Origin of the sequence: Tistrella mobilis KA081020-065 (genome assembly GCF_000264455.2) — a bacterium.
Lineage (GTDB): Bacteria > Pseudomonadota > Alphaproteobacteria > Tistrellales > Tistrellaceae > Tistrella > Tistrella mobilis.
The window spans coordinates 740,343-855,685 of the sequence record NC_017958.1 but is presented as its reverse complement, the minus strand read 5'-3'; the positions used below and the strand labels follow the sequence as shown (position 1 = coordinate 855,685).

At 68.2% G+C, this 115,343-nt stretch carries 94 protein-coding genes and 1 pseudogene (2 of these 95 cut by a window edge); 42 read left to right on the top strand and 53 right to left on the bottom strand.

Translation table 11 applies throughout. The features are described 5' to 3' along the window. Positions 1-777, top strand: partial view of a homogentisate 1,2-dioxygenase gene (locus tag TMO_RS27390; protein ID WP_014748316.1) — the 3' portion only. The gene continues 375 nt to the left of window position 1, outside the view; 777 of the gene's 1,152 nt are visible here — the last part of the coding sequence; its start codon lies off the left edge, out of view; its stop codon occupies positions 775-777. A 2-nt stretch (positions 778-779) separates the two neighbouring features. Then, positions 780-1,763 (top strand): fumarylacetoacetate hydrolase family protein, encoded by a 984-nt coding sequence (locus tag TMO_RS27385; protein WP_014748315.1) that lies wholly within the window; start codon positions 780-782, stop codon positions 1,761-1,763. 94 nt (positions 1,764-1,857) lie between these two features. Here TMO_RS27385 and TMO_RS27380 read toward each other — a convergent pair whose 3' ends face one another. Beyond that, positions 1,858-3,564, bottom strand: coding sequence for a methyl-accepting chemotaxis protein (locus tag TMO_RS27380; RefSeq protein ID WP_014748314.1), 1,707 nt, complete (start codon positions 3,562-3,564; stop codon positions 1,858-1,860). A gap of 276 nt (positions 3,565-3,840) precedes the next feature. Next, complete coding sequence (locus TMO_RS27375; RefSeq protein WP_041608031.1) at positions 3,841-4,746, bottom strand: LysR substrate-binding domain-containing protein; 906 nt, start codon at positions 4,744-4,746, stop codon at positions 3,841-3,843. A gap of 79 nt (positions 4,747-4,825) precedes the next feature. On the opposite strand from TMO_RS27375, the gene TMO_RS27370 reads away from it, so the two are divergent. Beyond that, entirely contained in the window at positions 4,826-5,308 is a 483-nt protein-coding gene (locus TMO_RS27370; RefSeq protein ID WP_014748312.1) for a DMT family transporter, read from the top strand. Positions 5,309-5,389: 81 nt separating this feature from the next. On the opposite strand, the pseudogene TMO_RS27365 reads toward TMO_RS27370, so the two are convergent. The 3 genes and pseudogenes from TMO_RS27365 to TMO_RS27355 form a co-directional block, all read right to left on the bottom strand. Then, positions 5,390-5,794 (bottom strand): annotated as a pseudogene (locus TMO_RS27365) (type II toxin-antitoxin system VapC family toxin). Then, positions 5,791-6,033, bottom strand: coding sequence for an antitoxin (locus TMO_RS27360; RefSeq protein WP_014748310.1), 243 nt, complete (start codon positions 6,031-6,033; stop codon positions 5,791-5,793). Before TMO_RS27360 ends, TMO_RS27365 begins: the two are co-directional and overlap by 4 nt. A 94-nt stretch (positions 6,034-6,127) precedes the next feature. Further along, on the bottom strand, positions 6,128-6,661 hold the full coding sequence (locus TMO_RS27355; protein ID WP_041607655.1) for a DUF2867 domain-containing protein: 534 nt from the start codon (positions 6,659-6,661) through the stop codon (positions 6,128-6,130). A gap of 151 nt (positions 6,662-6,812) precedes the next feature. Here TMO_RS27355 and TMO_RS27350 point away from each other — a divergent pair, with 151 nt between their 5' ends. Next, positions 6,813-7,499, top strand: a complete 687-nt coding sequence (locus TMO_RS27350) for an HAD hydrolase-like protein (protein ID WP_014748308.1) — start codon at positions 6,813-6,815, stop codon at positions 7,497-7,499. 4 nt (positions 7,500-7,503) lie between these two features. Here the strand turns inward: TMO_RS27350 and TMO_RS27345 are convergent, their stop codons facing one another. After that, positions 7,504-8,262 (bottom strand): DsbA family protein, encoded by a 759-nt coding sequence (locus TMO_RS27345; protein ID WP_014748307.1) that lies wholly within the window; start codon positions 8,260-8,262, stop codon positions 7,504-7,506. A gap of 65 nt (positions 8,263-8,327) precedes the next feature. Then, complete coding sequence (locus TMO_RS27340; protein ID WP_051045637.1) at positions 8,328-9,728, bottom strand: M48 family metalloprotease; 1,401 nt, start codon at positions 9,726-9,728, stop codon at positions 8,328-8,330. A gap of 79 nt (positions 9,729-9,807) precedes the next feature. On the opposite strand from TMO_RS27340, the gene TMO_RS27335 reads away from it, so the two are divergent. Continuing rightward, entirely contained in the window at positions 9,808-11,049 is a 1,242-nt protein-coding gene (locus TMO_RS27335; protein WP_014748305.1) for a gamma-glutamyltransferase, read from the top strand. Between the two features lie 132 nt (positions 11,050-11,181). After that, the gene (locus tag TMO_RS27330) at positions 11,182-12,351 is read left to right on the top strand and encodes a pyridoxal phosphate-dependent aminotransferase (protein ID WP_014748304.1); all 1,170 of its coding nucleotides are present in this window, start codon (positions 11,182-11,184) and stop codon (positions 12,349-12,351) included. Positions 12,352-12,476: 125 nt separating this feature from the next. Here TMO_RS27330 and TMO_RS32795 read toward each other — a convergent pair whose 3' ends face one another. Next, positions 12,477-15,851: an Rne/Rng family ribonuclease gene (locus tag TMO_RS32795; protein ID WP_145978474.1), complete on the bottom strand. Its 3,375-nt coding sequence runs from the start codon at positions 15,849-15,851 to the stop codon at positions 12,477-12,479. Between the two features lie 990 nt (positions 15,852-16,841). Between TMO_RS32795 and TMO_RS27320 the strand changes: the two genes are divergently transcribed. The 4 genes from TMO_RS27320 to TMO_RS27305 all read left to right on the top strand — a co-directional run bounded on the left by TMO_RS27320 (position 16,842) and on the right by TMO_RS27305 (position 23,271). Next, on the top strand, positions 16,842-18,233 hold the full coding sequence (locus TMO_RS27320; protein ID WP_014748302.1) for an N-acetylmuramoyl-L-alanine amidase: 1,392 nt from the start codon (positions 16,842-16,844) through the stop codon (positions 18,231-18,233). A gap of 241 nt (positions 18,234-18,474) precedes the next feature. Further along, positions 18,475-21,015 carry a penicillin-binding protein 1A gene (locus TMO_RS27315; RefSeq protein WP_014748301.1) on the top strand — a complete coding sequence of 847 codons (2,541 nt, stop codon included), beginning with the start codon at positions 18,475-18,477 and terminating at the stop codon, positions 21,013-21,015. 69 nt (positions 21,016-21,084) lie between these two features. After that, a protein-coding gene (gene prfB / locus TMO_RS27310; RefSeq protein WP_145978473.1) for a peptide chain release factor 2 occupies positions 21,085-22,213 on the top strand; the annotation gives its coding sequence in 2 pieces (ribosomal slippage) (positions 21,085-21,153 and positions 21,155-22,213; 1,128 coding nt in all). Next, positions 22,213-23,271: an alpha/beta hydrolase gene (locus tag TMO_RS27305; protein ID WP_014748299.1), complete on the top strand. Its 1,059-nt coding sequence runs from the start codon at positions 22,213-22,215 to the stop codon at positions 23,269-23,271. The genes prfB and TMO_RS27305 overlap by 1 nt, the downstream gene beginning before the upstream one ends. Before the next feature lie 28 nt (positions 23,272-23,299). Here TMO_RS27305 and TMO_RS27300 read toward each other — a convergent pair whose 3' ends face one another. Genes TMO_RS27300 through TMO_RS27290 form a run of 3 tightly spaced genes read right to left on the bottom strand, consistent with a single transcriptional unit; the run spans position 23,300 to position 25,241 of the window. Beyond that, complete coding sequence (locus TMO_RS27300; RefSeq protein ID WP_014748298.1) at positions 23,300-23,788, bottom strand: MaoC family dehydratase; 489 nt, start codon at positions 23,786-23,788, stop codon at positions 23,300-23,302. Beyond that, positions 23,785-24,465, bottom strand: coding sequence for an acyl-homoserine-lactone synthase (locus tag TMO_RS27295; protein WP_014748297.1), 681 nt, complete (start codon positions 24,463-24,465; stop codon positions 23,785-23,787). Before TMO_RS27295 ends, TMO_RS27300 begins: the two co-directional genes overlap by 4 nt. Before the next feature lie 32 nt (positions 24,466-24,497). After that, positions 24,498-25,241, bottom strand: coding sequence for a helix-turn-helix transcriptional regulator (locus TMO_RS27290; protein ID WP_014748296.1), 744 nt, complete (start codon positions 25,239-25,241; stop codon positions 24,498-24,500). 405 nt (positions 25,242-25,646) lie between these two features. Between TMO_RS27290 and TMO_RS27285 the strand changes: the two genes are divergently transcribed. The 4 genes from TMO_RS27285 to TMO_RS27270 are packed head-to-tail and all read left to right on the top strand — an operon-like array spanning position 25,647 to position 30,535. Next, complete coding sequence (locus TMO_RS27285) at positions 25,647-27,914, top strand: KedN5 family methylcobalamin-dependent radical SAM C-methyltransferase (RefSeq protein ID WP_014748295.1); 2,268 nt, start codon at positions 25,647-25,649, stop codon at positions 27,912-27,914. A 36-nt stretch (positions 27,915-27,950) separates the two neighbouring features. After that, on the top strand, positions 27,951-28,784 hold the full coding sequence (locus tag TMO_RS27280) for an SAM-dependent methyltransferase (protein ID WP_014748294.1): 834 nt from the start codon (positions 27,951-27,953) through the stop codon (positions 28,782-28,784). After that, a complete protein-coding gene (locus tag TMO_RS27275) occupies positions 28,781-29,257 on the top strand; it encodes a MaoC family dehydratase (protein ID WP_014748293.1) in 477 nt (158 codons plus the stop codon). Before TMO_RS27280 ends, TMO_RS27275 begins: the two co-directional genes overlap by 4 nt. 30 nt (positions 29,258-29,287) lie before the next feature. Then, on the top strand, positions 29,288-30,535 hold the full coding sequence (locus TMO_RS27270; protein ID WP_014748292.1) for a YbfB/YjiJ family MFS transporter: 1,248 nt from the start codon (positions 29,288-29,290) through the stop codon (positions 30,533-30,535). Here the strand turns inward: TMO_RS27270 and TMO_RS27265 are convergent. Next, positions 30,513-31,241, bottom strand: coding sequence for a hemerythrin domain-containing protein (locus TMO_RS27265; RefSeq protein WP_014748291.1), 729 nt, complete (start codon positions 31,239-31,241; stop codon positions 30,513-30,515). The genes TMO_RS27270 and TMO_RS27265 overlap by 23 nt on opposite strands. A gap of 206 nt (positions 31,242-31,447) precedes the next feature. On the opposite strand from TMO_RS27265, the gene TMO_RS27260 reads away from it, so the two are divergent. Together TMO_RS27260 and TMO_RS27255 are read left to right on the top strand one after the other, a co-directional pair. Further along, a complete protein-coding gene (locus tag TMO_RS27260; RefSeq protein ID WP_051045664.1) occupies positions 31,448-31,936 on the top strand; it encodes a hypothetical protein in 489 nt (162 codons plus the stop codon). Continuing rightward, positions 31,933-33,291, top strand: coding sequence for a GAF domain-containing protein (locus TMO_RS27255; RefSeq protein ID WP_014748289.1), 1,359 nt, complete (start codon positions 31,933-31,935; stop codon positions 33,289-33,291). The genes TMO_RS27260 and TMO_RS27255 overlap by 4 nt, the downstream gene beginning before the upstream one ends. A gap of 13 nt (positions 33,292-33,304) precedes the next feature. On the opposite strand, the gene TMO_RS27250 is transcribed toward TMO_RS27255, so the two are convergent. The 6 genes from TMO_RS27250 to TMO_RS27225 all read right to left on the bottom strand — a co-directional run bounded on the left by TMO_RS27250 (position 33,305) and on the right by TMO_RS27225 (position 39,049). Continuing rightward, positions 33,305-33,739, bottom strand: a complete 435-nt coding sequence (locus TMO_RS27250) for a type II toxin-antitoxin system VapC family toxin (protein ID WP_014748288.1) — start codon at positions 33,737-33,739, stop codon at positions 33,305-33,307. Then, complete coding sequence (locus TMO_RS27245) at positions 33,736-33,990, bottom strand: type II toxin-antitoxin system Phd/YefM family antitoxin (protein WP_041607652.1); 255 nt, start codon at positions 33,988-33,990, stop codon at positions 33,736-33,738. Before TMO_RS27245 ends, TMO_RS27250 begins: the two co-directional genes overlap by 4 nt. Positions 33,991-34,092: 102 nt before the next feature. After that, positions 34,093-34,617, bottom strand: a complete 525-nt coding sequence (locus TMO_RS27240; RefSeq protein ID WP_014748287.1) for a GNAT family N-acetyltransferase — start codon at positions 34,615-34,617, stop codon at positions 34,093-34,095. 35 nt (positions 34,618-34,652) lie between these two features. Next, positions 34,653-35,543, bottom strand: coding sequence for a ferritin-like domain-containing protein (locus tag TMO_RS27235; protein WP_014748286.1), 891 nt, complete (start codon positions 35,541-35,543; stop codon positions 34,653-34,655). Between the two features lie 15 nt (positions 35,544-35,558). Next, the gene (bcp, locus tag TMO_RS27230) at positions 35,559-36,020 is read right to left on the bottom strand and encodes a thioredoxin-dependent thiol peroxidase (protein ID WP_014748285.1); all 462 of its coding nucleotides are present in this window, start codon (positions 36,018-36,020) and stop codon (positions 35,559-35,561) included. After that, positions 36,017-39,049 carry a bifunctional [glutamine synthetase] adenylyltransferase/[glutamine synthetase]-adenylyl-L-tyrosine phosphorylase gene (locus TMO_RS27225; protein ID WP_014748284.1) on the bottom strand — a complete coding sequence of 1,011 codons (3,033 nt, stop codon included), beginning with the start codon at positions 39,047-39,049 and terminating at the stop codon, positions 36,017-36,019. The genes bcp and TMO_RS27225 overlap by 4 nt, the downstream gene beginning before the upstream one ends. A 236-nt stretch (positions 39,050-39,285) precedes the next feature. Between TMO_RS27225 and TMO_RS27220 the strand changes: the two genes are divergently transcribed. Beyond that, positions 39,286-42,684, top strand: coding sequence for an AsmA-like C-terminal domain-containing protein (locus tag TMO_RS27220; protein WP_014748283.1), 3,399 nt, complete (start codon positions 39,286-39,288; stop codon positions 42,682-42,684). 7 nt (positions 42,685-42,691) lie between these two features. On the opposite strand, the gene TMO_RS27215 is transcribed toward TMO_RS27220, so the two are convergent. The 3 genes from TMO_RS27215 to TMO_RS27205 are packed head-to-tail and all read right to left on the bottom strand — an operon-like array spanning position 42,692 to position 45,795. After that, on the bottom strand, positions 42,692-43,744 hold the full coding sequence (locus tag TMO_RS27215) for an HlyD family secretion protein (RefSeq protein WP_014748282.1): 1,053 nt from the start codon (positions 43,742-43,744) through the stop codon (positions 42,692-42,694). A gap of 7 nt (positions 43,745-43,751) precedes the next feature. Beyond that, positions 43,752-45,326, bottom strand: coding sequence for an MFS transporter (locus TMO_RS27210; RefSeq protein WP_014748281.1), 1,575 nt, complete (start codon positions 45,324-45,326; stop codon positions 43,752-43,754). A 1-nt stretch (position 45,327) separates the two neighbouring features. Then, complete coding sequence (locus TMO_RS27205) at positions 45,328-45,795, bottom strand: MarR family winged helix-turn-helix transcriptional regulator (RefSeq protein ID WP_014748280.1); 468 nt, start codon at positions 45,793-45,795, stop codon at positions 45,328-45,330. 208 nt (positions 45,796-46,003) lie between these two features. Here TMO_RS27205 and TMO_RS27200 point away from each other — a divergent pair, with 208 nt between their 5' ends. Further along, a complete protein-coding gene (locus TMO_RS27200; protein ID WP_014748279.1) occupies positions 46,004-46,639 on the top strand; it encodes a YceI family protein in 636 nt (211 codons plus the stop codon). 81 nt (positions 46,640-46,720) lie between these two features. On the opposite strand, the gene tyrS is transcribed toward TMO_RS27200, so the two are convergent. Beyond that, a complete protein-coding gene (tyrS, locus tag TMO_RS27195; protein ID WP_014748278.1) occupies positions 46,721-47,977 on the bottom strand; it encodes a tyrosine--tRNA ligase in 1,257 nt (418 codons plus the stop codon). A gap of 187 nt (positions 47,978-48,164) precedes the next feature. Here tyrS and TMO_RS32890 point away from each other — a divergent pair, with 187 nt between their 5' ends. Continuing rightward, positions 48,165-50,309 (top strand): anhydro-N-acetylmuramic acid kinase, encoded by a 2,145-nt coding sequence (locus TMO_RS32890; RefSeq protein WP_014748277.1) that lies wholly within the window; start codon positions 48,165-48,167, stop codon positions 50,307-50,309. On the opposite strand, the gene TMO_RS27185 is transcribed toward TMO_RS32890, so the two are convergent. Further along, the gene (locus TMO_RS27185) at positions 50,292-50,942 is read right to left on the bottom strand and encodes a class I SAM-dependent methyltransferase (RefSeq protein ID WP_014748276.1); all 651 of its coding nucleotides are present in this window, start codon (positions 50,940-50,942) and stop codon (positions 50,292-50,294) included. The genes TMO_RS32890 and TMO_RS27185 overlap by 18 nt on opposite strands. Before the next feature lie 102 nt (positions 50,943-51,044). Further along, positions 51,045-51,545: a MerR family transcriptional regulator gene (locus tag TMO_RS27180; protein WP_014748275.1), complete on the bottom strand. Its 501-nt coding sequence runs from the start codon at positions 51,543-51,545 to the stop codon at positions 51,045-51,047. Between the two features lie 138 nt (positions 51,546-51,683). On the opposite strand from TMO_RS27180, the gene TMO_RS27175 reads away from it, so the two are divergent. The 6 genes from TMO_RS27175 to TMO_RS27150 all read left to right on the top strand — a co-directional run bounded on the left by TMO_RS27175 (position 51,684) and on the right by TMO_RS27150 (position 60,598). Then, positions 51,684-53,885 (top strand): heavy metal translocating P-type ATPase, encoded by a 2,202-nt coding sequence (locus TMO_RS27175; RefSeq protein WP_014748274.1) that lies wholly within the window; start codon positions 51,684-51,686, stop codon positions 53,883-53,885. Between the two features lie 219 nt (positions 53,886-54,104). Further along, entirely contained in the window at positions 54,105-55,325 is a 1,221-nt protein-coding gene (locus tag TMO_RS27170; protein WP_014748273.1) for a M24 family metallopeptidase, read from the top strand. 38 nt (positions 55,326-55,363) lie between these two features. Next, positions 55,364-56,161 carry an IclR family transcriptional regulator gene (locus TMO_RS27165; protein ID WP_014748272.1) on the top strand — a complete coding sequence of 266 codons (798 nt, stop codon included), beginning with the start codon at positions 55,364-55,366 and terminating at the stop codon, positions 56,159-56,161. 110 nt (positions 56,162-56,271) lie between these two features. Then, positions 56,272-57,255, top strand: a complete 984-nt coding sequence (locus TMO_RS27160; RefSeq protein WP_014748271.1) for a TAXI family TRAP transporter solute-binding subunit — start codon at positions 56,272-56,274, stop codon at positions 57,253-57,255. 158 nt (positions 57,256-57,413) lie between these two features. Beyond that, positions 57,414-59,270, top strand: coding sequence for a TRAP transporter permease (locus tag TMO_RS27155; protein WP_014748270.1), 1,857 nt, complete (start codon positions 57,414-57,416; stop codon positions 59,268-59,270). Positions 59,271-59,494: 224 nt separating this feature from the next. Then, positions 59,495-60,598 carry a pyridoxal-phosphate dependent enzyme gene (locus tag TMO_RS27150; RefSeq protein ID WP_187297879.1) on the top strand — a complete coding sequence of 368 codons (1,104 nt, stop codon included), beginning with the start codon at positions 59,495-59,497 and terminating at the stop codon, positions 60,596-60,598. A 70-nt stretch (positions 60,599-60,668) separates the two neighbouring features. Here TMO_RS27150 and TMO_RS27145 read toward each other — a convergent pair whose 3' ends face one another. Then, positions 60,669-61,307, bottom strand: coding sequence for an alpha/beta hydrolase (locus TMO_RS27145; protein ID WP_014748268.1), 639 nt, complete (start codon positions 61,305-61,307; stop codon positions 60,669-60,671). A gap of 179 nt (positions 61,308-61,486) precedes the next feature. Here TMO_RS27145 and cysE point away from each other — a divergent pair, with 179 nt between their 5' ends. The 5 genes from cysE to TMO_RS27120 all read left to right on the top strand — a co-directional run bounded on the left by cysE (position 61,487) and on the right by TMO_RS27120 (position 65,633). Continuing rightward, positions 61,487-62,245 carry a serine O-acetyltransferase gene (gene cysE, locus TMO_RS27140; protein ID WP_267021750.1) on the top strand — a complete coding sequence of 253 codons (759 nt, stop codon included), beginning with the start codon at positions 61,487-61,489 and terminating at the stop codon, positions 62,243-62,245. A 41-nt stretch (positions 62,246-62,286) separates the two neighbouring features. Further along, on the top strand, positions 62,287-62,808 hold the full coding sequence (locus TMO_RS27135) for an RrF2 family transcriptional regulator (protein ID WP_014748266.1): 522 nt from the start codon (positions 62,287-62,289) through the stop codon (positions 62,806-62,808). After that, positions 62,805-63,941, top strand: coding sequence for a cysteine desulfurase family protein (locus TMO_RS27130; RefSeq protein WP_014748265.1), 1,137 nt, complete (start codon positions 62,805-62,807; stop codon positions 63,939-63,941). The genes TMO_RS27135 and TMO_RS27130 overlap by 4 nt, the downstream gene beginning before the upstream one ends. A gap of 119 nt (positions 63,942-64,060) precedes the next feature. Next, the gene (locus TMO_RS27125; protein WP_041607986.1) at positions 64,061-65,263 is read left to right on the top strand and encodes a cysteine desulfurase family protein; all 1,203 of its coding nucleotides are present in this window, start codon (positions 64,061-64,063) and stop codon (positions 65,261-65,263) included. Between the two features lie 67 nt (positions 65,264-65,330). Further along, entirely contained in the window at positions 65,331-65,633 is a 303-nt protein-coding gene (locus TMO_RS27120; protein WP_014748263.1) for a helix-turn-helix domain-containing protein, read from the top strand. A gap of 107 nt (positions 65,634-65,740) precedes the next feature. Here TMO_RS27120 and maiA read toward each other — a convergent pair whose 3' ends face one another. The 6 genes from maiA to TMO_RS27090 all read right to left on the bottom strand — a co-directional run bounded on the left by maiA (position 65,741) and on the right by TMO_RS27090 (position 71,195). Then, entirely contained in the window at positions 65,741-66,415 is a 675-nt protein-coding gene (gene maiA, locus TMO_RS27115) for a maleylacetoacetate isomerase (protein WP_014748262.1), read from the bottom strand. 13 nt (positions 66,416-66,428) lie between these two features. Then, positions 66,429-67,733, bottom strand: a complete 1,305-nt coding sequence (locus tag TMO_RS27110) for a TRAP transporter large permease (RefSeq protein ID WP_014748261.1) — start codon at positions 67,731-67,733, stop codon at positions 66,429-66,431. A gap of 6 nt (positions 67,734-67,739) precedes the next feature. Then, positions 67,740-68,306, bottom strand: a complete 567-nt coding sequence (locus tag TMO_RS30070; protein ID WP_014748260.1) for a TRAP transporter small permease — start codon at positions 68,304-68,306, stop codon at positions 67,740-67,742. Beyond that, positions 68,303-69,346: a TRAP transporter substrate-binding protein gene (locus TMO_RS27100; RefSeq protein ID WP_014748259.1), complete on the bottom strand. Its 1,044-nt coding sequence runs from the start codon at positions 69,344-69,346 to the stop codon at positions 68,303-68,305. Before TMO_RS27100 ends, TMO_RS30070 begins: the two co-directional genes overlap by 4 nt. A gap of 71 nt (positions 69,347-69,417) precedes the next feature. Next, positions 69,418-70,134 (bottom strand): fumarylacetoacetate hydrolase family protein, encoded by a 717-nt coding sequence (locus TMO_RS27095; protein ID WP_014748258.1) that lies wholly within the window; start codon positions 70,132-70,134, stop codon positions 69,418-69,420. Continuing rightward, positions 70,131-71,195: a cupin domain-containing protein gene (locus tag TMO_RS27090; protein WP_014748257.1), complete on the bottom strand. Its 1,065-nt coding sequence runs from the start codon at positions 71,193-71,195 to the stop codon at positions 70,131-70,133. The genes TMO_RS27095 and TMO_RS27090 overlap by 4 nt, the downstream gene beginning before the upstream one ends. Positions 71,196-71,471: 276 nt before the next feature. On the opposite strand from TMO_RS27090, the gene TMO_RS27085 reads away from it, so the two are divergent. Then, complete coding sequence (locus tag TMO_RS27085; protein ID WP_051045636.1) at positions 71,472-72,269, top strand: IclR family transcriptional regulator; 798 nt, start codon at positions 71,472-71,474, stop codon at positions 72,267-72,269. 13 nt (positions 72,270-72,282) lie between these two features. Here TMO_RS27085 and TMO_RS27080 read toward each other — a convergent pair whose 3' ends face one another. Continuing rightward, positions 72,283-72,864 (bottom strand): TetR/AcrR family transcriptional regulator, encoded by a 582-nt coding sequence (locus tag TMO_RS27080; RefSeq protein WP_014748255.1) that lies wholly within the window; start codon positions 72,862-72,864, stop codon positions 72,283-72,285. Between the two features lie 104 nt (positions 72,865-72,968). Between TMO_RS27080 and TMO_RS27075 the strand changes: the two genes are divergently transcribed. Beyond that, on the top strand, positions 72,969-73,880 hold the full coding sequence (locus TMO_RS27075; RefSeq protein ID WP_014748254.1) for an SDR family oxidoreductase: 912 nt from the start codon (positions 72,969-72,971) through the stop codon (positions 73,878-73,880). Between the two features lie 78 nt (positions 73,881-73,958). Then, positions 73,959-74,756 (top strand): SDR family NAD(P)-dependent oxidoreductase, encoded by a 798-nt coding sequence (locus TMO_RS27070; protein WP_041607644.1) that lies wholly within the window; start codon positions 73,959-73,961, stop codon positions 74,754-74,756. Here TMO_RS27070 and TMO_RS30065 read toward each other — a convergent pair. The 11 genes from TMO_RS30065 to TMO_RS27015 form a co-directional block, all read right to left on the bottom strand. Next, entirely contained in the window at positions 74,675-75,949 is a 1,275-nt protein-coding gene (locus tag TMO_RS30065) for an MFS transporter (RefSeq protein WP_014748253.1), read from the bottom strand. The two genes, TMO_RS27070 and TMO_RS30065, sit on opposite strands and share 82 nt — an antisense overlap. Before the next feature lie 16 nt (positions 75,950-75,965). After that, positions 75,966-77,210, bottom strand: coding sequence for an MFS transporter (locus tag TMO_RS27060; RefSeq protein WP_014748252.1), 1,245 nt, complete (start codon positions 77,208-77,210; stop codon positions 75,966-75,968). Further along, positions 77,207-78,493 carry an ATP-grasp domain-containing protein gene (locus TMO_RS27055; protein WP_014748251.1) on the bottom strand — a complete coding sequence of 429 codons (1,287 nt, stop codon included), beginning with the start codon at positions 78,491-78,493 and terminating at the stop codon, positions 77,207-77,209. Before TMO_RS27055 ends, TMO_RS27060 begins: the two co-directional genes overlap by 4 nt. Positions 78,494-78,502: 9 nt before the next feature. Next, entirely contained in the window at positions 78,503-79,747 is a 1,245-nt protein-coding gene (locus TMO_RS27050; protein WP_145978468.1) for a hypothetical protein, read from the bottom strand. Further along, entirely contained in the window at positions 79,748-80,809 is a 1,062-nt protein-coding gene (locus tag TMO_RS27045) for an iron-containing redox enzyme family protein (RefSeq protein WP_014748249.1), read from the bottom strand. Beyond that, on the bottom strand, positions 80,764-82,176 hold the full coding sequence (locus tag TMO_RS27040) for a 2-isopropylmalate synthase (protein ID WP_014748248.1): 1,413 nt from the start codon (positions 82,174-82,176) through the stop codon (positions 80,764-80,766). Before TMO_RS27040 ends, TMO_RS27045 begins: the two co-directional genes overlap by 46 nt. Beyond that, positions 82,173-83,195, bottom strand: coding sequence for a PLP-dependent cysteine synthase family protein (locus TMO_RS27035; protein WP_014748247.1), 1,023 nt, complete (start codon positions 83,193-83,195; stop codon positions 82,173-82,175). The genes TMO_RS27040 and TMO_RS27035 overlap by 4 nt, the downstream gene beginning before the upstream one ends. A gap of 212 nt (positions 83,196-83,407) precedes the next feature. Further along, on the bottom strand, positions 83,408-84,691 hold the full coding sequence (locus TMO_RS27030) for a TRAP transporter large permease (protein WP_014748246.1): 1,284 nt from the start codon (positions 84,689-84,691) through the stop codon (positions 83,408-83,410). Then, positions 84,688-85,194 carry a TRAP transporter small permease gene (locus TMO_RS27025; RefSeq protein ID WP_014748245.1) on the bottom strand — a complete coding sequence of 169 codons (507 nt, stop codon included), beginning with the start codon at positions 85,192-85,194 and terminating at the stop codon, positions 84,688-84,690. Before TMO_RS27025 ends, TMO_RS27030 begins: the two co-directional genes overlap by 4 nt. A gap of 105 nt (positions 85,195-85,299) precedes the next feature. After that, a complete protein-coding gene (dctP, locus tag TMO_RS27020; protein WP_014748244.1) occupies positions 85,300-86,295 on the bottom strand; it encodes a TRAP transporter substrate-binding protein DctP in 996 nt (331 codons plus the stop codon). Between the two features lie 202 nt (positions 86,296-86,497). Further along, complete coding sequence (locus TMO_RS27015) at positions 86,498-88,162, bottom strand: amidohydrolase family protein (RefSeq protein ID WP_051045635.1); 1,665 nt, start codon at positions 88,160-88,162, stop codon at positions 86,498-86,500. A gap of 244 nt (positions 88,163-88,406) precedes the next feature. Between TMO_RS27015 and TMO_RS27010 the strand changes: the two genes are divergently transcribed. Next, positions 88,407-89,834, top strand: coding sequence for an FAD-binding oxidoreductase (locus TMO_RS27010; protein ID WP_014748242.1), 1,428 nt, complete (start codon positions 88,407-88,409; stop codon positions 89,832-89,834). On the opposite strand, the gene TMO_RS27005 is transcribed toward TMO_RS27010, so the two are convergent. After that, positions 89,800-90,876: an AraC family transcriptional regulator gene (locus tag TMO_RS27005; RefSeq protein WP_014748241.1), complete on the bottom strand. Its 1,077-nt coding sequence runs from the start codon at positions 90,874-90,876 to the stop codon at positions 89,800-89,802. The two genes, TMO_RS27010 and TMO_RS27005, sit on opposite strands and share 35 nt — an antisense overlap. 165 nt (positions 90,877-91,041) lie before the next feature. On the opposite strand from TMO_RS27005, the gene TMO_RS27000 reads away from it, so the two are divergent. After that, positions 91,042-91,836 carry a crotonase/enoyl-CoA hydratase family protein gene (locus TMO_RS27000; RefSeq protein WP_014748240.1) on the top strand — a complete coding sequence of 265 codons (795 nt, stop codon included), beginning with the start codon at positions 91,042-91,044 and terminating at the stop codon, positions 91,834-91,836. 223 nt (positions 91,837-92,059) lie between these two features. On the opposite strand, the gene TMO_RS26995 is transcribed toward TMO_RS27000, so the two are convergent. The 5 genes from TMO_RS26995 to TMO_RS26975 form a co-directional block, all read right to left on the bottom strand. Then, the gene (locus TMO_RS26995) at positions 92,060-93,733 is read right to left on the bottom strand and encodes a N,N-dimethylformamidase beta subunit family domain-containing protein (RefSeq protein ID WP_014748239.1); all 1,674 of its coding nucleotides are present in this window, start codon (positions 93,731-93,733) and stop codon (positions 92,060-92,062) included. Continuing rightward, complete coding sequence (locus TMO_RS26990; RefSeq protein ID WP_014748238.1) at positions 93,733-94,683, bottom strand: aminotransferase class IV; 951 nt, start codon at positions 94,681-94,683, stop codon at positions 93,733-93,735. Before TMO_RS26990 ends, TMO_RS26995 begins: the two co-directional genes overlap by 1 nt. 3 nt (positions 94,684-94,686) lie before the next feature. Then, positions 94,687-95,331, bottom strand: coding sequence for a TetR/AcrR family transcriptional regulator (locus tag TMO_RS26985; RefSeq protein ID WP_014748237.1), 645 nt, complete (start codon positions 95,329-95,331; stop codon positions 94,687-94,689). Positions 95,332-95,489: 158 nt separating this feature from the next. After that, the gene (locus TMO_RS26980; RefSeq protein ID WP_014748236.1) at positions 95,490-95,948 is read right to left on the bottom strand and encodes a GFA family protein; all 459 of its coding nucleotides are present in this window, start codon (positions 95,946-95,948) and stop codon (positions 95,490-95,492) included. 34 nt (positions 95,949-95,982) lie between these two features. Next, on the bottom strand, positions 95,983-97,614 hold the full coding sequence (locus TMO_RS26975) for an alpha-amylase family glycosyl hydrolase (RefSeq protein ID WP_014748235.1): 1,632 nt from the start codon (positions 97,612-97,614) through the stop codon (positions 95,983-95,985). Between the two features lie 209 nt (positions 97,615-97,823). On the opposite strand from TMO_RS26975, the gene TMO_RS26970 reads away from it, so the two are divergent. The 5 genes from TMO_RS26970 to TMO_RS26950 all read left to right on the top strand — a co-directional run bounded on the left by TMO_RS26970 (position 97,824) and on the right by TMO_RS26950 (position 104,488). Further along, a complete protein-coding gene (locus tag TMO_RS26970) occupies positions 97,824-99,005 on the top strand; it encodes an NAD(P)H-dependent glycerol-3-phosphate dehydrogenase (protein ID WP_014748234.1) in 1,182 nt (393 codons plus the stop codon). Continuing rightward, positions 99,005-99,727, top strand: coding sequence for an HAD-IIB family hydrolase (locus TMO_RS26965; RefSeq protein ID WP_014748233.1), 723 nt, complete (start codon positions 99,005-99,007; stop codon positions 99,725-99,727). Before TMO_RS26970 ends, TMO_RS26965 begins: the two co-directional genes overlap by 1 nt. Before the next feature lie 78 nt (positions 99,728-99,805). After that, the gene (gene ggpS / locus TMO_RS26960) at positions 99,806-101,326 is read left to right on the top strand and encodes a glucosylglycerol-phosphate synthase (protein WP_014748232.1); all 1,521 of its coding nucleotides are present in this window, start codon (positions 99,806-99,808) and stop codon (positions 101,324-101,326) included. Between the two features lie 210 nt (positions 101,327-101,536). Next, on the top strand, positions 101,537-102,289 hold the full coding sequence (locus TMO_RS26955; protein ID WP_014748230.1) for a pyridoxine 5'-phosphate synthase: 753 nt from the start codon (positions 101,537-101,539) through the stop codon (positions 102,287-102,289). 78 nt (positions 102,290-102,367) lie between these two features. Beyond that, positions 102,368-104,488, top strand: a complete 2,121-nt coding sequence (locus TMO_RS26950) for a 3'-5' exonuclease (protein ID WP_014748229.1) — start codon at positions 102,368-102,370, stop codon at positions 104,486-104,488. 27 nt (positions 104,489-104,515) lie between these two features. Here TMO_RS26950 and TMO_RS26945 read toward each other — a convergent pair whose 3' ends face one another. The 4 genes from TMO_RS26945 to TMO_RS30975 all read right to left on the bottom strand — a co-directional run bounded on the left by TMO_RS26945 (position 104,516) and on the right by TMO_RS30975 (position 111,596). Continuing rightward, on the bottom strand, positions 104,516-107,623 hold the full coding sequence (locus TMO_RS26945; RefSeq protein WP_014748228.1) for a BPTD_3080 family restriction endonuclease: 3,108 nt from the start codon (positions 107,621-107,623) through the stop codon (positions 104,516-104,518). Positions 107,624-107,642: 19 nt separating this feature from the next. Continuing rightward, on the bottom strand, positions 107,643-110,438 hold the full coding sequence (locus TMO_RS26940; RefSeq protein ID WP_014748227.1) for a site-specific DNA-methyltransferase: 2,796 nt from the start codon (positions 110,436-110,438) through the stop codon (positions 107,643-107,645). A gap of 155 nt (positions 110,439-110,593) precedes the next feature. Then, positions 110,594-111,013 (bottom strand): hypothetical protein, encoded by a 420-nt coding sequence (locus TMO_RS26935; protein WP_145978467.1) that lies wholly within the window; start codon positions 111,011-111,013, stop codon positions 110,594-110,596. A 28-nt stretch (positions 111,014-111,041) separates the two neighbouring features. Continuing rightward, entirely contained in the window at positions 111,042-111,596 is a 555-nt protein-coding gene (locus tag TMO_RS30975; RefSeq protein ID WP_014748225.1) for a hypothetical protein, read from the bottom strand. 609 nt (positions 111,597-112,205) lie between these two features. Here TMO_RS30975 and cyoA point away from each other — a divergent pair. Together cyoA and cyoB are read left to right on the top strand one after the other, a co-directional pair. Further along, positions 112,206-113,381 (top strand): ubiquinol oxidase subunit II, encoded by a 1,176-nt coding sequence (gene cyoA / locus TMO_RS26925; protein WP_014748224.1) that lies wholly within the window; start codon positions 112,206-112,208, stop codon positions 113,379-113,381. Between the two features lie 18 nt (positions 113,382-113,399). Further along, a protein-coding gene (gene cyoB / locus TMO_RS26920) for a cytochrome o ubiquinol oxidase subunit I (RefSeq protein ID WP_014748223.1) crosses the window boundary here: on the top strand, positions 113,400-115,343 show its 5' portion. Its footprint extends 60 nt past the window's final position; 1,944 of the gene's 2,004 nt are visible here — the first part of the coding sequence; it begins with the start codon at positions 113,400-113,402; the stop codon falls past the right edge of the window.

Genomic DNA, 115,343 nt, shown 5'->3' with positions numbered 1-115,343 from the left:
GGCCATATGACCTATGCCGAAGGCGACTACATCCTGCTGCCTCGCGGCACGATGTGGCGTCTGGTGCCCGAGGCGCCGACCCGGGTGCTGATGATCGAGGCGACGGATTCCGCCTACAAGCTGCCCGACAAGGGCATCGTGGGGCCGCATGCGATCTTCGATCCGGCGATCCTGGCCGTGCCGGTGATCGACGAGGCCTTCGACGACCAGCGCTCCGAAACCGAGACCCGGGTGGCGGTGAAGCGCTTCGGCGAGGTTTCGACCATGGTCTTCCCGTACAACCCGCTGGATGCGGTGGGCTGGCATGGCGACCTGGCGCCGGTGAAGGTGAACTGGCGCGACATCCGGCCGCTGATGAGCCATCGCTACCATCTGCCGCCCTCGGCCCACACCACTTTCGTGGGCGAGCGCTTCGTGGTCTGCACCTTCGTGCCCCGGCCGATCGAAAGCGATCCGGGGGCGCTCAAGGTGCCGTTCTTCCATTCGAACGTCGACTACGACGAGTTCATCTTCTATCACCGGGGCTCGTTCTTCAGCCGGGACAACATCCATCCCGGCATGATCAGCCTGCACCCGGCGGGCTTTGCCCACGGGCCCCACCCCAAGGCTTTTGCCATCGGCCAGAAGGCCGCACGCAAGGAGACCGACGAGGTGGCGGTGATGATCGACACCCGCGACCCGCTGGAGGTTCAGGCGGGTGCGGCCAGTGTGGAATGGACCGGTTACGTCGACAGCTGGCGCACGCAGCCGGCTGCGACCAACGAAGCGGCGGAGTGACGATGAAGCTGGCGACCCTCAAGGACGGCAGCCGCGACGGGCGGCTGGTGGTGGTCTCGCGGGATCTGAAGCACTGCGTGCCGGCGGAGGGCATCGCCCCCACCCTGCAGGCGGCGCTGGACCGCTGGGCCGAAACCGCTCCCCGGCTTCAGGCCCTGTCCGAGACGCTGAATGCGGGCGAGGTCGATGGCGTGATCGGCTTCGATCCCGTGGCGACGATGGCGCCGCTGCCGCGCGCCTATCAATGGGCCGACGGCTCGGCTTATGTGAACCATGTCGAGCTGGTCCGCAAGGCGCGCGGCGCCGAGATGCCCCAGAACTTCTGGCATGACCCGCTGATGTATCAGGGCGTCTCCGACCGCTTCATCGGCCCGATGGATCCGGTGGAATGCGCCGACGAGGCCTTCGGCATCGATTTCGAGGCCGAGGTCGCGGTCGTCACCGACGACGTGCCGATGGGCACGGCGCCGGAGCAGGCCGGCGGCTATATCCGTCTGGTCATGCTGGTCAACGATGTCAGCCTGCGCAATCTGATCCCGGGTGAGCTGGCCAAGGGTTTCGGCTTCTTCCAGTCGAAGCCGGCCTCCAGCTTCTCCCCCGTCGCGGTCACCCCGGACGAGCTGGGCGACGCCTGGGATGGCGGCAAGGTCAACCTGCCGCTCAAGGTCTGGCTGAACGACGATCTGTTCGGCGCGCCAGAGGCGGGCGAGGACATGACCTTCGACTTCCGCCGCCTGGTCGCCCATGCCGCCCGCACCCGCCATCTGGGCGCCGGCACCATCGTGGGCTCGGGTACCGTCTCCAATCTCGACCGCAGCCGCGGTTCGTGCTGCATCGCCGAGCGGCGCATGCTGGAGACGATCGATGCCGGCAAGCCTTCTACCCCGTTCATGTCCTTCGGTGACCGCGTGCGCATCGAGATGACCGACCGCGAGGAGGTCTCGATCTTCGGCGCGATCGACCAGAAGATTGTGAAGTGGGGTTGAGGGCGTGAAGTGGGGCTGAGGGGCGGCCGATCCGGTTCTGTCTGACGTGAAACGGCCCGCCGGGGGAATCCGGCGGGCCGTGTTTCGCTGTGGCCTACTGCACCATCTTCGTCAGGTTGTCGGTGGTGCCGGTCACGCCGTCGACCGCCTTGTGCATGTTGCTCGCGATGCTGCGGGTCATGGCCAGCTGTTCCTCGATCGCCGAAGAGAGCACGGCGCTGGCCTCGTGCAGTTGCAGGATGCCGCCGGTGATGCCGGACATCGTGCCGTCGACGGTCTGCGAGACCTCCTGCAGTTCGGCGATCTGGCGGGCGATGTTCTCGGTGGCGGTTGCCGTCTGGCCGGACAGGGTCTTGATCTCGGAGGCGACGACGGTGAAGCCGCGGCCGGCTTCGCCCGCGCGCGACGCCTCGATGGTGGCGTTCAGCGACAGCAGGTTGATCTGCGTGGCGATGTCCTGGATCAGCTTGATCACCCCGTTCATCGCGCTGGTCGTCTCTTTCAGCCGCGCGACGGCTTCCTCGCCGCGGGAGACGTTGTCTCGCATGGTTTCGGCGGAGCGGTGGCCGCTGTCGGCGGCACGGGTGATCTCGGCGACCGAGGCCGTCAGCTCTTCCGAGGCGGCGGCCACCGCCTCGACATTGGCGAGCGTCACTTCGGCCGACGACACCGCCGCCAGATGCGAGGTCATCAGCCGGGTGATGTCGGTCGCGTATTTGACCACCTTGCAGACCCGGCCCGAGGCATCGAAAATCGGGTTGTAGGTGGCGCGCAGCCAGACCACCCGGCCGCCCTTGCCGAGCCGCTTATGGATGCCGGTGACGAAATCGCCGGCGCGAAGCTTTTGCCAGAAGGCCTGATAGGCGTCGGTCTTCACCTCGGCCTCGGGCATGAACATGCCGTGGGGCTTGCCCTGGATCTCGTCCAGCCGATAGCCGGTGGCGGCGAGGAAATTGTCGTTGGCCTGCAGCACCCTGCCGTCCAGACCGAACTCGATCACCGCATGGGTCCGGCCGATGGCCGCCATCTGGCCCTGATAGTCGGCCGTTACCAGCTTCTGCGCGGTGATGTCGGTTGCATATTTCACCACCTTCACCAGCTGGCCGGCAGGATCCAGGATGGGCGTGTAGGTCGCCTGAATCCAGACCTCGCGCCCGCCCTTGGCGAGGCGGCGGAATTCTGCCGTCCTGGCCTGACCCAGCCTCAGATCTGCCCAGAACGCGCGATAGTCCTGGCTGGCCGCATGGGCGTCGTCGACGAACAGGGCATGCGGCTTGCCCTGGATCTCGTCCAGGCGATAGCCCATCACGTTCAGAAACAGGTCGTTGGCCCAGAGGACCGTACCATCGGGCGTGAAGTGGATCACCGCCTGGCTCTTCTGGATCGCGGTGATCTGGCCTTCATATTCCGCGGTCTTCAGAACGTCGGCCGTTACGTCGGTCGCGAACTTGATCACCCGCCGCACCCGACCCTTGTGATCCCGGATCGGGGTGTAGGTCGCCTGGATGAAGATCTCGCGACCCTCGCGGGTCACCCGTCTGAACACCGCCTTGCGGAAGTTGCCCGCGGCCAGGTCTTGCCAGAAGGCCCGGTAGTCCGGGGCGTTCCGCTCGGCCTGGGTCACGAACATGCCGTGGTGCTTGCCGGCGACCTCCTCCAGCCGATAGCCCATCAGCTTCAGGAAATTGTCGTTGGCCGCCAGGACCGTGCCCTCGGAGGAGAAATGGACGGTCGCCTGCGACAGGTCGAGCGCCTTCAGGATGTCGTGATCGGTTAAGGACGGCAGCTTGATGAAGGACATGACAACTCACCTTCCACGCCTCGGAGGTGGGGTGCGGAGCAGCGGACAAGCAGACCGCGCAATTCCGATGGCGAGCCCCACCAGTCTTGTCAATCGGAGGTGATGATGGTTTTCATGATCATATCGCCGTCGGCGGAAGATTATTCTGAAAAGAGTTGAGAAGTGGTGAAGGATCAGGGGGAATTCCCAGGACGCTTCATGCATCTCGCGTCATGATTTTTCGGGTCCTGATCATCCGGAACCGGATCATCGGCACCGGCGCCGGCTGGCTGACACCTAGTCAGACGTAGAGGTACTTGCGACGGCGCGACGCAACCACAGATGCGCGGGATCGCTGCTGCGCCGTTCATGCCAGACCTGAACGAAGGGAAAGGGCGGGATCGCAAAGGGCGGGGCGAAGACGGCGAGGACCGGATCATCTTCGCAGAGGGCCAGGGTTTTGCGAGCGACGGTCAGAACCAGGTCCGTCCCCCGGATCAGCCGTGGCGCAGTGCCCCAATGCGGCAGTGTGACGACGATACGGCGCGTGTGGCCGATGGCGTGCAGGGCCGTATCGATCCCGGTATCGGCGTCGTTCTGCATCGCAACCAGCACATGGGGCCGGGCGAGATAGGCGGCCAGATCCAGACGATCACGGCCGTCCAGCCCCTGGCGATCCGCAAGGCAGGCGAAATGCTCGTCGAAAAGTCGTTCGGCCTCGATCCGCGGGGGAAGATCGGGAAACACGCCCAGTGCCAGATCGCATTCCCCGTCCAGCACCTGCCGAAGCATCGCCTCCCGGCTCGCCTGGGTGATCACCAGCTCGACCCCCGGTGCTTCCCGGCGCAGCATGTTCAGCAGGTCGGGAAGGATGACGGCAGAGCCGTAGTCCGACATCGCCAGGCGGAAACGCCGCATTTCCTGCGCCGGGTCGAAGCCTCCCGGTCCCAGAACCTCCTGCAGCTGTCGCAAGGCCTCGGTCAGTGCGGGGGCGATGTCCAGCGCCCGGGCGCTCGGCGTCAACTGCCCGTTGCGGCGGATCAACAGCGGGTCGTCGAACAGATGCCGCAGACGCCCGAGCGCGTGGCTGACGGCCGGCTGGCTCATATTCAGCCGGGCGGCCGCGCGCGACACATGCCGCTCGGCCAGAAGCGCATCGAGCACCACCAGCAGGTTGAGGTCGATACCGCGAAGATTATTCATCTGTTGCATATAGGGGATATTATATCCGAATTTCCATTCGCGAAGCAGATATTGCATCTGATGAACATGGAGGTTCATCATGCACACCAGCTCACTGCTTCTCATCCTCGCCGCGATCGTCTCGGGTGCCGTCGTCCCGTTTCAGGCGGGCGCCAATGCGGTTCTCGGGCGGACGCTCGGACACCCTCTCTGGGGTACCGCCATATCGCTGTGCGTCAGCTTCGCCTGCATCCTGCCGGTCATGCTGCTGGCGCGCGTCGAGATGCCGGCCCTGTCCAATCTCGCCCAGGCGCCGCGCTGGATATGGATCGGCGGGATCGTCGGCGTGGTCTATATTACCGGTGCGCTTGTGCTGGCGCCGAAACTGGGGGCCGCCGGCTTCATCACCGCGGCCATCGCCGGCCAGATGCTGGCCTCGGTCATCATCGACCATTGGGGCCTGGTCGGCCTCCCGCAGAAGCCGGTCTCGCTGCCCCGCCTCGCCGGGCTGGGCCTGATCATTCTGGGGCTGATCGTGATGCAGCTGCAGGCATCGGGCGTGAAGCCGGCCGCCGGATCATGAGCCGGCGGGCATCGATCTTCCAGGTGTAAGTGGCGGGTAGCCGGTGCCTGAATGGGGATGAGGGGTGAACCAGGTCACCTCTTACGCCAGCCAGTTCTCGACATCGAGATCGGAGACTCTCGAAAACTCGCGGATGTTGGCCGTCACGATGATCGCATTCAGGGAACGGGCATGCGCAGCGATCAGCGCATCGTTGTAGCCGATGGGGAGGCCTTTGCTTTCCAACTCCGCGCGAATCATGCCGTAGGCAACATCTCCGGGAACATCAAAGCCAAGAACCGGTATTTCGGCCAGAATGCCTTCGACACGCTCCGACAACCGGTCGGAACCCTTCTTCGCACAGCCATAGCGCAGTTCAGCAGCCACGATGATGCTGGTGCACAAGTCTTGCTGGGGGATGCTTCACAGCCTTAATGCAGGCCCACCACGCGGATTGCGGACGACATCGGAAATGATGTTGGTGTCGAGCATGTAAAGCCGGCTCAAAATATATCCTCCGGCACGGTCGGCTGGTCCTCGATCTCAGGCAGTGCTGCGTCGATCGGCTCCCAACTGTCGAGCAATGCGACCAGGCCGCGTTTGCGCACGGGTTCCAGGATCAGCAGATCTCCCTCGCGCCGCAGAATGGCCTCGTCTCCCGGCAGCTCGAAATCCACGGGAATGCGCACCGCCTGATTGCGGCCGTTGCGGAACAGGCGAACATGGCGGATGCGCGTGTCGTTCATGGGGCAGCACCTCAGGCATATGTCCATAACATATGCCTTTCACGGAGCTGAGGCAAACTTCCGCCCGGATCATGGTGCCGGGTGGACGCGGCGCCTATCCCTGCCATCCCGCCCGCGCTGCCCGTGCCAGGCCTGAGCGCACCACCGCCACATGGAAGGGGCGGATCAGGGCGATGTACAGCCGGCCCAGACCGTTGTGGCAGCGAACCGCGGTTGCGGTCATCACCAGCCGCTCTCCCAGGCGGTCGGGATCGGGGGCCACGCGCACCGTCAGACGGAAATCCAGATGGCGGTCATCCTCGCCCAGGATGATCTCATCCGGCCGGGTTTCGTAGATCCGGAAGATGCCGATCCGACGGTTGCCAGGATCGCCGGCATCTCCGGCAGCCGCCATGCTGTCCGAGGTCTTGAGGCCGAAGGGGCGGACCAGCAGGTCGCGCAGCTTCAGCAGGCGCCGGGCCCAGCCGGCCTGGCCCGCGAACAGGACGCGCGCCAGATGTTCCGGATCGCCGCCTACGCCGGCCGGCAGGCCGATGGCATAGCAGTCGGCCAGATCCGCGCCGACGAACATCGGGCGGAGACGCGAGTCCTGGGGCAGGGGATGGGCGGTCGGGCGATACAGGTCCATGGCGGCGAGTATGCAGTCTGTGGCGGGCGGGGGACAGGGGGCGTCATCGCCTGCGTCAGCCGGCCGCAGGCGCGGGGAACCGGCTGTCGCGGCATCGGGCGGCGGCTGCTATTCTGCAGCGCCTCTCCCCCCAAGCCGGAGTCCTCGGCAGATGACCCGTCCCGCCCTTCTCCTCGACCTCGACGGCACCGTGGTCGATGCCGTGCCGGATTTCGCGGCGGCGATGAACCGGCTGATGACGGCGCTGGGATTGCCCGAGGTATCCGGTCCTGAAATCGCCGGCTATCTGGGCGACGGGCCGCGCAAGCTGGTGGAACGGGTGCTGGCGGCCCGCGACCGGCCGATGGACGAGGCGGCGCATGACCGCTTCCTCGCCGATTACACCGCCCATGCCGCCGGGGCGACCACGGCCTTTCCGGGTGTGCCCGAAACCCTGGATGCCTTCCGTGCTGCCGGCTGGGCGGTGCTGCTGTGCACCAAGAAACCGGCGACCGCCACCCGCACCCTGCTCGATGGGCTGGGCTTGCTGTCGCGTTTCGACGGCATCGGCGCCGGCGACAGCTTCCCGGTCTCCAAACCCGATCCGCGCCACCTGACCCTGACGCTGCAGGCGGTCGGCCTCGACCACGCCCCGGCGGTGATGGTGGGCGACCACCGCAACGACGTCGTCTCGGCCCGGGGCGCCGGCATGCCGGTCATCTTCGCCGGCTGGGGCCACGGCCCCCTCGCCATGGCCGAGGGTGCAGATGCCATCGCCGACCGCTTCCCCGATCTCGCTACCATCGCCCCGCGCCTGCTGGCGGCGCGGGGGATCGCTGTGGCCGTGCCACGGGTGTGAGGTCTCAGCCCTTCGCCGCCTCGACCGCACGGTCCAGGGCGTCGAGTTCCACCGCGCCCGGCAGCAGGGTGTCGCCGATCACGAAGGCCGGGGTGCCGCCGATGCCGAGCTTGCGCGCCAGATCCATGGTATCGCGGATATGGGCCTCGGTCTCGGGCGCGTGCATGCGTGCCTTGACCGCCTCGGCGTCGATGCCGCGATCGGCGACGATGGCGAGCACGCGGTCTTCGGTCAGGCTGCCCTGCTGGGTCATCAGCGCGGTGTGAACTTCAGGATAGGCCTTGGGGGCCACCTGGTTCACGGCCAGGGCCGCGCGGGCGGCGATCAGCGAATCCGGGCCCAGGATCGGGAATTCCTTGTAGACCACGCGGATGTCGTCGCGCTTTTCGATCAGCTGGTCGACCGTGCCCATGGCGCGGCGGCAATAGGGGCAGCGATAGTCGAAGAACTGGACCACCGTCACTGCCGCATCGGCCGGGCCGACGACCGGGTCGCGCTGATCGGCGACGAGGGCGGCCTCGCTGTCGCGGATCGCCGAGCCCTGGGCTTCCAGTTCCGCGGTCTGCTGCTTCGCCTGCCAGGCCCGGATGCTTTCCACCACCAGTTCGGGTTCGCGCGCCAGCAGGGCCCGGACCATGTCCTCGCCGGCCCGGGCTTCCGATGCCGGGTCCACGGCGTGGATACGGTCGATGACCAGGGTCGCGGCGGCACCGCCGGCAGCACCCAGGATCAGGGCCAGGGCCGGGACGAGGAGTTTCGACATGGGGTCTGGTGTCTTTCGGAGCGGAGTGGGGTGGTTCAGGACGACAGGGCAGGCGCCCCGTGGTCTCAACGATTGGCGCGGGCTTCCTCGCGCTGGCGCTTGACGTATTCTGCCAGATCATCGGCGCGCAGCTGGCCGGGAGAACCGACCGGCAGGTTGTCGCGGGCGCGGGTTGCCTGGACCTCGGCCTCGTCCCAGCGGCCGATCTGGGCGTTGTATTCGGCCAAGGCCAGCGAGGCCTGCGGCATGCGGTCGGCGCGGCCATAGGCGATGCCCAGCAGCCGCCAGGCGGTGGCGTTGTCGCGGTCTTTCGCGGTCGCGTTTTCAAGCAGCGCCTGGGCCTCGGTATAGGCGGCATCGGTGCCGGTCTCGATCAGCGCCTGGGCCAGGCCGACCGCGATCAGCGGCGCACGGTCGGATTTTTCCACCGCCAGCCGATAGGGCTTGATCGCCTCGGCCACCCGGCCGTTCTCGAACAGCATCTGGCCTTCCAGCTCGTGGAAATAGGGATCGTCGGGCTGTTCGGCGATCAGCCCGCGGATCAGCGGCAGGGCGTGGTCCAGATCGGCCTGGCGGTAATAGGCGATGGCGCGGGCATAGCGCGCGGGCACCGAGGTGTCATCGGCCTTATAGGCGGCAAAGGTGCGGCCGGGCGGGTCCAGGAAGCCGCGCAGCTTGGCGATCATCCGGTCATAGGCCATCTGCTGCTCGGGCGTCGCTTCGGCGCTGACACCCTTTTCCTGGGCCACCACGTTCTCGACCACCCGCACCCGGTCGGCGGCCATGGGGTGGGTGGAGAGGTACGGGCTCTGGCGGCTGCCGATCAGCGCGTTCTGGGTGTCGAGCTTCTCGAAGAACTGGAGCATGCCCAGTGCGGATTCGCCCGCCCGGTGCAGGAAGCGGATGCCCGCCTGGTCGGCCGAATTCTCCTGGGCGCGGCTGAAGCTCAGCATGCCGCGCTGGGCCATCTGCTGGCCGCCCATCGCGATCGCCATGCCGGCATCGGCGCTGCCGCCGGCGACACCGATCGCAAGCCCCAGCAGGGCCGAGGCGATGGCCTGGGCGGTCGCCATCTCGACCGCACCGCCGATGCGCGACAGATGGCCGCCGGCGATATGGCCGGTTTCATGTGCGATCACGCCCGCGATCTGGTTGGGGTTGTCGCTGGCCATCAGCAGCCCCGTGAAGATGAACAGGTGCATGCCGCCGCCGACGAAGGCGTTGATGGCGTTGTCGCGGATCAGGTGGATGTCGATCGCGTTCGGGTCGAGATCGGCCGCCTTGAACAGTGGAGTCGCTATCTGCCGGATGGTATGTTCCACCTCGGCGTCGCGGATGAAGGACAGGCTTCGCTGCTGCGCCGAAGCGGGGCCCACGGCACCGATCCCCGACACGATCAGGAAGCAGATAAGGACGGCGATGCGGAGGAAGCTTGAGCGCACGGTGCAGACCCCGGATGTCTTCACCGAACGTAGGGTCGCACGACACGCCCGTCAATCTCGGCAACCGTGGCATCTCCGTGAAGCACCGGCAGCTCTCGCGATCGTGAGCCTTGCCGTGCTGGCGGGCTGCGGGCCGCGCGTGGAAGTGGGCCAGGTGGATGCCGTGACCGGCTTCATCGGCCTGATCGCTGCCGACGAGCCACGCTCGGCGCTGGTCGGCCGCGACATCCTGTCGGCCGGTGGCAGCGCGGTCGATGCGGCGGTGGCCATGGCCTTCACCCAGACCGTCACGTTGCCGAGCCGCGTGGGGCTGGGCGGTGGCGGAGCCTGCGTGGTCTACAAGGCCCAGTCGCGCCGCACCAAGCCCAAGGAGGCGGAGCCGCCGCGCGCCTATGCCTTCATGCCCCAGGCCGCCGTGCCCGGCGAGACGGTGGCGGTGCCGGGCTTCGCGCGCGGGCTGTTCACCATGCATGCCGATTACGGCGTGCTGCGCCTGCCGCAGCTGGTCTCTCCGGCCGAGCAGCTGGCCCGGTTCGGCGCGCAGGTCTCGCCGGCCTTCGCGGCCGATCTCGCCGCCTATCGCGAGGTGATCTCGGCCTCGCCCACGCTGGCGCGCAGCTTCGGCAATCTGGCCCAGGGCAATCAGATGACCCGGCCGGATCTCGCCTCCTCGCTGGGCTCGCTGCGCACCGAAGGCCCGGGCACGCTCTATGCGGGGCCGCTGGGCCGACGGATGATCGAGGATTTCGCCCAGGCGGGCGTCACGCTCAGGGCCGAGGAACTGCGCGCCTATCAGCCCGCCAAGGGCGATGCGCTGACCCGCTCGCTCGGCAATTTCGACATGGTCACCATCCCCGGCACCGGCGGGGCGGCGGCGCTGGATGCGCTTTCGACCGTGCGCACCGGCACGGCGCTGCCGGTGGCCGGCCATGATGCCGTGCAGTCCGGCATTCTGGCCATCGACCAGTACGGCCAGGCAGTGGCCTGCACCTTCACCCAGGGTGCCCCCTTCGGCACCGGCCGGATGGGCGACGATACCGGCATCATCGCCGCGCGGCCGCTCGATCCGGCAGCAACCGCCTCGGGCGCCGCGGTGCTGGCGGTCAACACCAACATCTACAAGCCCTATATGGCCGCAACGGCGACCGGCGAGGGCGCCGTGCCGGCGATGAGCCGGCTGATCGGCAGCTTCTACGGCGGCGAACCGCTGGACGACTCGCTCGCCGCCGCCGCCACGGCCGGCGCCGATATCGGTGCCGCCGCCTGTGCCAACGGCATTCCGTCCGACGATCAGCGCTGCAACGCCATCGTCTCGCCCTCGTCGCCGGGGCTGGCCATCCGCTGATCCTCAGCACTTCGCGATTGGCATGACCGGGATTATGAACTTATGGTTTCATAATCCCGGTCGGATCTGTCGCATTCCGTGCAGGCCGTCCTCCCCCTGGGGCGCGGCCCCTGCAGAAGGATACCCCATTCCATGCCCGTTTCCCGTCGCTCGCAGATCCCCCCGTTCCACGCGCTGGAGGTGCTGGCCGAGGCGAATGCGCTCGAGGCTGCCGGCCGTCACATTATCCATATGGAAGTCGGCCAGCCGTCGACCGGTGCGCCGGCGCCGGCGATCCGTGCGGCCCGCGCCGCGCTCGACGGGCCGGCTTTCGGCTATACCGAAGGGGCCGGGCAGCCGGCGCTGCGCCGGCGGATCGCCGCGCATTACCGGTCGTGGTACGGGCTCGAGATCCCGATCGAGCGCATCCTGATCACCCATGGGGCGTCGGGCTGCTTTACCATCGCCTTCCTGGCGGCCTTCGATGCGGGTGCGCGGGTCGCGATGGCGGAGCCGGGCTATACCTCGTATCGCAATGTGCTGAAGGCGCTCGACATCGAGGTCGTGTCGATCGAGACCGGCCCCGAAAGCCGCTTCCAGCCGACCATTGCCCATCTGGAGGCACTGGACAAGCCGATCGACGGGCTGATCGTCGCCAGTCCCTCCAACCCCACCAGCACCACGCTGAAGCCCGAAGAGCTGGAGGCCCTGGTGCGCTATTGCGAGGCGAAGGGCATCACGCTGATCTCGGACGAGATCTATCACGGGCTGACTTATGGCCGGCCCACCCGCAGCGCGCTGAACTTCTCGCAGGCGCCGATCGTGGTGAACAGCTTCTCCAAGTATTTCGCCATGACCGGCTGGCGCATGGGCTGGATGATCCTGCCGGAAGACATGGCCCGCACGGGTGAAAAGCTGGCGCAGAACTTCTTCCTCTCGCCCTCGGCGGTGGCCCAGATCGCTGCCACGGCGGCCTTCGACGGCTATGACGAGGCAGAGATTGCGGTGAAGCGTTATGCCGAGAACCGCCGGGTGCTGCTGGAGGGTCTGCCCAAGGTCGGGCTGGGCCGGATCGCGCCGATCGACGGTGCCTTCTATGTCTGGGCCGACATTTCCGACTACAGCACCGACAGCATCGATTTCTGCCGCCGCATGCTGCACGAGGCCGGCATCGCCGCCACGCCCGGTGTCGATTTCGACCCGTTCAAGGGCCATCACTATCTGCGCATGGCCTTTGCCGGGTCTACCGAAGATATGGTGCAGGTGGTCGACCGGCTGGACGGCTGGATGCGCCGCAGCTTCGGCGTCGGCAAGGTCGCCTGACCCGACGCCAGCCGTTCGGAGACGATAAAGGGGCCGCCGGTCGAACCGGCGGCCCCATTATTTTGATCGTGGGCTTGTTTGGATCGCTGGCCGGAGCCGGCATGAGCCGGCTCCGGGGGCGACCGTCAGCTGCGGCCGCGAGAGGCCCACCAGCCGCGGCGCGGGCGCTCTGGCGCGCCTTCGGCCTCGATCACCGTCACGGCCGGCTCGTCATCGCCGGCCGGCTGCGGCTCGGCCTTCGTGCCGGTCTCCGCTTCGGTGGCCTCCGGTGCCGTCTCGGCGGTCGCTTCCTCGCGGAAGGGCGGCTCCAGCGGGGCGGCCGGGGCTTCGGCGGCTTCGGCCACCGCGGCGGCGGCCGGGCCGTCGATCACCGGCGGCTCGGCACCGGTTTCCACGGCGGTCACGACCAGGGCCGGCTCGGCCGCCTCCACCGCAGGCTCCGCCTTGCGGCGGCGGCGCGGCTTCGGTGCCTCGGCGGCAGCCTCGACGGGCTCAGCCCCCTCGACCGCCTTCGCCTTGCGGGCGCGGGTGGTCTTGGCCGCGGCGGCCTTGGTGGTCGCAGCCTTGGCCGCCGTCGCCTTGGCCGTCGTCGCCTTGGCGCGCGTCGCCCGCTTGCGGGTGGGGGCCGCCTCTGCCACCGCCTCGGCTTCGGCCGGGGCGTCCGCGGCAGTCTCGGCCACCTTGCGGCGGCGGCGCGGCTTCGGCGCGGCCTCGGCGGGCGCCTCGGCTTCGGTCTCTGCCTTCACCTTGCGGCGGCGCTTCGGCTTCTCCGGTGCGGCCACCGGCTCTTCGGCGGCAACCACCGCATCGGCCTCGACCACGGCATCGGCTTCGGGCACCAGATCCGCACCGACCATCTCGGGTTCGGGGGCGGGTTCGGGGACGGGCTCGGGTTCGCTGACCGGCGCCTCGGACTCCGCGGCGGGGGCGTCGGTGGCCACGGTCTCTTCAGCCGGTGCCAGGTCGACCGCTGCGGTGTCGACAGGTGCCGCTTCGGCGGGCGTCTCGTCGCTCGCCGGCCCCGTTTCGCTCACGGAAGCTGGCTCGCTCACGGGCTCCGGCTCGCTCACGGGCGCCTCGTCGCTCACCGGAGCGGGGGCGGCATCGGCTTCGACGGCCGCGACCGCCTCGACCTCACCCGGCCGACGACGACGGCGGCGGCGACGGCCGCGACCCTCTTCGGCTTCGACCACCTCGGCCACGGGCTCGACGACCTCGCTCTCCGCGCCGGGCGCTTCGACTGCCGGGGTTTCCGTTTCGCTCACCGCCTCGGCGGTCTCGGCCTCGGCGTTCTCTGCCTCGTCGCCGGCCTGCTCTTCGTCGGTGGCCTGCTCCCCGTCTGTGGTCTGGGCCTCGATGCGGACCTCGCCATTGCCCGGGCGACGCCGGCGACGCCGACGGCGACGGCGGCCGTTCTCCTCGGCATTCCGCTCCTCGGCATTCCGGTCGTCGGCATTCCGGGCGTCTTCGGTGCTCTCGCCTTCGGCCTCGGTCGTGGCGGTGTCGGCCTCGGTGTCACCCTCGGCCTCGCCGTCTTCGTCCTGGTCCTCGGCCTGATCCTCGCCCTCGGCGGTCGACTGGGTCTCGTCGTCGCGACGCTTCCGCCGGCGCGACCGGCGGCGCCGCTTGCGGCGGTTCCGCTCTTCCTCGCTCTGGCTGTCGGCCTCGGGCCGGGTCTCGGCTTCGGCCTCGCTCCGGGCCTCGGCGGCGGCCTCTGCCTCCGCCATCGCCTCTTCCTCGGCCTCGGCTTCGGCAACCTCAGCCGCGATGCGCGCGGCATCGGCATCGGCGGCGGCTGCCGAGGATTCGGCGGTCACCGGGCGCTCGCTGCCGGCCGGGCGCTCGGGGATCTCGCCTTCCTTGCGCTGGCGGGTGCGCTCCAGCTCGTAAGGCGTGGGCGGCGTCAGGTTGTCGGCGGCTTCCACCAGCACGCGGAAGACATAGCGGGCCTCGATATCCGCCAGCATGTCGCGCTTGTGGTTGAAGATATAGAGCGCAACCTCGGTCGGCACGCGCAGCACCAGCTCCTCGGTGCGCTCGCGGATGCCTTCCTCTTCCACCGCGCGCAGAGCGGCAAGGGCGGTGCTTTCCACCGACCGGACCAGACCGGTGCCGCCGCAATGCGGGCACTGCATGGTGCTGGCCTCGATCAGCGACGGGCGCAGCCGCTGGCGCGACAGTTCCAGCAGGCCGAAACCGCTGATCCGGCCCAGCTGGATGCGGGCGCGATCGGCTTTCATCGCCTCTTTCAGGCGCCGTTCGACCGCACGGTTGTTCTTGCGGTCGTCCATGTCGATGAAGTCGATGACGATCAGCCCGGCCAGGTCGCGCAGGCGCAGCTGGCGGGCGACCTCGTCGGCGGCTTCCAGATTGGTCTTGAGCGCGGTCTCTTCGATGTTCCGCTCGCGGGTGGAGCGGCCCGAATTGACGTCGATCGCGACCAGCGCCTCGGTCTGGTTGATCACCACATAGCCGCCCGAGGGCAGGCGCACGGTGGGGGAGTGCATCGAGGCGAGCTGGGTTTCGACCTGATAGCGGTGGAAGAGGGGGATGCGGTCGCCATACTGCTTCACCAGCCGCGCGCGGCTGGGCATCAGCATCCGCATGAACTCCTTCGCGGCGCGATAGCCGTCGCTGCCCTCGACCAGCAGTTCGTCGATGTCGTTGGAATAGATGTCGCGGATCGACCGCTTGATGATGTCGGCCTCTTCATAGATCAGGGCCGGGGCGCGCGACGACAGGGTCCGCTCGCGGATGTCGTCCCACAGCCGCGAGAGATATTCGTAGTCGCGCTTGATCTCGGTCTTGGTGCGCTCGGCGCCGGCGGTGCGCAGCACCACGCTCATGCCGGCGGGGGTGCCCAGCTCGGTCAGGGTCTCGCGCAGCTTCTTGCGGGTGCGGGCGTCCGAAATCTTGCGCGAGATGCCGCCGCCATTGGGCGTGTTGGGCATCAGCACGCAATAGCGGCCGGCCAGCGAAATATAGCTGGTCAGGGCCGCACCCTTGGTGCCGCGCTCTTCCTTGGCCACCTGGACCAGGATCAGCTGCCGCTTCTTGATGACTTCCTGGATCTTGTACTGGCGGTGCGGCTGCAGCCGCCGCCGGCTGGCGCCGCCGGCCGCGATGTCGTCGACGTCGGAACCGCCGACCTCCTCGATCTCGGGGCCTTCGCCGGCATCGGCGCGGGCTTCGCGCTCGGCATCCTCGCGCGCTGCTTTCTCGACCTCGCGGACCAGGGCTTCACGGTCGGCCACGGGGATCTGGAAGTAGTCGGGATGGATCTCGCTGAAGGCCAGGAAACCGTTCCGGTTTCCGCCGTAATCGACGAACGCGGCCTGGAGCGAGGGCTCCACCCGGGTCACCTTGGCGAGATAGATATTCCCCTTCAGCTGCTTCTTGGTCGAGGTTTCGAAATCGAATTCTTCAAGCCGGTTGCCGTTGGTGACGACCACCCGCATTTCTTCGGGGTGGTTCGCGTCGATCAGCATACGCTTCGTCATCGAGCGTGGAACTCCGGATATGACCGCAACGGGCGCCGGCCTTCGTCAGGCGGCGCAGATCCGTCGGGCAGGATGTGGAGGAACGACGCGCGGGGTTGCGGCCGTCGGCTGCGCGGGCGCCGGTCAGGGCGGCGGCGGCAGGCGGCACGGTCAGGCCCGGTGTCGGATGGCAGGGGAACGATACGAAGACGACGGAACGCATACCGCCGAGCGATCGGCGGCAGTCGAAGCCTCTCAGGCTATGCACCGGACGCTCAGACGGATGTGGCATCGGAAGACGCCTCAGGGCCCGTGCGACCGACGCTCTGCGCGAAATCGCGCGCGTCGTTCATGACCGTTCCTTGTTGGTCGGAGGGGCGCGCCGCGTAATTGCCGCACACCCCGCTCCGCCGCCGCGTCACAAGGATTTCGCTCTCCGCCGGCCGGCCCGGCCCGCTTGTCGCGTGGCCGGCATGCCCTGGGTCGTCGTCGTCCTGCCTCGCGGCGGGTTCAACCGTCGGCCGGGGGATGCTCCCTCCCGGAGCGGCGCGGTCCGATCAACTCGGTCCGATGCCTCCGGCCATACGGAATTCCGGCGCCTCCCATCCGGTGGTCGATCCTGTCCCAGGCGGGGCAGGGCCGGTGACCGAAGCGGAACGCGCGGCCGCACTATAGAACAGGTCGCGGCCCTTCCACAATCGCGCTGTTGCAATCCGGCGACAGGGCAAGCGCGTGTTGCGCAGGCATGCGGCCACATCGGCCGCGTCCTGCGAGAGCCGTTTCGGGTCGACCGTGGCGGACCGGCATGTCACACCGTGGCCACAACCCGTCGTGCAAGTTCACCCCCGGTGCCAACAACATGGATAAACGCATTGAAAGATTGGGCGACTTCCGCCTATAAAACGAAGGAGTCGCTGGTTGCGGTGTCATCGGAGCTACCCGTTCGCGGGCGGTTTTCGGGCGGCGCGGCCGGTCAGAGGATCAGCCGCCGACGCCTCCTGGAGCCGTCACATGTCCGCGCCTGCCATTCGCCAGACCGCCGACCATCTTTGCCGCATCTCCGCCGCTCCGCCGTCCCGGCCGGGGCGGGCTGCCGCATGGCTGGGCCGGATGGCGAAACGCACCATGGGCAGGGCGGTGATCTGCCTGCTGGCGCTGGTCGCGGTGATTGCAGGGCCGCTGCCGGGCGTCGGTCCGGAAGAGGCGGTGGCCGGCGAAACCGCCCGTGCGGTCGGCCTCCGGTTCGGCATGCATCCCGACAAGACCCGGCTGGTGATCGATCTGGACCGTCGGGTGGATTTCCGGGCCTTCACCCTGTCGGGCCCCGACCGGGTGGTGATCGACTTCCGCAATCTGGACTGGCAGATCCTCGACAAGGGCGAGAATTCGGGCGCCGGGCTGATCGCGCGCTATCGCGTCGGCCTGTTCGAACCCGGCGTCTATCGCATGGTGCTCGACCTGTCCCAGCCGTCGCAGATCGATTCGATGTTCGTGCTGCCGGCGCAGGACGGTCTGCCGCCGCGTTTCGTGGTCGATCTGTCGCGCACCTCGGCGCAATCCTTCGCCCGCACCACCCTGAAGGGGGAGCCGGAAGACCGGTTCGACGGCACCAAGGTCGCGGCTGCCCCGCAGCCGCCTGCGGGGCAGGCGGCGGTCGCCGCCGCGCCGATCCTGCCCGACGCGGCCAGGCCGCGGGCCCGGACCGACGGCCGGCGGATCGTCGCCATCGATGCCGGCCATGGCGGCATCGATCCCGGCGCCATCGGCATCACCGGCGTGCAGGAAAAGTCGATCACGCTGGCCATGGCCAAGGCGCTGGCGCAGGAGCTTGAAAAGACCGGCCGCTACAAGGCGGTGCTGACCCGCGATCGCGACATCTTCATCCGGCTGCGCGACCGGGTCGCCATCGCCCGTGCCGCCCAGGCGGAGCTGTTCATCTCGATCCATGCCGATTCGGTGCAGAACCCGCGCACCCGGGGCCTGTCGATTTACACGCTGTCGGAACGCGCCTCGGACGGTGTCGCCGCCCAGCTGGCCGACAGCGAAAACAAGTCCGACCTGATCGCCGGCGTCGATCTTTCGACCGAAAGCGCCGAGGTCACCTCGATCCTGATCGATCTGGCCCGGCGCGAGACCATGAACCTGTCGGCGCGCTTTGCCGGCCATGTCATCGGCCAGGTCCAGCCGCATACCGAATTGCTGACCAAGCCCGTGCGTTCGGCCGGCTTTGCGGTGCTCAAGGCGCCCGACATGCCCTCGGTGCTGATCGAGACCGGCTTCCTGTCCAACCGACAGGATGAAAAAGTGCTGCAGGATTCCGCTCATCGGGCGAAGCTGGCCCGCAGCATCGTCGGTGCCGTCGATCAGTTCTTCGCCGCCGAACAGACCTGGAGCCGTCTCTGACCCCCGGCCCTTCTCTGATCCCACCCCCTCTCTGAATCCCAGGCGGTCGCCGGGCCTGCCAAACCCTTCCGATGCCGTGTCATTTGCGTGGCTTGCAGGGCGGGGATGGTACCCCTGCGATTGACGCCAGGGCCGCGCGCGGCCACACTCCGGCTCCGCGACCAGGGACGGATCCGTCCGCTGGCGCCGCCCGTCAACCACATGGGAGCCGCCGGCCCTGGCCCGCGGCGTTGCACAGCCGATGAGCCTGATCCGCCTGCTCGGTTTTCTCCTGACCGGCATCGTCCTGCTCGCCATCGCTGGCGGCGCGGCGCTGTATTACGGCGTCACCATGTATGACGGCGATCTGCCGGATTTCGAGCAGCTGGCCGATTACAAGCCGCCGACCGTCACCCGGATCTATGCCGGTGACGGCCGGCTGCTGGATGAATATGCCCGCGAGAAGCGCGTCTTCGTGCCGATCGATGCGATCCCGGATGTGGTGAAACACGCCTTCATCGCCGCCGAGGATCAGAACTTCTACACCCATCCCGGCATCGACGTGGTCGCGATCCTGCGCGCCGCGGTGACCAATATCGACAATCTGGCCAGCGACCGCCGGCCCATCGGCGCCTCGACCATCACCCAGCAGGTGGCCAAGAACTTCCTGCTGACCAACGAGGTGTCGATCGAGCGCAAGGTCAAGGAGGCGCTGCTCTCGCTCAGGATCGAGCGCGCCTTCACCAAGGACCACATTCTCGAACTCTATCTGAACGAGATCTATCTGGGCTATGGCGCCTATGGCGTCGCGGCGGCGGCGCTCGCCTATTTCGACAAGTCGCTCGACGAGCTGACCGCGGAAGAGGCGGCCTATCTGGCGGCTCTGCCCAAGGCCCCGAACAACTACAACCCGATCCGCCGCGCCGATGCCGCCAAGGCCCGTCGCGACTGGGTGCTGAGCCGCATGGCCGAGGACGGCTACATCTCGGCCGACGAGGCTCGGGCCGCCGAAGCCCGGCCGCTGGTCACCCGCCCGCGCGGTGGCGAGGACCAGGCCCGCGCCGATTATTTCGTCGAAGAGGTCCGCCGCGACATCGCCCAGCGCTTCGGGTCCGACGAACTCTATGAAGGCGGGCTGACGGTGATGACCACCGTCGATCCCAAGCTTCAGGCCCTGGCCGACACCGCGCTTCGCGACGGGCTGGTTTCTTACGACCGCCGCCACGGCTATCGCGGCCCTGTGCAGAGCGGCGTTGCCACCGACGACATCGAGGCCGCCCGCAAGCGGCTGGAGGATCTGGGCCGCGACAAGCCGCTGGTGCCGGGCTGGCGCTATGCGCTGGTCACCGAGGCGGGCGGCAAGGCCGCGAAGCTGATCTTCGCCGACGGTGCCGCCGGCACGCTCGATCTCGAGGCGGTGAAATGGGCGCGGAAATACGTCTCGGTCGACCGGCGCGGGCCGGCGATCCGGGCGGTGGACGATGTGGTCAGCGCCGGCGACATCGTGGTCGTGGCGCCGGCCGACGACCCGACCGAGGTGGCGGCGGAGGCCGACCGCCGGGCCGAAGACGGCGAGGGCCCGGCGCCCAAGGCCGCCGCCGGCGCGCTGAAACTGGTCCAGGTGCCCGACGTCTCGGGCGGTCTGGTGGCGATGAACCCGCATAACGGCCGGGTGCTGGCGATGACCGGCGGCTTCAACTTCGCCGCCAGCGAGTTCAACCGCGTCACCCAGGCCCAGCGCCAGCCGGGCTCGGCCTTCAAGCCTTTCGTCTATCTCTCGGCCTTCGAACACGGCTGGACGCCGGCCTCGATCGTCCAGGATGCCCCGCTCGCCCTGGATCAGGGCGCCGGTCTCGGCACCTGGCGGCCGAAGAATTACAGCGGCCGGTTCTATGGTCCCTCCACGCTGCGCGTCGGCGTGGAACAGTCGCGCAATCTGATGACCGTGCGCCTTGCCCGCGACCTGGGGGCCGAATCGATTTCGGAAATCGCCCGCCGGCTCGGCATCGGTGACTGGCCGCCCTATCTCTCCACGGCGCTGGGCGCCGGCGAAACCACGCTCATGCGCCTCGCCACCGCCTATGCCATGGTCGTCAACGGTGGCAGGCAGATCCATCCGGCGCTGGTCGAGCGCATCCAGGACCGCGACGGCAAGACCATCTTCCGCCGCGACGAGCGCCCGTGCGAGGCCTGTTCGGTGCCGGAATGGCATCCGGGCCTGCAGCCGCCGGTGCTGCCCGATACCCGCGACCAGGTGTTGAACCCGCTCGACGCCTATCAGCTGGTGCATGTCATGGAAGGCGTAATCCAGCGCGGCACCGGCCGCCGGGCGCTGTCGATCGGCAAGCCGCTGGCCGGCAAGACCGGCACCACCAATGACAGCTTCGACGCCTGGTTCATGGGCTTCAGCCCCGACCTGGTGGTGGGCGTCTATGTCGGCTTTGACACGCCGCGTTCGCTCGGCGATAACGAGCAGGGCGCCTCGGCCGCGCTGCCGATCTGGATCGAGTTCATGAAGGGCGCGCTGGCCGATGCACCGGCGACGCCGTTCCGCACCCCCAGCGGTATCCGCCTGGTGCGCGTCGACGCGAAGACCGGCCTGCTGCCCGGCCCCGATACGGCAACGGTGATCACCGAGGCGTTCAAGCCCGGCACCGAGCCGACGATGGTCTCGGGCATGCAGGACGATTACGGCACCTATGGCGATCCGGGCGCCGGTGCGGGTACCGGCGGCACCCTGCCGGCCCGGCCTTCGAACCCCTATGGCGGCGCCGCGGCGCCGGCACCGGGCGGCCTCTACTGATCGGGGTCACCGCGATATCCATGCCGGCGCCATCCGCGCCGGCATCATCATCAACGGGAGGACGTGCGTATGCGCGCCGAGATCAAGTCGCTCGCCGACGAGATCGAGCAGACCTTCGGTCTGCTGAGGAGGTATCTTTGACTGGGAGAACGCGCTCATCCGGCTCGAAGAGCTGAACGCCCTCTCCGAAGATCCGAAGCTCTGGGATGATCCGGCGCGCGCGCAGAAGGTGATGCGCGAACGCACCCAGCTCGAAGGCGCCATCGAGCGCTATCGCAAGCTGGAACAGGCGTTCCGCGACGATCTGGAACTCGCCGAACTGGGCGAGATGGAAGACGATGAAAGCGTCGTCGACGAGGCCCAGGCTTCGCTCGGCCGGCTGCTCGACGAGCTTCAGAAACTCAAGGTCGAAAGCCTGCTCTCGGGCGAGGTCGACGGCAACGACAGCTATCTTGAAGTCCATGCCGGCGCCGGCGGCACCGAAAGCCAGGACTGGGCGCTGATGCTGCTGCGCATGTATACGCGCTGGGCGGAATCGCACGGCTATAAGACCGAGCTGGTCGAAGAGACCGACGGTGAAGAGGCGGGCATCAAGTCGGCCACCCTGCTGATCAAGGGCCAGAATGCCTTCGGCTGGGCCAAGACCGAGACCGGCGTTCACCGGTTGGTGCGCATCTCGCCCTTCGACAGCCAGGCCCGGCGCCAGACCAGCTTCGCCGCCGTCCATGTCTATCCGGTGATCGACGACTCGATCGACATCGAGATCCTGGACAAGGATCTGCGCATCGATACCTACCGGGCCTCGGGTGCCGGTGGCCAGCACGTCAACCGGACGGACAGCGCCATCCGCATCACCCATGTGCCCACCGGCATCGTGGTGCAGTGCCAGCAGGACCGGTCGCAGCACAAGAACCGCGCCACCGCCATGGGCATGCTGAAGGCACGTCTGTACGAACGCGAACTCAGGATGCGGGAAGAAAAGGCCCAGGCCGAGGCGGATGCCAAGACCGATATCGGCTGGGGCCACCAGATCCGCTCCTACGTGCTGCACCCCTACCAGATGGTCAAGGATCTGCGCACGGGGGTGGAGACCGGCAACACCCAGGCGGTGCTGAACGGCGATCTGGATGCCTTCATGCAGGCGGCGCTGTCGGCCAGGGTCGAGGGCACCTCCGGCGATGTCGGCGATCTCGACTGATGACGGCGCGCTTCCGGACAACCGGACGCCTTGCGACCGCGGCGGCTCTGCTCGCCGCGGTCGTGTCGTTTCAGGCCGGCCTGCTGGCGCCGTCCCCGGCCCGGGCGCAGCTGGCGACGCCGGCTGCGGCCCTGTGTGAGCGTCAGATCGCGATCAAGGCGCCAATGCCGGCACCGGTCGACGCTTCCGGCGATCTGGTCGGCAGTTTCGGCTTTCCCTGTGCCGCCGGTGCCGATGCGGTGCTGCCGGTGGTGCTGATGCTGGCGGGGTCGGGCCCCACCGATCGCGACGGCAACCAGCCGGGGCTGCGCACGGATCTGTTGCGCATGCTGGCGGAAGATCTGGCGGCGCGCGGCATCGCCAGCCTGCGGGTCGACAAGCGCGGCATCGGCGCCAGCCGGGCGGCGATTGCCGACGAGGCGCTGATGACCATCGACCTGCTGGCCTCGGATGCCGCCCAATGGACCCGTGCCGCGCGCAAACTGGCCGACGGGGCGCCGGTGATCGTGCTCGGCCACAGCGAAGGCGGGCTGATCGCCCTGCTGGCGGCACGGCGCGAGGCACCCGATGCCATCGTGCTGGCCGCGACCCCGGGGGAGCCCGCCATCCGCACGCTGGAACGCCAGCTGGCCCAGGCCCCGATGCCGGATGATCTGCGCCGTACCGCCGACCGGATCCTGGCCGATCTCGGTGCCGGCCGGAAGGTCGCCGATGTGCCGCTGGAACTGGCGCCGCTGTTCCGGCCTTCCGTTCAGCCCTATCTGATCTCGTGGTTGGGCATCGACCCCGCGACCGTGATGGAGCGTTTCGGCGGGCCGGTGTTGATCCTGCAGGGTGATCGCGACCTTCAGGTCACCACCGCCGATGCCCGCCGCCTGGCCGCGGGCCGCCCGAAAGATACCCGGATCGAAATCCTGGCCGGGCTCAACCATGTGCTGAAACCGGCCCCGGCCGACCGGGCGGGCAATATCGCCGCCTATACCGCTCCGGGGCTCAGGCCGGATCCGCGGGTGGCCATGCTGATCTCGGCCTTTGCGGGTACCGGCGCAGAACGTTGAGCCCTTCGGGCACGGGGCCGTCCGGGCCTCAGCCGGCGCCGGCCGGATGGCGCCGGGCGAGCAGGTTCATCGCCTTCATGCTCATCGCCACCTCGTCTTCCTGATTGATCACCTCGACCAGTGAGCGGACCATGCCCCGGTCGGGCTTCGACGCCGAGGGCCGGGCCTCCATCACCGTCACGCGGATCTTCAGCCGATCGCCGGGCCGGACCGGCCGGTACCAGCGCACCTCGTCGACACCGGGCGAGGCCAGGCTCGCCACATGCGACAGATAGTTGTCGATGAACAGGCGCATCATCAACCCGGCGCTGTGCCAGCCGCTGGCGATCAGCCCTTTGAACGGGCCCTTTGCGGCGGCTTCCGGATCGGTGTGCATGGTCTGCGGGTCGAATTTGCGGGCGAACTCCACGATCTCCGCGGCATCGACCTCCAGGCTGCCGAATTCGAACACCGAGCCCGGGACATAATCCTCGAAATAGCGGTCGTCGATCGGGGCGGAGAAGCTGGTGGTGGTCACGATCCGGGTCTCCCTGGTTGCGGGGCGGGTTGGGTATCGGTCATGAAACGGCTGGCACCCTCGCCCCCTGAAGCGGCGAGGGGTGGGGAAGCGAGCGGCGGGGGTGGCCGCAGATGGCCCAGTTCGCGGACCCGGGCGAGTGCGGCGCGGTCGATGGCGATGGCGATGGCAAGCGTCGGCTGGCCTGCCACCATCTGGGGCAGACCCAGCGGCCGCACCGCGAAGCCCGCTTCGTGAAATCTGGGCAGCCACCAGCTTTCGATCACCCCGGTCACCTCGCGGATGCCGGCATGGAGGCACAGGCTCTGCAGGGCGGCGAGCAGTTCGAAATAGGTCCGGCCCGAGCGGTGATCGCGCGCGACGAACAGCCGCGTCCATTCCAGAACATGGTCGCCGCGCGGTAGCGGGCCGTTGGTCACCAGATGCGGGAAGACCTCGCTCAGCATATGCGGCGCTGTGGTCGGGCACAGTCGGAAGCCGCCGGTCACCTCAGCGCCGGCCATGGCGAGCACATAGATCGCGTCGGGCCCGTCGAAGGCGTCGATCTCGCGGCCATCGGGCCGGGCCAGTTCGTGCCAGCCGCGCTCGCCGACGAAGATCTCGTGGCGGATGCGATGATGTGCCTCGATCGCCGCCCGGTGACGCCATCGGTTTGCGGCCCCCACCACACGGATCATCGCAGGTCCTCCAGGTTCATCGGAAATACGTCTCACCAGGGGATCTCGTGCCGACGGATCGCCTCGGCGACGGCCTGGGTCTTGTTGGCGGCATTGAGCTTGCGGGCGGCAGAAGCGGCGTGCTTGTTCACGGTATCCTCGGCGATCCCCAGGATGCAGCTCGCTTCCCAGGCCGATTTGCCGGCGGCGGTCCAGGCGATCACCTCGCGCTCGCGCGCGGTCAGGCGGCGCGGTGGCGGGGTGTCGGGGCTGAGCAGCCGTCGGCGCAGGCCGTCGAAGGCATAAAGCGCCATCAGATGCACGGCGGCTCGGGCGCGTGGTGACAGATCGGGATCGGGCCCGCCCAGCGATACGCACCAGTCCAGCCCCTGCAGGCCGTGAACCGGCACGCACAGCCCGTCCTTCATTCCGAAGCTTGCGGCCTCTTCCATGATCCGCCGGGATCGCGGCTGTCGGCCGGGGTCGAAAGGGGCCTCCGACCAGGCGAAGGGGGCAGGGGCCACCCGGCAGTGCCAGCCGACCGGGTCGTCCAGAATGTAGGTCTCGGCTGTGTAGATCCGGAACCAGGCATCCGGCCAGTGCCGTGTCAGCACCCTGGTTTCGAACGGCTCCGTCAGGCCCGGCAGGCCCGTGATGATGAAGGTGGCATAGCCGTACCGGGCCACCGCCCGATGGAACCGGGCGATGATCTCGTCCGGGTCATGCAGGTCCGAGACGGCGTCGATGAAGTCGAAGGCGTCCCGTCCCTGATCATGAATGATCCGGTCCTGGGTCATCTCGCTGCCCTCCGGACGACCGGTCGGCCCACCCATCGGGCGCTGCCTCTCTGACATCGTCACATCAATGGGTGAAGCGTGGCTCATAGTTCAGGACTGGTCAAGAAGGTTGATTAGCTGAGCAGACGACATCTTATGTGAAGGTGAATAAACCTCATTCTCTAAGTAAAATTGAATAGTTTCATAATATGAAATCTAATTTGCAGCACTACAGGAGAAAATGAGTCTCTGACCGGCGCCCGATGTTGCTGCAACTATTAGATGTGTAGTGGCAAACTTTGGGGGGTGGCTGTGCATCCGGCTCTCCCCTAGGCTCGATATCGACATTCCCGCACCTCCGCAATCCCAGTCACCAACCCGGCGCCGGCGTCAGACTGGCCGCCGCCGATCGCGAGGTCGTGCAAGATGCGGATCACGATCGTTCAGCAGGGCGTCTGGCATATGGCCAGGGAATCCATGCCGCTTGCCGCCGGTTATCTCGCCGGCTGCATCCGTGCGGACCCGGTGCTCGCAACAGGTTGCGAGGTGTCGATCGCCAATTTCTCGGGCACGGTCACGCCGCTGGAGATGGCGGTGCGCCTGCTTGAGGACGGGGTTCCCGACCTGGTCGGCTTCTCGGTGCTGGGCTGGAACCTGCGCCAGTTCTCGGCCGTGGCCGAAACCCTGAGACAGGTCGACCCCGGGGTGACGATCGTCTTCGGCGGAACCCATGTCGCCAATCAGGCGGCGCGTATCTTCCGGCTCTGTCCCGAGGTCGACATCGTCGTGAACGGCGAGGGCGAGTTCGCCTTCACCGAGATCGTCCGCGCCCGGTTGGGCATGATGCCCCTCGGCGATGTCGCCGGCATCTCGTTTCGTGACGGTGCGGGGGACGTGGTCACCACGCCCGAGCGGCCGCGGATCCTGAATCTCGATGCCATCCCCTCGCCGATTCTGGAGGGCGTCATCCCGCTGACCGATGACGACGGCGCGTTCCGCTATGACGTCGCACTGATGGAGACCAATCGCGGCTGCCCCTATCACTGTGCCTTCTGCTATTGGGGTGGGGCCGTCGGCCAGAAGGTCCGCAGCTTTTCGCGGGCGCGCCTCAGGGCCGAGCTGGAGGCGGTGGCCCGGGCGGGGGCCCGGACGGTGGTCCTGTGCGATGCCAATTTCGGCATGCTCCACCAGGACATGGATTTCGTGCGCGATCTGATCGAGATCCGCGACCGCTATGGCTTCCCGACGGCACTGGAAACCTCGTGGGCTAAGAACAAGAACGCGACCTTCCGCGACATCGTCCGGCTGATGAAGCGCGAGGGGCTGCAATCTTCTTTCACCCTGGCGCTCCAGACCCTCGACGACGAGACGCTGGGGACGATGAACCGTCGCAACATGCGGATCAACGACTGGAAGGAGCTGGCCGCCTGGCTGTCGGCCGAAGGGCTCGACGTCTATGCCGAGCTGATCTGGGGCGCGCCGGGCGAGACGCCGGCATCCTTCCTGCGCGGTTATGACGAGCTTGCCCGCCACGTCACCCGGATCGCGGCCTATCCCCTGCTTCTGCTGCCCAATACCGATTTCACCGATCGTCGGGCTGAGCACGGCTTCATCACCGTGCGGGGCGAGCGCGACGATTTCGAATACATCCTGGCCAACCGCAGTGCCGGTCTGCACGACCATCTGCGCATGACCCGCTTCCTGTTCTGGGCGCGGCTTCTGGCCGAGAACCTGGTCTTCCGCGGCCTCTGGCCGGTGTTGCGGGCCGTGGCGGGGTTGAGCCAGTCGGCGGCGATCCTGTCGATCGGTGGCCATGTCGAGGCATCGCGCGCCGCGGGTGCGGAGATCCTGCGTCAGGCGGCCCATGCCGCCTTCGCCGATCCCGACACACTGGCGCCGGCGCTGGAATTCTGCTGCACCGATCGCCGCTTCGATGCGCTGATCGAGGACTGGCGCCGCCAGGTGCTCGACCATCGCCTGCCGCCCCGATGGCGGCGGTCCATGGCCGAACTGATCCGCTTCGAGCTGGAGACCCGGCCCCTGGTCGACCCGGCGCACCGCAACTTCCCCGAGGTTTTCGAGGACGAGGCAGGCGACATCCCGCACTGGCAGGTGATCCGGGATTACGACATCGACCCGCCGGCCCTGATCGACCGGGCCCGCACCGCCGACCGGCTGACCGAGCCGCCCGGTGTCGGCCGCCACCGTTTCCGGTTCCGTTTCCGCCAGGGCTTCGGCGCCTCGGTGCGTTCGACCAATCACGAGGTCACCGCTCATTACCTGGCCCGGGTGGAGAGCCTGTCTGAAACGGGGCCGGCCGAAACGGGGCTGGCCGAAACGGGGCTGGCCGAAGCGGACCCTTCCTTCGCTCAACGAGGTGTCATGATGGCAAGCAAGGACCAGATCGTCGCCGTGATCGACGAAACCATCGCCGAGATCAACGAGACCCGGATCGAGAAGCTCCCGCTCGATGCGCTGGACGGGATCGTTCTCTACGGCGAGGGCGGGGTGCTGGATTCCATTCAACTGGTCAATTTCCTGGTCGGGGTCGAGGAGAAACTCGCCGACCGGCTCAATCTGCCGGTGACGCTGACCTCCGACCGGGCGGTATCGCGGCGGATCAGCCCGTTTCGCAGCCCGGGACATCTGGCCGATTTCATCATCGAGGAAGCCGCCCTCCAGGCGGCCGAGTGACGGTGCGGAACGACGGCACCAAGGGAGGAGGTATCGATGAGTTTCGAGAGCGATTTCGCCGCGCATTACGCCCGTCCGGCGCTGGAGGGCAAGATCGTCGCGGCGCTGGAAGCCGCCGGCAAGGATCCGGAGCGGCTGTCTTTCGAAGATCTGGCGCCGGTGGATGAATTCCATGTCGGCGGCCGGCAGGCGACGGTCGATCTGGCCGACCGGCTGGGCCTTGCGCCGGGCATGGCTCTGCTCGATATCGGCTGCGGGCTGGGCGGCGCCTCGCGCTATTTCGCCGAGCGGCGGCAATGCCGGGTGACGGCGATCGATCTGGCCCCCGATTTCGTCCGGACCGCCGAAGCCCTTGCGGAGCGGGTGGGACTGGGCGGACGGATCGACTATCGCGAGGCCAGTGCCACGGCACTGCCCTTTGCTCCGACCAGCTTCGACCGGGTGACCTGCATGCATGTCGGCATGAACATCGCCGACAAGCCCGGGCTGTTCGCCGGTATCCGTCGGGTGCTGAAACCGGGCGGCCGGCTCGGGATCTACGACGTGATGCGCACGGCCGACGGGGCGATCGCCTATCCGGTCCCCTGGGCCAGCATCGAGACCACCAGCTTCGTTTCGTCTCCCGCGGAATATCGGGCGGCAGCAGAAGCGGCCGGTTTCACGCTGATCTCGGAACGCGACCGTCGCGACTTCGGTCTTGCCTATTTCCGTGACCTTCAGGCCCGTACCGCGGCCGAAGGCGTATCGCCGCTGGGGCTGCACATCCCGATGGGCCAGACGGCCGTCCGCCAGATGGTCAACATCTTCACCAACATCCAGCGGGGCGTGGTCTCGCCGGTGGAGATGGTCTTCGGGGTGGTCGGGGCATGACGGCGGCCGCGGACCGGTATTTCGAGGATTTCGCCAAGGGTGAGGTGTTCCCGCTGGCAGGCATCACCGTCACCGAAAGCCAGATCATCGATTTCGCGCTGCGTTTCGACCCGCAGCCCTTTCATCTGGACCGCGAGGCTGCCGCCCGCTCGCCCATGGGCGGGCTGGTCGCGAGCGGTTTCCATACACTGGCCCTCAGCTTCCGGCTGTTCATCGACCGCGGCCTGTTCCGCGCCTGTAGCATCGGCGGGGCCGGCCTTGCCGATGTCCGCTGGATCCGACCGATCCGCCCGGGCGACACGCTCGGTGGCCGGGTAACGGTGATCGATACCCGGCCGATCCCCGATGCCCGGGATCGCGGGATCGGCAGATTTCTGTTCGAAATGTTCAACCAGGATGAAGAACCCGTACTATCCTATGTGGGGTCGGTCGTCCTCAGGCGGCGACCGGCGGCGCAGGAGGTCGCCGGGTGACCGGCACCCATCATCCTCTGGGAGATACAGGTGACGGAAAACCCGATCGCATCCGGTGGATCGCGGGCGGCGGACAGCGTGGAAGCCGCCCCGCCTGCCATGGTGTCGCTCCGGGTGGCTGCGGGGCTTGCCATGATGCCGGCGGTCAGCATGGCGCTCGGCCGGTTCGCCTATGCCCTGCTGCTGCCGTCGATGCGCAGCGATCTGGGCTGGAGTTTCACCGAGGCCGGCGCCATGAATGCGGCAAGCGGGCTCGGCTTCGTGATCGGCGCGCTGATCGCGGCGCCGGTCATCCGCGCCATCGGTGGCGCCAGGGCCTTCATGATCGGCGGTCTGATCACCGCGGCGACCCTGTTCTGCTCGGGGTTGACCGGGTTGCTGGTGCCGCTGCTGGTGCTGCGCACGCTCGGCGGCGCCACCGGTGCCGTCGCCTTCATCGCCGGCAGCGCCATTGCCGCCGCGGCCGGGCAGGGTGGGGGACCCGGCCGGGCACCGCTGGTGCTGGGCATCTATTTCGGCGGCGGCGGCCTGGGCGTGGTGGTCTCGGCCCTGATTGTGCCGCCGCTGGTGGCCGCGGCCGGCTGGCAGGCGGGCTGGTTCGCCCTCGGCCTGCTCTCGTTCGCGGCGATGGCGATCGCCGCGCCGGCGCTTGCCCGCGCGCCGCATCCGGGGCCGGCCCCGGCGGGCAGTTCCGGCCGCGGCTGGTCGATCCGTTTCATGGCACCGCAGATCGTCAGCTACGCTCTCTACGGCCTCGGCTACATCGCCTATGCCACCTATATCGTCGCCTATCTGCGTGACACCCAGCATTTCCTGGCCTGGGAAATCTCGCTCTTCTGGGCGCTGGTCGGCATCGCCGCCATGATCGGGGCCTTCGCCTGGGGGCCCGTGCTGGCGCGGCTTCGCGGCGGCTGGGGCAGTGTCGCCACCATCGGTGTCACCACCCTTGCCGCCGCCATCCCGCTGTTCTTCGAAAGCCGTGGCGCCGCCTGGCTCTCTGCCATTCTGTTCGGCGGCGCCTTCCTGGCCGCGGTGGCGGCGATGACCGCCTGCGTGCGGCGCAATGTCGACCCCCATGGCTGGACCCATGCCATCGGCTTTCTGACCGTGGGCTTTGCCGCAGGCCAGAGCATCGGGCCGCTGATGAGCGGTCTGGTCGCCGATGGCGCCGACGGCATCCGGGCGGGGCTGATGCTTTCGATCCTGGTGATGATGGCCGCGATCCTGGCGGCCGCCTTCCAGCGGGAGCGCAGCGTCAGGCCGCGATCTGCAGCCTGAGGGCGAGGTCGGCGAAATCGGCCGGCGGCAGCAGCGGCCGGGCGACCTCGTCCATCAGCAGCCGGAACACCTCGGCCGGGGCCGTAGCACGCACGCCGCCCAGCAGCCGCACCCGCTCGGCCGGCGACAGTGCCGGGATGATCAGCCGCATGAAGGCCAGGTTCATCTCGGGCGACAGTGTGCTCACGATCTCCATCTCGATCGCGGCCAGTTCGGCATCGCTGAACACGGCCTGAAGCAGGGGCGTGGTCACCGTCTCTTCCTCGTGCATATGGGCGAAATCCCGGGCCAGATGGGCCGCGAAGGCCAGATAGAGCGCACGGCCGGCCTCTTCGCGGGTCCCGGAGAAGTCGTCGGTCAGCGCGGTGATCCTTGCGATCAGCCCGGTGATGGAGCGGTGATGATCGGCATGCTGGCGATCGAGTTCCTGGGTCGCGGGCCCCGTGCGGGCCTCCAGCGCCCGGTGGATGGTGTCGCTTTCATGGGCGATATGGGCGGTGGCGAGCCGCAGATAGTCGCGCAGCTCGGTCAGCAGACCGGTGGTTGCGGCCGGGCTGGCGAAATCCGCCCGGCCCAGCCGGTCGAGCAGGGCCATGCCGGCCCGCCGCAGCCCCTTGTGCACGGGGCCGTAAAGATCGTACCGCCCGTCCAGCGGCAGGATCGGGGTGATGGCGGCGTCGGACCGGCTGCCGTGGATCATGGTCATCAGGTGTCCTCCTCTGGGGCGGCCCCTGCTGTCGGGGCCCATCCTGTGGTTGCGTTTCTACGCCGACAGCTGGAACGGCTCTTCCTAAATGCTTGCTAACGGCCGCAGCCGTTTCCTAAAAATCAGACGGGGGAGACGTGTGGGAGGGGGCGGGAGGCATGATCTGGGAGGGGGCCGGAGGCGTGATCTGGGAGGGGGCCGGAGGCATGATCGACGACGAGGTGGCGGCCGTGCTCGCCGGGCCGCTGATGATCCTGGTCTCGACCCGGGATCCGGCCGGAAGGGCCACGATCGGTCGCGGTTCGGGGATCCTGCGGGACAAGGGCAACGGGCTTGCGGTGCTGATGTCGCGCAGCCTCTGGCCGGGGGCGGCCTCGGGCGCCGTCGACGGCGGGCCGATCGCGGTCACCTGTGCGCGGCCCCACGACTACCGCACCTATCAGATCAAGGGCATGATCACGGCCGTCGCGCCCGCCGGCCCGGCCGATGCGGCCGAGGGCACGGCCTATGTCGCGCGCATGCTGGGGGTGATGGGGGCGCTCGGCGTCAGCCGGCTTCAGCTGTCCCAGACCCTCACCGACCGGGATCTGCTACGCATCGACATTCAGCCGCGCGAAGTCTTCGACCAGACCCCGGGCCCGACTGCCGGCCGGCCGCTCGGCGCCGCAAACACGCCCCGGGACGCGCAGCCATGACCGTCGGCCTGGGCCTTGATGCGCTGCCGGGCCTTGATGCGCTGCGCGATGCGCTGGAAGGCATCATCCCCTCGGTCATCGCCACCCTCGATGCCGACGGCATGCCAAACATCTCCTATCTCTCCCACGTCCACTATGTGGATGCGGGCCATGTCGCGCTGTCGAACCAGTTCTTTTCCAAGACCGCGGCCAATGTCCGCCGCACGGGCCGGGCGACGGTGATGGTGGTCGATGCCCGCACCGGCGACCAGTTCCTGCTCGACCTGGTCTTCGTCGGTGCCCGAACCACGGGCGAGGTGTTCGAGCGCATCGCCGTCCATCTGGAGGTGATGAGCGCCGCCCAGGGCATGGGCGAGGTGATGCGCCTGCGCGCGGTCGATCTCTACCGGGTGGAGGCGGTGACCCGGGTGGTGGCGGCGGAACCGCTGGAGACGCCGCCACCCCGGCCGCAAGCGCCGGATCATCTGGCGGTCGCGGCCCGGTTGGCCGCCCTGATGGCGGCGGAGCCCGATGCCGACCGTCTGCTCGATCTCACTCTCGATCGCCTGGTTGCGGATCTGGGCATGGGCAATCTGGTGGTGGCGGTTCCGGACGAAACCGGCGGCCTGCTCACCACCATCGCCAGCCGTGGTTATCCGCAATTCGGCGTCGGGTCGGAAGTGGCGCTGGGGGAGGGGGTGATCGGCGTGGCCGCCCTGCGCCGCCGGGTGCTGCGCATCGCCGACATGCGCCGCGGCCAGCGCTATGTCGCGGCCGTCAGGGGGGCGATGGACCGGCCGCCTGTGATCGGGATTCCGTTTCCGTCCCTGGCGCAGCCGCAATGCCAGCTGGCGGTACCGATGATCGCCCAGGGCCGGCTTGTGGGGGTGCTTTTCGCCGAATCGGCCGAAAGCTTCGCCTTCGGCCATGCGGAAGAGGCGGTGCTGTCGATCGTGGCCGCAACGCTCGCCCTCGCCCTCGACCGGGCCGAGGCGGAGCGCGGGGAGGCACCAGCGGCCGAGGCACCCGACCCGGCGCCCGCGGGCCGGCGCCCGATCCGGCTGCGCTATTTCCCGCGCGACGGCAGCATCTTCATCGACGGCGACTATCTGATCCGCGGCGTGCCCGGCCGGCTGCTCCACCATTTCGTCACGGCCTATCTGGCGACCGGGCGTCAGGATTTCACCAACCGTGAAATCCGCCGCGATGCGGCCCTGCGCCTGCCGGATTTCAAGGACAATCTGGAAACCCGCCTGATCCTGCTTCGCCGCCGCCTGGACGAAAAACCCGGCCCCATCACCCTGACCCGCCCCGCCCGCGGCGCCATCCGCCTGGACTATGCCGGGCAGCCGGAGATGGAGGTGGTGGTCATGTAGCGCCCCAAAAGGCTCAGACGCCCGCAGACCGGGATGAAAGCCCGATCACATCCACGCTGCAGGCACGCGCGGCGTTACACATCGCCTGGTCCAACGTGGCAATGGGCAACGCTCTTCGCAGCGCAAGCTCGACATAACTGGCATCATATGGTGTCAGACCATGTTTGTCCGACAGCTGAAGGGTCTTCTCCCAAGCCGTCCGGGCCGTTTCGGTATCCGGTTCAATAGGAAGAAGCTTCAGTATGTCCATCAGCTCATCACGCCGTCCGGTTGTCAGCCGCTGTTTACGGAGTGCGGTTCGCAGACCGTTTGCGACCTCCAGATGCCATATCGCAGGGACAACAGCACCGTTGCGGGCAACATGACGCATCAGATCGTCGATCGCCGGCGTGACTTCGTCGTCAAAGCACCAGGCAAGAACGACGGATCCGTCAAGCACCAGGCTCATCGACGACCGTCTTCGATGAGATCCTTTATCGTGGCGACACCGCCCAGCGTAGTACCGGCGCGTGTCGCGATCATCCGTTCCACACCCTCAAGTGCTCTGCTTCCGGCTTCTTTGGAAGGGCATCCGATGAGCCGGGCGATGACCCTGCCGTCGCGCATGATGGCAACTTCTTCGCCCTGAGCGACGGCTTCAAGCAGATCATCCAGGTGATCGCGCGCTTCCGCGGCGGCAATACTGCGGACATGCCCCATGTTGGTTTCCTCCGGCCGGGAGTGATCCTGGCCAATGATATCGTCATTTGGCCCTTGCAGGAAAAGAGACTCCTGCGCTGCACGGGTGTCCGGAGATGCCGATCACATCTCCGGCGGCACCCCCCGTTCCGACAGCCGGCGCTGCATGAACACCAGGTCCAGCCAGCGGCCGAATTTGGCGCCCACCTGCGGCAGGCGGCCGGTTTCGGTGAAGCCCAGCCGGCGGTGCAGGTCGAGAGAGGCGGTGTTGCCGGCATCGATGCCGGCCACCATCACATGCTTGCCGGCCCGGGTCGCCCGGTCGATCAGGGCCTCCATCAGAGCGCGGCCCAGCCCGCGGCCGCGGGCATCGGGGTGGACATAGACCGAATGCTCGACCGTGTGGCGATAGCCGTCGAAGGGTCGCCAGTCGCCGAAGCTCGCATAGCCGGCAACCCCGCCCTCGATCGAGCCGTCTTCGACCACCAGAACCGGATAGCCGGCGTCGTGGCGTGCGGCGAGCCAGCGGCTGCGATCATCGAGCGTCGCCAGGCGCTCGTTCCAGATCGCGGTGGTGTTGACCACGGCGTCGTTATAGATGGCAAGGATGCCGGGCAGGTCGGCGGCAGCCGCGTCGCGGATGAGCATGGTCCGGATCGTCCGATGTCGTGATGTGATGGCCCTCAGGCCAGGGGCGTGGGATGTGCCGTCTGGTCGCGCATCTCCGCCAGCGGCTCGTAATCTTCCGGCACCATGCCGGCGCGGGCGCGGGCATCGGCATTGAAGGGCGGTTTCACCCGGCCCGGGAACAGGCGGCGGACGCGGTCGTGGAACAGGGCCCGTGCGGTGGTGCCGCGGGCGGTCGCGACATGGGTCAGCCAGCGCAGCCCCGCGGCCACATGGCCGACCTCGTCGCGATAGATCACGCGCAGCGCGTCGGCCGAGGCGGTGTCGCCGAACTCGTCCAGCCGGCGGATCATGTCGGGGGTGACGTCCAGGCCGCGGGCCTCCAGCACCATCGGCACAACCGCCAGCCGGCCGGTCATGTCATGGGCGGTCGCCATCGCCGCCTCCCACAGCCCGTCATGGGCGGGCAGGTCGCCATAGGCCGCGCCCAGCGCCTCCAGCCGGTCGGCGACCAGGCCGAAATGGCGCGCCTCGTCGTCGGCGATGCCGACCCAGTCGTCGACGAAACGCCGGCACACCGTCTCGTCCGCATCGATTTCCGCACCGAAGCGTGCCGCCATGTCGACCGCCAGATCGATGGCGTTGAACTCGATATGGGCGAGCGCATGCAGCAGCCGCACCCGGCTGGCGACGTTGCCGCCGCGGCCGCGCTTGGGCATGCGCGACGGCGGCAGCAGAACCGGGCGCTCCGGCCGGGCCGGGCGCAGCGGCAGCGCCGCCGCCCCGGTATCCGTTGCGGTGGCCGTGGTCGGGGCAGCCAGGGTCGGGGCAGCCAGGCGTCCGGCTCGCCAGTCCGCCGCCAGCGCCCGCGCCGAGGCGGCCTTGGCGCGGGGCTCCGCGGTCAGCAGAACCCCGATGGCGGCGGGGATGAAGGCAGCTGTGGTCACGGGATGCGTCACCCGTCAGAGCGCGTCGATGGCCGCCTTCACGGCCTCGGCATGGCCGTCGACCTTCACCTTGCGCCAGATCTTCCGCACGGTGCCGGTGCCGTCGATCAGGAAGGTGCTGCGCTCGATGCCCATCGACTTGCGGCCATACATGTTCTTCTCGACCCAGACGCCATAGGCCTCGCAGACCGCGCCGTCGGTATCGGCCGCCAGCGGGAAGTTCAGGTCGTATTTGGCCTTGAATTTGTCATGGGCGGCGACGCTGTCCTTCGACACGCCGATCACCACCGCATCCAGCTTTTCCAGCGCCGGATGCAGATCGCGGAAGGCGCAGGCCTCCTTGGTGCAGCCGGGCGTGTCGTCGCGCGGGTAGAAATAGAGCACCACCGTCTTGCCGGCGAGGGCGGCCAGCGACACCTCGCCGCCGCCATCGGTGGGCATGGTGAAATCCGGGGCCTTGGCGCCTTCCTCGATCATCGTTTCGTCTCCATCTTGGGGTCCGCCCCGGCATCCGCCGCGCCTTCGGCTTTCACCCGGGCGGCGACATCGGTGACGTAGCGGTCGAAATGGGCGTGCACGCGCGCCTGGCAAGAGCGGAGCACGTCACCGATCGCCTCGGCATCCGCGCCCTCGTCGAGGCGCGCGGCCCGGGCGAGGGCGGCGATCAGCCCCGGGGGCGCCGTCCGGCCGTCGAAGCGGCCGGTGACGGTCAGCCGGAGCAGGCCCAGCATGCGCCGCTGAAGCCTTACCGCATCGGCAAGCATCGCGCCATCCTCGATCAGTCCCAGCTCCTCCGCCCGGGCCAGCACCAGGGCTGTGTCGCCCAGCAGCAGCCCGGGCATGTCCGGCCCGTGGATCAGTTGCAGCTGCTGGGCCAGAAATTCCAGATCGACCAGCCCGCCGCGGACGTGTTTGACCTGCCAGCAATCCTCGGTGCCGTGTTCCTGGGCGATCCGGCGGCGCATATCCGCCACTTCGACCACCACCCGGTCGGCATCGCGGGGGGTGAGCAGTACCTCGCGCACCACCTGGTTCAGATCCTGCCTCAGGCTGTCGTCGCTGGCCGCCACCACCCGGGCGCGGGTCAGCGCCATATGTTCCCAGGTCCAGGCATCCTCGCGGTGATAGCGGCGAAAGGCATCCAGATGGCTCGCCACCGGCCCCGACGAGCCCGAGGGCCTGAGCCGGGTGTCGATTTCGTAAAGCCGGCCTTCCCCGGTCAGCGCCGAGATCGCCGAGATGAAACGCTGGGCAAGGCGGGCATAGTAGTGCGAGGGCCCCAGCGGCCGGCTGCCATCCGATCCGGCCTCGCCCGAGGCGTCGTAGACGATGACCAGATCCAGGTCGCTGTCGATCGACATCTCCCGCGATCCCAGCCGCCCCTGAGCCAGGATCGCGATCCGTCCGCCGGGCATCCGGCCATGGGCCTGGGCGAATTCGTCCAGCACCCGCGGCAGCAGGGCGCCGATCACCGCGTCGGCGATGGCGGTCAGCACCGGGGCTGCGGCATCGGCATCGGTCAGCCCGCGCAGGATGTGCACCCCCACCTGGAACTTGCGCTCCCCCGCCCAGCGGCGGGTGAGGTCCAGCGTGTCTTCATAGTCGATCGCCCGCGACAGCACCCGCTCCAGATCGGCGGCCAGCGCCTCGGGCGTCGCCAGTTCCGAAAAGAAATCGGGGTCGAGCACGGCTTCCAGCAGCGACGGCCGGCGGGCGAGCTGTTCCGATAGTTTGGGCGCCGTGCCCATGGCTTCCGCCACCAGTTCCAGCAGTTCGGGGTTGCTGTGGAACAGGGCGAAGATCTGCACGCCCGAGGGCAGTTCGCCCAGGAAGGCGTCGAAGCGCATGAAGGCCGCATCGGGATCGCCGGTCCCGCCCAGGCGGGAGAGCAGTTCCGGCATGATCTCGGTCAGGATCTGGCGGGCACGGCCGCTGCGGGTGGCGCGGACCCGGCCGCGATGCCATTCGCGCACGCGGGCGACCACGCGCGACGGCTCGCGATAGCCCATCCGCTCCAGGGTCTCGATCGTGTCGGGGTCGTCCTCGGTGCCGGTGAAGACCAGGTTGCCCTCGGCGGTGCCAAGCCCCGGCGCGTCGTCGAACAGTTCCGCATACGCCTTCTCCACTCCCTTCAGCGTGTCGAGCAGCACCCGGCCGAATTCGGCCGGGTCTTCGAAGCCTGAAAACGCCGCCAGGCGGGCGAAGGCGGCCTCGTCTTTGGGCAGGGAATGGGTCTGGGCGTCGTCGACCATCTGCAGCCGGTGCTCGACGGTGCGCAGCAGCCGGTAGGCGGTCTTCAGCCGCGCCGCCACCGGCGCCTCCACCCGCTGTTCGGCGACCAGCGCATCCAGCGCCGCCTCGGTCGCGCGCGCTCTCAGCGCAGGCGAGCGGCCGCCGAAGATCAGCTGCTGGGTCTGGCAGAAGAATTCGATCTCACGGATGCCGCCGCGGCCGAGCTTCAGATTGTGGCCGGGCAGGTCCAGCCCGTCGCCCGAGCGATGGGCATTGATCTGGCGCTTGATCGAATGGATGTCGGCGATGGCATAGAAATCCAGGCTCTTGCGCCAGACGAAGGGCGTCAGCCGTTTCAGGAACAGCTCACCCGCGGTCTGATCTCCCGCCACAACCCGGGCCTTGATCATCGCCGCCCGTTCCCAGTTCTGGCCGACGCTTTCGTAATAGACCTCGGCCGCTTCGGCCGAGAGCGCAAGCGGCGTGGAGGCCGGGTCCGGGCGCAGGCGCAGATCGGTGCGGAAGACGTAGCCTTCGGCGGTGCGCGCCTCCATCAGCTTCACCAGATCGCGGGCGATGCGGGTGAAAACCGGCTGGGGGTGGCGGTCGTCGGCCATCTGCACCCGCTCGGGCTCGTAGAGCACGATCAGGTCGATATCCGAGGAATAGTTCAGCTCGCAGGCGCCGAACTTGCCCATGCCCAGCGCGAAAAGCCCGCTCGTCGGCCCGGGATCCTCGGGGGTGTCCAGCCGGATCTCGCCGCGCCTGGCCGCATCGCGCAGCAGATGGGCGAAGGCCGCCTGAAGCGCCGCTTCGGCGGTGTCGGAAACGGCGCCGGTCACATCGGCCAGCGACCAGATCCCGGCCAGATCGGCCAGCCCGATCACCAGCGCCGCCCGCCGTTTCAGCCGGCGCAGCTCTGCCATCACCTGCGCCTCGGTGCCGCCCTGGCGTTTCAGCGCCTCGAAACCCGCGCGGATCTCGTCGAAGGCCGCCACGGGGCCAAGGCGCACGGTGCGCGCCAGAACCGGTGCCTCGATCACCGCCAGCTGGGTCAGGTAGGCGCTGCCGCAGGCCATGCCGTCGACCAGCCGCCGGCCGGCCGGATCTTCCAGAAACGCGCGAAAGGCGGCCAGGTCGTCCGCCGCATTGCCTTGCGCCTCGCCCAGCCGTTCCAGGATGCGCTCGCGGGCGATCGCGGCGCGGTCGGGGTCGGCCACGACCGGCAGGCGATGGCCCGGGGCGGCGTCGAGCAGGGGCGAAGCGGCGGTCATGCGGGGGCTTCCGGTACGGGGCGCAGCGTGGGGGGCGCGGAGATGGGGCAGGGATGACACGTAATGATCACGCAAGCAGGCCATGCGACCATGCGACGGACACCGTCTTGGCGCTTCGCGCGATCGGCATTACCTGCTAGACACCGGATCATAACCCCTGCCGGGACGCAAGACCCGGCGCATCGCCTCCACTGCCGCCTGCCGCCGGCCCATCAGGACAGTAAGGACGCGCCCGCATGATCGTCAGGATCTCGACCTGGGTCGTCCGTCTTGTGCTCGGGCTGCTGCTGGTCGTCATTCTGGCGCTGGCGGCTGCGGGCTTCCGGCTGGCCGCGGGGCCGGTCGATCTGGGGCCGGCCGGGCCGTGGATCGCCGACCGGCTGGAACTGGCCGAGGGCCGCTTCCGGATCGATGCCGGCGAGGCCCGGCTCTCGCTCGACGCCACCAATGTCGCCCTCACCCTGGCGGTCGAAGACGTCCGGATCATCGACCGGTTCAACCAGCCGGTACTGCGCCTGCCTGGCCTCCGGATCGGGCTGTCGGTCGGCGATCTGATCGCCCAGCGCATCGCGCCCACGGTGCTGGAGGTGACCGGAGTCGAACTGGCCGTCCAGCGCGCGCCTTCGGGCGAGGTTTCGCTGGCGCTGCTCGATGCGGCCCCGCTCGAACGTGCCCGGGCGCCCGAAGACGGGTTGCCGGTCTCGCGGCTGATGCCGCTGTTCGAACCCGGTGCACCACCGCCTGAACCCAAGGCACCGGATCACGAACTCCGCGCGCCCGATCCGGCCGCGCCGCCGATACCGGCCGAACCCGCTTCGGATGTCGACCGGCTGCGTGGCTGGCTCAACCAGATGACCGACCCCGGCGCCTGGGCGCTGGATATGACCCGGGTGCAGCTGGTCCGCGTGGCAGCGGTGGACGTCACCTATCAGGACGGCGTCGCCGGCTTTTCGGGCCAGATCTCCGGCCGCGATCTGCGCCTGATCCGCGAGGGGGAGCGGATCAGGGTCGCCGTCGATCTGGCCGGCAATGTTGCGGGCGAGGCGGTCGGCGCCTCGCTGGGCGGCCTGGTGACCCCCGATCAGGGCGCGGCCGATCTGGACCTGACCATCCATCCCACCCGCGTCGACCGGATCGCGGCCGTGCTCGGCCTGCCGGCCCCCTTCGACGGCCTCGCTTTGCCGCTGCAGGGGGTGGTGGAGATGAAGATGGCCGATCGTCGGATCGATCGGCTGCGGCTCCATGCCACGGCGGGGGCGGGAGAGGTCGACTGGCCCGGCGTCATTGCCCGGCCGCTGCCGGTGGAGCGGGTCGTGCTTGCGGCCGATCTCACCGAAGACGGCAACCGCCTGGAAGTCACCCGCGCCGATCTCCGCCTGGCCGACGGTGCTGCACTCGGCGGCAGCGTCACCGTCACCGGCCTCAACGGCCCGGCCGCGGGGCTCGGCATCTCGGGCGGGGTGATCGGCGGCGATCTCGCCGTCGACGATATCGACCGCTACTGGCCGCTCGGCCAGCAGGAGGCGGCGCGCGACTGGGTGATTTCGCGGGTGCGCGGCGGCCGGGTCGACGGCGTGTCGGTGGTGCTCGACATCCGCCCGGGCATGCTGGGCGCAGACGGGCATCTGGCACCCTCGGCCATTCAGGGCGATTTCGCCTATCGGGGCATCTCGGTCGATTATGAACGGCCGCTGCCGCCGGCGCGCGATCTGGCCGGTACCGGCAGTTTCGATCTCCGCGGCCTGCGCTTCAATCTGAAGGATGGCGGCCGTGCCGGTGATACCGGGCTCCGTCTCGGGGCGGCCCGGGTCGCCATCGAAGGCTTCGGCGTCAAGACCGAGCCGACAAGGGTCGAGTCGATGATCCCGATTTCGGGCCCGGTCGCCGATGCGGTCCGCGTGCTCGCCATGCCGCCGATCGAATTCGTCGACCCGGCCCTGTCCAACCCCGACGGGCTGGAGGGGCGCACGGATATCGATCTCACCCTCAAATTGCCGCTCGGCCAGGACAAGCCCGATGTCCGCTATACCGCCCGCGGCCGGATCGAGGCGCTGGCGCTGCGCAAGGCGGTGCTCGGGCTCGACATGGCCGATGGCAGTTTCGCGGTGGCGGTCGACAATGCCCAGGCGCGGCTGACCGGCCGGGCGGCGATCGGCGGCGCGCCGCTCGACATCGACTGGCGGCAGGCGATTGCCGCCCCCACCGAGTGGGAGCGGCGGGTGGATGTCGCGGGCACGCTGGACGAGGCGGCCCGCAAGCGCGCCGGCTTCGACCTGGACCCCTATCTGACCGGCCCGATCGGCCTGAAGCTTGCGGTCGAGGTGCCGCGCGGCAAGCCCGACGAGCCGGTCATCCAGGTCGATGCCGATCTGGCCCGGTCGCGCCTCGCCATCCCCGATATCGGCTGGACCAAGCCCGCCGGAACCGCTGGGCAGCTGACGGCCACGGTCCACCCCCACGCCGTGCCGGGCGGTGCGGGTCCGGGCGGTGAAGTCATCGATATCCGCGATCTGCGGATCGAGGCGGGCGATCTCTATTCGCTCGGCACGCTCAGGGTGGCGGCGGGCCGGCTGCTGGAGGCGAAGATCACGCGTCTGGATCTTGGCGACAGCCGGCTGCGGATCGATTATCGCGCCGGTCGCGACGGTGCGGCCGACCGGGTGTCGCTGGCCGGGCGGATGCTCGATGTCGAACCGCTGATCGACCGCAAGGGCGGCGAGACGGCCGCCGAGGTTCGCGATCCGGCCGCGCCGCCGAAGCGGATCGATCTGGAACTGGCGCTCGATCGGGTGCGGATCGACGATGAACGGCATCTGGATCGGGCCCGCGGCTCGGTCTCGATCGCGAACGGCCACTGGCGCGAGGCGCGGCTGCAGGCGGTGCTGCCGGTGGCGCCGGAAACCGCGGCGGCTGCCGGCAATCGCGGGCCGGGCATGGTGTCGGTCGCGATCGGTGGCGGTGCCGCCGCCGTCGGTGGTCGGACCATCCGGCTGGAGACCGACCGGATGGATGATCTCATAGCCTTTGCCGGGCTGCGCGGCCGCATCGCCGGCGGATCGATGGTGATCGACGGGGTGATCGACGACAGCGTCGCCCATGATCTGATCCGCGGCCATGTGGTCGGCCGCGACTATCGCCTGCAGAACGCGCCCGCCATCGCCCGCGCCCTGGCGACGGCCTCGCCGGCCGGTGTCTCGGACCAGCTGGGCGGGCGTGATGGCATCGCCTTCAGCGTGCTCGACGGCGATTTCGTCTACGAGGACGGGGTCGTCACGCTCGCCGAGGCCCGGGCCCATGGCAGCGAGGTCGGCGTCACGGCTTCGGGACAGATCGATATCGACGGCGGCACCATCGACATGGCCGGCACGCTGGTGCCGCTCTATACCCTGAACAGCGCCATCGGCCGCATTCCGGTGATCGGCGATCTGCTGGTGGGGGAGGAGGGCAGCGGCATCTTCGCCGCCACCTATCGACTGAAGGGGCCGCTCGACGACCCGGATGTCAGCGTCAACCCGCTCGCCGCCCTGGCGCCGGGCTTTCTGCGCAACCTGTTCGGCGCCATCGCCGACGGGGTGACAGGCAATGCCGGCAGCCCGCCGACCGGTACCGATCCCAAGCCGGACTTCAATCGTTGATGGCCGATCAGCCGCGGCCGGCACCGCCTTCGGTGTCGACCCGCACCACCACCGACAGCCCCGGTGCCAGGCCGTCCAGCGCCGGCTGGTCGTGGTCGATCGCGATCCGGACCGGCAGGCGCTGCGCTACCTTGGTGAAGTTGCCGGTGGCGTTGTCGGGCTTCAGCACCGCGAATTCCGAGCCGGTGGCGGGGGAGAAGCGCTCGATCCGCCCCCGGAAGCTCTGGCCGGGCAGGGCATCGACGGTGAACGAGACCGGCTGACCGGGCCGCATGCCGCTGAGCTGGGTTTCCTTGAAATTGGCGATGATCCAGCGATCGGCCGGCACGATCGCCGCCAGCTGGGTGCCGGCCGTGACATACTGGCCGAGCCGGACGCCGATCTCGCCCATCCGCCCGTCGACCGGCGCCGTGATCCGGGTATTGTCGAGGTCGATCCGCGCCAGCCGCACCGCCGCGCGTGCCGCTTCCACCGCCGCGTCCAGCGTGCCGCGGCCGACGATCACGCTCTGGAGATCCTGTTTCGCCACCTCCACCGCCGCCTCTGCCTGGGCGAGGGCGGCGGCCGCCTGGTCGCGGGCGGCATGGGCGGCATCAGCCGCGGCGCGTGTTGCGGCGCCGCGGGTGATCAACGCATCCACCCGGCCCGCATCGGCGCGGCTGCGGGTGAGGGCCGCCTGCGCGCTGTCGACCGCCGCCTTCGCCGAGGCGATGCGCGCCTCGGCGGCAAGCCGGTCCTGATCGGCATTGGCCAGCGCGGCCTGCCTGCCGGCCAGCTCCGCCTCGGCCTGCTCCAGCCGGCGGGCATAGATCCGGTCGTCGATCCGCACCAGCACCTGACCGGCCCGGACCGTCTCGAAATCCCTGACCGCGATATCCGTCACATAGCCCGAAAGCTGGGGGGCGAGCAGGGTGACCCGGCCGCGGATATAGGCATTCTCGGTGACCTCGACGCCGCTGTCGAAGGGCGGCAGCCGCCAGGCGTAAAGGACGAGCAGCGCACCTGCAAGGCCGGCGGCGAGGATGATCAGGGTCTTGAAATGGAAGATTTTCTTGGCCATGGGGACATCAGGAAGCGATCGCATCCGCCGTCCGGTGGACCCGGGCGACGAGCAGATGGAGGACAAGGCCGGCAAGCGCCAGGGCTGCCAGGGCCGAAATGGCGAGGAAGGCGTCGTTATAGGCGAGCACCGTCGCCTCGCGCGTCGCCTGTTTTGCGAGCAGGGCGATGCCTTCCGCATTGGTCAGGGCAGGATCGGTCAGCACATGACCATAGGCGCCGCCCAGCTGCTTCACGCGCGCCGCGACCAGCGGATCGGTCAGCACCACATCCTCGACCAGCCGGGCCGAATGGAACTTCTCGCGAAGCGTGACGAAGCTGCCGAACAGCGCCGAACCCATCAGCCCGCCCAGGCTTTGAGTGAACAGGAAGACGGCGATGAAGCTGGTGATGAAGGTCGGCCCCTGTTTCAGGGTGTGCATCAGCCCGGTCAGCATGGCCGGCGGCAGGAACAGCATGCCCCCGAAGGCGATCAGCGCCTGGCTCAGATACATCTGGCCCGGGCGGGTCAGGCTGGTCGCATGACCGTCCATGAAGGCGCCGGCCATGATGCAGAGCAGGGCGACCGCGTGAAAGGCGGCGTCGCGCCCCGGCTTCAGCAGCATCCCGCAGGTGATCCCGCCCGCGATCGAGGCCAGCAGGATCACGACCTGCAGGGACCGGCTCTGATCGTTGAGCAGGCCCAGCGTCTGGAACAGGCCGAAGGCGCCCGAGGTCTGTTCCGACAGCACCAGCCGAAAGACCAGCAGGATGGCCGCCACATGCAGGATCTCGGGGCTGGTCAGCCAGCGGATGTTGAGCAGCGGCGTTTCGCGATGGATCTCGATCGCGGCCGCGACAGCGATGCAAAGGGCGGAAAGGGCGAGGCAGATCCCGATCCACCGCGCCTCCAGCCACCATTCATAGCGGCCCATCACCATCACCACCGCCAGCAGGCCGAAGCCGGTCGCGACCAGCGGATAGCTGACGGCATCCAGCGGGTGGAGCATCTTCGTATGCGGGATCGGCGTCAGCGGCAGCCGGTGCACGGCGGCCATGGCGATCAGGGCGACCCCCGCCTCCATCAGATAAAGCCCGTGCCAGAGGCCGAGGTCGAGCAGGGTGGGTGAGATGATCCGGGCGAGCGGCGCGCTGAGCGTGGTGCAGGTGAGCGCGAGGCTGAGCCCCCAGGACAGCTTCTTCGATTGCGGGAAGGCCTCCAGCATATAAAGGAAGCCGAGCGTCGACATGGGCGAGGCGGCGACCCCGGCCAGGAAGCGCACCACCAGGGCGGCATGCAGGTCCTGGACGAAGAGGTGCAGGCACGACACGGCGACGAAGAGTGCGATGCCGATTTCGGTGAAGCGCCTCAGGCCGAACTGGTTGCGCACCTTGGTCAGCAGCATGGTCAGGCTGACATTGGGCGCCATATAGGCCGCCACCAGCCACATCGTCTCGTTGGTGGTGGCGCCGAGCGCGCCCGAGATCTGTGTGGTGTTGGCGGCAATCAGGTTCATGCCCAGGCCCTGCGCCGACCAGAGCAGGGCCGAGGTTGCGATGCAGGCGATCATCCGCCGGATGGGGATGCCGGGCTCCTCGGTCACCTCAATCCGCCTCCCCGTCATCGGCGGCGGGGCCGCTCTCCAGATTGGCGATCATCCGGCGCAGCACGTTCAGGGTGACGGTCAGATCGGCCTCGGGAATGCCGCGCGCCATGGTGCCGCGCATCACCTCGGCCAGATCCTCGATCTCGTCGACCTGGTCTTCGGCCGCTTCGGTCAGATCGATCCGCTTCACCCGCCGGTCGGTCTCGGCGGGCGTCCGCCGGATCAGCCCCTGTTTCTCCAGCCCGTCGAGCAGGCGGACCACGGTCGGGTTCTCGATTTCCAGCAGCCCGGCCAGCTCGGTCTGGCTGATCCCCGGATGGCGGGCCAGCAGCATCAGCGCCCGTGCCCGGGCCAGCGTCAGCCCGCGGGTGCGGACCAGCGCATCGAAGCCGGTGCGCATCTTGCGGCTGGCGGTGGCCAGCTCGTTGGTGACGTCGGAGCGCAGGGTGGCGGGGCGGGATTTCATAGGGACCACATATATAGGCTGCTAATGATTGTCTGGCGACATTTATGCCGGATCGGCCGCCCGTGCAAGTCCCGCGGTTGCGGGGCGGCTTTGCAGGCCGGGCAGGGCTGTGCGGGGTGTCACGCCTTCGCGAACACGCAATGGTCACGACGGATGTGAAAGACTGCGGGACGGATATGCCGTCTACCGGTTTCGAAAGGATGATCGGATGCCGCCGATGATGAAGACCGTTCTCTCCGCCGCGATCCTCGGCGCCGGCCTGGGCCTCGGCGCCGTTGCCGTCCCCGCCATGGCGCAGCAGGTGCCGGGTGCGGCCGATCCGTCACGGGTGGCCGCGGGCCGCTACACGGCCGATCCCTCCCATACCCAGATCACCTTCACGGTCGACCATTTCGGCTTCAACGCCTATCGCGGCATTGCCGGCGGCGCCACCGGCACGCTTCAGATCGATCCGGCCGACCCGTCGAAGGCCAGCGTGGCGATGGAGATCCCGGTCGACGGCCTGGTCACCACCAGCGCGGAGCTGGACGAGCATCTCCGGAGCCCCGATTTCTTCGACATGGCGTCCCACCCCACCATCACCTTCCGCTCCACCGCGGTCGAGGTGGACGGCATGACGGCGAAGATCGCCGGCGACCTCACCATCCGCGGCGTCACGAAGCCGGTGGTGCTCGACGCCCGCTTCACCGGCGCCGGCGTCAACCCCATGAACCAGGCCGCCACCATCGGCTTCGAGGCGGAGACCACCATCCGCCGCAGCGATTTCGGCATGACCTATATCGTGCCGATGGTCTCGGACGAGGTGATGCTGGAGATCGGTGCGGCGTTTGAGGCGGCGTCGTAACACCGGACGTCGCCTATAAGGAAACGGGCGGCCCCGACCGGTGCCGCCCGTATTTCGTCCCGACCGCTTGTCCGGTGCGGCTCAGCCGACCTTCACCAGCGCGTGGCGCTTGCGGCCGGCCGACAGCTTGATCTGGCCGTCAACCAGCCGGGCCGTGGTGATCGGCTGCTGTTCGTCCTCGATCTTCTCGCCATTGAGGCGGGCGCCGCCGCCCTGGATGGTGCGGCGGGCTTCCTTGCGGCTGGGGGCGAGGCCGGCGCGGGCGAAGAGTTCGAAGGCCGGGATGCCGGCATCCAGTTCCGCGGCGGGGATGACGATCACCGGCAGATCCTCGCCGGCGGCGCCTTCCTCAAACGTGCGGCGGGCGGTTTCGGCGGCGGAGAGCGCCGCCTCTTCGCCATGCGCCATCTTCGTCGCCTCATGGGCCAGGATCTTCTTGGCCTCGTTGATCTCGGCGCCGCCCAGCGCTTCCAGCCGGGCGATTTCGTCCAGCGGCAGTTCGGTGAACAGCTTCAGGAAGCGGCCGACATCGGCATCGGCGGTGTTGCGCCAGAACTGCCAGTAGTCATAGGCCGACAGCATCTCGGCGTTCAGCCACACCGCACCGCCCGCGGTTTTGCCCATCTTCTGGCCCGAGGCGAGGGTGATCAGCGGCGAGGTCAGGCCGAACAGGCCGCGCTCGTCCACCCGTCGGCCCAGCTCCACGCCGTTGATGATGTTGCCCCACTGGTCCGAGCCGCCCATCTGCAGCAGGCAGTTCTGCCGGCGCGACAGTTCCAGGAAGTCGTAGGCCTGGAGGATCATGTAGTTGAATTCCAGGAACGACATCGGCTGCTCGCGCTCCAGCCGCAGCTTGACCGACTCGAAGGTCAGCATGCGGTTGACCGAGAAGTGCCGGCCATAGTCGCGCAGGAACGAGATGTAGCCCAGCCCGTCCAGCCAGTCGGCGTTGTTGACCATCACCGCATCGGTGGCGCCGTCGCCGAACTGCACGAACTTGTCGAAGACCTGGCGGATGCCGGCCATGTTCTCGGCGATGGCGGCATCGTCGAGCATCTTGCGGGCCTCGTCGCGGCCGGTCGGATCGCCGATCCGGGTGGTGCCGCCACCCAGCAGCACGATCGGCTTGTGGCCGGTCTTCTGCAGCCAGCGCAGCATCATGATCTGCACCAGGCTGCCGACATGCAGGCTTTTCGCCGTGCAGTCGAAGCCGATATAGCCGGCGACCGTGCCCTGGTTCAAGCGCTCGTCGAGCCCCTCCAGGTCGGTTGCCTGGTGGAGATAGCCGCGCTCGACCATTACGCGCACGAAGTCGGACACGTAGCGGCGATCGGTCATCGGCAGGGTTCCTCTTGCACGAAAGCGGCCGGCCGTGGATCGTTCAGGGGGCCGACCGGGTTTGGATACGCGGGCGGATGTAGCACGAAACCGCCCGCACCGCCAGATGACGGGCCGCCAGATGACCGGCCGCGGGATGACGATCCGTGGTCAGGCAGATCAACGCAGTCTCGGAGGGACGTGACCGATGCGCATCATCGTGACCGGGGCGACTGGCTTCATCGGCCGGGCGCTGGTCGGGCAGCTGAAGGCGGCGGGCACGATCCTGATCGACGGCGCCGCCCGGCCGATCGAGCGGCTGGACGAGGTCGCCCGCGGCGGCGCGCCTGCCGTCGATCTGACCCGCGCCGATGCAGTGCGCGCGCTGATCGGCGCGGGGGCCGATCTGATCTTCCATCTGGCCGCCGGCAACACGCCCTCGGGCGAGGCCGACCCTGAGGCCGCGGCCGCCCTCAATCTCGATGCCGTGCGTCATCTGATCGGGGCGATCGCCGCAAGCGGGCGGCAGACGCGGCTGGTCTTCGCCTCGACCATCTCGGTCCATGGCGGGCGGACGGCGCGGGCGAGCGCAGGCGACGACGATGCGCCGCGCCCGGCCACCACCTATGGCGCGACCAAGGCTGCGGCCGAGCTGCTGCTCGCCGATGCCGGCCGCCGCGGCGTGGTCGATCCGCGCATCGCCCGCATCGCCAGCATCATCGACCGGCCGGCCGCCGCCGGCGGCACCAGCGCGGTCGCCCGCCTGGCCCGGGTGCTGTCGGCGGCACCTGCCGGAGAGGCGGTGGTGCTGCCGCTGCCGGCGGGGGTGAAGCTTGCGGTTTCCGATGTCGCCTCTACCGTGGACGGGCTGATCCGGCTGGCCGGTCTGCCGGCGGCGGCGCTGGGCGGCGACCCGCTGGTGGCCCTGCCCGCACGCACCATACGGGCGGGGGATCTGGTCGGTGCCGTTGCCCGCGTCGCGGGGCCAGAGGCGGCGGGATTGATCACCATCGCGCCCGAGGCGGCGCCCACGGCCGCCGTCACCGGCTGGCCGGCGGCACAGGACTGGTCGCGCGCCCGTGCGCTGGGCTTCCCCGCACCGCCATCGCTGGTCGCCATCGCAGCCCGCATGGCCGGCCGGCCGGTGCCGGCCGATCCCGACCCCACCGTCATTGCCGCCTCTGCCGATGACGGCGCGCCGCGCCGCCGGCCGGTCTGGGCGGTGGGGTTGATGAGCGGCACCTCGCTCGACGGCATCGATGCCGCGCTGGTCGAGACCGACGGGGTTGACATCACCGGCTTCGGGCCGACCCTGTTCCGGCCCTATCCGGCGGATCTGCGCGAGGCGCTGTCCCGGCTGCTGGGCGGCCGGGCGCCGCTCGTCGATGCCGCCCGGGCCGAGGCGGCGTTGACCCGCGCCCAGGCCGACGCCGTGACCGCGCTGCTGGAAACGGTGCCGGAGATCGCGCCCCATGTCCGGCTGATCGGCTTTCATGGCCAGACCGTGCTGCATCTGCCGGACGAGGGCATCACCGTGCAGCTGGCCGACGGCGCAAGGCTCGCCGCCCTGACCGGCATCGACACGGTCTCGGATTTCCGCCGCGCCGACATGGCCCGGGGCGGGGAGGGCGCGCCGCTGGTGCCGGTGGTTCACCGGGCGATGATGGCCTGGGCGGGGGTGATGCCGCCGGTCGCGGTGCTGAACATCGGCGGCGTCGCCAATCTCACCTTCATCGGCGCCGATGGCGGGCTGCTCGCCTTCGATTGCGGGCCGGGCGGCGCGTTGATCGACGATCTGATGCGCCGCCGCACCGGCCAGGCCTTCGATCAGGATGGCGGCACCGCGGCGGGCGGCCATGCCGACGAGGCGATCCTCGACCGGCTGCTTGCCGATCCCTTCTTCGACCGGTCACCGCCCAAATCGCTCGATCGCGACCGCTTCGCCGCGGCACTCGACCTGGTCGCGGATCTGCCGCTGGCCGATGCGGCGGCCACGCTGACGCAGTTCACCGCCCGCGCGGTCGCCCGCGGCCTCAGCCTGGCGGTCGCGGCCGGTGCCGAACCGCCGGAACGGGTGCTGCTGGCGGGTGGCGGCCGCCACAACCGCACCTTGCGCGCCGCCATCGCCGCGCGGTCCAACCTGCCGGTTGCACCGGTGGACGAGGTCGGCCTCGACGGCGATGCGCTTGAAGCCCAGGCCTTCGCGGTGCTGGCGGTTCGGGCGGCCGACGGGCTCGCCCTCTCCTATGCCTCGACCACCGCCACCGACGGTGCGGTCACCGGCGGGGCGCTGCATCGGGCGCAGGTGGTGGGGGCCCAGTTGGCGCGGCAGGTATCAGGCCGCAACCGCTGATTTCAGCGCCGGCCGCCGGGTGATCCGATAGACCGAGGCCGGCGGCAGATTGCGGCGGGTGGAGCCGATCTTGACCGCCTTCAGCCCCAGCCGGTCCAGAATCCGGCGCGAAATCGGGCAGCGCGGCCCGTAGGTGAACTGATAGAAGGCGCCGCCCGGCTTCAGATAGCCGAAGGCGCCGGTCAGGATCGCCATCACCTTGCGGGCGGGCATCGACAGCACCGGCAGGCCGCTGATCACAGCGCCGGCCAGGGCACCGTCATACAGCCGGCACTGCTTCAGCTTCGCCGCATCGGCCTGTACGATGCGGGCCTCGGGGAAACGCCGGGTCAGCATGCCGGCAAATTCGGCGCCGAATTCGATCAGGGTCAGGTCGCGTTCGGCCACGCCGCGCGCCAGCAGGGCCCGGGTGAAAACACCGGTGCCGGGGCCGAGTTCCAGGACCGGACCGGTTGCAGGCGTCACTTCAGACGTGATCAGCCGCGCCAGCCCTTCGCCCGAGGGCATGACCGAGGCGACCCGGAGCGGATCGCCCATCCAGGCGCGAAAGAAGGCGACAAAATCGCTGCCCCGGCCACGTGCGGTCCGGCGATGCTCCGCACAGCCCGCCCGCTTCATCGAAAACGTCACCATGCCCGCCCGTCCCGTCCGCCTTTTGTCCTTCGGCCTCTTCATCCGGCCCGACGCTTTTTGGATAGCACACTCCCACGCCTCTGACGCGGGCTTCCTGATGTCTCACGAAGTTTTCACCGTCGTCGGTGTGTCCGTCAGGTCAGATGCGGCCTCGGGTGCTTCATGGTGGACCACACAATGCCCGTGACTGTGATCGGCCAGCACCTCGATCACCCGGCAATCGGCGATCGTGCCGGTGCGGGCATGATCGCAGAGCATGCGTTCGAGTTCGATCTTCAGCGCCTCCAGCCGGCGGATGCGCGCTTCCACCGCCGCCAGCTGATCGCGGGCGATATGGTCGGCGGTCGCACAGGGGGCGGCCGGATCGTCCGAAAGCGAGAGCAGTTCGCGGATCGCATCCAGCGGGAAGCCCAGTTCGCGGGCATGGCGGATGAAGGCCAGCCGGTCGCGATGGCTCTTGCCATAGACCCGCTGATTGCCGGCGGTGCGCGCCGGTTCCGGCAGCAGGCCGATCTGCTCGTAATAGCGGATGGTCTGGACCTTGGCGCCGGTCTCGCGCGCCAGGGATCCGATGGAAAGGGCCGCTGCCCTGCCGCCGGTCATGCCGGGTCTCCCCTCGGGAATGCTGTTGGATATGTGGGGTGCGACCGGTTCGCAAAAAAGGGCTTGAAGCTACAGTCGCTGTAGGTCTCAGGATCGGGGGCATCCAAGGACGTTCCCCCCGAACTGCGAGGCCCTGCGATGCGACGTGCCAGCCCTCACGACCCCGAAGCCGCCATCGAAGGCGGTGCCGCCCCCGTGCTCCGCCTGGCGGTCGGCGGCATGGACTGCGCCTCCTGCGCGCTCAAGATCGAGCGGGCGGTCGGCAGGGTCGCACCAGCGTCCGAGGTCAGCGTCAACGTGACCGGCGGCACGGTGCGCGTCGACACGCCGGCCGGCGCCACGCCCCCGGAGCGGCCGGCGGTAGAGGCGGCGATCACGGCGCTCGGCTACACCATCGGCGGTGCGCCGACGGCGGGCTGTGGCCATGATCACGGTCACGATCATGGTGACGGTACCGGCCATGATCACGCCCACGGCGCCGCGATCGATGGCCCCTGGTGGCAGACCCCCAAGGCGCGGCTGGTCGGCATCGCCGGGCTGATGCTGGCGGTGGCGATGGTGCTGGAGGTGACCTGGCCGGTGGCCGATCCCTGGCCCTTCGTGATCGCGGCGCTGATCGGGCTGGCGCCGGTTGCGCGCCAGGCGTTTCGCGCGGCGCGCGGCGGATCCGTTCTGACCATCGAGATGCTGATGACCATCGCGGCGCTCGGCGCGCTGGCGATCGGGGCTGCCGGCGAAGCCGCGACGGTGGTCTTCCTGTTCGCGGTGGGCGAACTGCTGGAAGGCGTTGCCGCCGCCCGGGCACGCAAGGGCATCAAGGCGCTGGCCGATCTGGTGCCGCGTACGGCACGGCGGGTTGCTGCCGACGGCAGCGTGCGCGAGGTGCCCGCGGCAGAGCTTGCCGTGGGCGAGCGGGTTCTGGTCCGCCCGGGCGACCGGGTGCCGGCCGACGGCACCGTCGTCGAGGGCGCGGCCCTGATCGATGAAAGCCCGGTCAACGGCGAATCGGTCCCGCGCGAGAAGCTGACCGGCGACGACGTCTTCGCCGGCACCGTCGTTCAGGACCGCGCGATCACCGTCGAGGTCACGGCGGCTGCGGCCGACAACACCATCGCCCGGGTGGTGCGGCTGGTGGAAGAGGCGCAGGAGGCCAAGGCCCCGGTCGCCCGGTTCATCGACCGGTTCGCGCGCATCTACATGCCGATCGCGGTGGGGCTGGCACTTGCGACTGCCGTGCTGCCGCCGCTGCTTGGCGGGGCCGAGTGGTCGGTCTGGATCTATCGCGGCCTCGCTTTGCTGCTGATCGCCTGTCCCTGCGCGCTGGTCATCTCCACCCCGGCGGCGATCGCCTCGGGGCTGGCTGCCGGCGCCCGCCGGGGCCTGCTGATCAAGGGCGGCGCGGTGCTGGAAAAGCTGGCGGCCATCCGCACCGTCGCCTTCGACAAGACCGGCACCCTGACCGAGGGCCGGCCGCGGGTGGTGACGGTCGAAGGCTTCGGCACCCTTGCGGCCGACGAGGTCGTGCGCCTGGCGGCGGCGCTGGAGACCGGCGCCGCCCATCCGATCGCCCGTGCGATCCTGGATGAGGCCGGCACCCGCGACCTGACCCTGCCGCCGGCGCGCGATGTTCGTGCGATCCCGGGGGAGGGGTTGAGCGGGGTGGTCGAGGGACGCAGTCTTCTGCTCGGCAGTGGCCGCCGACAGGATGATGCGGGCCTGGCCGCGGCGATTGCGCGCGCGGGTGAGGCCGGCCACAGCATCGCGGTGTTGACCGAGACCGGCCGGCCGCTGGGCCTGATCGCGATGGAGGATGCCCCGCGCGGCGATGCGCTGGACGGGCTGGCCGCCCTGAAGCGCCGCGGCATCGGCGCGGTGATGCTGACCGGCGACACCCCGGCCACCGCGTCGGCGATGGCCCGGCGTCTCGGTATCGAGGGCCATGGCGGGCTGATGCCTGAAGACAAGGCCCGGATCGTGCAGGATCTGACCCGTTCCGGCCGCGGCCCGGTCGCCAAACTCGGCGATGGCATCAACGACGCCCCGGCGCTGGCGGCGGCCTCGGTCGGCATCGCCATGGGCGGCGGCACCGATGTGGCGCTGGAAACCGCTGATGCGGCTCTGCTCGACGACCGCGTCACCGGCGTGCCGGCGCTGATCGACCTCGCGCGCCGGACCATGGGCGTGATCCGTCAGAATGTCGCGATCGCCATCGGCCTGAAACTGGTTTTCCTGGTCACCACCATCGCCGGGCTGACCGGCATGTGGCCGGCGATCCTGGCCGACACCGGCGCCACCGTGCTGGTCACCGCCAATGCGCTGCGCCTGTTGAGGCGCAGCTGAGCCTTCCCCTCTGCTGTCGGGCGCCGACTCCATCGATTGATCATCGCCGGTTCTGCCCGGGTCTGCATTCGCAGGCCCGGGCAGAACCGCGTCTGAGGGGTGTCGTCCTTCCCCGCCCCTGACCCTTCTGAAGCGGGCGCTTGACAGCTCCGGAATGGCGAGGCTAGGGTGACACGATAAATGAAACGATAGATCGATTATAGGAACAAAGGAGGTGAGATGAACGCGACGATGGGAGCGCATCGTGCGGATCGGGCGACGCAGGTTGCCGGCAGCATGGCGCTGGCCGCAGAGGTGCGGGCCAAATGCTTCGCCCTGGTGGGGGATGCCGTCGATGTGCTGGTGTCCTGTCACGCAGCGCATAAGGGTTATCTCAGCGGCTATTTCAGCATCGTCCACGACCTCAACCCGCGGTACCTGAGTGCGGTCGTCGCCACCAGGGACAGGGTGGCCCTGGTGGTCAGCGCATCGGATGCAGGACCTGCCCTGGAAGAGACCGGCGATCCGGCCGCTCTGTTCCGCTATGGCTTCTTCTGTTTCGAACAGGTCGACGGCACCGGTGCCGACGGCTATGACGCGGCCGGATTTGCGTCGTTCGACGAGGCGCTGCTTGCGGCACTCCGCGAGGTGGCGGGTGATGCCCGGACCATCGGGATCGACCGGTCGGGCGACGATCGGGCCTGGAACGTGATCGCGCAGGGCATGAAGACCCGGTTCCTGACCGACATCACCGATGCCATCACCCGGGCACGGCGCCACAAGCTGCCGGGTGAGGTGGCGCGGGTCCGTCAGGCGACCCGTCTGGTCGAGACCGGCCTGCTCGATGTCGCCCGCCAGTTCGCCCCCGGCATGACCGAACAGGACATGGCGGCGATCATTGCCGCCGGGATGGTCGCCGGCGGCGCCATCCCGCGCTTCGTCAGCGTGACGTCCGGTCCGCGCTCGGCACTGGCGGATGCCTATGCGACGGCTCGCCGCGTGGCACCGGGCGACCTGATCCGGATCGACGCCGGCTGCATCTATCAGGGCTATGCCTCGGACATGGCGCGCACCTTCGTCTTCGGCGAGCCGGATGCGGAGCAGGTCCGCTGCTATGCCGCGATCAGGGCCGGTATCGACTACGAGCTGGAGGTCATCCGCGAGGGCGTGGACGTGGCCGGGCTGTTCGACGAAACGGTCCGGGTCGTCCGCGAGAACGGCATTCCGTCCTATCGCCGCCAGCATGTCGGCCATGGCATCGGCCTCGGCGGTGGCTACGACATGCCGGTTCTGACCCCGCAGACGAAGGACCGGCTGGAGGCCGGCATGTGCCTTTGCGTGGAGACGCCGTATTACCGGATCGGCTGGGGTGGAATGATGATCGAGGACACCATCCTGGTAACCCGGGAGGGCCACGAGCCGATCACGACCATCCCCCGCGACCTGATCCGCCTCGGCTGAGGCCGCCCGGGCGCAGTGCATGAGAAGGACACACGTCTTTGAGCAACGGCAATCAATCCCTGCAGAGAGGTCTGGCGATCCTGTCGGAGCTGGAACGGGCCGCGGAAAGCCTGGGGGTCCGTGAAATCGGCCGCCGGCTGGACCTCAATCCCGCGACCACGCAGCGATTGGTGAACACGCTCCTGGAAGAGGGCTTTCTTGCCCGCGATACGGAGCGCAACCGCTATTCGCTGGGCTATAAGGCATTGTCGCTCGGCACCTCGCTGCTGAACGACAACCGCCTCGTTTCGTCCTCGATGGAGGTTCTGCAGGCGCTGACCCAGGCGATGGAGGTCAACAGCTTCCTGGGGTCTCTCCTCGGTGATCAGGTCGTCTACCTGCTGTCCCTGCAGAGCCAGGGGCCGATCTCGATCAATTCCCGGACGGGGCAGCCGCTCGCCCTGCATTCTACGGCGCTGGGCAAGGCGATCCTCGCCGAACTGCCGGAAGGCCGGGCCCTGTCGCTGATCCGCGCCCGGCCCCTGCCACAGTTCACCGACCGTACCATCACGGCCGAGGATGCTCTGCTCGAACACCTGCACGAGATACGGCGTCAGGGCTATGCGACCGCGATCGGCGAAAACCTGACCGGTATCGATTCGGTCGGCGCCGTGGTCCGAGGCTCGAACGGTCAGATCGCCGGCGCGATCAGTGCCGCCTATGCGCCGACCCTTCAGACCGGGGTCCGGTTCGACGAGCTGACGCTGAAGATCGTCGAGGCTGCTCGGGAGATTTCCCTCCGCCTCGGCTGTCCGGCCAGCGCTTTGCCGGCGGAGCGGCACCTCGCGGCCAGCTGAGCCTCATCATAAGAAGACCGGAATCCTCTCAAGAAGACCAGAAGATAAGAACCGGGAAACCAGAAACCAGGGGCCGGAGGCCAGGGAGCCCGAAGGCCAGGGAGACTGACATGGACCGCAACCAACTTCTCGCGACCTGTCGCATTGCGACACTCGCGGTCACGGCATGTTTTGCGACCACGGTGCCGCTGCACGCCGAAGACAAACCCCGCAATCTCACGATCTTCACCTCCGTCTCCGGCAGCAGCTGGTACGGTATCGGTGCCGGCATGGCCGAGATCTTCGCGAAAAACGGCGTGCCGGCCAATCCGGAGCTGGGGGCCGGGCTCTCCAACGTCGCCAATGTCGGCTATCACAAGGGCGAACTGGGCTTCACGGTCGCACCGGCACTGACGGTCGCAGCCCGCGGCCAGCCGCCGTTTCCTGAACCGATCCGGAACGTGCGCGTCGTCGCCGGCCTGTCCAGTTCGCTGATGCATGTCTTCGTCCGGCAGGATGCCGGTATCGCCGCGCTCGGCGATCTTGCCGGCCGGTCCTTCATGACCCAGCGTCCCGGCACCATCTCGGCGATCGTCTTCGAGGCGGCACTGAAATCCGTCGGCCTCGGCTCGGGCGACCTCAGGCTGTCCTCGGGTGATCTCAACGAGCAGACCGATGCGATGAAGGATGGCCGCGTCGAGGGGATGATCTCGGTCGCTTCCTATCCCTCCAGCTGGGGCAATGAGCTTGCGAACACGGTGCCGCTGAGGCTTCTTCCGGTGGATGACGCAGCCTTTGCAAAGCTGAAGAGCGACATGCCGACGCTCGGCCGTGCCGTGATCGGCGGCGGCGTTTACGCGGGGCAGGATTCCGACGTTGCGACCGTCAGCGCGCAGATGGTGGTCGTGGCGGCCGATGACATGCCGGATGGCGAGGCCTACTGGATCGCAAAAACCCTGACTGAGAATCTGGAGGCACTGAAGAAGGTCCATGGATCTTTCCAGGATCTGACGGTGTCCGATCTGGCCAATGTCGCGGGTGGTCATCTGCATCCGGGGGCGGAGAAATATTACCGCGAGACGGGCGCAATCAACGAGACGGGCGCAATCAAATAGGCGCCCGCCGCTCGAGACAGGTGGAGCGGCGCCGTTCGCTCCACAATGCCGCCTTCAGGTCAGGTCACATGCACCCCAACGACAGCACTCCGGAGGCCATCCAGCCGGCACGCACTGCTCCTCATCCGACCGGGATCTGGTGGCGGATCGCGGTCCTGATGCGCAGGCTTGCCGCCGTTCTGGCACTGGCCCTCTCGGCCTACCATCTGGTGGTGGCGGTGGTCGGCCCGCCGATCACCGAGGCCCACCGTGCCACGCATTTCATGCTCGGCATTGCGGTCCTGTTCTGCCTGGGTACGATCTCTGCCACGGAAACCCGCCGGCCGCGCCAGATCGTCATCGATCTCGTCTTTCTCTGCGCGATCCTGGTTCCTGCGGGCTATGTCGTCATCGACGCCTATGGCATCGCCTCGCGGATGCTCTATGTCACGCCGGTCACCCCATCGCAGGAGATCCTGGGCTGGGTGGTCGTGGTGGCGACGCTGGAGGCGACACGGCGGCTGCTGGGCTGGCCGATGGTCATCCTCAGCCTGATCTTCCTGATCTACACCCAGGCGGGGCCCCATCTGCCTTACCCGTTCTGGCATCGCGGCTACCCGATCGATCAGGTGATCGAGCAGATCTATCTCAGCGTCGACGGGCTGTGGGGCATCCCGATCGGGGCCTCGGCCAGCTACATCTTCCTGTTCGTGCTGTTCGGCGCGCTTCTGGTCTCGTCCGGGGCAGGCACCTTCTTCAGCCGCTTCGCCAATGCGCTGACCGGCAACGTCACCGGCGGTCCGGCCAAGACCGCCGTCCTCTCCAGTGCGATGATGAGCATGCTCTCCGGCAGCTCTACCGCCAATGTCGTCACCACCGGGTCCTTCACCATCCCGGCGATGCGCACATACGGCTATAACCGGGAATTCGCGGCCGGTGTCGAGGCCGTGGCCTCGACCGGCGGGCTGATCACGCCGCCGGTGATGGGGGCGGCCGCCTTCATCATGGCCGACTTCCTGGGCCTCTCCTATTCCGACATCATGATCGCCGCGGCGATCCCGGCCTTCCTCTATTTCGTCGCGATCTTCATCGCCGTCGACGTGGAGGCCCGGCGCAACCGGCTGACCCCGCCGCGGGATGCCGGCGGTGAAAGCCTCCGTCAGATCCTGAAGGAGGGGCTGTTCATGCTCCTGCCGCTCGGGGTGATGATCGCGACCCTGCTTCAGGGGCTGACGCCGTCGTTGGCCGGGCTCTACGGTATCCTGGCCTTCCTGCTCTGTCTGACCGTCCGCTACCGGCGGGAGCCGCGCCGGATCGTCCGGATCTTTCTGGAAGCGGCGATCGAGGCCCCGAAAATGATGGCGCCGGTCATCGCCGCCTGTGCCGTGGGCGGGATCATCGCCGGCATCATCTCGCTCACCGGGCTGGGGGTGCGGTTCACCAGCATCATCACCTATGTCGCGGGTGACAGCGCGATCCTGTTCCTGGCGCTGACCATGATCGTGGCGGTGATCCTGGGCATGGGCATGCCGACCTCGGCGGTCTATATCATCCTGGCCTCGATCCTGGCACCGGGCATGGTGGACCTCGGCTTCCAGCCGCTGGCGGCGCACATGTTCATCTTCTTCGGTGCGGTGATGTCGAACATCACGCCACCGCTCGCCATCGCCTCCTTTGCAGCTGCTGCCGTGGCCGGCGGCGATCCGTGGCGGACCAGCGTGCATGCGGTCAAGATGGGGGTGGGCGTCTTCCTGCTGCCGTTCATCTTCGTCTATGAACCGGCCCTGCTGGGGCAGGGAAGCCTGCTGGAGGTCGGCCATGCCATGCTGACCGCCGTGATCGGCATCTCCGTGCTCTCCATTGCCGCCACCGGCTGGTTTCTGCGGCCGCTGCATCCGGTGATGCGGCTGATCCTGGTCGCCGGCGCGATCGGCATGATCTTTCCCGGCACGCTGAGCGACGTGCTCGGCCTGACCACCATTGCCGCAGTGGCACTTCTGCTGTGGCTGCAGTGGCGGCGCCCGGCGACTTCCTGATATCCCCCGCACAGACCGAACGGGAAACGGCCATGTCCGAACCTCATCCGAACGCCCGGGGAAATCCCCGGGTGGCCGGCTATGCCTGCCTGCGCTGTGGCGCGGCATATCCTGCGGATCATCCGATCGATTCCAGGGGCTGCGGGATCTGCAGACGCGATGCCCCGTCTAATCTGGAGGTGGCCTATACTGCGGAAAGCCTCGCCCGGCGGACGATGCCGCAGATGTCGCCCGCAGACGGGCTCGCCGCCTTCGCTGATTATCTGCCGGTCGATGCGGACGAGATGGTGAGCCTCGGCGAGGGGCACACACCGCTGATCCCGGCGGCCCGGCTGGGCCGGCGTCTCGGGATCGGAAATCTTCTGATCAAGGATGAGAGCCGCAACCCCACCTGGTCGCACAAGGACCGGTTTTCGGCGGTGGCCGTGTCGGCCGCGAAACGGCAGGGCCATCGGTTCGTGGCGACCGCGTCGTCCGGCAATGCCGGGGCGTCGCTGGCTGCCTATGCCGCCAGAGCCGGGCTCACCTGTCTGGTGGTGACCTTCGAGGGCGCGCCGGGACCGATGGTCGATCAGATCGGCCGCTACGGCGCCGTGGTGGTCGAGCTTGCCGACAAGACCAGGCGCTGGCCGATCCTGGCCGAGGGGGTCGCGCGCTTCGGCTGGTTCGTGACCTCGCCCTTCGAGACGCCGGTGGTGGGCAGCCATCCCGACGGCATCGAAGGCTACAAGACCATTGCCTGTGAACTCGTCCTGCAGCAGCAGGGGCGGGTGCCCGACTGGGTCGTGGTCCCGACCGCCTATGGCGACAATCTCCGCGGCATCTGGCGGGGGTTCTGCGATCTTCGCGCGGCGGGGGTCATCGACCGCCTGCCGAAGATGGTCGCGGCCGAGATCCATGGGTCGGTCCGCGACAGCCTTGCCCGGCCGGCCGATACGCTCGTCACGGCCCGGGACCCGTTTCCGACCCGGGCGCTGTCCATCGGCACGGTGCAGGGGACTTTCCAGTCGCTGGTCTCGGTGCGCCGGTCGGGCGGGACGGCAGAGGTTGTGACGGATGCAGCGCTCTGGCAGACCCAGGCCGGTCTTGCCCGTCACGAAGGCATCTTCGGCGAATTGTCGGGGGTTACCTCGATCGCGGCGGCCGGTCAGCTGCGCCGGCGCGGGATCATCGGTCCGGATGACAGCGTGGTCTGTATCATGACCGCAAGCGGGCTCAAGGACATCGACCAGCGGCCGCCGCATCCCGCGACGCGCTACAGGGTCACCGGTGGGCTGGACGAGGTGTTGAAACACCTGACGGCGGAATTCGGTGCCGGCCCGGCCTGACGCACTACGCCGCCCGGGCGCTCGGGATAAGGATCCGCGTCTGCGGATCCTTTCCTGTTATATCCGCCGCTCAGAGCCCTGCGCGGGTCAGATAATCGTCGCTGAGCGCCGCCACCGTCTCCAGCTGCTGGCCGAAGAAATGGTCGGCGCCGGGCACCACCTTGTGCTCGATGGTGATGCCTTTCTGGCTGTTCAGCTTCGCCGACAGCTTGGTCACCGAATCGGGCGAGACGATGTCGTCGCGGTCGCCATGGATGATCAGGCCCGAAGACGGGCAGGGGGCGAGGAAGGTGAAATCATACATATTCGCCGGCGGCGCGACCGAGATGAAGCCGTCGATCTCGGGCCGGCGCATCAGCAGCTGCATGGCGATCCAGGCCCCGAACGAGAAGCCGGCGATCCAGCAGCCGGTGGCGTTCGGGTTGTAGTTCTGCATCCAGTCGAGGGCGGATGCCGCATCCGACAGCTCGCCCTGACCGTTGTCGAAACTGCCCTGGGACCGGCCGACGCCGCGGAAGTTGAAGCGGAGCACCGAGAAGCCGCGGGCCTTGAACGTCTGGAACAAGGTGTAGGCCACCTTGTTGTTCATCGTGCCGCCATGCTGCGGATGCGGATGCAGGATCAGCGCGATCGGCGCGTTTTTCGCCGTCCCGTGGTGATACCGGCCTTCAAGGCGTCCTTCGGGTCCGTTGATGATCACTTCGGGCATTGCTGCTCCCAGTATTGTCGTTGCCGACGTCTAAGCGCCCGGATGGGGGCCGGTGATGACGGACAATCTTGACTGTTTCGGTCGGATATCCGTAGAGTCCGTCGAAACGACGTCGGGTCGCGCGCAGCGGTCGGGGCGCCAAAACGGAGTCCGTCGCCGGACGCAGGGTGGCGGATGATATCACACGGTGCGAGGCCATGTTCAAGAGCCTGAAACGCGAGATCGACGTGGTGTTCGATCGTGACCCTGCGGTGCGCAGCCGGCTGGAGGTGATTCTCTGCTATCCCGGCTTCCACGCGATCATGATTTACCGGGTCGCGAACTGGCTGTGGCGGCGGAATTTCAAGCTGCTCGGGCGCTGGGTGTCGCATCTGGGGCGCTTCCTGACCGCGATCGAAATTCATCCCGGCGCCACCATCGGCCATGGCTTCTTCATCGACCACGGCATGGGCGTGGTGATCGGCGAAACCACCGAGATCGCCGACAACGTCACCCTCTATCAGGGTGTGACGCTGGGCGGCACCAGCTGGGAGAAGGGCAAGCGCCATCCCACCGTGCTGGAAGGCACCATCGTGGGTGCGGGTGCCAAGGTGCTGGGGCCGATCACGGTCGGCGCCGATGCTCGCATCGGCTCCAACGCCGTGGTGGTCAAGGACGTTCCGCCGGGCGCCACCGTGGTCGGCATCCCGGGCCGGATCGTCAAGGCCCGCGGCGGGCTGGACGAAGAGATGCGCCGTTTCGACGCCTATGCGATCGGCACCCCGGACCTGCCGGACCCGATGTCGCGGATCGTCGACGGGCTGTTGAGCGAGGTGCAGCGCCTGTCGGCGCGGGTGAGCGAGCTGGAGGCCGGGCTCGACCCCGACGCCCATGCCCGGGCCGTCACCGATGCCGAAGCCCGCATCCACCGCCTGCCCGGCGCCGCCGACCGGCGCTGACCAGCACCTCTTACGAATTCACAAAGCCCAGGCTGCGCCCCATGCCCGACAGCTTCGACAGTGCCGCCATCGAAACCGCCGAGCCCGACTGTTCCGGGACCGCCGATCTGCCCCGGCGCGCCCGCCCGGCCGCGCGTGAGGCGGCGGGCGGGTCGGGCGTGGTCCGGGTGGGCGCGCGCGCGCATTATGCGGTGGTGGCCATGGTTGAACTGGCCCGGCGGCGCTGCGCCACGCCGACCTGCATTTCCGACATCGCCACCTGTGCCGACATTCCGCCCGCCTATCTGGAGCAGCTGTTCCGCAAGTTGCGCCGGCGCGGCCTGGTGCGCAGCGCCCGGGGGGCTGCCGGCGGCTACTGCCTGACCCGCGCGCCCGAGGCGATCAGCGTTGCCGATGTGGTGGCCGCGGTCGAAGGTGGCGATGGCCGGCTGCGGGGGGTGGAAGGCCGTTTCGGCTGCGGCGTGGTCGCCCTCTGGCAGGCGGTCGATGCCGGGGTCCGCGACAGGCTCGCCCGGGTCAGCATCGCCGATCTGGCCGCGGCGCATCGGGGTGATCACCCATGACCGGTGCCGTGCGTCATTTCCTGGATCACAATGCCGGCGCGCCGTTGCTGCCGGCGGCGCGGGCGCGAATGATCGAGGTGCTGGATCTGGCCGGCAACCCGTCCTCGGTTCATGCCGAGGGCCGCGCCGCGCGGGCGGTGGTAGAACAGGCCCGGGCCGAGATCGCCGCACTCTGCGGCGCCCGGCCCGACCGTGTGCTGTTCACCTCGGGCGGCAGCGAATCCAATGCCTGGATGCTACATCAGGCGGGGATGGGCCCGCTTGCGGTGTCGGCCGTAGAGCATGACAGCGTGCTGGCGGCGGCGCCCCATGCCCCGCGCATTCCGGTCGACGATCAGGGCGTCGTCCACCCGCATGCGGTCGCGGCCATGCTGGATCGGCTGCCGGATGGCGGCGCCGGTGCGCTCGTCGCGGTGATGGCGGTCAACAACGAGACCGGGGTCATCCAGCCGGTGGCGGAGATCGCGGCGCTGGTCCATGCCCGGGGCGGGCGCGTCGCCTGCGACGCGGTGCAGGCCGCCGGACGGCTCGACCTCGGAACCTTGTGCGGTGCCGTCGATTTCCTGTCACTCTCCGCCCATAAGATCGGCGGCCCCAAGGGGGTGGGCGTGCTGGTCGCGGGGCCGGAGATCGAACCTGCGGCGCTGATCCCCGGCGGGCAGGAATACCGCCGCCGCGGCGGTACCGAGAACCTGGCCGGCATTGCCGGTTTCGGGGCGGCGGCCGCGGTGCTCGGCGCCACGGATCGGGCGGCCGAGGCGCTGCGTCTGGCGGCGCTGCGCGACCGGATCCAGGCCGCACTTGCCGATGCGGCGCCGGATGTCCTGTTCCCGGGGCGGGATGCCGCCTTCGGCCGGGTCGCCAACACCCTGTCGGTGGTGCTGCCGGGCATCGCCGCCGAAACCCAGGTGATGCGGATGGATCTGGCCGGCATCGCGGTCTCGGCCGGCTCCGCCTGCTCCTCGGGCAAGGTGGCGGCAAGCCCGGTGCTGGCCGCGATGGGGCTGGGGGATCTGGCCGGCCAGGCGATCAGGGTCAGCCTGGGGGCCGGCAGCACGGCCGATGACGCCGAGGCCTTCATCGCCGCCTGGTGCCGCATGGCAGCCCGGCGGAACCGGGCTGCGGCCGAATGAGATCTGCGGCGCGTGCGTCATCCGGCGGGTGCCGACTGCGACGGAACGACAACCGGGGGCCCCGATCGGGCCGGTGACGGAGACGTGATGCGATGACCGCTATGGAGGCTCCCGGCCGCATGAGCGACGATACCGACTGTCCGGCGGCGCCGATCTATCTGGACAACCAGGCGACCACGCCCATGGACCCGCGGGTGCTTGAGGCGATGATGCCCTATCTCACCACCCAGTTCGGCAACCCGCATTCCGCCACCCATCGCTGGGGCTGGGATGCCGATGCCGCGGTGGTCAAGGCGCGGCGCCAGGTTGCGACCCTGATCGGCGCCGATCAGGGCGAGATCGTCTTCACCTCGGGCGCCACCGAATCGAACAACCTCGCGATCAAGGGCGTGGCGCTGGCGGCGGTGGCGGCCGGCGATCCGCGCCGGCATCTGGTGGTGAGCGCGATCGAGCATCGCTGCGTGCTGGCGGCGGCCGAGCGCATGGCCGCAGCCCATGGCTTCGAGGTGACGGTGGTGCCGCCCGGTCCCGACGGCATCGTGCGGGCCGATGCGGTCGCGGCGGTGCTGCGCGACGACACGCTGCTGGTCTCGGTGATGGCGGTGAACAACGAGATCGGCACCGTCCAGCCGGTCGCCGAAATCGCCGCCCGCGCCCATGATCGGGGCGCCCTGGTCCACACCGATGCCGCCCAGGCGGCAGGGCGCATCCCGCTCGACCTGCGCCGTGTCCCCGTCGACATGCTCAGCCTGTCGGGCCACAAGATCTACGGCCCCAAGGGCGTTGGCGCATTGTTCGTGCGCCGGGGGATCGAGGACCGCATCCAGCCGCTGTTCGATGGCGGCCGCCAGGAACGCGGCCTGCGGGCCGGCACCCTGCCGACCCCACTTGTCGTCGGCCTGGGCGAGGCGGCCCGTCTGGCGCGTCAGGAAGGGCCGGAAGAAACGCAGCGCATCGGCCGGCTGCATCTGCGCCTGCTGGCTGGGTTGAGTGCCGCCGGGCTCACGCCCGAAATCAACGGTGCCGCCTTTACCGGCACCGATGCCCCCGGCCATACCCCCCGGGTGCCGCACAACCTCAATCTCTCGATCCCCGGCACCGAGGCCGACCGGATCATCCGGGCGCTGCCCGACATCGCCATGTCGGCCGGTTCGGCCTGTTCCTCGGCGGCGGTGGAGCCGTCCTACGTGCTCCGGGCGCTGAAACTCGCCGATGCGCGGGTGACGGCGGCCCTGCGCCTCGGCCTCGGCCGATTCACCACCGAGGCCGAGGTCGACCGCGCCGTGGCCATGCTGGCGAAGGCTGCCGGCGCCCGGAGTTGAGGTCGCGGGAGAGCCTGATCTGTTTTAGTATATGTCGCGCAGGTCGATATATACGAAAGCAGATCAGATGTACGAGATTCCCGACATTGCCCAGGAGCTGAAGGCCGCGCGGCGGGGCAAGGGCCTTACGCAACGGGCCCTTGGTTCGCTGACCGGCCTGCCCCAGAGTCACATCTCGAAGATCGAGACCGGCACCGTCGATCTGCAGCTCTCCAGCCTGATCGAACTGGCCCGGGTGCTCGATCTGGAACCCGTGCTCGTGCCGCGCAAGGCATTGCCGGCGGTTCTTGCCGTCATCGCATCCCTGACATCCGGCCAGGCGGAACCTCGCCCCGTCTATCAGCTCGATGAGGACGAGGACGATGTCTGATCTGGCGGTCCTCCAGGCCGTCGCGAAACGAAAAACGAGCGGATGGCCTTACCAGCCTGATCTTCGTCCGCCCGTTTTTCAGGTCTGAGACGTCCCGACCCTGGCCCTCAACCCTCGGCGTCCGGCTGGCGATCGGGGGCGGCGTCTGCGAAGGCGGGCAGGGCGTTGCAGGCCGTTTCCACCGCCAGCAGCCGCGGATAGGCCTCCATCGGGCAGGCGAAGCGGCGGGCATTGTAGAGCTGGGGCACCAGGCAGATTTCGGCCAGGCCCGGCGCATCGCCGAACAGGAAGCTGCCGTGTCCGCCGGCATCCTGCGCCAGGGCTTCCGCGGCACTCAGGCCCTCGGCGATCCAGTGGCGGTACCAGGTGTCGACCGTCGCCTGGTCGTGGCCGAGCGGGGTCTTGAGATAGCCCAGGATCCGCAGATTGTTCACCGGGTGGATGTCGCAGGCGATGGTCTGGGCGAAGGCGCGGGCCTTGGCACGCGTCCAGGCATCCGCCGGCAGCAGCGCCGGATCGGGCATGGTCTCGTCCAGCCATTCGATGATCGCCAGCGACTGGGTGAGCACGCCGCGCGGCGTTTCCAGCGCCGGCACCAGCCCTGCGGGTGAGAGCGCCTTGTAGGCGGCGCTCTTCTGTTCGCCCTTGCGCAGATGCACGAAGCGCTGCGCGGGCGCAAAGCCCTTCAGGTTGAAGGCGATGCGGCAGCGATAGGCGGCGGAGGAGCGGAAATAGCCGTGGAAGACGGTATCGGTTCCGCCGGTATCGGGTTCGATGGTCATGGGGGCAGGGTCCTCAGAAGCCGAGCAGATGGGGCAGGAACAGCACGACCTGGGGCAGGGCGATCAGCGTGACCACCCGCACCACATCGGCGCCGATGAAGGGCAGCACGCCGCGGATCACTACGCCCAGATCCAGCCGGGCATCGATGCCCTTCAGCACGAACAGGTTCATGCCGATCGGCGGCGTGATCAGGCCGAGTTCAACCACCGTCACCAGCAGAATGCCGAACCAGATCGGATCGATGCCGCTGGCCTGGATCAGCGGGAAGACTGCGGGCACCGTCAGCAGCACCATCGACATGCTGTCCATGAAGCAGCCGAGCACCAGATAGAAGGCGACCAGCAGCAGGATGACTTCCAGCTGGCCGAGGCCCGCGGCCGCGATCGCACCCACCAGCGCCTGGGGCAGGCCCGAGGTCTCGACGAAATAGTTGAACAGCGCCGCGCCGATCAGGATCAGGAAGATCATGCCCGAGGTGAGCGCGGTTTCCACCATCGCGCCGCGCAGCTCGCCGCCCTTCAGCCCGCCGCGCACCCAGGCGAGCAGGGCGGCACCGCCGGCACCGATCGCGGCCGCTTCGGTGGGGGAGAACAGGCCGGCATAGATGCCGCCGATCACCAGGCCGAACAGCACCACGATATCGGCGATGGCGAGCAGGCGCAGGCCCCCGCCGCGCTTTTGCGCGGCGTCCTGCGGGCGCTCGCCGCGCCGCGGCAGCCGGCGGGCCGAGATCCGGGCGGCGATCATGTAATAGAGGGTGGCGATCAGCCCGGGGACCAGGGCAGCGGCGAACAGTGCGCCGATCGACTGTTCGGTGATCAGCGCATAAAGCACGATGATCACCGAGGGCGGGATCAGCACGCCCAGCGTGCCGCCGGCTGCAACCGCGCCCGCCGCCAGGTCGTCGGGATAGCCGTGGCGGCGCATTTCGGGCAGCGCCACCTTGCCGATGGTCGCACAGGTGGCGAGGCTGGACCCGCAGATCGCGCCGAAGCCGGCGCTGGCGCCGATCGTGGCCATGGCGAGGCCGCCGCGGAAGCGGCCGACCAGAAGATCCGCCACATCGTAAAGCGCCCGCGACAGCCCGGCGCGGCCGGCGAACACGCCCATCATCACGAAAAGCGGCACGACCGACAGGCCATAGGGCGAGACGGCGTCATAGGGCAGGGTGCCCGACAGATAGAGAATGCCGTCGAGCCCGCCCAGAGCCGCACCGCCGGCCAGGCCAACCACGGCCATCGCCACGGCCACGGGCACGCGCAGGATGCCCAGCACGAGCACGGCCACGAAGCCGAGCACGCCGATCGTCAGATCCATGGGAACTCAGCCCTCGTTGACGGAGACGGAGGCGCCGGCAGGAGCGGGCGCGGGGCGTGACCAGAGACCCAGGGCCTCGGCCATGTTCATCAGGCAGGCGAGCACGCCGAGCGCGCCGCCGGCCACGACCAGGCCGCGATGGATCCAGAGCGGCAGGCCCAGATCCTGCGAAATCGAACCATAGTCGAGCGCCAGCTCCAGCTCGCCCCAGCCGCGCCAGGCGATCACGAACATGACCGCCAGCCCGGCGATGCCGGCCAGCAGATCCAGCGCACGCAGGGCCGCGGGCGGCAGCCGGTCGTCGAGCAGTTCGACCGCGACATGGGCGCCGCGGCGGAAGCCGAAGGGCAGGGAGAGAAAGGCGCAGGTAACGACCGCCAGCTGGGTGAGGTCGACGGTGCCGGTCACCTGAAAGCCGAGAACCTGGCGGCCGAGAACATCGGCCACCGTGGCGACGATCCCGATGCCGAGGCAGGCGACGCCGAACAGCGCCGCCGCCTCGATCAGGCCGTCGATCAGCCGGACGGCACCGCCGCGTGCGGGCCGGGGCGATGCCGAGGGGCTTTTGGTCATTCCGCGGCCTCGTAGCGGGCGGTGAGGTCGCGGGCCTGGTCGTAGAGCGCGCGGGCATCGGCGACGCCGTTGTTCTGCAGCCGCTCGATATAGGCGTTGATCATCGGCGTCAGCTCTTCGCGCCAGCGGTTGCGGGTGGCCTCGTCGATCTCGATGATCTCGTGGCCGCGCGCGACCGCGTCCTCGCGGCCGGCCTTGTCCCACTTCGCCCACCAGTCGCCGAACTTCGCGACCAGCGCATCGCCGGTGGTCTCGTCGATCGCCTGCTTCACGTCGGCGGGCAGGCTCTCATACTTGCGCTTGTTCATCAGTACGTAGAAGGCCGCGGTATAGACCCGGCCGTCGGTGTGGTACTTGACCACCTCGTTCAGCCGGGTGGCGCCGACCAGGTCCCAGGTGGTGACCAGCCCGTCCAGCGTGCCCTTCTGCAGGTTCTCGTAAATCTCGCTCGGCGGCAGGCCCACGGCGCTGGCACCCAGCGACTGCAGCATCACCGACACCGCCTCGCTCGGCGTGCGCAGGCGCAGACCCTTCAGATCCGACAGCTCATGCACGGGGACAGAGGTGGTGTGGAACAGGCCGCCATTGTGCACGAACAGCGCCAGGACCTTGTAATCCTTGTAGTCGTCGGCCAGCGCACCCGATTTATACATCTCCCACATTGCCTTCGTACCGGCACCGGCCTCGCTGACGACGAAGGGCAGTTCGAAGACCGAGCTGCGCTCGAACCGGCCGCGCGGAATGCCGCGCAGCCCCAGCGCGATGTCGATCACCCCGGCGCGGACCTGATCGGCCTGGCGGGCGGCATTGCCGAAGCTGCTGGTGCCGGGATAGATCTCGGCCTTCACCTTGCCGTTGGTGCGCCGCTCCAGCTCTTCCGCCCAGGGGCCCAGGAAATCGGTCTGGAAGCCGTGGCTGGCCGGCAGATAGTGGCTGATCTTCAGCGTCACCGTCTCCTGCGCCGCGGCCGGCGCGATGCCGCCGCCGAGCCCGGCGAAGGTGAGGGCGGCACCGAAGGCCGCCGCGATGAAACCGCGCATGGTCGTCTCCTCCCCAATGTCATGAAGGGGCGGCCGGTCATTCCCCGCCGGCCGCACCCGTCTCTCGTCCGTCAGCTGGCCTTGACCACCGTCAGGTCCAGCGCCGGCAGGCCGTCGATCTCGGCATGCATCACCGCACCCGGCACAACCGCACCGACGCCCGCGGGTGTGCCGGTGAAGATCAGATCGCCGGGCTGAAGGGTCCAGCTCTCCGACAGGATCGACACGATCTCGGGCACGCTCCAGATCAGGTCGGCAAGGTCCGCCTCCTGGCGCACCGCGCCGTCCACCGTCAGCACGATCCGGCCCCGTTCCGGGTGGCCGATGCGGGCGGCCGGCACCAGCGCCGCCATCGGGCAGCTCTGCTCGACATTCTTGCCCTCGTCCCAGGGCCGGCCCAGGTCGCGGGCGGCCAGCTGCAGGTCGCGGCGGGTCATGTCCAGGCCGACCGCATAGCCGAACACATGATCCAGCGCCCGGTCCTGCGGGATGTTGGCGCCGCCTTCGGCAATCGCCACCACCAGTTCGACCTCGTGGTGATAATTGGCGGTGCGCGGCGGATAGGTGATGGCGCCGCTGCCGGGCACCACGCTTTCGGCCCATTTGGTGAAGAAGAAGGGCGGCTCGCGATCCGGGTCGCGGCCCATCTCGCGGGCATGGGCGGCATAGTTGCGGCCGACGCAGAACACCCGGCGCACCGCGAAGCCGCCGCCGCCCTCGACGGGCACGATGACGGTGGGGGCGGTGCCGCCGGCGGTGATCTCCGGGCTGGTGGCAGCGGTGGTCATGCACGTTCCTCGCGATAGAGGCCGAGCGCGCTCTGTGCGGCGCGGTCCGACAGGCTGAACAGAACCAGGTCCTCGCCGGCTTCGGCGGTGATCGACAGATCGGACCAGGAGGGTATCACGGCCACGTCGCGCGGGCCGATGGCAAGCGCCACGCGGCTCCCGTCGGCGCGGCTCATTTCCAGCATGCCGCGGCCTTCGACACCGACGATGATGGCGCTTTCGGTGCGGCGCACGGCCCGGGTGGCGGTGCCGGCCGGCACCAGCTGCGCGAAGGCCGACAGCGTCGGCAGCACCGGGCCGCCGGTGGCCGGATCGGTGAATTCCAGCCGCACGCCGTCATGGGGCTCCACGCCCCCGGCCGCGCGCGCGGCATCCAGCGCCGGGCGCCAGCTGGCGAAGGGATAATGCAGCAGGCCATGGGCGGCGGCGGCAGTGCCGGCCGCCGGCCGCAGTCCCGCGGCATGCATGGCGGGCGACACGTCCGGGCGGCGGGCGGGGGCCTCGTTGTCGCCGATCCGCTCGGCGAAACCGCCCTGGAACAGGCTGATCATCGGGATGTCGAGCCCGTCCAGCCAGACACCCGGCTGTTTGCCGTCGTGGCCATGGGCATGCCAGCGCCAGCGCGGCGTCAGCACCAGATCGAAGGGCGCCATGTCGACCCGCGCACCTTCGACAGTGGTATAGGCGCCGTCGCTTTCGATCACGAAGCGCAGCGCCGACTGGGTATGGCGGTGTTCGGGCGCCCGTTCCCCGGGCAGAATCAGCTGTAGGCCGGCATAGATCGACGCCGTGGCGCGATGCTCGCCGCGATGGCCGGGATTTTCCAGCACCAGCACCCGGCGCTCGGCCTTTTCGGCCGAAATCAGCCGGCCGCTTTCCAGCAGCACCTCGCGCGCGGTCGCATAGGGCCAGAGATGGGGCACGGCCTTCGGGCGCGGATGTTCGGGCACCAGATCGGCCAGCACCGTCCAGAGCGGCGCCATGTCCAGCCGGTCGAGTTCGGCGGCGTAGTTTTCAGGGAGTCCTGAAGAGGTGGGGCCGGAAGCGGTGGGAGCGGTCATCTGAATTCCTCCATGGGCACATGCCGGGAGGACGGCGGCGTTTCCCACGCGACCCGCTGATGACCCGGCCTCTGCTGTGCGACCGTTGGGCCGGGGCGACACTGAAGATCGCCGGCCGTCGGTGCGACATGTTGTCACCCGTCTTCGGGCTCTGTATTCTCTATTAGCAAAACGATTGCTCAGAAGCAAACGCCAATACAGGCGTCGATGCGGTCGATCGCCGCGGCGGCGATCTGCCGCAAGGCGCCGAAAACAATGGGAGGACAGGACCCCGCCATGGCAGCGATCGAGCTGGAAGAGGGGGGCGCGATCGGCGCGGCCGCCGGGTCGCGCGGCATTCAGTCGGTGGAGATCGGCAACCGCGTGCTGATGGTGCTGATGCGGGCCGGCGGGCCGCTGCCGCTGAAGGCGATCGCCCAGGCGGCCGGCATCTCGGCCAGCAATGCCCATCGCTATCTGGCGAGCTATGTCCGCGACGGGCTGGTGGTGCAGGATGGCGATGGCGGCCGCTATGATCTGGGGCCGATCGCCTTGCAGCTGGGGCTGGCCGCCATGGGCCGGCTCGATCCGGTGGCGCGGGCCGCGGCCGAACTGCCGGCGCTGGCCGAGGCCTCGGGGTTCACCGCCCATCTGGCGGTCTGGAGCCTGCACGGTGCCGTCGTCGTCCGGCTGCATCGCAGCCGCGTGCCCTTCGTGGGGGCGCTCAGCCTGGGCTCGGTGATGCCGCTGCTGCGCTCGGCCACCGGCCGCACCTTTCTGGCCTGGCTGCCCGAAAGCGTCACCGCGCCGGTGCTCGCCACCGAAACCCGTGCCGCCGGCCGGGATCTGCCGCCGGTCGATGTCGACGCACTGGTGGCGGAGATCCGCGCCCGCCGGGTCGCCACCGTCGACGGTTCGGTGGTGCCGGGCCTTGCCGCCGCCTCGAGCCCCGTGCTCGACTGGCAGAACGAGGCGCAATGCGTGCTGACCCTGATCGGCACCGACCGTGCCCTTGCCGACCCCGACCATCCGGCCGCCCTGCTGCTGGCCGAACGCTGCCGGATCATCTCGGAAGATCTGGGTGCCACGGCCTGAGACCGGGGCGCAGTCATCCGCGGACGGCCGGTTCCGCCGGGACCGGCCGTCCGGCGAGCAGACCGGCCAGGCTGCCAAGTTCTTCCGCCACCACCCGGTCGATCGGCCGGTCGGGGGCGAAGCCCCACCAGATCAGCGCGCCCTGCCATTGGGTGATCATCAACCGGCCGGCACCCGGCTGGCCGGGAAAGCAGCGGTCGATCGCTGCCGCCAGGCCGTTGCCCCAGCGGGTGCCGCGGGCGCGCAGCTCCGGGTCGCGCAGATCCTCGCGCAGCACCATCAGCCCGTCGGCATAGCTGTCGATGTCGCCATAGCCCTGGGAGAGCCCGGCGAGCAGGGCGACGGCGCCCTCCGGCGTCGGCTGGCAGGCGGCGATCGCCTCGGCCGTGGCGGTCTCCAGCCGCGTCCAGGCAAGATCGAGCGCGGCCCGGATCATCGCCGGCTTGCTGCCGAAGCGCTGGACCAGCGTGGCGCCGGAAAGTCCGGTTTCCGCCGCCACCGCTGCGAAGGTGACCGCCTGCGGCCCCAGCCGGTGCATCAGGGCGAGGGTGATCTCCAGAATCCGGTCATCGGGCAGGCTGCGTCGGCGGGCCATGTCGTCCTCCCCTTGCAGATCTCGGGATTCCATTATAAATGAATATTCGTTTATAAATTATCCAAGGCGCAGATGGAAGCGCCGTATCCAGGGAGGCAGGGTTCATGACGGCTCTTTCGGACAGGATTGCCGTGGTCGCCGGCGCGACGCGCGGCGCCGGGCGCGGAATCGCGGTCGAGCTGGGCGCCGCCGGGGCCACGGTCTATGTCACCGGCCGCTCCACCGCCGGTCGCCGCTCGGACTACAACCGGCCCGAGACGATCGAGGAAACGGCTTCCCTGGTCACGGCGGCCGGCGGCTGCGGCATTCCGGTCGTGCTCGACCATCTGGACCCGGCGGCGGTGGCGGCGCTCGCCGCCCGGATCGACGCGGCCCATGGCCGGCTCGACCTGCTGGTCAACGATGTCTGGGGCGGCGAATTGCTGACCGAATGGAACGTCCCGGTCTGGGGGCACGATCTCGACAGAGGGTTGCGGCTGCTGCACAACGCGGTCGACACCCATCTGATCGCCGCCCATCACCTGCTGCCGCTGATGATCCGCCGGCCCGGCGGGGTTCTGGTCGAGGTGACCGACGGCACCGCCGATTACAATGCCGGCCGCTACCGGCTGTCGCCCTTCTACGATCTGGCCAAGATGTCGGTGATCCGCATGGCCTGGGCCCATGGCCGCGATCTTGAGCCCCATGGCTGCTGTTCGGTCGCAGTGACGCCGGGCTGGATGCGCTCCGAGATGATGCTTGACCATTACGGCGTGACCGAGGCCGGCTGGCGCGAGGCGATTGCGCGGGAACCGCATTTCTGCATCTCGGAAACCCCCCGTTTCCTTGGCCGCGGCATTGCGGCGCTGGCGGCCGATCCGGAGCGGATGCGCTGGAACGGGGCCTCGACTTCCAGCGGTGATCTGGCCCGGATCTACGGCATCGACGACCTCGACGGCTCGCGCCCCGACTGTTTCCGCTATCTGGTGGAGGTTCAGGAGGCGGGCCTCGCCGCCGATCCCACCGGCTATCGCTGAGCCGCCGCCGGCGGAACGCATCGCCTGCCACGGCGTTCGCACCTCAAACGATCCCGCAGTCGTTTGGAGGCAAACCCGATGAAGATCGATCTCACCGACCGCTCGGCCGTCGTCACCGGTTCCACCGCCGGTATCGGCCATGCCATCGCCCGGGGCCTGGCCGGGGCGGGGGCGTCCGTGGTGCTGAACGGCCGGCGTCAACCGGATGTCGACCAGGCGGTGGCAGAGCTGAAGCAGGCGGTTCCCGGGGCGGAGGTGCGCGGCATCGCCGCCGATCTCGGTACCGAAACCGGCTGCGACACCCTGGCCGGGGCGGTCGCGCATCCGGATATTCTGGTCAACAATGTCGGCTTTTTCGGTCCGGCCGATTTCTTCGAGGCCGATGACGATCTCTGGCAGCAGATCCTGGCGGTCAACTTCCTGTCGGGCATGCGCCTGTCGCGGGCGCTGGTGCCGGGCATGGTCGATCGCGGCTGGGGGCGGGTGATCTTCCTGTCGTCGGAATCCGCCCTCAACATCCCGGCCGACATGATCCATTACGGCGTCACCAAAACCGCTTATCTCGCCCTGTCGCGGGGGCTCGCCAAGCGGCTGGCCGGCACCGGCGTCACCGCCAATGCCATCCTGCCCGGTCCGACCCTCTCCCGCGGGCTCCGGCGCATGCTGGAGGCGGATGGCCGGCCGGTGGACGGGGATATGATCGAAGACAGTGCCGCGAATTTCGTGGCCGACAACCGGCCGGGCTCGCTGATCCGGCGCGCCGCCTCGGTGGACGAGGTCGCCAATCTGGCGGTCTATCTGGCCTCGCCGCTGTCGTCCGCCACCACCGGCGCCGCCCTGCGGGTGGATGGCGGCGTGGTCGACAGCATCGCCTGAGACAGCATTGCCCGAGTCCGCCGCGCCACCAGCTCCAGCCCGGCGATCAGCGTCAGCCCCGCAACGCCGATCACCGGGCCCACGGCCGCCATCGGCATCAGATCGGCCAGCCCGCCGGTCGCCAGCGTCACCAGGATGACCAGGGCCGTGCCGCCGGCATTGGCGGCGGCCTGCATGGTCGCCATCTGGCTGGTGGTTGCGGCCTGGATCAGCCCGGCCTGGGCGGCGGTGAAGGCCAGTTCGAAGGCGACCAGGAAGGCCAGATAGGCGGCGATCAGCAGGCCGAGCCCGGGGGCGCGGCTGGCGGCCACCAGCAGCAGGCAGGCAAGAGCACAGGCGCAGGGCGTCAGCCAGCGGCGGCGGGAGAGCCCGCCCAGCAGCGGCACCAGCACCGCCCCCAGGATGATGGCAAGCCCGCTTGCCACCTGCAGATGCATCACCGCCCGGTCGTCCAGTCCCAGCCCGCGCATGGGCAACAGGGTGCGGGCGGCATTGTGGAAGCCCTGGAAGATGCCGGTCGAGAGCACGACATAGCCGGCCTGACGCAGCAGGGCCGGGTTGCCGGCCATCAGCCGCAGGGCGTCGCGAATGGCGCCGCTACTTCTTTTTGTTGTATCTGTGCTGCCGCGTGCATCGGGTAGTGCCCGCCAGCACAACGCCGCCACCACGAAGCTTGCGGCATCGAGGGCGCAGATTTCGGTCAGCGGCAGCCGCCCGACCACCAGCCCGCCCGCCACGCCGCCCAGCGTGGCACCGGTGTAGAAGGCGATGTTGAAGCTGGACGCGGCCGCGGCCAGACGCGGGCCGTCGAACAGCCGGCGCAGCAGGACGACGCGGCCGGTGCGGGTCACCCCCTCGCCGAAGCCGCGCAGCAGGAAGCAGCCGAGGACGAGCGGCAGCAGATCGGCCGTGAGCAGCAGGCCGATGGCGAGCGACAGCGCGCCGCCGGCCAGTTCCGCCAGGACCAGCACCCGCCGCAGCCCCGGCTGATCGGCAATCCGGCGCACGGCCGAGACCGCCAGAACCGGCAGGATCCATTGAAAGGCGAAGACCGACGCCGCCCCCAGCCCCGATCCCGACCGCCGCAACAGCTCGGCCGAAACCGCCAGCAGCAGCATGAAGCTGCCGGTGGCGCTGATCAGCGTCGCCGCCTGGATCAGCAGGAAGTTGCGGTCGTGCAGCAGTCCCTTCACCAGATATGGGCCTTCATCAGATACCGGCCGCCTTGCGGCTGCCGTGGCGGCTGCCGGCCTCGATGCCGAGCAGGATGACGACCCCGATCCCGGCCGTGATCGCAGCGACCACCGGCAGCGGCATCAGATCGGCGAGCGCGCCGCTCAACAGCGTGCAGCCGATCAGCAGGCTGGTGCCCAGCGCCCCCACCGCCGCCTGCATCGTGGCCATGTCGCGGCTGGGCGTGGCCTGGATCAGCTGGGCCTGGGCGGCGGTGAAGGCGGCTTCGAACAGGAAGATATAGGCGAAATAGCCGAGATGTAGCCCCGTCTCGCCGGCGACCAGCGTCACCGCCCAAAGCATCACGCAGGCCCCCAGATGGGTGAGCGGCGCGAAGCTGCGATGGCGGGCCAGCGCCCCCAGCACCGGGATCGCCACCGCCCCCAGGATGATGGCGAGGCCGCTGGTGATCTGCAGATGCATCACCGCGCTTTCATCCAGCCCCAGATGGCGCATGGGCAGCACCACCCGGGCGGTGTTGTGAAACCCCTGCAGCACGCCGGTTGCGGCCACGACATAGCCCGCCGCCAGCCAGAGCCGCCGATCGGCGCGCATCAGCGTCAGCGCTTCGGCAATCGCGCCCCTTCGCCGGCCGGGCGCGCGGGGGGCTGCGTCGTCGGCCGGCCTCAGATCGGGCAGCGCCCGATAGCAGGCGGCCGAGATCAGGAAGGTCATGGCGTCGACCGCGCAGACGCCGATCAGCGGCAGATGTTCTACCGCCACCGCACCCGCCAGCCCGCCCAGCGCCCCGCCGACATAAAAGGACAGGTTGAAGGTGGACGAGGCAAGCGTCAGCGCCGGCCCCTGGAACATCAGCTTGACCAGCACCACCCGCGAGGTCTTGGTCACCGCTTCGGCCAGGCCCCGGATCAGGAAGCAGGCGAGCACCGCCACGGTCAGATCGGCGGTCAGCAGCAGGCCGATCGCCAGAGAGATCACGGCCCCGGCGATTTCGGCCAGGATCACCGTGCGGCGCAGCCGCCGGCTTTCCGCCAGCCGGCGGACCAGCGACACCGCCACCACCGGCAGGATCCACTGAAAGGCGAAGACCGAGGCGGCACCCAGCCCCGAGCCGTGGCGCTTCAGTAATTCGGCCGAAACCGCAAGCAGCAGCATGAAGGTGCCGGTGGCGCTGACCAGCATCGCCGCCCAGAGCAGCAGGAACCGCCGATCGGCGAAGAGCGCAAGCCGCGAGGGCAGGGCTGGGGTGGTGCCGCTCATTCGACCAGCTCCACCAGTTTCACGCCCAGTGTTTCGGCGATCTCGGCCCGCAGCGCCTCGCAGGCGGCGGCCGCCTCGCCGATGGTTGGTGCAACCATTCGAACAACACCTAACACGTCCTGGTTGCCGTCCATGCGCCGGTAGCTGGCCCCGGGGCGGATGTCGCAACCACCCGAGGCCATGCGCGGCCGGAAGGCTTCGAACCAGTCGGGTGCCAGATCGGCGCGCACGGTGCAGTCTTCGGCCATGGTGATGAAGCTGTGGCTGGCGGCACAGGTCTCGGGCAGCCAGTCCGAAACCGGGCTTTCGCCGGCATGGACGCGCACCAGCAGCTCGAACGGGTCGATGCCGGTGGCGGTGCGGATCAGATCGGGGATGGCGCCGCCGGCAATCCGCGGGTTCACCTCCACCAGCCGCGGCCCCCTGTCGGTCATGATCAACTCGATATGGAAGATGCCGATGTCGAGGCCCAGCGCCTCGGCCACGGCCACCGCATAATCCCCCGCCGCCCGGCGGTCTTCGGCGGAAAGCGGGGCGGGGACGGTGGAGCCCATCTCCAGAACCGGATCGTCACGGCCGGTCTTCCGCCGCACCAGGATCAGCGGCACCTTGGCGCCCGAGGCGAGGCCCGCCAGTTCCAGCGAATGCAGCGGGCCACGGGCGATCTCTTCGATGATGAAAGCGGCATCGGCCAGCTCGTCGGCAAGACCGGTCTGCAGCACCTCGCGGCGTTCGGCCAGGGTGGCGAAATGGCGGTGGATGTCGTCGGGCGTCTTCGCCCAGGTGGTCAGTGCCTTGCCCAGACCGTTCACCGGCTTCACGATCACCGGGTAGCCGATGCGCGCCGCGGCGTCGAGGGCATCTTCCAGCGTGCGGACGGTGGCATGGGCGACCGAGGGCAGCCCGGCGCGGTCGAGTGCCGCCCGCGTCAGCGCCTTGTCGCGGGCATTGATCATGCCCCGTGCCGCCGTGGCCCGGATGCCGAGCCGGCCGGCCGCGATCGCCGCCGGGGTGGCCGCCGGCTGCAGGGCGGTCAGCACCGCATCGACCGGCCCGCCGGCCATCAGATCCCGCAGCGCCGCCTCGATCAGCGTATCCGAGCGGGTGTCGGCGATCTCCACCCGGCGGATGCCGAGCGTGCGGATCCGCTCATGCTCGGCGGGCGGTAACAGCCAGTCGAAACGGCCGGAGCGGATCAGCGTCACCTCGTGCCCCATGGCCAGCGCATGATCGATCGCCCGCGTGGCGGGGCGGGTGGTTTCCACGAAGACCATATGCGCCATGGCCGTACCTCATACGGGTTCTGCGAGGGGGAGGGGCTGTCCGGCCGCAGGCGGCCGGGCAAGGGCGGCCAGAATCTGGCCGCCACGCAACGCATACTGCCCCGTCGGGGTCAGCGCGCCGTCGTCATAGGGGTAGGGGTCCATGCCCATCACGAAGATCTGCGCGGGCGACCCCTCGGGCAGCGGGATCCGGCCGTCAGGGCCGGGGCGGACCACGGCCCGTCCGCCTGCGGGATCCCAGGGCCGGCCGTCGATGGTCATGGCCAGTCTGCGGCTTTGATAGCCCAGCGCCTGGACGATCAGATCGGCCCGGTCCAGCAGGTCGGCCGCATCGTCGATCGCCGGGATCTGCCGCTGGGTGAAGCCCTGGCGCGCGCCTTGGGCGATCTCGCGGAACAGGGCGCGGGCCCGGTGGCGCAGCCCCGAATAGCGAAAGACCTGGCCGGTTTCCGGGCAGATGTCGCGGGCGAGGTCGGGCAGGGCCTCCAGCGGGCCATGCGGCTCGGCGACCTGGGCGTCCATGTTCGGGTAGAACAGCCGGGCGGGTCCGCGATGCAGGATGGTGACCTCGGCCGAAAGCCGGCCCGCATCCACGGCATCGGCCAGCACCAGGGCGGCCGAATAGGCGCTGTGCGATCCGCCGGCGATCACGATCCGCACCGGTCTGTCTGCGGGTAGAGGCGGCAGGGCGGCCAGATGGTCGCGTACGATCCGGCCCGACGGGATCGTACGCGCCGCCCAGGGGGCGAGAGCGTCATGGGCGGGCTCGGTGATGCCCAGCGCCAGCACCAGTGCCCGGGTGTCGATGCGGCGGCCCGAGGCGAGGGTCAGCCCGATCGCCTCTTTGTCCACCGCTACATGCACCAGCGGATCTTCCCGGATCAGCCGGTCGGGCGGCAGCAGCGTGGCCAGCCTGTCGCCGAAGCGGTCGAGGGCGCCTGCCAGCAGCGCCAGATCGAAGGCGCCCCGGTGCTCGCGCAGCCGGCGCACGGCCGGATCGTCCAGCACGGGGCCGAAGGGCCCCGCCGGATCCACCCAGCCGAAGAAATCCGAGCCGGTCGAATTGGACTGGATCCGGTATCCCGGAAAAGCCCCAGGCCCCGGCCGCGGCCCCGCATCGATCACCGTCAGGCGGTGGTCGAGCAGGGCCGGAGTCGCAGTGAGCAGCCCCATGCCCCTCAGCCCGCAGCCGGCAAGGACGATCTCAGCGGCAGGGGTTTGGGAGAGAAGGTCTCCAACGGCGAGGGCGGTCATTCAGGCCGCCGCAGGCAGGAGCATCATCATCCGGTCGCAGACCGCGGCGGCATGTTCCAGCCGGCGGGCCATGCCGAGGACGATCTCGCCCATCACCTCGGGGCGCTCGGCCAGCATCGGCAGCACCACCTCGTTCATCCAGCCGGCGGCGTGTTCGATGTCGACCACGGTGTGTTCGATCAGATAGCGCATGGTGTCGTCATCCAGCCCGACCCGCCGCCAGCCCTGGATCTGCCGGTCCAGCCGCCCGGGAACCATCAGTTCGGTGGCCAGCATCATGCCGATCGCCTGGGGCAGCAGGGCGCGGTTGAACACGCTGTGGAAATACATGTTGGCGAGGCGAAGTTCCTCCAGGCAGAAGGCCTCGACCTCGGTGACATGTACATCCTCGCGCACGCCCAGCGCCGTCATCATGTCGAGCCGGAGCTGGCGATGCGCCAGCCGCTGGTCGCCGCGGCCCATCTCGTCCCAGAAATTGCGCGAGAACTCGGCCTTGGCGCCGCCATGCACCCCCGGCAGCATCATGGCCACGATGTCGCCGAAATGGATGTCGAAGGGGGTTTCCTGAACGATGAAGCTGCGCAGCTGGTCGAAGCTGGCCCGGTCGCTCAGGAAATCGAACAGCGGATGGCCGACATTGGACCGGTGGGCCTGGCAGTGATGCGTGGCCCAGCCGGCGAAATCCGTCACTTGCGGCAGGGGGCCGAAGAAGCCGGTCAGCCGGCGGCGTTCGGCCGCCTCCCAACCGGTTTCCAGCGTCCGGCGCAGCAGATCGACCCGGACATCGTCCAGATCGCGCCATTGCGGCGACCAGGGCACCAGGATCCGCCCGGCATAGATGGCATACAGCATCCGGTGCACGGCCAGGTCGCCCACCGGGTCCAGCCCGTCCTCCTGCGCCAGCCCGGCGGCCGCGATTGCCGCAAGGTCGAGCATGTCGCGCCACTGTTCCTCATCGGCGCCGGCGACCCGGTCGCGGAAGATCGGCCAGAGCGCGGTCGCGGCGGCGGTGGCGGTCAGGCCGTCTTCATATGCACGGCGGTCAGATGCGCGCTCAGCCATGACGTCATAGCCTCTTCGGTAAAGAAGGATGCGTTCAGCGTGTCCTGATACTGTTCGATCAGCTCGCCCAGCCTTGCGCGGGCGCCGGCGCTGCGGCGGGCCCATTCGGCGTCCAGATGTTCGAACAGCGCGTCGGCGATCTCGGGCGTCGGCTCCAGGCCGAAGGGGGCGAGCAGCTGGCGTTCGCGCAGAAAGCGCAGCAGCCCGTCGCGACCGCTGCGCACCCCGAACATCGCCACCAGTCGGGCACCGACCTCTTCGGGGGCGATCGCGTCGAAGATCCGCGGGGCCTTGCGCAGCAACTCGGTACGGATGCCGCTCTGCACGCTGTGGGTGACGACGCCGGTGATCGCCTGGGCGGGGTTTTCCATCAGCCCGTAGATCCGCTCTGCCATCCGGCTCAGCCCGTGCAGCCGGCTGGGGTCCACGCCCGGCAGCTCCACGCCGTAGAGTTTGCGCAGCGCCATCACCACCTCGGCCAGCGGCGGATGTCCGGCCCGGTTGGCGAAGCCGCCGACCGAGACGTCGACCCCCTTCAGCCCCAGCGACAGCCCCATCACCGCATTGGCGGTCGACATGCCGAAATCGTCGTGGAAATGGCCGTAGAAGGCGATGTCGGGGAAGCGCGTCACCGGCTCGCCCACGGTCTGGGGCAGCTGATGGGGCAGGCAGGTGCCGGCGGTGTCGACCAGGCGGATCTGGCGGATGCCGGCCGCGGCCACGGTTGCCACCGCATTCATCAGATGGCCGTGATCGGCGCGGAAGGCATCCAGCAACCCGACCATCACCCCGCCGCCGCGCCAGCCGGTCACCACCGGCAGGAAATCGGCCAGCCAGTCCAGATTGCGCGCCCGCCGCGTGGCATCGTCCAGCGCCTCCCAGGCGGCCTGATCCCAGTCGACGGCGCCGTCCTTGCGCAGAATGGTCGGAAACAGATGGGTGATCTGCAGATCCGAAACCGAATGGATCGCGATCACATGCACCGTGTCGAGCGGGATCGCCAGTTCGTCGAGCATGGCCAGCGTCTGGCGCATGGTCACGCCGACATGAGAGATGACCATGAAGCGCAGATCGGCGGGCAGCTGCCCGGCCTGCTGGCGGCGCACCAGCCGTGCCAGCAACTCGGCATTCTGCGGCACGTCGGGGAACATGCCGACCACCAGCGTGCGGATGCCGACATCGGCGATCGCCCGGGCCAGATCGCATTTGGCGTCCAGGTCCGGCGGCACGCTGGCGCGTTCGGCGCCCTCGCGCAGGCTTTCGTCCATCAGGTCGATGCGGTCGGCGAAGGCCCAGCGCGCGCCCGGCATCACGCCGGCCGCCACCGGGGATTCGGCCACGGACGGCCCGGCTGCGACGGCGGTCATTCTGCACCTGCCACGGCCGCCATGGCCTGCGGCGTTGCTGCCGTCGGAGCCGCCAGATGGCCATGCCGGACCATCCAGGCATCATCCAGGAACTTGCTGCGATACATGTTGCCGGAATCGGGCAGCAGCACCACGATCCGGCCGCCGGGGAAGCGGTCCGCCACCTGCAGCGCGCCCCACATCGCAGCCCCGCTCGATCCGCCGCAGAGCAGCCCTTCCTCGCGCACCAGCCGGCGCGCGGTCAGGAACGAAGACCTGTCGTCGACCCGGATGATGTCGTCGATCACCGAGAAATCCACCGCCTCGACCAGATAATCCTCGCCAATGCCCTCCACCTGATAGACATGCGGTGTGCTCAACCGGCCGTGATGGAACTGGTCGTGGAAGACGCTGCCTTCCGGGTCGACGCCGATCACCCGGATCGACGGATCCCGTTCCTTCAGATAGCGGCCCACGCCGCTGATCGTGCCGCCGGTGCCGATGCCGCAGACGAAGGCGTCGATCCGGCCGCCGGTCTGTTCCCAGATCTCGGGCCCGGTGCTGGCGTAATGGGCGGCTGCATTCAGCGGGTTGTTGTACTGGTCCGGATAGATCGCTCCGGGCGTCTCTTCGGCGATACGCCGGGCCTGGCTGTAATAGCTTTCGGGCGCTTCCGCCGGCACGGCGGTGGGGGCCACCACCACCTTCGTGCCGAAGGCGCGCATCCGGGCGATCTTCTCGGGGCTCATCTTGTCGGGGATGGTCACCACGCAGCCGATGCCGCGGACGGCCGCCGCCATCGACAGGGCGGCGCCGGTATTGCCCGAGGAATTCTCGACCAGCACGGTCTCGGGCGTCAGCGCGCCCGCTTCCTCATACCGCTCCAGCAGGTAGCGGACCAGGCGGTCCTTGACGCTGCCACCGGGGTTCATGAATTCGAGCTTGGCGAAGATCTCCGCCGGCAGCTCCCTCGCAACGCGGCGGATCCGGACCATCGGCGTATCGCCGACGGCATCCAGGACCGAGTCGTAGACCTTCATCGAATGCCGCTCCCCAGCTGATGAAGAATGGACTACAGACTGCCACTGTTCAATTCAGGCGCGACTGTAACATGCGAAACAATCGCGTCAAGGAATTTTGCCGGACAAAAATAAACTTAAGGTTCTAAGAATCGGGGAGCCCTTGCCGCAAAACGAAACGGCCCCCGCCGATGGCCGGCGGGGGCGGTTCGGAACAGGTCGGAGGGGCGCGGTCAGCCGAGCAGCCGCGGCAGGGCCAGAACCACCCCGGGAACATAGGTGATCAGCGCCAGCACCAGGATCTTGACCAGCAGCATCGGCCAGAGCGCTTTGGAGACCTCTTCGACCGACAGCCTGCTGATCGCGGCGCCGACGAACAGCGAATAGCCGAAGGGTGGGGTGGCCATGCCGATCGCGAAGTTGATCACCACGATCGCGCCCAGATGGATCGGGTCCAGCCCCAGGCTGGCGCCGATGCTGGTCAGCACGCCGCCCAGGATGATCATCGCCGCCACATTGTCCATGATCGCGCCGATGAACAGCAGCAACACGTTGATCATCATCAGGATGACGATCGGGTTCGACGAGACCGACAGTATGGCTTCGGCGATCACCGTCGGCAGCTGTTCGATGGCGACCAGCCAGCCGAAGGCCGAGGCGACGGCGATGATGCTGCAGACGATGGTGGTGGTGCGCATCGACTGGAGCAGAATGCCCGGCAGGTCGCGGACCTTCAACTCGCGATAGATGAACATGCCGACCACGAAGGCATAGGCGACGCCGATCGCCGAGGCCTCGGTGGGGGTGAAGATGCCGCCATAGATGCCGCCCAGAATGACCAGCGGCGCCGCCAGCGCCCATTTGCCGTCATTCAGCGCCACCAGCAGTTCGCGGGCGGTCGCCCGGCGGGTCGCCTTGGGGATGCCCTGGGCGCGGGCGGCGAACCAGCACACCGTCATCAGCCCGATGGCGATCAGGATGCCGGGCACGATGCCCGCCAGGAACAGTTTGGTGATCGACTGTTCGGCGACCACGCCCCAGATGACCATGGGGATCGAGGGCGGGATCATCTGCCCGATCGGGCCGGCGGCGGTGGAGAGTGCTGCGGCGAAGCGGCGGCTCCAGCCGTGGCGCTCCATCTCGGGCACCATGATGCCGCCGATGGCGGCGGTGGTGGCCGGTGCCGAGCCCGAGATCGCGGCGAAGAAGGTGGCCGAGAGCACAGTGACCATGCCGAGCCCGCCGGTCACATGCTGCACCAGAACCTGGCAGAGCCGGACCAGGCGGCGCGACAGCCCGCCATGCATCATCAGATCGCCGGCCAGCACGAAGCCCGGAATGGCGAGCAGGGTGAAGACCTGGGTGCCCGAAATCGTCCGCTGGGCCAGCACGATCAGGTCGAAATCGGCAGCCCAGAGCCCGGCGATGGCGGCAAGGCCCAGCGAGAAGACGATCGGCACGCCGCTGAACAGGCAGACGGCGAAGGCGATCAGCAGAACGGCTGCGGCGGTGCTCATACCATGCCTCCGGTTTCGGGCGTGCCGTCGATCACCGATTGCGGAGCCAGCAGCCGGGCCAGGGCGTGGATCGCCCCCAGCACGCCGGTCACCGGGGCCGCCATGTGCAGCGCCTCGATCGGGTATTGCACCGCGGCCGAAACCTGGCCCAGCGTGGCCGAGACGTATTCGGCCCCGGTTGCCGCGAACACCAAGCAGAAGATCAGCACCGTCAGCGTCAGACAGCGCATCCAGATGCGCCGTGCCGCCCCGGGCAGCAGGTCGATGAACAGCTGCAGGCGGACATGGCCGTCGTCGCGGATCGCGGTCGTGGCGGCGAGCAGCACCACCCAGGTGAACAGGAACAGGGCGAGTTCCTCGGTCCAGGTGAAGCCCTGGCCGAGCACATAGCGCGAGAACACCTGGAGGATCAGGCTCACCATCATCACGGTGGTGATGGCCACGATCACCCAGCCGGTCACCCGGGCGAGCCCGCGCGAGAGGGTCTGGAGCAAAGCCGACATGGGGGGCACCGTCTGCCGTCAGGATCGGGGGATGCGCAGGTCCGGAATGGCATCCGGCCGGCAGCGCGGGGGGCGCACTGCCGGCCGGACGGTCCGTCACCAGGGTCAGTTGACCTCGGCGAGGGCCTTGTCCATCAACTCGGCGCCGATCCGCGGCTTGAAGCGGTCGTAGACGCCGGTCACCTTGGACCGGAAGGCGGCGGGATCGCTGATCTCGTTGACCGTCATGCCGGCGGCCTTCAGCTCTTCGATGATCTGCCTGGTGTTGTCTGCCACCTGGGCGCGCTGGGCGGCGATCGCCTTGGGGGCCGCGCGCAGCACCGCCTCCTGCTGTTCTTTGGTCATCTTCTCGAAGCTGCGCTTCGAGATCAGCACGCCCAGCGCCGAATAGGTATGGCGGGTGAGCGAAAGATACTTGGTGACCTCGGCGAACTTGTTGGCCTGGATGACCGCGACCGGAATTTCCAGCCCGTCGATCGTGCCCTGCTGCACGGCGGTGAAGGTCTCGCCCCAGGCCATCGGCACCGGGTTGCCGCCCAGCGAGCTGAACATTTCCAGGAAGACCGGGTTCTGCATCACCCGGTACTTCACGCCCGACACGTCGTCGGGCTGGGCCACCGGGCGGGTGTTGTTGATCATGTGGCGGAAGCCGCCCTCGGCGAAGCCCAGGCCGATGATGCCGCGGTTGCGCAGCTTGCCCATCAGCTCCTGGCCGACATCGCCGTCCAGAACCTTGTGGGCCTGGGCCTCGTTCGCGAACAGGAAGGGCAGGTCCAGCAGCTGGAAGGCCGGCTCGACATTGGCGATCACCGCATTGGTGATGATGCCGCCGTCGATGGTGCCGAAGGACATGCCTTCGATCATTTCCTTCTCGTCGCCCAGCTGGCGGTTCGGGAAGTACTTCACCTCGAACACGCCGGGCATCTCTGCCTCAAGCGCCGCGGCGAAGTCGCGCGCCGCAATCGCATAGGGGTCGGTGGCACCGTCAGAGGTGGTCCAGCCCAGCTTCAGGGTCACGTCGGCGGCCATCGCCGGCACGGTGGCGACCAGCGCGCCAAGGCCGAGTGCTGCGCCGAGAAGGGTGCGTCGGGTGAAACCCATGGGTGCGTTCCTCTTGCTTTTCAGGCAGTTCGCGAGACGGGGGCGAGGGCGCGGGAGCGCCCGCTTGGGCCGGGGGACTGACAGACTCCCGCCATTGAGGCGGGGGCCAAGGGCGCGGGAGCGCCCGCCCGGCGAGGGGCTAAAACGACTCCCGCCATTGAGGCGGGGGCCAAGGGCGCGGGAGCGCCCGCCCGGCGAGGGGCTAAAACGACGACTCCTCGAAGCCGTAGAGCCTGGCGGGGTTGGTTGCCAGAATGCGGTCGCGCGTGGCGGCGTCGGGCGACCAGTCGTCGAGCATGTCGAGCAGGTCGCCGTCATTCGGCATCGGGATGTTGACGTAGGGGTGCGGCCAGTCGCTGGCCCAGACCACCCGTTCCGGATTGGCCGCGATGATCGCGCGGGCATAGGGCGCCACGTCGTCATAGGGCGTGCGGCTGGCCGAGGTGATGCGATAGGCGCCCGAGATCTTGGCCCAGGCGCGGCCGTCGGCCAGCAGCGACAGCATCTCCTGAAAGCCCGGATGGTCGGTGCCGATCGAGGTCGGCATATGGCCCAGATGGTCGAAGACCACATCGACCGGCAGGCGGCCCAGGGTCTCGCGGATGTCGGCGAATTCCGACACGTCGATCAGCATCTGCATATGCCAGCCGAAGGGGGCGATCTTCTCGGCCAGACGGCGGACGTCCGAGACCTCGATCCCGCTCTTGAACAGCAGGTTGATGCGCACGCCGCGCACGCCGGCCTCGTGCATCCGTTCCATCTCGGCGGTGTCGATGTTCTCGTCCACCACTACCACGCCGCGGAAATCCGGGCCGCCGGCGCGGATCGCATCCAGCGTCGCGCGGTTGTCGGTGCCGTAGACGCTGGGCTGCACGATCACCGCGCGCTGGATGCCCAGCGTGGCGAGCATGTGCTTATAGGCCGGCAGCAGGGCATCCGGCGGGGTGTAGGTGCGGTGCCGCGTATAGGGGTAGCGGCTTTCCGGCCCGAAAATATGCGCATGGCAGTCGCAGGCGCCCGGCGGCGGGGTGAAGCGCGGCTTGCGGGGCTGCGGATCTGCGGGCGCGCAGACCGGTATGAGGTTCTCTCCGATCAAGGTCATCCTGCTTTCTTCCCAACCCTGCAGGCCGCGGAGGCCCAGGCGGTCGGCGGATCTGAGCAGATGGAACCAGGCCGCGCGGCGGGCCTTGTCCGGATCGCCCAGGCGGACGGCCGTCAGGATCCCCTCGAATTCACGCAGCAGCTTGCGCGCGGCATCGCGGCCGCCGGTCGCGCGTTCGGTTTCCACCGACAGCGCCACGCGGATGCGCGAGGCCAGGAACTGCATGAAGTCGCGGAAATGCGGGTTGTTGCTCGCGATGGCGATCGCGCGGTGAAAGGCGTGCTGTTCGTCGACCGCCGCTTCCCCGCGCTCCAGCCGGGATTTGAGGGCCTGGAACGCCTCTTCGACCTTCTCCAGCTGGGCGCGGCTGCGCCGGCGTGCGGCCATGGCCGCGACGCTGACCTCCAGTTCCATGCGGAGTTCCATCACATGACGGAAATCCTCGATGGTCCTGAGCCCGTCGGTGTCGATCTGGAACGAGGCGGCACCCGGATCCTCGGTCACGAAGGCGCCCACACCCTGGCGGGTGGTGACCAGGCCTTCCTGCCTCAGTTTTGCGATCGCCTCGCGGATGGCGCTGCGGCCCACGGCGAACTCGACGGCGAGTTCGGCCTCGGTCGGCATGCGTTCGCCCGGGGCGAAGACGCCGGTCGCGATCCGCTCGGAAATCTGCCGGGCGATCTCGTCGGACAGTCTCTTCGGGCGATTGAGTGCCTGGAACTGACGTTCCGGCGCCTTTCCGCTGCGGTCGGTCACGTGTTTCATCCCCGTCTGTCGCGCCTTGTCCTTGAATGTGGAGCCCGCAGAACGGGCCCCCTCGGGGTCTTGATGCCAGTGGCGCAGCCTGTTGTCACGACTAGCATGACGTCAGTTGTCTGACAACTGAAATCCGATGTATGAATTTAGCCCTGGGCAGTGCCCTGCAAGCCTGCCATCCTCGCCCCGCCGCCGGCCCGCTCGTCACCTCGGGTATGCGCGCCGCGGCCAATCATTCGGAGGAACCGGACCCATGCCTGCCGCCGCCACCATCGCGCCCGATACCCTGATCGACCGCCTGCGCGGGATCACCGGCCCGCGCGGTCTGATCACCGATGACGGCGACATGGCGCCGTTTCTCGAGGACTGGCGGAAGCTTTACAGGGGCCGGGCGATCGCCGTGGTGCGCCCGCAATCGACCGAAGAGGTCGCGGGCGTGGTGCGGCTTTGTGCCGAGGCCGGGATCGCGATCGTGCCCCAGGGCGGCAATACCGGCCTGGTCGGCGGGGCGGTGCCGGGGCTCGACGGTGCCTCGATCCTGCTGCAGCTGGGCCGGATGAACCGGATCCGCACGCTCGACACGCTCGATTTCTCGATGGTGGTGGAAGCTGGCTGCGTGCTGGAGACGGTGCAGCGTGCCGCCGCCGATGCCGGGCGCAAATTCCCGCTCAGCCTCGGCGCCGAAGGGACCGCCCAGATCGGTGGGCTGATCGCGACCAATGCCGGCGGCATCCATGTCATGCGCTATGGCATGATGCGCGATCTGGTGCTGGGGCTGGAGGTGGTGCTGCCCGACGGCTCGGTGCTGTCGGAGCTGACCACCCTGCGCAAAAACAATGTCGGCTACGACCTGAAGCAGCTGTTCATCGGCGCGGAAGGCACGCTCGGCATCGTGACGGCCGCCTCGCTCAAGCTGTTCCCGCAGCTGCGCGCCAGCCGCACCCTGTTCTTCGCGCTGCCCTCGCTCGCCGACGGGCCGAAGCTGCTGTCGCTCTGCCGCGAGTTCACCGGCGATGCGGTGGAAAGCTTCGAGCTGATCCCGCGCCAAGGCATCGATTTCGCTATCGCCCATGTGGCGGGCGTGGTCGACCCGCTGGAGGGGCGGCCGGAATGGACGGTGCTGACCGAAATCTCCGGCCGCTCCGACGAGCGCCTGCAGGAGGATCTGGACCGGCTGGTCGAAGAGGCTTTCTCGGCCGGGCTCGTCACCGACGGCACGATTGCCCAAAGCGAGGCCCAGGCCAAGGCGCTCTGGCTGCTGCGCGAAGCCATCGTCGAAGGCCAGCGCCTGGCGCCGGGCATCCAGATCAAGCACGACGTCTCGGTTCAGGTCTCCGACGTGCCCGCCTTCGTCCATGCGGCGTCGGAAGCGATCTGGCGGGTGCATCCGGATGCGCTGATCAACCCCTTCGGCCATCTGGGCGACGGCAACATCCACTTCAACGTTCAGCTGGCGGCTGGCGCGTCCAGGGATGCGGTCGACGGCGTGTCCGACATCACCTACCGGGTGGTCGACCAGTTTTCGGGCTCGATCAGCGCCGAGCACGGCATCGGCCGGCTGAAGGCCGCCTCCTATGCCAAACGCTGCCCGAAGCCGCGCGCCGAGCTGATCGCCCGGCTGCGCAAGGCGGTGGATCCCAAGGGGCTCATGAACCCGCTCGTGTTCCGCGCCGGGAAATAGGGGCGGCGCTCTCCCCGCCGGCCGCGCCGCCGCCGGGCTGGCGATAGGCACCCGGCGTGCTGCCGGTCCAGGCTTTGAAGGCGCGATGGAAGACCGCGGCGGAATCGAAGCCCAGCTCGGCTGCGATCGCCGCGATCGGCCGGTCGGTGCGGGTCAGCTCGCGGATCGCGACGTCGCGGCGCAGCGCCTCTTTCACCGCCCGGAAGCTGGTGCCTTCCTCGGCCAGCCGCCGCGACAGGCTGCGGGTGGACTGGCCGAGGGCCGCGGCGACCGTCGCCAGATCCGTGGGGCCGGACAGATGGCGGGCCAGCTCGTCGCGTACCCGATCGGCCATCTGCGGCTCGCGCAGCGTGGTGAACAGCCACTGCCTTGGCGCGGCATGCAGGAAGGGCAGCATCTCCTGCCGGCTGCGCCGAAAGCTCTCCCGCCCGATCGCGGCCGGCATGCACAGCCGGGTGACCGGCGCGTCGAAGCGCACGGGGCAGGGGAAGAGCAAGGCATGATCGGCGGCATGGGCCGGGGCCGGAAAGGCGAAGTCCACCCCGGTCACCGGGGTCTCGCGGCCGGCCAGCCACGAGGTCACGCCGTGATGCAGCTTCATCATCAGCGCATGGCCGAAGGGGCGGGTGACGGCGTCGTCGGCTGCCCTCTCAAGCGTCACCTCGATGGTCTCGCCCAGGCGGTGGCACTCCAGCCGCCAGTCGTCGAGCAGCAGGTTCCAGACCCGGGTGAAGCGATAGAGCGCGGTCAGGATCGAGGGCGCATCCAGCATCGCGGTGCAGAGCAGCTTCAGTGATCCGGTGCGGATCCGCCGCGACCACAGCCCCATCATCTCGTCGCCGGTGCCGATCGCCACCTGCTGATACAGCGCCACCATCTGGTCGCGGGTCACGCGTGCCGCCGGGGCATCCAGCAGGTCGGGGGCGATGCCGGCCGCCGCCACGAAGCCGCGCAGCCGGTCGGGCGTGGTGATGCCGGCTGCCGCCTCCAGCAGCCCGTGCACGAAACCGGTGGAGAGCGTGTCGCCGGCATCGGTGTGCATGTCTCCGCCCTCCTGGCATGGGGGGATGAAGTTTGGCGGATTATGCATATCGGGCGGCGGGTCGTGGGATTTTTTCCGGCGGGATTTCAGCGTATGCCTGCCGATGAGACGCCGGCACCGTGTGCCGCGCGCGGCGCATTCCGCCAGCAGATCCGGAGAGCCAGCATGACCACCATTCCCGCCCCCTCGTCCGACGACGTGCTCAAGATCGAGATCGACGGCAATGTCGCGATCGTCACTATCAACCGCCCCGAGATGCGCAATGCGCTCGACGAGGCGGCCGTGGCGAAGATCGACGCCTTCTTCTCCAATGTGCCGCCCGAGGTGGGCGCGGTCGTGCTCCAGACCGAAGGCCCGCATTTCTGCGCCGGCCTGGATCTGAAGGAACACCACGCCAAGCGCCGCTCGCCGACCGAATTCATGCGGGTCTGCCAGGGCTGGCACCGCGCTTTCGACAAGATGCAGCATGGCGGCATCCCGATCGTAGCGGCCATGCAGGGTGCGGTGGTCGGCGGCGGGCTTGAACTCGCCGCCGCCGCCCATGTCCGCGTCGCCGACCGCACCGCCTATTTCGCCCTGCCCGAGGGCCAGCGCGGCATCTTCACCGGCGGCGGCGCGACCGTCCGCGTCGCCCGTATCATCACCCCCGGCCGGATGATCGAGCTGATGCTGACCGGCCGCGTGATCGATGTGGAAGAGGGGCGGCGCCTGGGCCTTGCCCATTACATCGCCGACGACGCCCGCGCGACGGCACTCGACCTCGCCCGCAAGATCGCCGGCAATGCCCGGCTGTCGAACTACGCCATCGTCACCGCGATCAACAAGATCTCGGACATGTCGGCCACCGACGGTCTTTATACCGAAGGCCTGATCATGTGCATGGTCCAGACCGCCATCGACGACGTCCAGGGCCGGCTGGGCGATTTCGTCGGCAAGCGGACGGAGAAGGTGCAGTTGTAACGGCTGTCGGCTCCTGACTGCCTGTATATCCGGGCGTCACTTCTGCCCGGTCGCGTCCGGGAGTGCCGCGACGACTTCTTCGGTCGCAGCACTCCCGGAAGCTTGCGGCGGCAATGTACATCATTGCAAGCACCGGATACACGAAGACCCGCGCTAAGCGCGGGCCTCGGAAAGTACGCAGGATAAGGGCCCCTGCAGTACGGCTTGAAGATTGGGAGTGCAATCAACTTCCGTGCACCTGCCCCCCACAAAACCGGTCCAGCACGTTGCGCGTCACCCGCTCGGTATAGGGATCGCGGGTGATCAGCCCGTTGACCCATTCGCAGGTGCCGGCGGTGAACACCTCGCCGGCGCCTTTGGTGAAATGCACCACCATGCCGCTGCCGCGGGCATGTTTGCGGAGGCTTTCCTCCGACGCATCGTCGGTCAGCAGCGCGGCGCGGAAGCGGGCGTCGGCATCGCCCAGCATCAGTGACCAGCCGTCCTCGGGCCGTCCGCCTTCGGCCAGGGTCGCCCAGCCCATGGCCAGGATCTGAAGGCCTTCGGGCGCGCCGTCGGTGAAGGTCGGTTCCGGCAGGCCGTCGGTGAAGGTGTAGTCCAGCCCGTCCATTTCGAAGCCGAAGATATTGGCCTCATCGCCGAACATGTCGGCATAGCAGAGCCCCGTGCCGGCGAAGGCCCAGTGTTCCGGCCGGAACACGGTGAAGCCGCGCGGTGCCCGCCGCGCCATGCCGCCGAAGGCCGCATAGATGCCGCGGAGTGCGTTCACGCCGAAGGTTTCCGCCCCCGGCCGGCCGACCAGCGGGTCTTCCCAGGCGCTGGTGAGGCGGGTGGTGTCGCCCGACAGCCGGATCGGATCATGGCCGCGGGCATCGTATTTGTACGAAACCTGGCGGCGGAGATCGTCCTCCAGCCGGATCTGCCAGAGGAAATTGCCGGCGAAGCGCGCCACCCTGCCGCCGCCCGCGACATAGCCGTCCACCGTGTCGCGCATTTCGGCCGACCAGTATTCGTCATGGCCCACGAAGACCGCGCAGTCATAGCCATCCAGCGCTGCCGGATCGGCGTGGATATCTTCCTGGGTCAGCACCTCGACCCGATAGCCGGCCTGTTCCGCCCAGATCAGGAAGGGCCGTTCATAGGAAGCCCAGCCGGCGAGGGCGTAGTATTTGGTGAATCCATGCAGGAAGGCCCATTCCACGCAGTCATAGCGCGCCGGACCAGGGCCGCGTGGACGGACGGCGTTGACCGAGCGCGGCGCCCCTTCGGGCAGCCAGATCTGGCCGCGCGCCCAGGGTCTCTGGGTCGAGAGGATGGGGGATCGGCCGCGCGGACGTTCGGGGTCCATGCCGTAATAGTGATTGGCGCCGCCCCAGTCGTTATAGGCCGACCAGGTGCCGGTGGCCGCGACCAGGGCGATGCCGCCCGCGGGCGCGGGATTGCGGATCACCACCAGATGATGGCCGAGCGGCAGGGCGTCCGGGTCGGCCGCGTCGCGGATTTCGATCAGATAGCCGCCGGGGGCCAGATCGGCAGGGATGGTCCAGTCATGGGCCACCGGCCAGCCGCAGCCGGTCTCCCAGGCCCGTTCAGGCACCGCATGGAACCTGGTTTCCAGCGGCCCCATTTCGGCCGCGAGCCGTGGCGACGCCCCCTCGCGCAGGATGCGCAGGCGCACCGCTTTCAAGGTCGACGACAGGTGCAGCCGCACCGTTTCTCCCGGCCGGTAGCTCCGCCGGTCGGAATAGCACCAGGCGGCTGCCGGTCCGTCCGGCTCGGGGCGTTCCGCCCAGAGTTCGCGAGCGCCGTTGCGTGGCCCCGAAAACGGTTGCGCGCGCAGATCCCCGCCGGGGCGGTCGCCCCGTGCCGATCCGGAACCGGTTGCCGTCTCGCTCATCAGGCGGCCTCCAGCCCGGCGGTGGCCTCCAGCGGCAGCACCGGTGTGGCATAGCGCGGATCGGCATGGGCCGCCCAATAGGCATCGTAGAGCCGCATGGTCACGGGGCCCGGCCGGTCATTGCCCAGGATCCGGCCGCCGACGCGCGAGACCGGCATCACCCCACCGGCGGTGGTGGTGGTGAAGACCTCGTCGGCCTCGTCCAGCATCTCGCGCGTGATCGGCGCCACCCGGCCTTCCAGGCCCAGCCCGTCGCACAGCTCGAGCACCGTCTTGCGGGTGATGCCCTGGAGCGCGCCCCGATCGGGGGTCAGCACCCGGTCGCCCGACACGATGAAGACGTTGAAGCCCGGCCCCTCGGTCAGGAAGCCGTCGCGGTCGAACAGGATCGCGGTGTCATAGCCCTCGTCATGGGCTTCCAGCAGGCCCGAGGTCAGGTCGTTCCACTGATAGTTCTTGACCGTGGGGTCGACCGAGGCGTCGGGCACGCGCGGCGTGCCGGCGATCCAGAGATGCGCGCCGCGGGCCTGCACGTCCTTGGGGATCACGTCGATCCAGGGGATGGCATAGGCGATCAGATGGTTGTCGCAGTCTTCCGGACGGCGCGAGCCCGCGACCCGCGGCCGGCCGCGCGAACAGGCCATGGCGACATAGGCATGGGACAGCCCCGCCAGCGCCACACAGCGATGCAGGATCGCCTCGATCGCCGCCCGGTCCTCGGCCGGCTTCAGCCGGCGGCGGGCCATGGCCCGCTCGAAGCGGTCCAGATGGTCCTGCAGGCGGAAAAAGGCGCCGTCATGGACATGGACCACGTCATAGACCACGTCCGACCGGGTGAAGCCCCAGTCGGTGACGGGCAGGACGGCCTCGTCCATCGGCACGAAACGGCCGCGGACCCAGGCGGCGCCGCCGGCGAAGCGGCCCGTCCCGGTCTCGTTCTGATCAGTCATGGCTCAACCCCCCAGGGGATGGACGCGCTTGGGCGTGTTCTCGGCAATGTAGAGGCGCAGATAGGCGATGCGGGCGCGGAGCGATTCCGCGGCCATCTCGGGCGTCACATCGCCGTCGCGGGCGAAAGACAGCGCCCAGATCGCATCGCCGATGGTCATGGAGACTGGCAGGGCGCGGGCCAGTTCGTCGCTGTCGGGCACCACGAAATGGCGCAGCAGCCGGTCATACTGGATCTCGCCGATCTGCCGGTTGGCGGACAGGTCGGCCGATCGGATCTGCCAGCCGCTTTCAGGTCCGAGCAGCAGCCGCATCGCCACCGGATGGTTGCGATAGAAATCGAGCGCCCGGTCGCAATGGATGCGGAACAGATCGGTCCAGGCTGCGAGCCGGTCGTGATCGACCTCCTCTTCGGCCAGAACCTCGAACTTCTCCATATACCGCCGGGCCAGCTCGAACAGCAGCACCCGCGTGTTGGGAAAGTAGTGGTAGAGAGAGGCCGGCGGCACACCTGCCGCCGCCGCCACTTCGGGCAGGCTGATTTCGGTGGTGCCCCGCTGCTGAAGCACGCTTTCCGCCGCGTCGAGAATGCTCTCGAAACGCAGCCTTCCGCGCCGTTGTCTGGGCGCGTCTGCGACCGTCGACGTCATCCGGCTCCCCCCGAACTGAAGTCGATGCGATTCTGTCTGAAGAAGAGCCTAGCGTGAGATTTGGGGGCGCTCAAGCCGGTAAATTCGAATTAATTCGAGTTTTGTGAGGGAAGGGCAGGGGCCATGAAAAAGGCGGCCCCGAAGAGCCGCCCCTGTCGTCAGGATCCGGGTGCCGTCGTGCCTCCGGCGAATTCGGCCAGAAGGGCCGGGTATGCCTCCATCGGCGGGAAGCCCGGATAACTGTGCACCGCGGGGGTGGTGGCCCAGGGGAGTTTGTCCGCGGTCCAGGTTTCCATGAAGGGGCTGAAACCGGCCGCATCGGCCAGCAGGGTGGCACGGACATTCACCAGCTCGTCCATGCCGTCGGGGCGGGTGAACAGCCAGCTGGCGCAGTCGGGGCAGAAATGATGGGTGGCCATCTGCCCCACCCGCCGCGCCACCGGCGTGCCCGTCGTCACCCGGAAGCGGTCGGAGAGATAAAGACTGCTCAGCGAAAAGGCGCTGCCGGTCATGTGCTGGCATTCATGGCAATGGCAGGCCATGGTGATCAGCGGCCGGCCTTCGACCTCGAAGGTCACCGCGCCGCAGCGGCAGGTCCCGGGAATTTTATCATCCATTTCGCGTTTCCCGTTTCGGGGGTGGGGGGCAGGCTCAGTCGCGCAGCCAGGCGAAAACCGCACCATAGGGCGGCAGGGTGACGCGGTCGCCCTCCACCCAGCCCAGCGCCAGGCGGTGATCCTCGTCCACCTCGTCCACCTCGCCCGCCAGTGCCACCGATCCGCCGCGGCCGGCCAGTTCGATCGCCACCATCAGCCGGCGGCCGTTCAGGCTGCGCACCAGGCAGATCATGTGCTCGGTGGCCTCGACGATGTCGATGTCGCCGGTCACAAGCTCGGGCCGTGCCTTGCGCCAGCGCAGGAAATGGCGGGTGAAGGACAGCACCGATTGGGGATCGGCCGCCTGGGCCGCCACCGCCCTCAGCAGATGGTCGTTGGGGATCGGTAGCCAGCCGTCGACGGTGGAAAAGCCGGCATGGCGGTCGCCATCCTCCCACGGCATCGGCGTGCGGCAGCCGTCGCGGCCGGCGAAATCGGGGAAGAAGTTGAGCCCGTAAGGATCCTTCAGCTGTTCATAGGGCACGTCCGCCTCGGGCAGGCCCAGTTCCTCGCCCTGATAGAGGAAGACCGTGCCGCGCAGCGAACACAGCAGCGCGATCAGGGCCTTGGCGAATTCCGGCGGCGCATCCCGCCCGCCCCAGCGCGAGACCACCCGCTCGACATCATGGTTGCTGAATGCCCAGCTGGGCCAGCCGTCGCGCCCCGGCCGGCCGTCGATGCCGTCGGCATGAAAGGCGTCGACCGCACCGGTCACATGGCGCGGATCGAATTCCGGGCCGAGCAGGGCGAAGGAATAGGCGGTATGAAGCGGCGCCTTCGGGCCGGCATAGTCGCGCATCACCTTCAGGCTGTCGTCGTCGGCGATCTCTGCGATCAGCAGAATATCACCGTATTCATCGGTGAGCGCGCGCAGGCGCCTGAGGAACCCCAGGGTCTCAGGTTGAGATTTATTATAAAGATGCCGCTGGTAGTTGTATGGATTGGACGGCGTCACCGCCTCGGTGGGCGGCATATCGGCGGGGCGCGGCGGGTTGTTCCGCAATTGCAGGTCATGGGTCAGGCAGTTGCAGGCATCCAGCCGGAAGCCGTCGACGCCGCGGTTCAGCCAGAAGCGGCACTCGTCGAGCAGGGCATCCTGCACCGCGGGCAGGTGCAGGTTCAGATCCGGCTGATCGGCCAGGAAGTTGTGCAGATAGTATTGCCGCCGCCGCGGTTCCCAGGTCCAGGCACTGCCACCGAACATCGACAGCCAGTTGTTGGGCGGCGTGCCGTCGGGGCGCGGATCGGCCCAGACATACCAGTCGGCGCGGGCATTTTCGCGGCTGCGCCGGCTTTCCTGAAACCAGCGATGGCGCTGCGAGGTATGGCTCAACACCATGTCGACCACGACCTTGAGCCCCAGCCGGTGCGCCTCTGCCAGCATCACATCAAAATCGTCGAGCGTTCCGAATAGCGGGTCGACTTCCCGGTAGTTTTCGACGTCATAGCCGAAATCGGCCATCGGGGACTTGAAGAAGGGTGAAATCCAGACGGCGTCTACACCCAATGCCGCCAGGTGCCCCAATCGCCTGGTAACACCCGGAAGATCACCGACACCATCCCCGTTCGTGTCCTGGAAGCTGCGCGGATACACCTGATAGATCACCGCACCTCGCCACCATTGCATAGGCTCGTCCCTTCGCTGTCGCACCCGCTGGCGCATCGTGCTATGATCATACGCATTGATCCGTGGGTTTCACGCGTCCTTTGGCGGTTTTCCGTGGGACACCCTTCATTCCGCTGCAGCGCAGCATATATTTAAGACCAACGTGCCCCGCGGTGCGGCCTGCTGCGCCGGGGCGGCGCGACCGACAACAACGAGGGAGCATCATCGCGGTGAGTATCGAAGAGAGCAGCAGCGCTCCGGAGCCCGTGCCCGTCATCACCCCGTTCCGGCGGGTGGCGGTGATCGGCGGCGGCGCCTGGGGCAGCGCGCTCGCAATGGTGGCGGATCGGGCGGGGCGTGAGACCCGTCTGTGGATCCGCGAAGCCGAGGCCGTGGCGGCGATCCGCGCCGGCGGCCGCAATCCCTTTCTTCCAGACCACGACATGCCGGCCGGGATTTCCGTCACCGGCGACATGGGGCAGGCGCTCGACGGCGCCGATCTGGCCCTGCTGGTCATCCCCTCGCAATTCCTGCGGGCGATGGCGGCAGAGGTGGAGCGCCATGCCGCACCGGGCATGCCGGTCGTGATCTGCAGCAAGGGGATCGAACGCGACACCGGCCTGTTGATGACCCAGGTGATCGCCGAGGTCATGCCCGGCCGCCCCCAGGCGGTGCTTTCCGGCCCCAGCTTCGCGGCCGAGGTGGCCGAGGGCCAGCCCACCGCCGTCACCATCGCCTCGGCCGATGTTCAGCCGCTGGAGGATGACGAGGACGGGCCGCTCGACCCTGAAAGCATGGGGGCGGCGCTGGTCGCCTCGCTGGCGGCGCGGGTGGCGGTGACGTTGGGGACCACCAGTTTCCGGCCCTATCTCTCCGACGATCTGACCGGGGTCGAAGTCGGCGGCGCGGTCAAGAACGTGCTCGCCATCGCCTGCGGCATCGCCGCCGGGCGGGGGCTCGGCTCCAATCCGCGCGCCGCGATCATCACCCGCGGGCTGGCGGAGCTGAAGCGGCTGGCCCAGGCGCTGGGCGGCCGGCGCGAGACCGTCACCGGCCTTGCCGGCATCGGCGATCTGACGCTCACCTGCTCCAGCGAGCAGTCGCGCAACTTCACCTTCGGCCTGGCGCTGGGCCGCGGCGCCACGCCCGACGAGGCGCTGGCCGGCAAGTCGGCCGTGGTCGAAGGGGCCGTGAATGCCGAGACCGTCACCGCGCTGGCCCGCAGGCTGGGCGTCGAGATGCCGATCTCGGAAGCGGTACACGCCATCATCCGGGGCCGGCTCGACATCGATGCCGCGATGACCGCCCTGCTCACCCGCCCGATCCGGGCAGAAAGCCGCGCGCTGGAGCCGGTGGTCGCGATCGACCACCCCGCCAGCCGCGCGAGCGATCTCGAGACGACGGACGCCTGATGACCGAACACAAGCTGATACTCGCAACCGACCTCGATGGCACCTTCCTCGGGGGCTCGGACGAAGAACGGCGCGCGCTCTATCAGGCGCTTCAGGCCCGGAACGACGCACTGCTGATCTTCGTGACCGGCCGCGATCTGGGCTTCATCCGCGAACTGGTCGCCGAACCCGGCATGCCGCATCCCGATTTCGTGATCGGCGATGTGGGGACCACCGTGGTCGCCGGCCGCGATTTCCGGGTGGTCGACCAGGTTCAGGCGCCGATTGCCCGGGCCTGGAACGATGCAGGCGAGCGGGTCAAGTCCATGCTGTCGGGGGAGCCCGGCATCCGGCTGCAGCCCACGCCGTTTGAGCGGCGGGTGAGCTATTGGTACGAGCCGGCCGAGCTTGAAACCGCCACCCTCGACAAGATCGCGGCCGCCGGTTTCGACTGGCTGCTCTCGGCCGATACCTTTCTGGACGTGCTGCCCAAGGGGGTGGCCAAGGGGCCGACCCTGCTGCAGCTGGTCGAAACCCTCAACCTGCCGGCCGACCGGGTTCTGGTCGCCGGCGACACGCTGAACGACCTCTCGCTGTTCGAAACCGGACTGAAAGGGGTGGCGGTCGGCAATTCCGAGCCGCGCCTCGTTGAGCAGCTGACCGACAAGCCCTGGGTTTACCGGAGCACCGGCCACGGTGCCGCCGGCATCGCCGAGGCGATCCGCCATTTCGGCCTCGACTGAGCCCGCGGGTGCCTGCCGGTACCGGCAGAACCCGCCCGCCCCCAGCCGGGACCGCAACCGAGATCGAAAGGGACAGGGATGAACCGCAAGTCATCGCTCGTGATCGTCTATCACCGTCAGCCCTATGAGGAAGAGGTGGTCGGCGACCGCGTCGTCTATCGTGAAAACAAAAGCCCGAACGGGATCGTTCCGACGCTGAAGAGCTTTTTCGGCCGCGTGCCCGAAGGCAAGGGCGCCTGGGTGGCCTGGAAACAGGTCAGCCCAAAGCGCAAGGAAAGCTTCGAGCGGGTGATCGATATCGAGGACAGCTATGGCCGGTATTCGGTCTCGCGGCTGCCGCTGACCGCCGACCAGGTCAGGATGTTCTATCACGTCACCTCGAAAGAGGCGCTGTGGCCGATCCTGCATTCCTTCCCCTGGCTGTTCCGCTACGACACCACCGACTGGAACACCTTCCGCGAGGTGAACTGGCTGTTCGCCGAGGCGGCGGCCGCCCAGGCCGAGGATGATGCGCTGGTCTGGGTGCACGACTACAATCTCTGGCTGGTGCCCGGCTATCTGCGCCGGATCAAGCCCAGCCTGAAGATCGCCTTTTTCCACCACACCCCTTTCCCGGGGCCGGACGTATTTAACATCCTGCCCTGGCGCGAGGAGATCGTGGACAGCCTGCTGGCCTGCGATCTGGTCGGCTTCCACATTCCGCGCTACGCCAAGAACTTCGCCGATGTCGCGCGTGCGTTGCGTGATGTGGAGGTAGAGGCGACCACGCGGGTCGAAGACGGCATGTCGCCCTCGGGTCTGGCGCTGTCGGAACCCGAAGTGCCGGTGGCGGTGCGCCACAAGGGCCACAAGGTCGGCATCGACGCCTTCCCGGTGGGCACCAACCCGAATTTCGTCGCCAAGGTGCTCGACACCGAGGCCAACCAGACGCTTCAGTCGGAAATCGAGGAGGAACTTCGTGACCGCCGGCTGATCGTGGCGGTGGGCCGCACCGACTATACCAAGGGCATCCGCGAGACCCTGCAGGGCTTCGAACGCCTGCTGGAACGCCGGCCGGAGCTGCACACCAAGGTCAAGCTGATGGTGGTGTCGGTTCAGGCCGCCACCGGCATGCGGATCTATCGTGACACCCAGCGCGAGGTGGAAACCCTGGTCGGGCGGATCAACGGCCGCTTCTCGACCCTTGGCTGGACGCCGATCCTGCTGTTCTCGAACGCTATCCCCTTCGACAAGCTGATCGCCTATTACCGCCGCGCCGATGTCTGCGTGATCACGCCGCTGCGTGACGGCCTCAACCTGGTCGCCAAGGAATATGTGGCGGCCAAGCGCGGCCAGGAGGGCGCGCTGGTGCTGTCGGAATTCACCGGCTGCGCGGTGGAATTCCCGCAGGCGATCCTGACCAACCCCTATTCGGACCGGGCGATGGATGCCGCCCTCGACCAGGCGCTCGACATGGCGCCCGACGAGGCGCGGGCGCGCATGGCCGCGATGTACGAGACCGTGCGCCGCTACGACGTCGCTCGTTGGGCCGACCACACCTTCGAGCGGTTCGACCAGATCGGCACGCCCGACGAACCGCCGGCGCTGAAGGCGGTGTGACCCGTATCATGCCTGCGCGGGCAGGCGCTGACGGCTGCGGTTCAGGCTGAAGAAATTTCGCCGAACAATCGGTCGCAGGCGCCGGCCTTCCGGATATATCCTGTCCCCCGCCCCGCCAGCCCGGCCCGTTTCGGCCAGGGCAGGCGGGGCGTGTTTTCGCCCGGGTGACCGGCATGGGGTGCATGTGCGAACGACAGGGGACGGCGGCCGATGACCACCAAGCTCAGCGTCAATCTCAACAAGGTGGCGCTGCTCCGCAATCAGCGCGACAACGGCTATCCCGACGTGCTGGCGACGGCGAAGCGGGTGCTGCGCGCCGGCGCTCACGGCATCACCATCCATCCCCGACCGGATGAGCGCCATATCCGGCGCAGCGATGTGATGGACCTGGCCGGGCTGTTCGCGACCGACCTGCCCGAGGTGATCGGCGCCGAGTTCAACATCGAAGGCTACCCGTCGGAAGATTTCGCCGAGCTGGTCAACCAGGTCCGCCCGCATCAGGTGACGCTGGTCCCCGACGCGCCGGGGGCGCGCACTTCGGAAGAGGGCTGGGATTTCGACAGCCGGGCCGAAGAACTCGCCCGCGGCATCGATCTGGTGCGGCCCTCGGGCGCGCGCATCGCCGTGTTCATCAACCCCGACCCCAAGGCCCCGGCCGCGGCGAAGGCGCTGGGGGCCGACCGGGTGGAGATGTATACCGGCATCTACGCCATGGCCTGGGACCGCCCGGATTTCGAACCCGCCGCCGCCTATGTGGCCGCCACCGCCCGCGCCGCCGCCGAGGCGGAAATCGGCCTCAATGCCGGCCATGACCTGAACCTGGTCAACCTCGCCGACTTCCTGTCGCGCGCGCCTGGCTGCCTGGAAGTCTCCATCGGCCACGCCATCACCGCCGAGGCGCTGGATTACGGCTGGGACGAGACGGTGCGGCGGTATCTGGACATTATCAACGGCATCTGCTGAACGCCCTACCATTGCGCGATCTGCCCCCGCGGCTTATACGTCGAAGACGGGGGCAGGATCGGCAGGGGGAGGGGCGCCATGGATTTCCGCATCGCCGACAGTTTTGTCGACGGGCTGCGCAGGCTCCGTGGGCCGGATCTGAAAGCCGCCAAGACCGCGGCTTTCGATCTGCAGCTCGATCCCGCGGCGCCGGGGTTGCGGATGCACCGGCTCGACCGGGCGGCAGATCGGAATTTCTGGTCGGTGCGGGTGAATGCCGACATCCGTATCATTCTGCACCGGCTGGATGATGCGCTGCTGCTGGCCTATGTCGACCATCACGATGCGGCCTATCGCTGGGCCGAACGGCGGCGCATCGAACGCCATCCGGTGACCGGTGCCACGCAGATCGTGGTGCTGCCGGAAGTCGCCGGCCCCGATGAGGGCACCGCGCCTCCATTGCGGCAGGCGGCAGACGTCCCCCAGGAGCCATGGCATCCGCCGCTTTTCCTGGATCTTACCGATGACGACATGCTCGGCATCGGCGTGCCGCCTTCGGAACTTCAGGCCGTGCGGCACGCCTCGTCGCCCGATTTCTTCGATGTGGCCGAACGCCTGCCGCAGGAGGCGGTCGAGGCGCTGCTCGACTATGTCTCCACGGGCCGCCTGCCGGTCCGTCGCGACGCCGGCGGCACCGCGGCCTTCGAACATCCCGATGACGGACGCCGGTTCCGCACCATCCACACCCCGGAAGATCTGCGCCGGGCGCTGGACTACCCCTGGGATCGCTGGATCGTGTTCCTGCATCCGGATCAGCGCCGGCTGGTGGAGCGTGACCATGGTGGCCCGGTGCGGATCGCCGGCTCTGCCGGCACCGGCAAGACCGTGGTCGCCCTGCATCGCGCGGCCTGGATCGCCCGCCGGGATGCCCGGGCACGCGTGCTGCTGACCACCGTTTCGGCACCGCTCGCCGCCGCCCTGGCCCACAAGCTGGAGCGGCTGACCGGCCATGACAGCGACCTTGCGGCCCGCATCACCGTGCGGGCCTTGCCCGATCTGGCGGAAGATGCCGCACGCGCGCGGCTCGGGCCGGTGCGGATCGCCGATGCGGAAACCGTGCGGGCGGCGATCCTGGCCCGGGCGGCAGGGCCGACCGGCCCACGCCATCTCCGCCCCGGCTTCATCACCGCCGAATGGCACGAGGTGATCGAGGCCCGCGCCCTGACCGATGCGGCGGCCTACAGGGCCACGCCGCGTCTTGGTCGCCGCACCCGGCTGGGCGCCCGCCAGCGCGACGAGATCTGGGCGGTGGTCGATGCGGTGCGCGCCGATCTGGCCGATCAGGGCTTCACCACGCTTGCCGCGATCTACACCGCGATCATCCCGGCCACACCGCCGCAAGGGCTGCCCACCGATGACGCGCGCTTCGATGCGGTGATCGTCGACGAGGCGCAGGATGTCGGGCCGGCCGAACTGCGCTTCCTGGCCAGCCTCGCCCGCTCCGGTTCCGGGCGCCCCGATGCATCCCGCCCCGATGCACTCTTCTTCGCCGGTGATCTGGGCCAGAGGATCTTCCGCCAGCCCTTTTCATGGGCCGCACTCGGCATCGACATCCGGGGCCGGTCGCATGTGCTCAAGGTCAATTACCGTACCTCGCATCAGATCCGCACCCGGGCCGACCGCCTGCTGCCGGAGGTGTTGGCCGATGTCGACGGCGTCAGCGAGGGCCGCGACGGCACCGTCTCACTGTTCGACGGCCCGCCGCCAGAGATCCGTCTTGCCGTCGACGAGACGACAGAAATCCGCCTGATCACCGATTGGGTGCTCGACCTGCTGGATGACGGCATGTCGCCCGAGGAAATCGCCCTGATCATCCGCGACGACAGCCTGCGGCCACGCGCCGAGGCGGTGGCGGCCGCACTTGGTCTGGCCCCGGCCCATCTGGGGGCCGAGGTCGCGGTGGCCGACGGCCGGATCGCCATCGCCACCATGCATGTGGCCAAGGGGCTGGAATTCCGCGCGGTCGCGGTGATGGCCTGTGATGATGACGCGCTGCCATCGGCCGCCCGCATCGCCGCCATCGCCGACGAAGCCGATCTCGACCATGTTTACGACACCGAACGCCATCTGCTCTATGTCGCCTGCACCCGCGCCCGCGACCGGCTGCTGGTTTCGGGCGTGGCGCCGGGCTCGGAATTCCTGGCGGATCTTGAAGCCTGACGGGCGGCCTTGTTCTGCCCATCCCGTTCAGGCAGCCATCTGTCCCCGTACCTCTTCCATCAGCCGTGCAAACGCCGCTTCGATTTCATAGACGGCGGTGAATTCGGCGAAGGCCCAGCGGCCGAACTGGCCGAGATTGTTCACCCCCGGCACCCAATGGGTGTGCATGGTCTCGGCCTTGATCCGGGCGTCGCGGCCGCGGAAGCCCTTGATTTCGACGATCAGGTTCAGCAGGTCGGGCCGGCCGTCATCGATGCGCAGGATGAAATCCGGCAGGTAGCGATGGGGGATGTTGGCGTCCAGATAGGGCACCTCCAGCCCCAGACCCTGGTTCTTCACATAGGCCCGGACCTGGGGATGGGCTTCGGCCACCCGGCAGAATTCGGCCTCCCATTCGCTGTCGCAGATCACCAGGTCGACATGGCAGTGATCGGGCGATGTCTGCCAGCGCAGCGGCTTGGAGGTGGTGAAGTTGACGTGACGGCTGGAACCGGAGGGGTTGTACGGGTCCAGGATCGCACGGATCCGCCCCCCGCCGGGGGCCCGCAGGCCATCCTGGCCCAGAATGGCGCGGTTGATCGCGGCGATGATCCGCTCCGCCGCCATGTCGGCGATCTCGGTATAGATCAGCTGGGCCGGGGTGGTGCCGCCCGCACAGCGCAGCCAGCCCTCCATCCAGCGGCGCACCACCCGCTTCATCTGGCCGAAGAGATGCAGTTTCGGCGCCTCGCCAGGGTCGCGGAAGCGGGTATAGAGCATATGCCGGGTCAGGTGATAGATCACCGTCGAGGGGCGCATGCCGTCCAGATGTTCGACGGTCAGGTCGACCTCTTCGCCAACGATGCCGCGGCATTTGACGATCGAGGGGCCGACCAGATCGGGGGTGAGTTCCAGAACCGAATCGGCGCTGAACTCCGCATCGATCCGGTCATCGGGCAGATCGACGCGATAGCCTTCGACCCGCGGGAACACGATCTCCAGCGGGTCGCGTTCCGGCCGCACCGCCCGCACCCGCACCGTTTCCCGCGGGATGGCCGGCGGTGCCACCACCGCCTTGGCGGTGAAGTCGAAGGGAATGCCCAGGATGTCGGCATATTCCACGTCGAACAGCCCGTCGGCATTCAGTTCATAGGATTGCCGGCGCAGGCCCCGCCCGACCACCTGTTCACAGAGCAGCTGGGTGCCGAAGGCCCGCACGCCCAGAATATGGGTCACGGTGTTGGCGTCCCAGCCTTCGGTGAGCATCGACACCGAGACCACGCAGCGCACCTGTTCCCCCAGCCGGCCGCGCTTGCCGACGGTGTTCATCACCTCGCGCAGCAGGGTGGCATCGTCGATGCTCTCGGCGGCGCGCTGGTCGCCGGTGCGCTCCACGATCTCGCGGCGGAACTCGGCGATCTCGTCGGCGGCCGCGGCGCGGAAGGCGTCGCTCAACCCGTCGCCGCTTTCCAGCTGCGCGCTGTCGATCAGGATGGTGTTGCGGCGGGGCAGGGGGTTGCCGTAGTCGTCGAAATTGCGGAACAGCGCCAGCCGGCCCTGTTCGAACGGACCGCTGAGACCGCCATCCTCTCTCCGGGGCGCGGCGTCGCCCTGGTTCGTCTCTTCCTCGCGATAAAACCCCGAGATATAGCGGTAGACCAGATCCGATGTGGTGGTGTTGTTGCACACCACGATGAACACCGGCGGCACGCCGATGCCCTGCTGCTGCCAGAGCGCGAACACCTTCTCGTAATGGCCGTAAAGTGCCGCCAGCGCGGTCTGGAGTTCCGAGGGCAGGCTCAGCGGGTCATAGCCGCCGCCACCCGACCGGCTCTTGCCCTTCTTGGGCATTTTTTTGCCGATATGGTCCCAGAGATTGCGGAACATCGGCATGTCGCCCGAGGCCATGTTGTCGGCGATCGGCACCCGCGGCAGCTTGACGATGCCGCATTCGATCGCGTCCATCAGCGAGAAATCGCTCATCGTCCAGGGGAAGAGCGCACCTTCGCGATAGCCCGATCCGGCCAGGAAGAAGGGCGTGGCCGACAGGTCGCAGATCAGGGCCAGGCCCAGCCGGCGGCGCACCGCCTCGATCCCCGAGAACCAGAGCCGGGCGGTCTCGTTGTCGTCCTGGGCCTGCTTCTTCTCGTCGCCCTTCAGATCCGCCTCGGTGCTGCCCTCGGCATCGCTGAGCTTCGGCCGGTAGCAGTGATGGGCTTCGTCGTTCAGCACCACGATGTCGCGCAGCCCGGCCAGTTCCGGCATCACCCGCTGGATCATCTGGCCTTCGGTTTCCAGGGTGGACAGCTTCGGCCCGGTGCGGCCCTCCAGCAGGGCGCGGTTGCCCTTGGAAAGCTCCAGGGTCTCGCGCAGCTTGAAGGCGTGATAGTTGGTGATGACCACGATCGCCCGGTTCATCGCCGGCAGCAGATCGGGGGGCACGATTTCGCGGGTCTTGTAATAGCTTTCGGGGTCGTTGGGCAGCAGCACCCGCAGCCGGTCGCGGATGGTGATGCCGGGGGCGACGATCAGAAAGCCGCGGCTGAACCGGCGGCTGCCGGGATGGCGCAGCGCATTCACCGTCTGCCAGGCGATCAGCATCGCCATCACCGTGGTCTTGCCGGCGCCGGTGGCCAGCTTCAGCGCCATGCGGAACAGCTCGCCGTTAAACTCGCGATTGGCCTGTTTCAGATGCGCCAGGATGCCCCGGCTGCGCTCGCCCAGATGGGGGGCCACTTCCGTCAGCCAGATGGCGGTTTCCACCGCCTCGATCTGGCAGAAGAACGGCCGCACGCCCTGGAAATTGTGCGACCGCCAGTGCTTCAGCAGCCGGGCGGTTTCCGGCGTCACCTTCCAGTCATTGGGATTGGGCAGCCGGCGCCAGTCTTCCATCAGCGCGCGGACTTCGTTGATGATCGGGGTCGGGTTATAGATCTGATCCTCGCCGCGATCGGCCGCCCGGCCGCCCAGGTCGAGCGCCGCCTGGCTGGCGATGCTGCGCCGCTTCTGCGGCTGCGGCACCGGCGTCACCAGATCGGACCGGCGGCGCCGGGGGATGATCCGGTCGGTGGGCTGGCCGTCGACCAGTTCCCAATGCCGGTCGGGCATCAGATAGGGTGAATTCAGGATCGGCCGGTCAAAGAAGGACTGGGTCATCGGGCTCTGCCTCCGCCGGTCAGTCGACCTGGAACACCTTCATCACCTCGTCGCCGAGATGATTGATCACCTTGACCGCGATCCGGCCGGTGGCGGGTCTGGGGAAGGGGCGCGAGATATCGGAATGCAGGCTGTCCCAGGCATCCTGGTCGATCTCGGCCCGCAGCGTGGTGCGCAGCGCCTTGTAGGGATCGTTCGCCCCCAGGAAATAGGCGTGGCGGACGAAGAAGCTCTCCTCGTTATAGGCGGTGTCGAGCATCCAGAGGGCGATGCCCTCGGGGCCTTCCGAAATCACCTCGCCGCTCTGGGGCTTGAACACGTCCACGCCCTGGATGCGCACCCGGATCATGTCGGCACCGGCCTCGTCCGCGGGCTCGATGCGGATATCGGGCTCCCCGAAAATCACGAACAGATTGCCGCTGCCGGTGGTTTTCAGATCGGCGCTCATATGCAGATCGGGGTTCATGCGCGCGCGCAGCACCTGCACCCGGCCCAGCCTGTCCAGTTCGGCCGCATGGGCATCGTAGTTGAAGGCGCAGGCGATCAGCAGGTCGAAACCGGCATCGCCCGCTTCTCGCGCCGCGGCCACCAGATCGGCGCGCGACACCGTGCCGAATTCCGGGCCGACCAGAATGCCCGCCCGGCGTTCGCGGCCGGTGTCGTCCGCCCCTTCGAAGAACCGGCCTTCGGCACAGATATGGTCGCCCGGCCAGCCGGTCAGGCTGGTGAAGCTGATCCGGTCTTCCTTATGCGCCTGCTGCACGCCGGCGGCGCGCAGATTGTCCAGGATCATGGCGGCGAAATCCGGCACCACCGGCCCGCCGGTCCCGCCCGCGCGCCGGGTTTCCGCGGCCTTCAGCGTGTCGATCAGCTCGTCGTCCCAATCGACCGCCAGCGTGCGGTGCGGCGACAGGGTCTCCACCGTGAACGGGCCGGCGACGCGGACCTTGCCGCGGTCGATATAGGGGCGGTCATACAGGAATTCGCTGTCGGCGCGCGCGGCGATCGCGGCATCGATCTCGCGCTGCCGGGCGATGCGCCCCTCCCACCAGGCGGCATGGGCGCGGCTGGCGGCCTCCGGCCAGTCGCGGCCGGCCTCCCGCGGGATCTGCCACTCCTCCCAGGCCGTGCCGGCCTTGTCCGATTTCCCCAGCGCGGTGTTCAGCGCCGCGCGCAGCGGCTCCAGCCGCGCCTGCCAGTCTTCCCAGATCTCGTCGATCCGGGGGTTGTTGGCGATGGATTTCAGCGTGATGTGCGGCACCCGCTCATACACGAAGCCCTGGCGGATATCACCCCCGACCGGGCCGGAGCGCGGCACGCTCTGCGTCACCTCCGCCTCCTTGCGCCGGCCCTCTTCGGAATCCGCCAGCAGATAATACGGGTAGCGCGCCCCCATGATCCGCGACCGCGCCAGGGCCAGCGACACCCGCGAAGTATCAATCGTGATCCACCGCCGCCCCCATTGCTCGGCCACATAGGCCGTGGTGCCCGACCCGCAGGTGGGGTCGAGGACGAGATCGCCGGGGTCGGTGGCCATCAGGAGGCAGCGTTCGACGATTTTAGGAGAAGTTTGAACAACATAGACCTTGCCAGAGGCTCCCCCCACGTCACTCCAAATTACACCTAGCCTAGTTACCGGAAAATCATCATAAAAATATTTAAGACGAATTTGGCTTTTTTGCCTAATAATTCTACCCGCCTTTCCGACTCTTTCAAGGGACTCATTGGTAACCTTCCAGTGCGCGAGTCTTCCTGGATGGAACACTCCTCCCTCGAAGTAAAAATCAACTGTGGTGGTGTCTCGATAGCCGTCTGAAGTCAACGGATTTGCGTTATAGTCCTTGCGGAAAATACTGACTTCTCTAGAAGATTTTCCTTGTCTTTCTTCAAATAGAGGTCGATATTTTCCCGCTGCAGAATCTTTTGATTTTGAATACCATAGTATATAATCAAAATTATTCTGGATAAATTCTCCATATTGACTTCCCGTCTTCTGAATAAGAATGCTCGTAATGTAGTTCTCTGGGCCCATTACCTCATCCATCACCGCCCGCACCCGATGGACATTCTCATCTCCGATCTGCACGAAGATGCTGCCGCTCTCGCTGAGCAGGTCGCGGGCCACCGTCAGGCGGTCGCGGATATAAGAGAGGTAGGAATGGATGCCGTCGCGCCAGGTGTCGCGGAAGGCGCGGACCTGTTCGGGTTCGCGGGTCACATGGCCGCGATCGCCGTCCTTCACGTCGCGGGTGGTGGTGGACCACTGGAAATTGCTGTTGAACTTGATGCCATAGGGCGGGTCGAAATAGATGCACTGCACCTGGCCGCGCAGCCCCTCGCGTTCGGCCAGGCTTGCCATCACGGAAAGCGAATCGCCCAGGATCATGCGGTTCGACCAGTGCTGGTCGTGGGCGTAGAACTCGGTCACCGCCTCGCCATCGGGCAGGCCGTTGAAGTCGGCGAACAGGTCGGGCGTGTCGCCGGCCTCCGCCGCCCGGGCCTCGGCTGCGCGGGCCTCGGTTTCACGGCGCAGATCCTCGATCAGGACCTGGGGGTGGACCTTCTCCTGAATATAGAGCGGGGGGGCCGCGACGTTCAGCGTTGCCGCCTCTGCCCCTGCGTCGGCCGTTCCCGGCGCCTCCTTGCCGCGCCAGATCAGCTGCGGGTCCAGATCGGGGTTGCGCCGCGCATAGGCGACGGCCAGCGGAGCCTTGTCGCCGTCGGTCATCACCGCTTCCAGCTCCGCGGTCGGAATGTTCCGCCGGGTTGCTGCATCATGCTTCAGCGTGGTGACCTCGATCGGCTTCCTGGCCATGAACCGCCGCCCCTCCCGTCTGCATCGCACAGTTTCACCCCCCTATCCCAAGCGCGGGGGGCGTGATCCCGGCGCCATTATGGTCGCGAGACGCGGGTGTGCCTAGGGGGTGATGTGGTGGAAGGCGCCGGGCGCCGGCAGTCGAGGCTGATGTCTCAATAAATGACCTGGCGGATGGCCGGATCCGGTCGGGCTTCATCTGCGCGCTGAACCCGCGGCTTCAGGGCATGCTCGATTCTCTCTGCGGCAGCGCCGTCATATCCCCGAACCAGACTGGCCAGACATTGAAGCCGTTCGCGGTCGACGCCGAAGCGCTGCCAGTCGTGGATGACACGCTTGGGCAGGCGATCCCAGAAACCGGTCATGTTCAGATCTGCGACGGCCACCAGCAACTCATCCTGCCCGTCGGCCGTCTCCAGCGGCAGGCCGCGCAGGAACGCCCCGAAGCGATCGAACACCTGCCCCCTCAGTTCGGGGGTATCCAGGGCCTCGGCGAGCTTGCGGCGTTCGCTGGGGCGCAGGCGGGCAAAGCTCAGGCGTGCCAGCCTGTTCACGACGTCTTCAGGTGTCAGCATGCTTGCTTCGCCCGGCATCGGCCCATCCTCAAGATTGTCCCGAAGGCCGGAAGTCGATTTGGAACTCCAGCCCGTGGTCGCGGAACAGCTTCTGCACATTCTGCAGATGTGCCACCGTCCGATCAGCCCGGAGACCATAGCGACCAGACTTGTTGTTCAAATACCATATGGGAGGCGTCGCATCCGGATCAAAGATCAGTTCGCCCCCGATACGTGCCTTGCCCCCGCCGACCAGAGACGGATGTCCAAGTTTTGCCAGCGGTTTCGGCAACTTATGCATGCTACCACCCAGCGTTTCACGGTTCAGCACAAAGCGGAACATCTCGTCGTCTTCGTCAAACGCCTCTTCGAACGCCAGCCATATCTTTCCCGCTTCATCGACCAGCCAGAGCAGGTAAACATCTGCCGCGAGGACATCTCCAGATCTGACCCTCTCCGCAATCGATCGGGTATAGATCTTGAGGAATCCGACTGTGTTTTTGTCCAGCTGTCGTAAACTCTTCGGCTTGCATCGGTGTTCTAGGCCGACGACGCCTTGCCGTGCCGCCGTCAGTGCTGCTCCGAACAGATCATCCAGCGACATACATGGTCTCCGGGAGACACTGACGATCAATCGATACAGCTGCAATTTGTCCTAGTAGAGATCCTGCAATCATGGGGTGAATTTCTGATGTTCTGTGGTCGATTTTAGATATTTATACCCCAGGACCACGGGCCATCAACATTTGAATAGCGAACACACCGACCCGTCCGATGACCCATCACCCTCCTGCCGGTTGACCATATCCCGCCCAACCCGCCCGCAGCCCCCGGCGAAAGGGTGGCGCCCGCCGCCGGTCAAGTCCGCCTGTCGCCGCATGCCGGGGCGCGCCCGTGCGGTCTGCGGATATGCGGGGCGGTACCCGCACTCAAATTTCATTCTGCGATAAATAACTTATCCATAAGAGACGCAGACGCCGCCGGAGGGCCTTCGCATCCGCGATGCGCCAATATGTCGCACTGCATTCATACCCCCTGCAGAGTCTTGGGAACCATATAGGTTTCAGGCCGCACAGCAGGCCATGAGACCAGAGGTTGGTCAGGATGGCCGACCTTCGCTTTTGCCTTCGGCAGGGGCGAGTCCTATGATGCGCGCCGCAATGGTCCGTTGTTGCGCCGCACAAAAGTGACACCCTATCCCATGAGTACTGTCTTGAGCCGGATCCGCGTCCTGTCCACCCTGCCTCTCATGGCGTTGTTGGGCGGTTGTAATCTCGTCCTGATCAATCCGTCTGGTGACATTGCGTCGCAGCAGAGGGACCTCATCCTTCTGTCGACCGTGCTGATGTTGCTGGTGATCGTGCCGGTCATGCTTCTGACCGTTTTGTTCGCCTGGCGATACCGGCAGTCCAACAAGAACGCCCGCTACGAGCCGGAGTGGAGCCATTCCACGAAGATCGAGCTGGCGGTCTGGGGCGCGCCGCTGGTGATCATCCTGTGCCTGGGCACGGTGACCTGGATCAGCACCCACGCGCTCGACCCCTACAAGCCGCTCGATCGTATCGGCCCCGACCAGCCGGTCGCCGCCGATGTGACGCCGCTGGAGGTCGAGGTGGTCGCGCTCGACTGGAAGTGGCTGTTCATCTATCCGGAATACGGCATCGCCAGCGTCAACGAGATGGCGGCGCCGGTCGACCGGCCGATCACCTTCAGGATCACGGCCTCGTCGGTGATGAACTCGTTCTTCGTGCCGGCGCTGGCGGGCCAGATCTACGCCATGCCGGGCATGCAGACCAAGCTGCACGCGGTGATCAACAAGCCGGGCACTTTCGACGGCTTCTCGGCCAATTACAGCGGCGCCGGCTTCTCGGGCATGCGCTTCAAGTTCCACGGCCTGTCGCAGGACGAGTTCGCGGGCTGGGTTTCCACCGTGCGCGCCTCGGGCCAGACGCTCGACGGGCCGACCTATCTGACCCTGGAGCGGCCGAGCGAGAACGTGCCGGTCATGCACTTCGCCCATGCCGACCCCAAGCTCTATGACCGCATCCTCAACATGTGCGTCGAGCCGGGCAAGATGTGTATGGGGGAGATGATGGCGATCGACGACCGCGGCGGCCTCGGCATCGCGGGCATCAACAACGTCATCCCGGTGGCCTCGCTCGAATACGACAAGACCGGTCGCCGCGGTGCGGTGTTCGGCCCCGAGCCGGTCTATGTGGCCGCGCTCTGCACCACCGACGACCCGATCGGCGTTCGTGCCGGCGGCGCTGCCGCCCAGACGCCGGTCATCAACGCCAAGAACAACCAGGACGTGAGTCCGGCCCCGAAGGCGGTGTCGTTGCTGACCCCGGCCCCCGAGACCGGCGTGCCCGGCCCCGCCAATTCCTGACCTGAGACTCCGGTAATCATGTCTGAACAAACCGCAGGGACGTCGTTCCTCCTCGGCCGGCTGAGCCTGGACTCGCTGCCGCTCCACGAGCCGATCGTGGTTGGAACGTTCATCGCGGTCGCCCTCGGCGGCCTCGCCCTCTTCGCCGTCCTCACCCGCTACCGGTTGTGGGGCTACCTCTGGAAGGAGTGGTTCACCACGGTGGACCACAAGCGCATCGGCATCATGTACATGGTGCTGGGCATCATCATGCTGCTGCGTGGCTTTGCCGACGCGATCATGATGCGCCTCCAGCAGGCCATCGCCTTCAACGGCAGCGAAGGCTATCTCAACGCCCATCATTACGACCAGGTCTTCACGGCCCACGGCGTGATCATGATCTTCTTCGTGGCGATGCCCATCGTCACGGGTCTCATGAACTACATCGTGCCGCTGCAGATCGGCGCCCGCGACGTGTCGTTCCCGTTCCTGAACAATTTCAGCTTCTGGATGACCACCGGCGGCGCGGTCCTGATCATGATGTCGCTGTTCGTGGGTGAATTCGCCCAGACCGGCTGGCTCGCCTATCCGCCGCTGTCGAACATCGCCTACAGCCCGAATGTCGGCGTCGACTATTACATCTGGGCTTTGCAGATCGCGGGCGTCGGCACATTGCTGTCGGGCGTGAACCTGATCTGCACCATCGTGAAGATGCGCGCGCCCGGCATGACCATGATGAAGATGCCGGTCTTCACCTGGACCTCGCTCTGCACCAACGTCCTGATCGTCGCCGCCTTCCCGATCCTGACCGCCGTTCTGGCTCTGCTGTCGCTCGACCGTTACGTGGGGACCAATTTCTTCACGAACGACTTCGGCGGCAACCCGATGATGTACGTCAACCTCATCTGGATCTGGGGCCACCCCGAGGTCTACATCCTGATCCTGCCGATGTTCGGCGTGTTCTCGGAAGTCACCGCGACCTTCTGCGGCAAGCGCCTGTTCGGCTACAAGTCGATGGTCTATGCGACCGTCGCCATCACCGTCCTCTCCTACATCGTCTGGCTGCATCACTTCTTCACGATGGGCTCGGGCGCCAGCGTGAATGCCTTCTTCGGCATCACCACCATGATCATCTCGATCCCGACGGGCGCGAAGATGTTCAACTGGCTGTTCACCATGTATCACGGCCGCATCCGCTTCGAGCTGCCGATGATGTGGACGGTCGCCTTCATGCTGACCTTCGTGATCGGTGGCATGACCGGCGTGCTGCTGGCGGTGCCGCCGGCGGATTTCTCGCTGCACAACAGCCTGTTCCTGATCGCTCACTTCCATAACGTCATCATCGGCGGCGTGCTGTTCGGCGCCTTCGCCGCGATCGCCTACTGGTTCCCGAAGACCTTCGGCTTCAAGCTCGACGTCTTCTGGGGCAAGGTCTCGTTCTGGCTGTGGGTGGTGGGCTTCTACTTCGCCTTCATGCCGCTCTACGTGCTGGGCCTGATGGGCGTCACCCGCCGCATGCGGGTCTTCGACGACCCGTCGCTGCAGATCTGGTTCGTGATCGCCGCCCTGGGTGCGGTGATGATCGCCGGCGGCATCGCCGCCTTCCTGATCCAGATCGCGGTCAGTGTCCGCAACCGCAACAAGCTGCGCGACACCACCGGCGACCCTTGGGATGCGCGCACGCTGGAATGGGCGACCTCGTCGCCGCCGCCGGACTACAACTTCGCCTTCACCCCGGTCATCTACGATCGTGATGCCTGGTGGGACATGAAGCAGAACGGCTATCAGCGTCCGCAGATGGGCTTCCGCTCGATCCACATGCCCAAGAATACCGGCGCCGGCATCATCCTGGCGGGGCTCAGCGTCGTGCTCGGCGTGGCGCTCATCTGGTACATCTGGTGGCTGGCGGCGGTGTCCTTCGTGGCGCTGATCGGCTCGGCGATCTATCACACCTTCAACTACAACCGCGACTTCCACATCCCG

Bases quoted from the DNA above. Each gene is read 5' to 3' on its own strand.
- TMO_RS26985 (WP_014748237.1), bottom strand. From the start codon at position 95,331: ATGACGTCGACGGTCGCAGACGCGCCCAGACAACGGCGCGGAAGGCTG.
- TMO_RS26940 (WP_014748227.1), bottom strand. From the start codon at position 110,438: ATGGCCAGGAAGCCGATCGAGGTCACCACGCTGAAGCATGATGCAGCA.
- TMO_RS27160 (WP_014748271.1), top strand. From the start codon at position 56,272: ATGGACCGCAACCAACTTCTCGCGACCTGTCGCATTGCGACACTCGCG.
- TMO_RS27015 (WP_051045635.1), bottom strand. From the start codon at position 88,162: ATGAAACACGTGACCGACCGCAGCGGAAAGGCGCCGGAACGTCAGTTC.
- TMO_RS26950 (WP_014748229.1), top strand. From the start codon at position 102,368: ATGGATTTCCGCATCGCCGACAGTTTTGTCGACGGGCTGCGCAGGCTC.
- TMO_RS27075 (WP_014748254.1), top strand. From the start codon at position 72,969: ATGACGGCTCTTTCGGACAGGATTGCCGTGGTCGCCGGCGCGACGCGC.
- TMO_RS27035 (WP_014748247.1), bottom strand. From the start codon at position 83,195: ATGAAGGTCTACGACTCGGTCCTGGATGCCGTCGGCGATACGCCGATG.
- TMO_RS27010 (WP_014748242.1), top strand. From the start codon at position 88,407: ATGCCTGCCGCCGCCACCATCGCGCCCGATACCCTGATCGACCGCCTG.
- TMO_RS27255 (WP_014748289.1), top strand. From the start codon at position 31,933: ATGACCGTCGGCCTGGGCCTTGATGCGCTGCCGGGCCTTGATGCGCTG.
- TMO_RS27385 (WP_014748315.1), top strand. From the start codon at position 780: ATGAAGCTGGCGACCCTCAAGGACGGCAGCCGCGACGGGCGGCTGGTG.
- tyrS (WP_014748278.1), bottom strand. From the start codon at position 47,977: ATGACCGATCGCCGCTACGTGTCCGACTTCGTGCGCGTAATGGTCGAG.
- TMO_RS27185 (WP_014748276.1), bottom strand. From the start codon at position 50,942: ATGGTGACGTTTTCGATGAAGCGGGCGGGCTGTGCGGAGCATCGCCGG.
- bcp (WP_014748285.1), bottom strand. From the start codon at position 36,020: ATGATCGAGGAAGGCGCCAAGGCCCCGGATTTCACCATGCCCACCGAT.
- TMO_RS26965 (WP_014748233.1), top strand. From the start codon at position 99,005: ATGACCGAACACAAGCTGATACTCGCAACCGACCTCGATGGCACCTTC.
- TMO_RS30070 (WP_014748260.1), bottom strand. From the start codon at position 68,306: ATGACCAAAAGCCCCTCGGCATCGCCCCGGCCCGCACGCGGCGGTGCC.
- TMO_RS26995 (WP_014748239.1), bottom strand. From the start codon at position 93,733: ATGAGCGAGACGGCAACCGGTTCCGGATCGGCACGGGGCGACCGCCCC.
- TMO_RS27215 (WP_014748282.1), bottom strand. From the start codon at position 43,744: ATGGCCAAGAAAATCTTCCATTTCAAGACCCTGATCATCCTCGCCGCC.
- ggpS (WP_014748232.1), top strand. From the start codon at position 99,806: ATGAACCGCAAGTCATCGCTCGTGATCGTCTATCACCGTCAGCCCTAT.
- TMO_RS27350 (WP_014748308.1), top strand. From the start codon at position 6,813: ATGACCCGTCCCGCCCTTCTCCTCGACCTCGACGGCACCGTGGTCGAT.
- TMO_RS27375 (WP_041608031.1), bottom strand. From the start codon at position 4,746: ATGAATAATCTTCGCGGTATCGACCTCAACCTGCTGGTGGTGCTCGAT.
- TMO_RS27355 (WP_041607655.1), bottom strand. From the start codon at position 6,661: ATGGACCTGTATCGCCCGACCGCCCATCCCCTGCCCCAGGACTCGCGT.
- TMO_RS27170 (WP_014748273.1), top strand. From the start codon at position 54,105: ATGAACGCGACGATGGGAGCGCATCGTGCGGATCGGGCGACGCAGGTT.
- TMO_RS27285 (WP_014748295.1), top strand. From the start codon at position 25,647: ATGCGGATCACGATCGTTCAGCAGGGCGTCTGGCATATGGCCAGGGAA.
- TMO_RS27055 (WP_014748251.1), bottom strand. From the start codon at position 78,493: ATGGCGCATATGGTCTTCGTGGAAACCACCCGCCCCGCCACGCGGGCG.
- TMO_RS27130 (WP_014748265.1), top strand. From the start codon at position 62,805: ATGACCGGTGCCGTGCGTCATTTCCTGGATCACAATGCCGGCGCGCCG.
- TMO_RS27085 (WP_051045636.1), top strand. From the start codon at position 71,472: ATGGCAGCGATCGAGCTGGAAGAGGGGGGCGCGATCGGCGCGGCCGCC.
- TMO_RS27100 (WP_014748259.1), bottom strand. From the start codon at position 69,346: ATGCGCGGTTTCATCGCGGCGGCCTTCGGTGCCGCCCTCACCTTCGCC.
- TMO_RS26955 (WP_014748230.1), top strand. From the start codon at position 101,537: ATGACCACCAAGCTCAGCGTCAATCTCAACAAGGTGGCGCTGCTCCGC.
- TMO_RS27000 (WP_014748240.1), top strand. From the start codon at position 91,042: ATGACCACCATTCCCGCCCCCTCGTCCGACGACGTGCTCAAGATCGAG.
- TMO_RS27295 (WP_014748297.1), bottom strand. From the start codon at position 24,465: ATGATCCGTGTGGTGGGGGCCGCAAACCGATGGCGTCACCGGGCGGCG.
- TMO_RS27320 (WP_014748302.1), top strand. From the start codon at position 16,842: ATGTCCGCGCCTGCCATTCGCCAGACCGCCGACCATCTTTGCCGCATC.
- TMO_RS27135 (WP_014748266.1), top strand. From the start codon at position 62,287: ATGCCCGACAGCTTCGACAGTGCCGCCATCGAAACCGCCGAGCCCGAC.
- TMO_RS27275 (WP_014748293.1), top strand. From the start codon at position 28,781: ATGACGGCGGCCGCGGACCGGTATTTCGAGGATTTCGCCAAGGGTGAG.
- TMO_RS27240 (WP_014748287.1), bottom strand. From the start codon at position 34,617: ATGCTCATCCGCGACGCGGCTGCCGCCGACCTGCCCGGCATCCTTGCC.
- TMO_RS27040 (WP_014748248.1), bottom strand. From the start codon at position 82,176: ATGACCGCCGTCGCAGCCGGGCCGTCCGTGGCCGAATCCCCGGTGGCG.
- TMO_RS27260 (WP_051045664.1), top strand. From the start codon at position 31,448: ATGATCGACGACGAGGTGGCGGCCGTGCTCGCCGGGCCGCTGATGATC.
- TMO_RS27360 (WP_014748310.1), bottom strand. From the start codon at position 6,033: ATGAACGACACGCGCATCCGCCATGTTCGCCTGTTCCGCAACGGCCGC.
- TMO_RS27200 (WP_014748279.1), top strand. From the start codon at position 46,004: ATGCCGCCGATGATGAAGACCGTTCTCTCCGCCGCGATCCTCGGCGCC.
- TMO_RS27180 (WP_014748275.1), bottom strand. From the start codon at position 51,545: ATGACCGGCGGCAGGGCAGCGGCCCTTTCCATCGGATCCCTGGCGCGC.
- TMO_RS27175 (WP_014748274.1), top strand. From the start codon at position 51,684: ATGCGACGTGCCAGCCCTCACGACCCCGAAGCCGCCATCGAAGGCGGT.
- TMO_RS27370 (WP_014748312.1), top strand. From the start codon at position 4,826: ATGCACACCAGCTCACTGCTTCTCATCCTCGCCGCGATCGTCTCGGGT.
- TMO_RS26980 (WP_014748236.1), bottom strand. From the start codon at position 95,948: ATGGATGATAAAATTCCCGGGACCTGCCGCTGCGGCGCGGTGACCTTC.
- TMO_RS26935 (WP_145978467.1), bottom strand. From the start codon at position 111,013: ATGCTGACACCTGAAGACGTCGTGAACAGGCTGGCACGCCTGAGCTTT.
- TMO_RS27305 (WP_014748299.1), top strand. From the start codon at position 22,213: ATGACGGCGCGCTTCCGGACAACCGGACGCCTTGCGACCGCGGCGGCT.
- TMO_RS27245 (WP_041607652.1), bottom strand. From the start codon at position 33,990: ATGGGGCATGTCCGCAGTATTGCCGCCGCGGAAGCGCGCGATCACCTG.
- TMO_RS27250 (WP_014748288.1), bottom strand. From the start codon at position 33,739: ATGAGCCTGGTGCTTGACGGATCCGTCGTTCTTGCCTGGTGCTTTGAC.
- TMO_RS26990 (WP_014748238.1), bottom strand. From the start codon at position 94,683: ATGACTGATCAGAACGAGACCGGGACGGGCCGCTTCGCCGGCGGCGCC.
- TMO_RS27050 (WP_145978468.1), bottom strand. From the start codon at position 79,747: ATGACCGCCCTCGCCGTTGGAGACCTTCTCTCCCAAACCCCTGCCGCT.
- TMO_RS27120 (WP_014748263.1), top strand. From the start codon at position 65,331: ATGTACGAGATTCCCGACATTGCCCAGGAGCTGAAGGCCGCGCGGCGG.
- TMO_RS27030 (WP_014748246.1), bottom strand. From the start codon at position 84,691: ATGAGCACCGCCGCAGCCGTTCTGCTGATCGCCTTCGCCGTCTGCCTG.
- TMO_RS27155 (WP_014748270.1), top strand. From the start codon at position 57,414: ATGCGCAGGCTTGCCGCCGTTCTGGCACTGGCCCTCTCGGCCTACCAT.
- TMO_RS27315 (WP_014748301.1), top strand. From the start codon at position 18,475: ATGAGCCTGATCCGCCTGCTCGGTTTTCTCCTGACCGGCATCGTCCTG.
- TMO_RS27110 (WP_014748261.1), bottom strand. From the start codon at position 67,733: ATGGATCTGACGATCGGCGTGCTCGGCTTCGTGGCCGTGCTCGTGCTG.
- TMO_RS26945 (WP_014748228.1), bottom strand. From the start codon at position 107,623: ATGACCCAGTCCTTCTTTGACCGGCCGATCCTGAATTCACCCTATCTG.
- TMO_RS27330 (WP_014748304.1), top strand. From the start codon at position 11,182: ATGCCCGTTTCCCGTCGCTCGCAGATCCCCCCGTTCCACGCGCTGGAG.
- TMO_RS32795 (WP_145978474.1), bottom strand. From the start codon at position 15,851: ATGACGAAGCGTATGCTGATCGACGCGAACCACCCCGAAGAAATGCGG.
- TMO_RS27060 (WP_014748252.1), bottom strand. From the start codon at position 77,210: ATGAGCGGCACCACCCCAGCCCTGCCCTCGCGGCTTGCGCTCTTCGCC.
- TMO_RS27070 (WP_041607644.1), top strand. From the start codon at position 73,959: ATGAAGATCGATCTCACCGACCGCTCGGCCGTCGTCACCGGTTCCACC.
- TMO_RS27005 (WP_014748241.1), bottom strand. From the start codon at position 90,876: ATGCACACCGATGCCGGCGACACGCTCTCCACCGGTTTCGTGCACGGG.
- TMO_RS27225 (WP_014748284.1), bottom strand. From the start codon at position 39,049: ATGACCGCCGCTTCGCCCCTGCTCGACGCCGCCCCGGGCCATCGCCTG.
- TMO_RS27150 (WP_187297879.1), top strand. From the start codon at position 59,495: ATGTCGCCCGCAGACGGGCTCGCCGCCTTCGCTGATTATCTGCCGGTC.
- TMO_RS27095 (WP_014748258.1), bottom strand. From the start codon at position 70,134: ATGACCACCGCTGCCACCAGCCCGGAGATCACCGCCGGCGGCACCGCC.
- TMO_RS32890 (WP_014748277.1), top strand. From the start codon at position 48,165: ATGCGCATCATCGTGACCGGGGCGACTGGCTTCATCGGCCGGGCGCTG.
- TMO_RS27045 (WP_014748249.1), bottom strand. From the start codon at position 80,809: ATGGCTGAGCGCGCATCTGACCGCCGTGCATATGAAGACGGCCTGACC.
- TMO_RS27025 (WP_014748245.1), bottom strand. From the start codon at position 85,194: ATGTCGGCTTTGCTCCAGACCCTCTCGCGCGGGCTCGCCCGGGTGACC.
- TMO_RS27145 (WP_014748268.1), bottom strand. From the start codon at position 61,307: ATGCCCGAAGTGATCATCAACGGACCCGAAGGACGCCTTGAAGGCCGG.
- dctP (WP_014748244.1), bottom strand. From the start codon at position 86,295: ATGGGTTTCACCCGACGCACCCTTCTCGGCGCAGCACTCGGCCTTGGC.
- TMO_RS27265 (WP_014748291.1), bottom strand. From the start codon at position 31,241: ATGACCATGATCCACGGCAGCCGGTCCGACGCCGCCATCACCCCGATC.
- maiA (WP_014748262.1), bottom strand. From the start codon at position 66,415: ATGACCATCGAACCCGATACCGGCGGAACCGATACCGTCTTCCACGGC.
- TMO_RS27125 (WP_041607986.1), top strand. From the start codon at position 64,061: ATGAGCGACGATACCGACTGTCCGGCGGCGCCGATCTATCTGGACAAC.
- TMO_RS27280 (WP_014748294.1), top strand. From the start codon at position 27,951: ATGAGTTTCGAGAGCGATTTCGCCGCGCATTACGCCCGTCCGGCGCTG.
- TMO_RS27380 (WP_014748314.1), bottom strand. From the start codon at position 3,564: ATGTCCTTCATCAAGCTGCCGTCCTTAACCGATCACGACATCCTGAAG.
- TMO_RS27205 (WP_014748280.1), bottom strand. From the start codon at position 45,795: ATGAAATCCCGCCCCGCCACCCTGCGCTCCGACGTCACCAACGAGCTG.
- TMO_RS27090 (WP_014748257.1), bottom strand. From the start codon at position 71,195: ATGACCGCTCCCACCGCTTCCGGCCCCACCTCTTCAGGACTCCCTGAA.
- TMO_RS27080 (WP_014748255.1), bottom strand. From the start codon at position 72,864: ATGGCCCGCCGACGCAGCCTGCCCGATGACCGGATTCTGGAGATCACC.
- TMO_RS27290 (WP_014748296.1), bottom strand. From the start codon at position 25,241: ATGACCCAGGACCGGATCATTCATGATCAGGGACGGGACGCCTTCGAC.
- TMO_RS27220 (WP_014748283.1), top strand. From the start codon at position 39,286: ATGATCGTCAGGATCTCGACCTGGGTCGTCCGTCTTGTGCTCGGGCTG.
- TMO_RS30975 (WP_014748225.1), bottom strand. From the start codon at position 111,596: ATGTCGCTGGATGATCTGTTCGGAGCAGCACTGACGGCGGCACGGCAA.
- TMO_RS27345 (WP_014748307.1), bottom strand. From the start codon at position 8,262: ATGTCGAAACTCCTCGTCCCGGCCCTGGCCCTGATCCTGGGTGCTGCC.
- TMO_RS26975 (WP_014748235.1), bottom strand. From the start codon at position 97,614: ATGCAATGGTGGCGAGGTGCGGTGATCTATCAGGTGTATCCGCGCAGC.